Origin of the sequence: Bradyrhizobium vignae (genome assembly GCF_004114425.1) — a bacterium.
Classification (GTDB): domain Bacteria; phylum Pseudomonadota; class Alphaproteobacteria; order Rhizobiales; family Xanthobacteraceae; genus Bradyrhizobium; species Bradyrhizobium vignae.
Genome location: NZ_RDQF01000009.1, coordinates 56107 through 167369 on the forward strand (window position 1 = coordinate 56107; position 111263 = coordinate 167369).

Here is a 111263-nt window from a genome sequence, read left to right on the forward strand (position 1 = left end):
GATCGATCACCATGATTTGCCGCTCCGTCGCCCAGGCCCTGAACCTGATGACGTTGTCTTCCTCGAACATGTCGATCCGGATGGTGTCGCCGGGAAAGGCGGGCGCGACAAATCGCGCTGCCATCGCAGTGATCAGCTCGGGACGTCCCGGCGCGTAGCGCTTTAGGACGGCGCGGCAGGCGAGGCCCAGCGTGTTCAGGCCGTGCGAAATCGGGCGGTCGAGGCCGGCCTCGCGGGCAACTACCGGATCGGCGTGGATCGGCATGTAGTCCCGGCTGACAAGCCGATACAGCAAGGCGGCTTGGTGCGGCGTTCGATAGGTGATGCTGGCGCTGGGTGTTCCTTCGCTACCAATCGGTGCGATTGCGGCGGGCGGCAAACCGTAGTTGCCGCAGCCGCCGTCGCCGCGCAGGAACTCCGTCGCCCGAAGCGTGGCCAGCCGCTCGCCGCTCGTGGCGTCGAACAGCTCGGTATCGAAATAGAGGAGGGCGCCGCGCATCGGCCCTTTGTCTTCGATCGCGCTGACGCGATGCTCGGCGCGGATGGACGCGCTGACCGGAACCGGGTGGTGCAGCGTCAGGCGCTGCTCGCCGTGCAAGGCCTTGGTCCAGGCAATCCCCGTTTCGGGCTCGGCGATCCACAGCGGCGGCCAGCCGAGCGTCACGCTCATGCTGGGCACGGCGCGTTGATCGCGCCCTTCATACACGTAGAGCAATTCGTCCTCGTCGAGCGGATCGTCGCCCATGCCAAGGCCGACTGCGTAAAGGGCGCAATCGCGCCAGTCATAGGATTGGCAGATCGGCGCGAAGCGCCGGGCGACGACATGATCAAGGTCCATATGGGCCTCCAGGTAACGCTCGCGCGCCTCGGATGAGCGACGCAGTGCACGAGATGCCGCAGCGCCACGTCCCGATTTGGATTTGCGGTGAACACTAGTATATGATAAACCAGTGTACTAATCGAGTGTCGAAGTCGAGATCGTCCGGCAGGACGGGGAAACGCTGAAGGCCGGCACGGAGCGCGATTGAAATCCGCTGCGGATGCCGAGCAATGGCAGGAGGGCCCTTTGCGAGGTCAAGCGTGCAGACTGGCGGCGCATCGGACGGCCACGTGCCGTCGCGGCATGCAACCAGGCAGGAGATCGCTGCCATGATCGCGCTGCTGATCGCGAATTCGCTGGCGCTCGCCTCTCTGTTGATCATGCTGTCGAGCGGGCTCGCCTTGATTTACGGCCTGCGTGACGTCATCAATTTCGGCCACGGCGCGATCTATATGCTCGGCGCCTATCTCGGCTACACGATTGCTCTTGTCGGCGGATTCTGGCTGGCGTTGCCGCTCGTTCCGGTCCTGTTGGCGCTGCTCGGAATCGCATTCGAATATCTGGCGCTGCGGCCACTGCAGCGACGCTCACACATCGAAGTGGCGCTGGTCACCTTGGGCCTCGGTATCATTCTCGGCCAGATCATCATCTATTTCTACGGCGGCGAGGCGCGCAGCGTCGATGCTCCGAAAATCCTTTCCGGCTCCGTGACCATCCTGCAACTCTCCTACCCGGTCTATCGCCTCTTCCTGATCGTGATGGGCCTCGGCTCCTGCGCGCTGCTCGCCTTGTGGCTGCGTTGGACGTCGTCGGGACTGTATGTGCGCGCGGTTAGTCAGGATCCGTCGGTCGCGCGCATGATGGGCATCAATGCCGACCGCCTGAGCCTGCTCGTGACGAGTCTCAGCACGGCCTTCGCCGGCATCGCCGGTGTGCTGGCCGGACCCTATTTGTCGGTCGATCCGGGAATGGACGTCGTGATGATCGTGAACTGCCTGATCATCGTCGTGATCGGCGGCACCGGCAGCATCGGCGGCGCAATCATTGCAGCCCTGCTATTCGGCTTCGTTCAGGTCGCGGGATCGGTGTTCCTGCCGAATCTCGCGGTGCTGGTGCCCTACATCCTGTTGATGGTCGTGCTGCTGATCGCGCCGGGTGGGATCGGACGCGGGAGGGTGCTGAGTTGAGCAACGGCACAATGACTGACGACTTCCATGCATCTGCAACGGCGACATTCGGCGGATCGACGTCGCGGCTTTCGCTCGCGATTGTCGTCGGACTGATCGGGCTTGGCGCGGGTGCGGTCGTTCCGACCTGGCTTGCCAGCGATTTCGTGCTTCGGCTCGGCAGCGAAGGCCTCCTGCTGGGCTTGCTCGCGCTCAGCGTCGCCTTCCTGATGAACCAGGCTGGCCTCGTTGCGCTCGGCGTGGCCAGTATCTACGGCGGCGCCGGATATCTGTTTGCGATCGGCATGAGCGACTGGGGACTGACGCCGACAGCCGCGTTGTGCGTCGCGTTCCTAATCCTTCTCGTCTATGCCACTATGCTCGGTGCACTGATCGTCCGGACCAAGCCGCTCGCCTTCATGATGCTGACGCTCGCCGCCGGCGAGATGATCAGTCATGCCGTTCTGCTCGAGGGATTGCGCGACTATACCGGCGGCGCGGACGGACTGGTTGTTCGGACCAACGGAGCCGTTCTCGGCATCGACGCGGCTCGATTTGCCGATCCGGCGCAATTTTGGTCGCTAGCGTGGGGCGTGTCCGTCCTGATCGGACTGGCACTCTGGGCCATCGCACGTTCCCGTCTCGGCGCGGTGCTTCGCGCCATCAGGGAGAACGAGGAGCGCATGCGCTTTTCGGGCTTCAATACCTTCCTGCCCAGGCTGATCGGATATGTGCTCGTCAATATCGTGGCTGCGATCGCCGGCTTCCTACATGTGCTCAATGCCGGTTTCGTATCGCCGGAGAGCCTGGGGCTGTTCGTCAGCACCAATACACTGGTCGCTGCGCTGATCGGTGGCATCTCCGGTTCGCTCGGTCCGATTCTCGGCGGGCTGATCTTCTCCTTTGCGCAGGACGAGTTTGGCGCGCGTGGGCTCACGCAGCTTCTGACCGGCGTTGCGATCGTCGTGTTCATTGTCGTGTTCCCGCGTGGTGTCGTCGGCGGGCTATCGGGCCTGTCGAAGCGGCTCGGCTGGCGGCGGGAGGCATCCTGACATGCTCACGATCGAAAAACTGTCGGTGAGCTATGGCTCGGTGCGGGCGTTGACCGATGTCGATCTCGAGATCCGCGGTGATGGCCTGCTCCACGGCATCATCGGTCCGAATGGCGCAGGCAAGTCCACGCTGCTTGATGCGATCTGCGGCCGACGGCGTCCGACCTCCGGGCGAGTTCGGTATTGCGGCGAGGATATCACGCGGCATTCGGTCAGCTGGCGCCGTCGGCAAGGCATGGCGCGATCGTTCCAGCGCACCAGTATCTTCCAGGATCTGACCGTGCACGAGCAGCTGCAGCTCGTTGCGCAACATCTCGGCGACGGCCGGGTCGGTGACGTCATCGAGGTCATGGATCTCGGCGGCTATCTCGACCAGAAAGCCGGGCGCATCGCCTATGGTGTGCAGCGACGGGTCGACGTCGCGCTGGCGCTGATCGGGCGTCCGCGTCTGCTCTTGATGGACGAGCCGGGCGCCGGTTTGTCGGCCACGGAGACGTTGCGCCTGTTCGAGCATGTGCGCGATCTCGTCCGCGAGCGCAGGATCGCGGCCGTCGTGGTCGAGCATGACGTCGAGGCGGTGTTCGCGTGCTGCGGCATGGTCACCGTGCTCGATCTCGGACGGCATCTTGCGACGGGGACGCCCGAAGCCATCCGTGCCGACCATCGCGTCGTCGCGGCGTATCTGGGGACCGCGGCATGAGCGCGCTGCGGATCCAATCGCTGTTCGCCGGCTATGGCGCCTCGACCGTGCTGCGCGGCATCGATCTGACGGTCGAAGAGGGCGAGTCGGTGGCCTTGGTCGGACGCAATGGCGCCGGCAAGTCGACGCTGCTACTTTCCGTCTTTCGCGAGACGAATATCTTGTCCGGCGAGATCTGGGTTCGCGACCGCCGGATCGATGATCTGCCAGGCTATACGGCTGCCAAGCTCGGGGTAGCCATCGCACCGCAGGGACGGCGCATCCTGCCGAACTTGACCGTCAAGGAAAACCTGCTGCTGGGTCGATCGACCGGCAGGGCAGGGTACTGGACGCTGAAGACCATCTACGGGCTGTTTCCGGTGCTCAAGGAGTGCGCCGACCGGCTGGGCACGATGCTGAGTGGCGGCCAGCAACAGATGCTGGCGATCGGTCGCGCCTTGATGGCCAATCCGAGTCTCATTCTGCTCGATGAGCCTTCGGAAGGTCTTTCGCCTGTTCTGATCGATGGCCTTGTCGACACGCTCAACAAGATCCGCGGCGCCGGCACCGGCGTGCTCGTGGTCGAACAACATCTCAGCCTCGTCAAGCGTGCCACCGATCGGTTCGTCATCCTGGCAAAGGGCGAGGTTGTCGGTTCGGGCGCGATCGGCGCCATCAGCAAGCCGGAGAACCAGGCGCTCATGGCGCTCTAGCGCAACATCAGCATAAACGTAGGAGGGAGGAACATGAAAAAATCATCCATGCGGTTGGCTTTCGGCATGCTGCGCGCGACGACCATCGGCGCAACGATGGGCGTTGCCGTCGCGACCACGGCTTTGGCCGAGGACACGGTAAAGATCGGCGTCCTCCTGATCGATAGCGGACCGCTCGCCGGCCTGAAGGACACTCAGGTCAAGGCCGTCAACCTCGCGATCGAGCAGATCAACGCCGCCGGTGGCGCGGCGGGCAAGAAGCTGGAGGCGACCTTCATTTCCTATCCCGGTACGCCTGATACGGCGGTGGATGGCGCCACCCGCGCCGTCCAGAAGGAGGGGGCAATGTTCATCACCGGTATGGACACGTCCGGTGTCACGCCTGCGCTTCAGGCCAAGCTTCCGGCGCTGAAAGCTCTGATGCTGGAGGTGATGGCCAATGCCGACGGGCTGACCGGGAAGAATTGCTCGCCGAACTACTTTCGGGTCAATGCCAACGATTCCATGATCATGGGGACTTTCAGGGAATTCCTGAAGGATCAGGGCATCAAGAAATGGGACATTATCGCGGTCGACTATGCCGCAGGACGTGACTCCGCGGACAAGTTCAAGGCGCTGGTGACCTCGCAGGGCGGAACGATCGGAAAGACCTTGTTCTCGCCAAACGGGACGCCGGATTTCGGTGCCAAGATCTCGGAATTGGGTGCAGACCCGGCCGACGGCCTGTTCGTGACCATCTTCGGCAGCGACGCGATCAACCTCGCCAAGCAGCAGCAGCAGTTCGGGCTGTTCAAGAAGTACAAGATGGTGCTGGGAAACTCCTTCGTGATCCCGCAAACATTGCCGGCGCAGGGCGAGACCGTGCTCGGCGTCTATCAGAATATCGGATTCGTCGCCGGGTTCCCCGGCGCGCAGGCCGAAGCCTTCGTGAAGGCGTACAAGGAGAAATACAACGGCGAGCTTCCGCCCTACACCAGCGCCGATCAATACGCTGCCATTCAGCTGATTGCCGCCGGGCTTCAGAAAGCGAACTCGACCGACATCAACGCGGTGCGCGCCGCGCTGTCCGGCCTGAAAACCGAAACGGTTCTCGGTGATGTCGAGATACGTGCAGGTGACCATCAGACTGCGCGGCGGATGGCGATCAGCCAGATCGTCATGGGTCCGGAGGGCAAGCCGGTCTACCAGATCAAGAAAATCGAGCCGGGACAGGACATCATCCCGCCCGTCGACCCCGCCTGCAAGATGTGACGCCCTGACGCCGCCGATCTCATGTCGCTCGTGGAGTCGAAACCTATGCCACGAGCGACACCTTGCCAAACTGTGCCCCGGAGGCGAGACGAGTAAGGGCCGCAGGAGCGTCTGTCATCCTGAACGATGAGTCGATCACCGGCCGGACCAGGCCGCGATTGAACACATCGAGCAACTGGCGGAATTCCGCGATGCTGCCGCCGGTCGAGCCATAGATTTCGAGCTGACGGATGAAAACCCGCTGCAGATCGGCCGGCGGGTTCGAACCGGTTGTGGCACCGCAGGTGACGAGCCGGCCGCCCCGCCGCAACGACCGCAGCGATTCCCCCCAGCTCGCTTCGCCGACGCTGTCGATCACCATGTCGACACCGCCGCCGCTCATTTGCTGGATCGCGGGTGAGACCTTGTCGCTCCGATAGTTGACGCCGCCATCCGCTCCCATCGCGACGGCCCTGGCGATCTTCTCGTCGCTCGAGGAGGTGACAAAGACACGAGCGCCGACTAGCTTGGCGAGTTGCAGGCAAGCGACTGCGACGCCGCCACCGATGCCGACAATCATGACGCTTTCGCCGGGTTGCAGCGCGCGCTTGCCGAACAGCATCCGCCAGGCCGTGAGATGGCCGGTCATCAGGGCGCCCGCCGCCACCAGATCAGCATCATCGGGCAGGGGAAAGAAGCAACTGCTGGGCATCGCGACGTAGTCTGCGAAGCCGCCGTTGCGATGCTCGCCCATGATCTTGACGTTCTCGCATAGCGGCTGGTCGCCGGCCAGGCAGTAGCGGCACTTGCCGCAGAACGCCTCGGAGAAGGGCACAGCCTTCATGCCCGGCTTCAAGCCGCTGCCGGGCGCTGCCTCGACGATCTCGCCGGCGGCTTCAACCCCCATCACCTGCGGCAGTGTGTGGGTGATGCCGCCGCCATTGTCGCGCATGTAGAGATCGACACGATTGACCGATGAGGCCGTGACCTTGAGCACGGACTCGCCCGCAGCCGGTGCCGGGTCGGGGAAATCGCGCCAGGTCACGCCATCCGGTCCGCGTCGCTCCAGCACTGCCGCCTTCATGCTCGCTCCCTGTTTTCGGTCGCACCGTTGAAACTAATGCACTAGCACACGGAACTTCGAGCGTACTCACCGCGCGAGATCACGTTTGCCGTCCAATTCAGTGTTGCAGTTCACTTCAGATATAATACACTAGCGAACTAATATGCCGTCAAGTGCATCGATCTATCGTCATGGAGGCAACGTCATGAGCGAGAATCGCTTCGATCCCGTGGCGCATGCGCGCGCGATGCGTGCCAGCGGTTTCTGGATCGACAAGAGTTTTGACGAGTTCCTGCAGCAGGCGATCGCTGCCACGCCCAACAAGCTCGCGTTGATGGCGGACCGCGCCGATCGTGACGCGCCGAAGCGCCTGACCTACGCAGAGCTGGGTGACATGATTTCGCGCGCGGCGGCGGCGCTACGCCGTCTCGGCGTCGCTCCGGGCGATGTCGTGTCGGTCCAGTTGCCGAACTGGTGGGAATTCGCGGTGATTGCGCTGGCGGCGTTCCGGGCTGGCGCGGTTGTCAATCCACTGATGCCGATCTTCCGCGAGCACGAGCTCGGCTACATGCTCGGCTTTGCCGAGACGAAGCTGCTGGTGGTGCCAAAGCTCTTCCGCGGGTTCGATCATGAGGCGATGGCGCTCTCGCTGCAGCCGGGCCTGCCGACGCTTGCACATGTCATCGTCGTCGACGGCGAGGGGCCCAACAGCTTCGAGCAGGCCCTGTTGTCCGGCAGCGAGCGTGTCGGTGCGCCGCCGGTCGGTGAGATCGGCGCGCTGCCCGCAGACCGAATGGCCGTGCTGATGTTTACGTCGGGGACGACCGGCTCGCCGAAGGGCGTTATGCATTGCCTCAACACCCTGATGGGGTGCTGCATCGGACTTGCCAGGCGTTTCGGCCTCGACGCCGGCGATACCATGCTGGTCTGCTCGCCGCTCGGCCACATGACCGGCTTTGCCGCCGGCATGCTGCTCGGCTTGAAGATCGGCGCGACCGTGATCTTCCAGGACATCTGGGAGCCGAAGCGCGGCGTCTCGATCATGTCCAAGGAGGGCATTACCTATTCGGCGGGTGCTGCGACATTCCTGGCCGACATGTGTGAAGCCGTTGCAGCCGGCGCGACGAAGCCGGCTGAGCTGCGCAAGTTCCTCTGCGCGGGCGCGCCGATCCCGCCGGCGCTGATCGATCGCGCCTATCGGGAGCTCGATCTCAAGGTCTGCTCGCTGTGGGGCATGACCGAGTCCCTGGCGAGCACGTTGACCGAGCCGGAGCGGGCGCTGGAAAAATCATCGAAGACCGACGGGCGTCCCGTCGAGGGCGTCGCGGTCAAGGTCTTGCGCATGGACGGCTCGCCGGCCGCGGTCGGGGAGCGGGGCCTGCTCAAGGTCCGCGGCGCGCAGATGTTCCTCGGCTACTACAAGCGGGAGGACATGGAGCCGTTCGACGCCGAGGGCTGGTTCGATACCGGCGACATGGCCTATATGGATGACGAGGGCTACATCCGGATCGACGGCCGCATCAAGGACATCATCATTCGCGGCGGGGAAAACATCCCCGTCTTGGACATCGAAAACCTGATGTTCAAGCTTCCCGCCGTGCTGTCCGTGGCGATCGTTGGCTATCCGGATCCACGGCTCGGAGAGCGGGCTTGCGCTTTCGTCGTGCTGCGCTCCGGCACGACGCTCGATCTGGCCGCCGTGCAGGCTCACATGGCCGAGCACAAGGTCGCCAAGCAGTATTGGCCCGAGCGTCTTGAAATCGTCGCCGACCTGCCAAAGACGCCGGCCGGCAAGGTGCAGAAATATCAGCTCCGCGAAATTGCCAAGGCGTTCGCCGAGCCGCCCCACAAGGCCAGCGCATGACCGCGCGTCTCAAGGATCGGGTCTGCGTCGTCACCGGCGCAGCGCGCGGCATCGGCTTATCAATTGCCGAGCGCTTCGGCCGCGAGGGTGGACGCCTCGCCTGTGTCGATATCAGCGCAAAGCGGCTGGAGCCCGCGGTTGACAGGCTGAAGGACGTGGGGTTCGAGGCCAGGGGATACGAGGTTGATGTCGGCCGTCGCGATGACGTTCACGCGCTGTTCAAGCGCGTCGAACGCGAGTTCGGCGCGCCGGTCGCGGTGCTCGTCAACAATGCCGTGTTCGCGCGCTTCGAGCCGCTGGCAGAGATCGCGGTCGACACGGTGGAGCGGATGTTTGCCGTCGGCGTGCATGGCCTGATCTGGGCGACGCAGGCGGTGGTCCCGCAGATGGAGCGGCGCGGCGGCGGAGCAATCGTGAATCTGAGCTCGGTGTCGGCGTTTCACCCGGCCAAGGATTCCATCGCCTATTCCGCGCTAAAAGCCGGCGTCGTCGGCCTCTCGCGCGCCTCGGCGATCGAGCTCGCCGCGAAGAAGATCCGCGTCAATGTGATCGCGCCGGGCATGATCGGAACGCCGGCCTCGATCGCACAGTTCGACGAGCCAACGATTGCGGCGCGTCAGGCCGAGATGCCCGCCGGGCGCTTCGGCCAGCCCGAGGAGATCGCTTCGCTCGCCGCGTTCCTTGCGAGCGACGATGCCAGCTACGTCCAGGGCGCGGTCATCACCGCCGACGGCGGCTGGACCGTTCCTGCAAAATAGGAGAAGGCGCATGAAGCGGCTCGAAGGCAAGCGCGCGGTCGTCACCGGCGGCGGAAGCGGGATCGGCCGCGCCAGCGCCCTCCGCTTCGCGCGCGAAGGTGCGTCCGTCCTCGTGGTCGGCCGCGCCGGGAATGCCGAAGAGACCGCGTCGGCCATCCGGGCTGAGGGTGGCATCGCATCCGCTATGATCACGGACGCCGCGGTCGAGGAGAATGTGGCCGCGATCGTCTCGCGCTGTGTCTCGGAGTTCGGTGGGCTGGAGATCTTCTTCGCCAATATCGGGGTTACCGGGACCAATACGCCGTTGCTGGAGCAAACGGTGGAGGAATGGTCCGAGGTCTACCGCATCAACACGATTAGCTGCTTCCTCGCCATCAAATACGCCGGACGCCATATGACCGCGCAAGGCTATGGATCGATCATCCTGACCTCGTCCGCGGCCTCGCTACGCGCCAATGCCGGCGCGATTTCCTATAGCGCAAGCAAGGCGGCGGTGAACAATCTGGCGCAGACGGCGGCGAATGCCTTTGCCGGCACCGGCGTGCGCGTCAATGCGGTGCTGCCCGGCCTCGTCGAGACGCAGCTGACCCGCAAAGTGTTCGACGACGCCCGCGCACGAGGCATCGAATCCAAGCTCGGCCACGTCACGCCGCTGAAACGGCCGGGCCGCTCCGAGGAGATCGCGGCCGCCGCGGCGTTCCTGGCCTGTGACGACTCTTCGTATGTGGACGGCCAGTTGCTGTCCGTCGACGGCGGTGTCAGCAGCACCCATCCCTTCGGCCGGATCGCGCTCTAGCAAGGCCGACGGCCCAACAAGAACAGAGACAGGAGAGGCGCCGTGGATTTCGAACTCCCGAAGGAGATCACCGACAAGCTGGCCGAGCTCGACGCGTTCATCGAGGCGGAGATCAAGCCGCTCGAACGGGACAACATCAGGTTCTTCGATCACCGCCGAGAGAACGCGCGGACCGACTGGGACAATGACGGTCGTCCCCGCGATGAATGGCGAGCGCTGATCGGCGAGATGGAGCGACGCGCCGACAAGGCGGGACATCTGCGCTACGGCCTCCCGAAATCATGCGGCGGGCAGGGCGCCTCGAATCTGGCGATCGCCGCGATCCGCGAGCATCTGGCGGCCAAGGGGCTCGGTCTGCACAACGACTTGCAGGACGAGTCGTCAATCGTCGGTAATTTTCCGATCATCCCCGCGCTGGCCGATTATGGGACCGAGGAGCAGAAGACCTATATCGAAGGCATCATCACAGGAAAGAAGCATCTGTCGTTCGGCCTGACCGAGCCCGGGCACGGCAGCGATGCGACATGGCTCGAGACGTCAGGCGTGCGCGACGGAAACCATTGGGTCATCAACGGCCGCAAGCGCTGGAACAGTCAGGTCGCGCGGGCGCATGCCAATCTGGTGTTCGCCCGCACCTCGGGCAAACCGGGCGAGGCCAAGGGCATTACCGCCTTCATCGTGCCGACCAACGCGCCCGGCCATAACGTGCTCTACAATCACTGGACCTTCAACATGCCGAGCGATCATGCAGAGACGGAGCTCGTCAATGTGCGGGTGCCCGACAGCGCGATCCTCCACAGGGAGGGCGAGGGGCTCGTCGTAGCGCAACGGTTTGTGCATGAGAACCGCATTCGCCAGGCCGCGGCCAGCGCCGGCGCGGCGCGCTATTGCATCCAGGAGGCGGTCAAATACGCCAAATCGCGCGTCGCGTTCGGCGAGCCGCTGGCCAAGAAGCAGGCCGTTCAGTTCCCGCTCGTCGAGCTCTGGGCCGAGTACCAGATGCTGCGCAACTTCATCTTCCGCACGGCATGGCAGATGGATCGCCAGAACCCGCTGACGATCAGCGATATGGTCTCGATCTGTAACTTCCGTGCCAACCGGCTGTGCTGCGAGGCGGCGGACCATGCGATGCAGGTGCATGGCGGCATGGGCTATAGCCGCGCCTTGCCGTTCGAGCACATCTACCGCCACCATCGCCGTTACCGCATCACGGAGGGAACGGAGGAGGTGCAGATGCGGCGCGTGGCGCAGTATCTGTTCGGCTTCAGCGGCAAGAGCGCGAGCTGATTGCGATGAGTGGGCAGGCGAGCGACGTGGATTTCGACCTTCGTCAACTCGACGTGTACTTGCGGGATTGGCTCGGCGGCAGCGCCGAAACCTGCGTGACGCGCACCAGCGGCGGCATGTCGAATCCGACTTATTTCGTGACTCGCGGTGACTGGCAGGCCGTGCTGCGCAAGCAGCCAAACAATGTCCTGATGCCGTCGGCGCACGCCATCGATCGCGAATATCGCGTCCTCACGGCCCTGCAGCGGAGCGTCGTCCCGACGCCGCGACCCTTCCGTTATTGCGAGGATCGCGAAGTGCTGGGCACGCCGTTCTATCTGATGGAATGGCTGAAAGGGCGGGTCATTTACGACTACGCACTGCCGGGGCTTGCGAAGGAGGAGCGGGCGGACTGCTATCGTTCGATGGCGGAAACACTGGCTGCGCTGCATCGGCTCGACTATTGCGCCGTTGGGCTCGGTGATTTCGGCAAGCCTGGAAACTATTTCGCCCGCCAGCTCAATCGCTGGTCAAGATTGTGGACCGAGTATCGCCGCGGTGATGACGACAATCCGGCGCTCGATAGGATGGTGCGCTGGCTCTCCGAGCGCGTGCCCGAGAGCGACAGTCTCGCGCTTTGCCATGGTGACTTCCGGATGGCGAATCTGGTGTTCCATCCGACCGAGCCGCGTGTGATCGGGGTGCTCGATTGGGAGCTGTCGACCCTTGGCCACCCGCTCGTCGATCTCGCCTTCAACACCCAGGCCTGGCGCATGGCCCCGGACGAGAACGGTGGCTTGCTCGGCCTGTCGCTGGAAGAGATGGGAATACCGGGCGAGCAAGCCTATCTCGACCGCTACTACGACAGCGCAGCGGCGACAGAGCGCCTGACGGCGTTTCACCAGGTCTTCGCGATGTTCCGCGGCGCGGTCGGCAGCGCCGGCGTCGCGGCGCGGGGCGATCTCGGCAACAACACGCTGCCTGATGCCGCGAACATCGGGCGCCGGCTCGCCCGCGCCTATGCAACGCGGGGAATGGAATTGATCGAGGGCGAACCATGAGCATTTCGGAACGACCGTCGATGAGCGTCGATGAAGTCATCCGCCGGCGCCGCTCGGTGCGCGGCTTCCTCCCCCGCGAGGTGCCGGATCCGATCCTGCGCGAGGTCTTTGCTCTGGCGCAGTGGGCGCCCTCGAACTGCAACGTGCAGCCCTGGGTGCCGCACGTCGTATCGGGTGAAACGCTAACACATGTCCGGGACGCGTTGGTGGCAGCCGGTATGCGCGATGAGCCGATCAAGCCAGACTGGCCGGCCGATGGCAAGTTCAGCGGGGTCTATCGCGAGCGCCAGGTCGGCGCGGCGCAGGCGCTCTATGGTGCGATGGGTGTGGCGCGAAGTGACAGTGTCGGACGCAAGCTGGCCTACATTCGCAACCACGCATTCTTCGACGCTCCTCACGCGGTCTTTATCTTCATGCCGGAACCGTTCGATACGCGTGAGGCTGTTGATCTCGGCATGTACGCGCAGACACTGATGCTCTTGCTCACCGCGCGCGGCATCGCGTCCTGCGCGCAAGGCGCGCTCGGATTGTTCCCGGACATCGTGCGCGCGGAGCTCGGAATCCCCGCCACTCAAAAGCTGCTGTTTGGCATCTCGTTTGGCTATGAGGATAGCGACGTCAAGGCCAATGCTGCGCGCGTCGACCGCGCGCCGATCGACGACGTCGTACGTTTTCACCGCTGACATCCATCAGAGGAGAGGTCGCCTTGACCGGACCGTTGCATGGTTTTCGCATCGTCGAGATGGGCGGGATTGGGCCGGCGCCCTTTGCTGGCGCGTTGCTCGGCGATATGGGAGCGGACGTGTTGCGGATCGATCGCATCCCCCGGCCCGGCGTGGAACCGGATCTGCCGGCGCAGTTCGATTTCTACAACCGCAACAAGCGTTCGGTCGCGCTCGATCTCAAGCAACCGCAAGCAATCGCGACCGTGCTGCAACTCGTGGCGCGGGCCGATGCGATGATCGAGGGCTTTCGACCTTCGGTGATGGAGCGGCTCGGGCTCGGGCCTGATCCATGCCACGCTGTCAATCCACGTCTGGTCTATGCGCGCATGACTGGCTGGGGACAGCAAGGACCGATGTCGCAGGAGGCGGGGCACGACATCAATTATCTCGCATTGACCGGCGCGTTGCATTGCCTCGGCGACACGGACCGCCCACCGCCACCGCCGCTCAATCTCGTGGCCGACCTCGGCGGCGGCGCGCTCTATCTGACCGTCGGTCTGCTTGCGGCAGCCATGGAGGCGAGGCAATCGGGCAAAGGACAGACCATCGATGTGGCGATGATCGACGGCGTGACGCATCTGATGTCGGCGTTTCAGGCGTTTCGGCAGCAGGGCAGCTGGACCGAGCGGCGTGCCGACAACATCGTCGATGGCGGCGCACCCTTCTACGGGAGCTATGCAACCAAGGACGGCAAGTTCATTGCGGTCGGCGCGATCGAACCGCACTTCTACGCCAATCTGTTGGGCGTGATGGAGGTGACGACGGGAGAGCTCCCGGAACAGAATGACCGCGCATCCTGGCCGCAGATGCGCCAGCGCTTCGCCGAGATATTTGCGGGACGAACGCGCGACGAATGGGTCGCCGCCGCGCTGGGGCGCGATGCCTGTCTTGCGCCAGTCTTGACCATTGACGAGGCGCCCGCGCATCCGCAGATGCAGGCCCGGAGTGCCTACGTCATGTTCGATGGGGTGCGACACCCCAGCCCGGCGCCGCGCTTCTCGCGCACGGCTTCTGAGCTTCACACGTCGCCGCCAGCGCCGGGACGTGATACAAGACAAGCGCTTGCAGATTGGGGCGCTTCGCCGGAGCAAATCGCAACGCTGGCGTCCGCCGGCGCCATCGCGAGATGATGCGACTTAGTCCGCTGTCCGTGCGCGAGTCTGATCGGCGCTATTAGAGGGAAATCGACGAGATTCGACGATGGGAGCGGCTGTGCCTGGACGAGGCCTGCGCTGGTTTGTGCTGGAGGCGAGGGCGGCGCTGCTATCGATGGTGCAAAACTAAGGGGGGTAGAGCCGTAGGTCGAATCGTAGCTTTTGGGAGACGCAGGCCAAAAAGGCTAGAGATTGCAGCACGGTTGACATCCCACCCCTTCCGCCGGAGTCTCCTATCGAGAGCCAAGATCTGCAACTCGTCGACAATTCTGGTACTTAGCGAGTATTCTATAGGTACGTTGCAATTTAGGGTACGCGGTCCTCAGCCAACAACTTGAAGGTAGCCCACATCAACCGGTCGCATTCCAGTCCCGCTATGGCAGCGACGGCAGGTGCGGGTCATCGAGCGACCGGACCGGCGCGCTGTTGATCTCTGACGGTATTTGAGCATACGCCCAACTCCAAGGCCGTCACGGCAGTCTTGGCCACGCCGGCAACGCTGATCAGTCGATTGACTCCGATAGGTGGCGAAATTGCCGAGAGCGCGAACGGCTCAAATTTTTCTGTGAATTCAAGACCACAAAATTGCGGCGGGTATACCGTCGGCATTTGTCCGTCAGACTTGAAGAATTGTGCTTGCAAATCAACGCCGATACGCTGTCCCGAATGATAGAGTGGGAATAATTCAGGCCCGTCCGGGACTATCCCGTTCTATCCAATTGCACGAATTAACAGACTGATTTTACGATCGAATTCGTCTGCGGCCTCTGAACTTGCGCTCTCATCCGGCGGTTCGCCGATGTTCACTACGCGGCCCAAGAAGTTGCTCGTGCATACCGCTTGAGCGACTGCCGAGCCTTGCGTCGCTTAGACCATATTTGAACGTGTGGTGGGCCTTATGGACCGCACCGGCTTTCGACGTCATCAAATTTGCTAAGAAGTTCACTTCTCGTTCTCGCTCGCTTCTGCTGCACGCGCGTAGCCCCATGCGACAACATTCATGGTATGACTGCGATATGGTGTACGATCAGTTCGTCGGCCCGTCCCCACGGATTGCAAACGTCGTCGCCTTCAGCTTGGTCATGCCGAACTTGTCGAACAGCTTGTCATAGGTGCCGTCGGCGCGGATCGCCGTCATCGCGTCAGCAACGGCCTGGGCCAGCAGCTTGTCGCGGAAGGCAAACGTAATGTCTGTGCCAGCGATGTCGCGGACCCAGATCTTTGCGATACCCTTCTGCTCGAGCGAGTTGGCGGTCTCGTTGATGTTGAGCGCGGCCTCGAGCTGCCCGGCGCGCAGCGCCGCCGAGGTGGCGGTGACGGTGGTGAAGGTGCGCAGCTCGATCGGCTTGAGGCCCTTGGCCTCCATCGCGGTGTTGAACTCGCGCGCCTTGCGCTCGGTGTAGGTTGCCGATTCTACGCCGACGACGCGGCCGGCGAGGTCCTCGAACTTCTCCAGCTTGAGGCTGGAGGAGGGGTCGGTGTAAATGCTGATCGCCTGCTGCGCGTAAGGCACGAGGTAGAGCATCTTCGAGCGCTCCTCGGTCCAGAACAGGCCGGTGTTGATGGCATCGAACCGGCCCGAGCGCAGCGCCGGGATCATCGGCGGGAAGTCCATGCGCAGGAACACCGGCTCGACGCAGATGCGCTTGGCGATCTCGCGGGCGAGCTCGACATTGAGGCCCTGCAACTCACCCTTGTCGTCGACGAATTGCTGAGGCGGCAGCGTCGGGTTGATCGACATCTGCCATTTCGGCGCCTCGATCAGGCTCGACGCCGGCACCTTCGGCGTGCAGGTCTGGGCACCGGCGGCCTGTGTCAGGCCGACCAGAAGGACGATGGCGGAGAAGGTTTTTGGAAATCGCATCTGAATACTCCGATCAAATCGTGGGTGGCAGAGGAGCCGTTCTCCGGTCCGAAGTCTTCTTCAATGTCTCATCGTGTGGCCGCCGTCGCGTCGGCTTGCCGGGTCAGGATCAGCGAGATGTGGCGGGCCGCGGTCACCACCTCGTCGCGCTGGTTGAGGAGGTCGAGGGTCTCGATGACGATGCCGCGCCCGGGATTCTTGGTCGGGCGTTTCTCGACGAAGCGGAAGCGGACGCGCAAGGAATCGCCGGCGACGATCGGCCCCTTGAATTTCACCTCGTCCCAGCCGAGCGAGGCGACCGAGGTCTCCTCGTATAGCTTCAGCTCCGACTTCAGCCCTTCCATCAGTGACAGGCCGTACAGCCCGTGGCCGATTACCGCGGGAAAGCCGCGGGAGCGCGCATAGGCGCCATCGACATGGAGCGGATGATGGTCGCGCGTGACGTCGGCGAAGGCCGCGATATCGGCTTCCGTCACGGTGTGCGCGGCGGTCTCGAACTCGGCACCGAGCGCGATATCTTCGTAATGGAGATTGATCGAGGCGCTCGTGTCCATGCTGATCCCTCAGGCAACCTTCCGTGGCCGCGCCGGCAGCGCCTTGAAGCTCTGCGCGATTCCCATCGGGCCGGAACGGAAGATTCGCGGGTCCATGTCCTTCAGCTGAGGGCTGATGCGCGGCCTGAAGCCCATGTTCGCGAGGATGTCCTCCTCCAGCCGCACGCCCGGTGCGATCTCCGTCAGCGTCACGTGGCCGTTCTCGAGCTCGAACACGGCGCGCTCGGTGACGTAGCTGACATGCTGGCCACGCTGTGCGGCAAGCGAAGCGCTGAAGCTGATCTGGCCGACTTGTGGGACGAATTTGCGGAAGGCACCGTCGCGCCGGATCGCGAGGCGGCCATTCTCGACACCGATGTCGAACTTGCCGCCGGTCATGGTGCCGCTGAAGATCAGCCGCTTGGCATTCTGGGTGATGTCGATGAAGCCGCCGGAGCCGTCGCGGCGCTCGCCGAAGCGAGTGACGTTGACATTGCCTGTTACGTCCACCTCCGCGAAGGAGAGGAAGGCGCAGGAGAGGCCGCCGCCGTCGTAGAAGTCGAACTGATAGGCCTGGTCGAGGATGACCCGCGGATTGATCGCGGTGCCGAACTCGCGGGCGTGACCTGGCACGCCGCCGACGACGCCGGATTCCACCGTCAGGGTGATCAGGTCGGAGATGCCTTCCTCGGCCGCGACATTCGGGATCATCGCGGAGATGCCGACGCCGAGATTGACGACGTCGCGCGGGCGCAATTCGAAGGCGGCGCGGCGGGCGATCACCCGGCGTTCGGTGAGTGGATCGGGTATGATCATCGCTACCGGCACGCGCGTCTCGCCGCAGCGTGCCGGATCGTAGGCGGTGCCGTAGGTCTGCATCTGCTCGGGTTCGAGCACGACGTGATCGATCAGGAAGCCCGGGATCTTCACCATCTGCGGATGGATCGAGCCGCGCTTCACGATGCGCTTGACCTGGCAGATCACGGTGCCGCCGGCATTGTGCACGGCCTGTGCGATCGAGAGATCCTCGCGCGTCGTGCCCTCGTGCTCCATGCTGATGTAACCATCTTCATCTGCGGAGGTGCCGCGGATGATGGCGACATCGGGCGGGGTTGGGACGCGGTAGAGCAGCCAGGACTGGCCGTGCAGCTCGAGCAGGTCGACCAGCGGCGCGGTGGTGCGCTTGTTCATGCGCCCGCCATCCTGGCGCGGGTCCATATAGGTGTTGAGACCGACATGGGTGAGCACGCCCGGATGTTTCGCGGCCATGGCGCGGCAGAGCTGGCTCATCACGCCTTGCGGGAAATTGTAGGCGTCGATCAGCTCGTCGCGGACGAGGCGCATGAACGGCACCTGGAGGCCGAAGTTGCCGCCGATCACGCGCGCGATCAGGCCTTCATGGGCGAGATGGCAGAGGCCCTTCTCGGTCACGGCGCCGACGCCGGTGATGTTGATCAGCGTCAGATTGTGCGGGCCCTGGCCGCCGAGGAAGCGCTGCTCCAGCGCATCGAGGATGGCTTCGGCTGCGCCCGTGCCGCCATTGCCGCCGACGATCAGCGTATCGGTGTCGCGGATCAGGCCTGCAGCCTCTTTCGCCGTGATGATGCTCAGCATGCCCTCACGCGGCCTCCTTTTCGACCTGGCGGGCGATGATCAGCCGCTGGATCTGGTTGGTGCCCTCGTAGATCTGGGCGAGGCGGACGTCGCGGAAGATCCGCTCGATGCGGTACTCGCGCGAATAGCCGTTGCCGCCGTGGATCTGCAGCGCGTTGGAGACGTGCTTCATCGCCATGTCGGTGGTGAACAGCTTTGCCTGCGCCGCTTCCTTGGCGATCGGCTCGCCGGCATCGTGCAGGCGCGCGGCGTGGTGGATCAGGAGGCGCGCAGCCGCAATGTCCGTCGACATGTCCGCGAGCATGAACTGCACCGCTTGGTAGCCGATGATGGCCTGGCCGAACTGCTTGCGGTCCTTGGCATAGGCGGTGGCGTCCTCGAACGCGGCCTGCGCCATGCCGAGCGCCATCGAGGCCATCATCAGCCGGCTGAAGTTGAAATTGCTCATGGCCATCTTGAAGGCCTGGTTCTCCGGCCCCATCACGCTGTCCGAGGGCAGGCGCACATCGGAGAAGGTGATCTGGCAGTCGTCGAGGCCGTGCATGCCGAGCAGCTCCTCGTTCTTGCCGCGGGCGATGCCGGGCAGGGCGCCGTCGACCAGAAGACACGAGATGGCGCGATGGCCGGCATCTGCGCCGGTGCGCGCGAACACCATGATGCGGTCGGCGACGCCGCCGAGCGTCACCCAGGCCTTTGTGCCGTTGAGCCGCCAGCCATTGCCCTCGCGCGCCGCGCTGGTGCGGATGCCCGCGACATCGGAGCCGTGGTCGGGCTCGGAGACGGCGGTGGCGGGAATGATGTCGCCGCTGAGAATCTTGGGGATCAGCGCCTTGTGCGCGTCGGTGCCGTGATGGTCGAAGAACAGCACGGCCTCGACCGGGATAGCGAAGGCATTGGCGACCGCGCCGGAGCAGCGCGCCAATTCCTCCATCGCAATGCAGGCCGCGACCGCATCGAGCCCGGCGCCGCCGGCGCCTTCGCGCAGGCAGATGCCGAACAGGCCGAGATCGGCCATGCCCTTGTAGAGCGTGCGGTCGAACCGGTCCTCGCGATCGATCGCGGCCGCGCGCGGCAGGATCTCCGCTTCCGCGAAGCGGCGGGCGGTGTCGCGCAGGGCTTTCTGGTCTTGGCTGTAGAAGCGATCCATGGCGTGCTCCCGTCAGTCGCTGGCGAGCTTGGAATCGTGGGAGACCTCGCTGCGGTCGCGGTCGAGGAAATAGACCGCGACATCGTCGCCCGGCACGCCATAGGCACTGCATACGGCGCGGGTCAGCGCGATGGCGGCGGCGCGCCGCTCGGCCTCGCTGCGGCGGAAGGCATGGACCTTGAGCAGGATGCGTTGGCCGGTGGCCTGAGCGCCGAACGTACCGGCGTGGGCGTAGTCATCGGCCGCAATGTTCAGGAAATAGAGCGTGACCGTATCAGCGGTGACGCCGAAGGCCGACATCAGGCCGTCGGTCACGGACCGCGCCAGCGCGGCCTTGCGATCAGACGGGACTTGCGGGCCGAGCACTTCGACATAGGGCATCGATCAGACCTTCGCGGACTTGGCCGCAGATGATTTGGATGAAGACGATTTGGACTTGGCGGATTTCGCGGGGGCCAGGGCGTCGATCCGGCGGCAGGAGTCGCGCTTGATCAGCCGGGCGCCGACGCGATATTCGCGAACGCCGTCATTGCCGTTGCCCTTGGCGTCCATGCGGTGCAGCAGCCGGTCGACGGCGAGATTGGCAAGGTCCCGCGCGCCGTTGTCGACGATGCTGATGGCCGGGCGGTGCCATTCGAACCACGGCATGTCCTCGTAGCAGAGCAGCGAGAGATCGTCGGGAATGGCGATGTTCCGTTCCGCGGTGACGCGCAGCACGCCGAGCGTTGCCTCGTGATTGGCGACGAAGATCGCGCTCGGCGGCCGGGGGAGGTCGAGCAGCTTGCGGGCGCACGTCGCGCCGGTCTCGGGCTCGAAATGGCCGGCATGAATCAAGGTGTCGTCCCTGGCGATGCCGGCCTCGCGCAGCGCGCGGACATAGCCGGACAAGCGTTCGCGGCCGGACGTCGTGTCCTGGCGCCCCACGATCAGCCCGATGCGCTTGTGCCCGAGCTCGATCAAATGGCGCGTGCCCAGATAAGCGCCTTGCGGATCGTCGGCGAGCACGGTCTCGAGATCGGTCGCGTCATCGCGCCGCACCAGGCAGACGATGGGCACGTCTTTCGAGAGTGTCTTGAGCTGCGCGCCGTTCTTTCCCGTGGGCACCACGATCAGCCCGTCGATGCGGTGGTCGACCAGTGTGGCGAGGGTGTCGCTCTCCTGCTGCGGATCGTCGCCGCCGATGCACAGGAGCATTTGATAACCCAGCGCCTTCAGGCGCGCCTGCACCACTTCGGCCATCACCTGGAACGAAGCGTTGGTGAGGTTGTGGACGAGAAGCGCCACGAGCCGCGACTGTCCGGTCTTGAGACCTCGCGCGATAGGGTTCGGTCGATAGCCGAGCTCGCGCGCGATGCGCACCAGGCGCTGCTGCGTACGTTCGCTGGTCAGGCCGGTTCCCGTCAGCGCTCGGGAAACAGTGCTGACTGAAACGCGGGCCGCCTGTGCCACATCTTTGAGCGTGACGCTCATCAAACCTGCCGATAGACTGCAAACGATTGCAGAAACGCTATGAGCTAATTCCACGCTTATCAAGCTCAAAAAATGGATGGTGTTGCCCAATGCAGAGCCATTTATGCAAACGATTGCATAAGTCGTGCGGATATTCCGCAGGCGGCGTCCATCGCCTGATTCCACCCGAGCATCCGACGGTTCCCTGATGAAGACGTTCCGCGGCACCTACACCGTCATGATCACCCCGTTCACGGCTGCGGGCGAGGTCGATGTCGCGGCCTTGCGCGCCTTCGTCGATTGGCAGATCGCGGAAGGTATTCACGGGTTGATCCCGCTCGGCTCGACCGGTGAGTTCCTGTCCATGGACGATGACGAGAAAGCGCTGGTTGCCGAGGTTGTCATTCGCCAGGCCGCAGGCCGCGTCCCCGTGCTGATCGGCACCGGCGCGGAGGACACGCGCGAGGTGGTGCGCCTCAGTCGCCGTGCCGAAAAACTGGGCGCTGACGGTGTGATGATCATCCCGCCGTTCTATTCGGCGCCGACCGACGACGAGCTCGTCCATCACTACAAGACGGTGGCCGACGCGATCGCGCTGCCGATCATGGTCTACAACAATCCGGCGACCGCCAATGTCGATCTCAAGCCGCCGCTGGTGGCGCGCATCGCCGAGATCGACAACTGCCTCTATATCAAGGAGTCGACGCTGGAGGTGACGCGGGTGCGCGACATCATCCGTCTCTGCGGCGACAGGATGACGGTGTTCGGCGGCATCCTCGGCTTTGAATCCTTCGTCGAGGGCGCGCAGGGCTGGGTGGCCGTTGCCTCCAACGTGGTCCCGGCGGAGATGGCCCGCATCTTCAGCCTCGTCGCCGACCACGGCGCGATCAGGGAAGCGCGCGAGCTTTATCTGAAATACCTGCCGGTGATCGAATTCGTCGGCGGCCAGGCCTATGTCGCCGGCACCAAGGCGCTGCTCAGTCATATGGGTTTTGCAGCCGGCCATCCGCGCCCGCCACGCCTGCCGCTGCCGGCTGTGCAGGATGCGGCTGCGCGCGTGCTGGTCAAGACGTTCGATCTCGCCTGGCGCGACGCGCCAATCGCGGCTGCTTGAACTGAGGTGTGAACGGATGAACCTGCTCGACGGCGTCAAGATCCTCAGCTTCAATCACTATCTCGCGGGACCGCTGGCCGCGCAGACGCTCGCCGATCTCGGCGCCGACGTCATCGCGGTCGAGCCGATCGAGGGTGCGTTTCAGCGCAACTGGGCGGTCGCCAATCATTTCGTCGCAGGTGACAGCGTCAATCATCTGGCGACCGGGCGCAACAAGCGCAGCCTCGCGGTCGATCTCAAGCATCCCGACGGCATAGCCGCGGTCAAGAAGCTGGTGGCGACCGCAGACGTGGTGATGGAGAACTTTCGGCCGGGCACGATGGCCAAGCTTGGTCTCGGCTACGACACGCTCAAGGCGATCAACCCCGGCCTGATCTACGCGATCGCAACCGGCTTCGGATCGGAGGGGCCGTACAGGGATCGCCCCGGACAGGATCTTCTGCTCCAGGCGATGTCGGGTCTTGCGATGCGGACGGGGCGGGCGGACGGCGAGCCGACGGCGGTCGGCGCTGTCATCGTCGATCAGCACGCCGCCTCACTCTATGCCATGAGCATCCTCGCGGCGTTGTTTGCAAGAACCAAGACAGGCAAGGGGCAGCTCGTCGAGGTCAACCTCTACCAGGCCGCGCTCGATCTCCAGGTCGAGCCGCTGACCGCATGGCTGAACGGCGCGCCGTCGCCGACGTCGCGCGGTCCGGCCGGCATCGCGGCTTGGTTCAGTCCCGGGCCTTACGGCGTTCACGCCACGGCGGACGGTCATATGGCGATCTCCATGGCAGCGCCCAAGGCGCTGGCGGTCGCGCTCGACAATGAGGAATTGAAGCAGTTCGGGGAGGGTGACAGTTTCTCGAAGCGCGAGGAGATCACGCGGATCGTCGCGGCGCGTCTGAAGCAGAAGTCGACAGCCGATTGGCTGCCCGCGCTGGAATCGGTGCGTGTCTGGCACGCACCGGTGCAGGATTATCGCGACCTCGAATCCGATCCCCAGCTCAAGCACCTCGGCGTGTTCAAGAGCGCCGAGAGCGCAGGCGGCGCGCCGATCCGCATGGTCGCCCATCCCGCGCGCTATGACGGCCGGACGCCGGAGGTGCGGCTTGTGCCGCAGCGATTGGGTGCACAGACGCGCGAGGTGCTCGGCGAGATCGGCTACGGCGCTGCAGAGATCGACGCGATGGTCGCCGGCAAGGCGGTCGGAGTGGCGCGATGATCGATTTTTCGCTCCCTGAGGAGACGCGCCTGCTGGTCGACACCGTCCGCCGATTCGTCGAGACGGAGGTGCAGCCGCTCGAAGACGTCGTCGAGCAAACAGCAAAAGTGCCGGCCGATGCGCTTGCGATCACCAAGGCCAAGGCACAGAAGCTCGGCCTTTACGCCATGAATATGCCGGCAAATGTCGGTGGTGGCGGGCTATCCTGCGTCGAGCATTGCCTGGTCGAGGAAGAATTTGGCAAGACCTCGGATGCGCTGATCCGCCGCGTGTTCGGCCAGGTCTATCCGATGCTGATGGCCTGCAAGGGCGATCAGGTCGAACGCTATTTGCTGCCCACGGTGAAAGGCCACAAGATCTGCGCCATGGCGATCACCGAGCCGGGCGCCGGTTCCGACGCGGCGTCGATCAGCACGACGGCGCATCTTGAGGGTGATCAGTGGGTGCTCAACGGCACCAAGCATTTCATCAGCGACGGCGACATCGCGGACTATGTGATCCTGATGGCGCTGACCGACAGGGAGAAGCGGGCGAGGGGTGGCATCACGCTGTTCCTGGTCGATCGTGGCACGCCCGGCTTCAAGGTCGCGCGCACGCAGCCGATGATGGGCCATCGCGGCTATGGCCATGCCGAGCTGAGTTTTGAGGATTGCCGCATTCCGAAAGCGGCCGTGCTGGGCGAGGTCGGGGGTGGCTTCAAGCTGATCATGCAGAGCGTGCTGCAGATCCGGCTCGCCCATATCGGCGCCCGCGCGGTCGGCATGGCGCAGCGCGCGCTCGAGATGATGCGCAAGCATGCCGGCGAGCGGCGCCAGTTCGGCCAGCTCATCGGCGACTTCCAGATGGTGCAGAAGCTGATCGCCGATTCCGCCACCGAGATCTTCGGCGTGAAGATGATGGTGATGAACGCCGCCTGGGATATCGATCAGGGCAAGGATGCGCGCGATAAGGTTTCGATGATCAAGGTCGCGGCCTCCGAGATGCAGGGCCGGGTGGTCGATCGCGCCATCCAGGTGTTCGGCGGCATGGGGTTCAGCAAGGACCTGCCGCTGGAGCGCATGTACCGCGACGCCCGCGTCACCCGGATCTATGACGGTACCTCCGAAATTCACCGCATGCTAGTCGCGCGCAGCACCATCAAGAACGGCTTGCAGCTCTAGGGAACGTCTCATGTCGCACGCACCTCTCAAGCCCGGCGCCGCCTTTGCCTTCCGCAAGACCATGACGGTGGCCGAGCAGGCGATGTTCACGGGCATCAGCGGCAATCTCGGCGGTCTCTATGTCGACGCCGTGCGCGCCAAAAAGGCGGGCGCCTCCAACATGGTCGCGTTCGAGCTTGCCGTCGGCGGTCTCGCCACCACCTGTCTCAGCCAACTCGGGGGGCCGACGCGGCGGATCGGCAGCATCGTGCTGAATTTTGCGGCGCCCGTGATCGTCGGCGAGTCCGTCGAAGCGCGGGCCGAGATCGTCTCCGTTGAGGGCGACGATGCGACCTGCCGGGTCACCTGCACGCTGTCGCCATCCGGCACGACCGTGGTGGACGGCACCGCGACGCTGGTTCCCTTTGCCAAGGCCTGAGCCATGTACGAACCAAGATCCTTCGACGATCTCAAGGTGAATGACAGGGTCAGCCTGAGCAAGACCATCACCGAAGCCGATGGCGCGCTCTACATCGCCGCGACCGGCGATTTCGGCCCTGTTCATGTCGACGAGGTCTATGCCGGCGCGACGCGCTTTGGCCGCAGGCTGGCGCCGGGGATCATGGTTGCGGGCCTCTGCACCAGCATCCTCACCTCTGAGCTGGTCGGCACCATCGGCATATCGGTGGAGGACCGCTTCTGGTTCACCGGTCCCGTGTTTTACGGCGACACGCTCACCTTCGACGTCTGGATCGCTGAGCAGCACGACGAGACCCGCACCGTCATCTGGGAAGCGAGCGCGCGCAACGAAGGCGGCCTCGAAGTGCTGAAGGCGCGCGCGAGCCTGAAATTTCCGCGGCGTAAACCGTCATGAGCAAGCCGATGAAGAAACCGGATTTGCGCGGCGTCACGGTCGCGACCGTGCTGCCCTTCAGGGACGACAGCTCGATCGACTGGGACGGATACGCCCGCGTGCTGGACTATTGCGCGTGCCCGGATGGAATCGCGGCGGTGTTCGTCAATGGCCACGCCGGCGAGGGTGGGTCGCTCTCGGACGAGGAACGTCAGGCCGTGATCGAGCGGACGCGCCGGCAGATCGGCGGCAAGCCGCTATTGGCCGGCATCATCGCGCATTCCACGGCGGAAGCGATTCATCAGGCGCAGCTCGCGGAAGCTGCCGGCGCCGATTGCGCCGTTCTGTTCCCGCCCGCGCCGCTCGGCGGCGGAGCCTCGGCGACGTCGCGTGCGCCGGTGGCATTCGTGCAGGCGGTGAGCTCCGCCATCGGCATTCCCGTATCCGTCTTCCAGTATCCGCTCGCGTCCGGCTTCGGCTATTCGCCGGAGACGCTGGCGAAGATTGCAGCGATTGACAGCGTCATCGCCATCAAGGAGGGCAGCGATACCATGCTGGCCTATGACGAGAACCGACGGGCGGTGAAGCAGGCTGATCCCTCCGTGGCGATCCTGCCGTCAAATTTCAACTGGTTCCTGCCGCAGCTCGCCGTCGGCGGCGACGGCATTCTGTCCGGTCTCGTCAGCCTTGCGCCGCATCTGTTCGCAGCGCTGTGGCAGGCCGCGCTCGCCGACGACCTCAAGGCGATGCGCGCCGTCAACGAGCGGCTCTATCCGATCGTCCGCGCCATCTACGGGCCTGCGCCGATCATGGACATGCACACGCGCATGAAGGTCGGGCTGAAGGCGCTCGGCCTGATCCGCAACGCCGATCCGCGGCCGCCGCTGCTGCCGGTTCTGCCCGCGTTGTGCGATGCCATCGCAACGACAGTCGGCGCAGCGCGCACGGCCGGCGACATCCGTCTGGCATGAGGAACGAGTAGATGCCGGACGAAGCCTTCATCCATATCGTGCGGGTCGACATCGATCCCGAGCACGAGGCTGCGTTCAACGCCTGGTACGAGCAGACGCATTTTCCTGATCTGCTCGCCTGTCCCGGCTGGCTCTCGGCCAAGCGTTTCATCTCGATCGGCGATGGGCCGAAATACGCCGCGATGTACGAAGTCGCGGGGCGATGGGCATTCGAGACGCCGGAGTTCCTGAAGGTGAAGGGCTTTGGTCCGTTCGAATCCCTGGTGAAGAATTTCATGCGCATCCAGCTCAGGCCGATGTCGGGACCGGCTTGAGCGGATCAAGGACGATGCTGCCTGCCGTGTCGAGAGATCCGGCCGGCCGCATCCAAGAAGCACCGAGGGGGAATCCCGGGCGAGGAATTGCATCGGTCATTGGCGTCTTACTGGAGGTATCCATGGTCTCGACCCTGTTCCGCTTGAGTGCGGCCGCCGCATTCGTTCTCGCGTCCACGGCGGTGCATGCCGCCTGTACGCCCGCAATCACCGATGACAATCTGATTGCGCCCGGCAAATTGCAGCTCTCCATCAACCCGACCAATCCGCCGCAGCAATTCGTCGACAAGGACGGCCAGCTGCAGGGCCTCAACGTCGAGCTCGCCGCCGAGCTCGGCAAGCGGCTGTGCCTTCCGGTCGAACTCGTCCGGATGGATTTTCCGGCCATGATTCCTGCCTTGGGCGCAGCGCGAATTGACGGCGTCAACACCGGCATGTTCTGGACCGAGGAACGCTCGAAGCTGATGTACATGGTGCCGTATGCGATTCAGGCGATCTCGGTCGTGGTGGCCCCCGATAGCGGCACAAGAATTGCTACCGAAAGCGATCTGTTTGGAAAATCATACGCCGTCGAGGTCAGCAGCTACCAGATGAACTGGCTCAAGAAGCTCAGCGAGGCCAGCGTTGCGAACGGCGGAGCCGCCGTCGAAATGCGGACGTTCCCCACCGCGACCAACGTCGTCAGCGCGCTGCTCGCGGGCCAGGTTGACAATGCGCTGCTGGTCGACAGCGTGGCGCGCGATCTGGTCGGCCGTGGCCGCGTGAAGGAAGTCCTGAGCGGGCTCGGCACGGCCAGGACCACGCTTGGTTTCCGCAACAAGACAGTCGCCGATACCGTCGTCAAGGTGCTGAACGCAATGCGCGCCGACGGCTTTTATCAGGCGCTGTTCGACAAGTTCGGCCTGACCGCCATGCCGGCTGATCAGCCGCTCGCGATCGCCGGTCCCGGTCCGGCCTGATACTTACGGAGACGAGTCGATGAGCCATTTCAGTCCGACGGCCGCCGTCAGCTACTTCTTCAACTACTTCCTGATGAAGGGAGTGCTCGTCACCATCGGCTTGACGGTGGCGGCGGTCGTCGGCGGATTGATCCTCGGCATGGGCATCGCGTTGCTGCGCATGTCGTCCAATCCGGTGCTCGCAGGCGCGGCGCGCTTCTACATCTGGTTCTTCCGCGGCACGCCGCTTCTGATCCAGCTCGTGGTGATCTACAGCGGCTTGCCGCAGCTTGGCATCAAGTTCAGTGTGATCACCTGCGCGCTCATCGGCCTGATCCTCAACGAAGCGGCCTATCTCGCCGAGATCGTACGCAGCGGCTTCATGGCGGTGTCGGCGGGGCAGCGCGAAGCCGCCTGGGCGCTCAGCCTGTCGCCCTGGGTCACGTTCCGTCGCGTGACCCTGCCGCAGGCGTTCCGCCTGATGATCCCGCCGCTCGGCAACTCCATCAACTCGCTCTTGAAGGCGACCTCGCTGGCCTCCGTGATCTCGGTCGAGGAGCTGATGCGCCGCAGCGACATGCTGATGCAGGAGCATTTCCAGATCCTCGAGGTCTATGCGGCGGCAACGGCATATTACCTGATCCTCACCTCGGTCTGGGATGCGGTGCAACGCCGGCTGGAAAAGCATTTCGGTCGATCGAGTGCCGCAAAAACCAGGCGGGTCAGAACGAGTGCGCCGGTTGCGCAGGCGAGTGTGGAGGCCCGCGCATGAGCGAGATATCGATGACGACGACGGAAGGTGCAACAGTGGAGCCGCAGCTTCGCGAGGTGCCTGCGGTTCGCATGGAGGCCGTCTACAAGCACTATGGCGATTTCACCGCGCTCGACCAGATCGATCTCAAGGTCGCCAAGGGCGAGAAGATCGTGGTCTGCGGTCCTTCCGGCTCGGGCAAGTCGACGCTCATCCGCTGCATCAACCACATCGAGAAGCACGACGAAGGCCTGATCTACGTCAACGGCGTCGAGCTCGACCATCAGCGCAAGAACATCGATGCGGTGAGGCGCGACACCGGCATGGTGTTCCAGAGCTTCAATCTGTTTCCGCACATGACGGTGCTGGAGAACTGCACCCTTGCGCCGATGACCGCGAACGGCATGAGCGAGGCGGAGGCCAAGGACCTCGCGATGCATTTCCTGACAAAAGTCCGGATTCCCGATCAGGCCGAGAAATTCCCCGGGCAGCTCTCAGGTGGCCAGCAGCAGCGCGTCGCGATCGCGCGGGCGCTGTGCATGCGTCCCAAGATCATGCTGTTCGACGAGCCGACCTCGGCGCTCGACCCCGAGATGGTCAAGGAAGTGCTGGAGACCATGAAGAAGCTCGCGGAAGAGGGCATGACCATGCTGTGCGTGACCCACGAGATGGGCTTTGCCCGCGAGGTCGCTGACCGTATCGTGTTCATGAACGAGGGCAAGGTGGTCGAACAGGCCGCGCCGAAGGAATTCTTCAAGCATCCGAAGTCCGAGCGGGCGCGGACGTTCCTCGACCAGATCATTCACTGATCGGCCAAGATGCGGACATTCAGCGACCGCCTGCGCGGCATTCACGCCGCGACCATCGTGCCGATGACGCCCGATTTCGAGATCGATGAGGCGCAGCTCGCAAACCATCTCGCGTCGGTTTCGTCCACACTCGGCATTAATGGGCTCCTCGTCAACGGCCACGCCGGCGAGAATTTTGTGCTGTCCCTGCCCGAGAAGCGGCGCGTGGTGGAGCTGGCGCGCCAGCACGCGCCGAAGGACTGCCTGATCGTCTCCGGGGTCAATCATGAATCGAGCCTGGAAGCGGCGCGCGAGGCGGCTGCACTGGAACAGGCCGGCGCGGACGGGCTGTTGGTATTTCCGCCCAACAGCTGGGCGCTCGGCCACGCCGATGACTGCGTGATCGAGCATCATCGCCGCATCCGTGATGCGACGACCGCTCCGCTGATGCTCTACGCCGCGCCCGTCGGCGCGGGTGCGATGGCCTACGCGCCGCCGCTGCTTACGCGGCTCGTTGCCGATCCGCGCTTCGTTGCGGTGAAGGAAGGCAGCTGGGAGGTTGCGGCCTACGAACAGAATCTCAGGCTGATCCAGAAACTGCGACAGGACTTCGTCGTGCTCGGCTCCGGCGACGAGCACCTGCTGACCAGCTATCTCGTCGGCTCGGCCGGCAGCCAGGTCAGCCTTGCCTGCGTCGTCCCGGAACTTGTCGTTGGCCTCTGGAATGCGGCGGAGGCCGGCGATTGGGAGCGGGCGCGCGCCGCACATGAGAAGCTCTATCCGCTGGCTGTCGCGATCTATCGGGATGCGCCGGGAGGACGGGCGACCGTGCGGCTCAAGGCCTGCCTGAAGCGGCTCGGCCGTCTGTCGTGCGACGCGGCGCGGCCGCCGCAGCCGGCGGCGACACCGGGCGAGCTAAAGGCGCTCGAGCAGGCACTGCGCGTCGTCGGCGTGCTCTAAGCCGCGAAGAACGGATTCGCCGGCCGTGCAAGACCGAGATGATCGCGCAATGTCGTGCCCTCATAGTCCGCACGGAACAGCCCGCGCTCCTGCAGGATCGGCACGACGAGCTGGACGAAATCCTCGAAGCCTTCGTGGAAATAGGGCGGCATCACGTTGAAGCCGTCGGCGGCATGCTCCTCGAACCAGAGCTGGAGCGTGTCGGCGATGCGCTCGGCCGAGCCGCACAGCACCCAATGCCCGCGGGCGGCGGCGGTGAGATTGTAGAGATCGCGCAGCGTCATGTTCTCGCGGCGCCCTTTGGCGAGCATGACGCTGGCGAAACTGTGATAGCTGTCCGAGGGCGCGATGTCGGGGATCGGCCCGTCGAGATCGTAGGCCGACATGTCCCGGCCGAAGCGGTCAGACAGGATCGCGAGCGCGTTGCTGCCGCTGACAAAGTTCTGGAGCACGTTAAGCTTCTCGAACGCCTCCTTGTCGGTGCGGCCGACCACGGGCATCACGCCCGGCAGCACGGTGACGTCCTCGGCCTTGCGGCCGAACGACGGCAGGCGCGCCTTCAACGAGGTATAGCCGGCCTTGGCCTCGTCAATATCCTGCACCACCGAGAACACGATATCGGCGGTGCGTGCGGCGAGCGCCTGTCCGGCTTCGGAGCCGCCGGCCTGGAGCACGACGGGTTGGCCTTGCGGGCTGCGGCCGATATTGAGCGGGCCCTTTACCTTGAAGAAGGCGCCGTCATGGTCGATCGGGCGCAGCTTTGCCGGATCGATGTAAAGGCCGCTGCCGCGGTCGGCGACGATGGCATCATCCGCCCAGCCATCCCACAGGCCCTTGACCACATCGAGGAATTCGCCCGCCATCTCGTAGCGGCTGGCGTGGTCGGGATGCCTCGTGCCGAAATTCGCCGCCGTTGCCGGATTCGCCGTCGTCACCGCGTTCCACGCAGCTCGGCCATTGGAGATGTGATCGAGCGAAGCGAACACGCGTGCGACCGAGAACGGATCGCTGTAGGTGGTGGAGACGGTCGCGCCAAGGCCGATATGGCTGGTCGAAGTCGAAAGCGCGGCCAGCATCGTCAGGGGTTCCAGCCGCAGCGCGTAGGAGGGATGGGCGGCGGCATCGGCGTAGAGATTGTCGCCCATGAAGATCAGGTCGAACTTGCCGCGCTCGGCGGTGCGGCCGATCTCCTGGATCGCCGCAAAGTCCTGAAAACTGTCGACTGCACCGGGATAGCGCCAACCCGCGACGTGGCTGCCGGTGCCGAGGATGAACAATCCGAGATGCATCTGTCGTTTCATGGCGTCATGTCCAGAACAGGATTTTTCGCTCGAGGAAGCCGATCAGGCCGAAGAAGGCGAGGCTCGCCGCCGAGGCGACGAAGATCGCGGACCAGACCTGGACGAAGTCGATCTGGAGCACGGCCTGGTAGATCACCCAGCCGAGCCCACCATGGGCCCCTAACATCTCGGTGACGATCGCCACGATCACGCTGCGCACGGTGGAAACGCGCATGCCCGCCAGCAGCAGCGGCAGAGCGGTCGGCAGGCGCAATCGCCACAGCACGCTGAGCCGGCTCGCGCCAAAACTCTTCATCAGGTCGACGGCGCGGCGATCGACGCGGTCGAGCCCCGCCAGCATCGACAGCAGGATGGTGAAGCTCACCGCCATCGCCACCATAACGATCTTCGAGCTGACGCCGATGCCGAACCAGAGCAGGATCAACGGCGAATAGCCGACCACGGGCACCGAATTGATGGCGGTCGCGAGCGGCAGGATCGCGCTGCGCAACGCCGGCGCCAGCGCGATGGCGACGGCGAGGCCGATGCCGATCAGGCAGCCGAGGCCGTATCCCGCCAGTGCTTCGAGCAGCGTGTAGCCGGCGGCGTCAATGAGTATCGCGCGCTTGGACCAGAGACCCACCAAGATGTCGCTGACCGCGGGGAGAACATAGGCCGGCAGATGCAGTCCGCGCGCGATGCCTTCCCAGCACGCGATCAGGATGACGGCGCCGAGAATGCCGCGCTGGACGGCGAGCGAAGGGGAGGCGAGCGCGCGGCTCATTGCTCGGCGCTCCAGAACACCAGCCGCCGCTCCACCGCGGCGACCACCGCATAGAAGCCCGTGCCGAGCAGGGCCGCGGCGAGCAGAGCGCCCCAGATCGCGACGACGTTCTCAGTGAACATGGCCTGGAGCAAGAGCACGCCGAGGCCGGTGGTGTCGCCGAACCATTCACCGACGATGGCGCCGACGAGGCTCAATGATGCTGCGAGCCGCAGCGCCACGAAGATCTGCGGCATTGCCGTCGGAAGCTGCAGGCGCAGCAGGAGCTGGCGATTGGAGGCGCCGAAGCTGCGCATGAGCGCGACCTGCTTGGGATCGACCGTATCGAGGCCCAGCAGCGTGTTCACCGTCACCGGAAAGAAGGTCAGATAGAACGCGATGATCGCCTTGGCGAGCAGCGTGTTGCCGAACCACAGCACCACCAGCGCGCCGAAGGCGATGACCGGAATGGTCTGCGACACCACGAAGATCGGAAAGATCATTTCGCGCAGCGCGCGGACGCGGAAGAACACGATGCCCATGAGCACGCCGAAGGCGCCGCCGGACGCAAAGCCAATCAGCGTCTCGGCAAGCGTGCGCAGGAAACCGTCGACATAGGCCCGAGGCGTTGCCGCGATCGCCATCAGGATCGTGCTGAGGCGCGGCAGATAGTAGGGACGGATACCGAACAGCAGCACCGCACCTTCCCAGACTACTGCCGCAATGGCGAGGCCGAGCAGGAGCCGAATCAGCTTGCGCAGCGAATCCGGCATCGTGATCGACCGCGTCGCGGCGGCGGCCTCACCGAGCGATGTCGCGGCAGGGCTGCTCACGGCAGCCGGTCCGCCGCAGGGATGGCCTGGATGAAGCTTGCGTCATAGGCGGCGGCAAGATCCAGCGGCTTGGAGATCACGCCATACTTCAGGAAGAAGTCGTGAGCGGTCTTGACCGCGTCGGCATCGATCCAGAACAGGCCGTTCTTTGCCGCCGCGCCTGACGTCATCAGGCGCTTCACCTCGGTGAGCATGAACTCCTGCTGCGCCCGATCGAGCGTCGGGGCTGCGGCCATCACGGTGTCGACGGCGCCCTTGGGATCGGAGAAGGCGTCCTTCCAGCCCTTCAGCGACGCGCGCAGAAACGCCTTGACCAGTGCCGGCTTCTCCTTGGCGGTCGCTTCGGCCACGATCAGCGTGTCGCGCGGGAAGGTGATGCCGTAATCTTCGGCAACGAACGTCTTCAGACTGTCCTTCGGCATGCGCGACTGGATGGTGTAGAACTCGTTGTAATAGGTCGCCGTGACGACATCGACGCTACCGTCGACGAACGGAGTGACAGAGACCTGCTGCGGCTGGATCTTGAGTTCATCCGGCTTGATGCCTTCCTTGGCCAGCATGCCGTTGAGCACGTGGTTAGCACCGGTGAACCAGGTGGTGACGGTCTTGCCTTTAAAATCCTGGATCGTCTTCACAGGTCCATCTTTGCGGGTGACGAAGATGAAGGGCGTGATCTGGTGCGACACGCCGATGCAGACGATTGGCAGTCCCTTGTCTCGGGCGGCGAACACGCTATCGGTGCCGCCGGACAGGCCGAACGTGTCGGCGCCGGTGGCGACCAGGTTCTCGGTGAGCAGGTTGGGCCCGCCGGGATTGATGGTGAGGTCGATACCCTCGGCCTTGTAGTAGCCCTTGGCGGCGGCGACGTAGAAGCCGGCGAACTGGGCCTGCGGCAGCCATTTCAGGCGCAGGCTCGCCTTCTGCGGCTCGGCTGCCGGCGCAGCCGTGACGAGCGAGCCGGTCGCCAGTGCGATGGCGGAGAGGACGGAGAAGGCGTGGCGTCGGCTCAACATGGTCATACTCCAGGCGGTGAAAATCAATTGCGGTAAGACGGATCGGTGCGATCGAGCTGGCGCATCAAGGCGGGCCATTCGCGTTCGCCGGGGACCAGAATGTCGCCCTGCAATTCCCAGAACTGGCGCGCGGCCTTCTCGCAGACCTCGTGCGGCGGCATCACCAGCGTGGCGCCGGCTGCGGCCGCCGCCTGCATCTGAAGCTGAATCCGCGCGGCGCGCTCGAAATAGTAGAGCAGCATGAAGGCCTCGCCCGGCGTCCGACCGACGGTGAGGATGCCGTGGTTGCGCATCAGCATCACCTTGTGCGGGCCGAGATCGCGCACCAGGCGCGTCTGCTCGTCGAGATCGATAGCGACGCCTTCGTAGTCGTGGAAGGCCTGGCGCTCGTAGAAGCGCATTGCGAACTGGCTGAGCGGCAGCAGGCCCTTCTCCTGCCCGGAGACCGCAACGCTCGCGTCGGAGTGGGTGTGCAGCACGCAGGCCGCGTCGTGGTTCGAGGTGTGGATCGCGGCATGGATGACGAAGGCCGCGACGTTGACCGCATGCGGCGTGTCGTCGAGCTTGTTTCCCTTGGTGTCGATCTTGACGAGGCTCGACGCGGTGATCTCGTCGAACAGCAGCCCGTAGGGGTTGATCAGGAACTGATCCGCGTGGCCGGGCACGCGCATGGAGATGTGATTATAGATCAGGTCGTCCATCCCGAGCTTGGCGACCATGCGATAGCAGGCGGCGAGCTTGACGCGGGCGTCCCACTCGGCCGGATCGATCCCGTGCGCTTCTCTCGCTGACATCGCGTTCACTGCGACTTCTCCTGCGCGATGGAGGACTGGAACGATTTCATGCTTTCCTCCTCGATCGCATCGAGCAGCGTGCGCTTGAGGCGGATGAATTCGGGGGACGTGACGATCTCGGGGCGGCGCGGGCGGGGGAGGTCAACGACCTGTTCGAGCTTCACCGAGCCTGGACGCGCAGTCATCACCAGCACGCGGTCGCCGAGGAAGATCGCCTCGTCGACATCATGGGTGATGAAAAGAATCGTGCGGCGGTATTTCTGCCAGACGTCGAGCAGCCAGCGCTGCATCATCGCGCGCGTCAGCGCATCGAGCGCGCCGAACGGCTCGTCCAGCAGCATCAGGTCGCGCTCGAACAGGAAGGTGCGCATCAGCGCAACGCGCTGGCGCATGCCGCCCGACAATTGATTGGGATATTGCTTCTCGAAGCCGGCGAGGCCGAACTCGGGCAGCATTTTCAGCGCCTTGGCGCGCGCCTGATCGCGCGGCATCCCCTCGACCTCGAGCGCGAGGATGGCGTTGTCCACCACGTTGCGCCAGGGAAACAGCAAATCGCGCTGCGGCATGAAGGAGACGCGGCCGAGCAGGTCGGCGGCATGGCAGCTCTTGGCTTCGAAGCGCAGGATGCCGCCGGCATCCGGCTCTTCCAGGCCTGCGACGATGTTGAAGAGGGTGCTCTTGCCGCAGCCGCTGGGGCCGACGACGGTGACGAACTCGCCGGGGGCGATGTTCGCCTGAAGTCCCGACAGGGCCGCGACGGCACCGAATGTCTTGTTGATCGCGCGAAGTTCAAGCAGCGGCTCAGGCTTGGGCTGAGCCTGCGGGGCTTCGGGGGCCGGGCCGGGATGGGGGAGGCGGGCAGCCTGCACCGGGGTATCCTTGTATAATTGCGGCGATCATTCGCATACGGAAGCAGGACCGCGTCGAAATCTCTTAGCAACTCGTGTGCCAGTGCGATTTTCGCGCAAATCAGGCATAAGACTTGCGAGAACGACGGCCGAATATCTCGGCGGCACCCGCATCTCCGGGAGAAAACCGGTCGTTTCGTGGGGATAGGAGCGTCAATATGTATACGTATATTGGGATTGGAGAAACATGATGGTGGGTATTGGTGCACATGGCGCAGGCAAGCGCGTCAAAAATGGGCATGAAACCCTCACCGCGACCTCCGGCATGACGCTCGCGGAAAGCCTGCGCCAGAGGCTCGAGGGCGCGATCGCAGCCGGCCGTCTGGAGCCGGGTAGCCGGCTCGACGAGCAGGAGATCGCGCAGCGCTTCGGCGTCTCCCGCACGCCGGTGCGGGAGGCGTTCCGCCTGATGGCGGCGAACAATCTGGTCGAGCTGCGCGGCCGGCAGGGGGCGACGGTCCGCAGCATCAAGGCGCAGGCGCTGATAGAGATGTTTCAGGTCATGGCAGAGCTTGAGGGGCTCTGCGCGCGGCTGGCCGCAAGACGCGTCTCCCAGGCCTGGGGTGCCGAAATTGGTGAGATTCACCAGCGACTTGTCGCGACAGGCGAAACCGGCGACATCGACGTGTTCTACGACATCAATCAGGAATTCCACGAAGCGATCTACGAGGCCTCGCGCAACGCCTTCCTCGCCGATCAGACCCGCAAGCTGCGCAATCAGGTCGCCGCCTATCGCCGCCGGGTGACGCGAATGCCGAACCGGATCGCCGATACCGTTCGCGAGCACGAGGCGATCATGCAGGCGATCCTGGCCCACGACCCGGAGCGGGCGCACAGCGCCATGCGGGACCACGTCAACCTGCTCGGCGACAACCTCTTGGACTTCCTCGCCGCCTTCGAATGACCCTTCGGCCTCTTGGTATGCAAATTGCTAGGTCTTGTATATCTAGCCTGCATCCTGGAGACCCGGAGTGGACCTGAAGCTGACGAACAAGACCGCCCTCATCACCGGCGCGTCGAAAGGAATTGGACTGGCGGTGGCCGAGCTCTTCGCCGCCGAGGGGTGTCATCTCCATCTCGCCGCCCGCAACGGCGAAGCCCTGCTTGAGGCCAAGAAGGCGCTCGAAGCCCGCCATGGCGTGAAGATCACGATCTATGCGCTCGACCTGTCGAGCACGTCCGCGATGGAGAAGCTGGCGGCCGAAGTCGGCGACATCGACATCCTCATCAACAATGCCGGCGACATCCCGGCCGGCTCGCTGGAGATCCTCGACGACGCCGCCTGGCGGCGTGGCTTCGATCTCAAGGTGTTCGGCTACATCACGCTGTCGCGCCTTTATTATCCGCGGATGAAGGGCAGGGACGGCGTCATCATCAACATCATCGGCAATTCCGGCGAGAACTGGGATGCGAGCTACATCGCGGGCTCGACCGGCAATGCGGCGCTGATGTCCTTCACCAAGGCGCTCGGCGGGCGCAGCCTCGACCACGGCGTGCGCGTGGTCGCGGTCAATCCGGGTCCGGTTGCGACCGACCGCATGCTCAAGATCATGAAGCGCAAGGCGATCGACATGCTCGGTGACGAAAGCCGCTGGGAGGAGCTGTTCGACAAGTATCCGGGCAAACGCCCGGCGACGTCGGAAGAGGTCGCCGATCTCGTCGCCTTCCTGTCCTCGCCGCGGTCCGGCTACATCACCGGCACCGTGGTGACGATCGACGGCGGCATCGCCGCGCGCGGCTCGGTGATCTGAGGCGTCGATGTCGAAGCCTCAATCCGCGGCGCTGGTCCGCAACCGCTATTTCGACGAGCTCTCGGCGACGCCGGGACTCTATTGGCTCGGCCAGAACACCAACCATATCGAGAGCCACCCCGCCGTGCGCGAGGCCATGCTGCGCTCGATCGAGGCAGGCGAGTTCAATGCCTATGCCCCACCGCTCGGCTTCGAGGCGCTGCGCGAGGCGATCGTCGCGGATCTCGGCACGCCGGGCGCAGAGGCCCTGGTGACCGAGGGCGGCGTCAACGCACTGGCGATGATCTGCCGTGCACGCTGCAAGCCCGGCACCACGCTTGTCACTACCGATCCGACCTGGAAATGGCCGTGCCTGTTCGCGCGCCAGCAGGGCGCCGAGGTGATCGAGATCCCGATCTACGATCCCGCCTGCAACTACCGCCTGACGCCGGCAGCCTTGAGGGCGCATGTCGATGAGCGCACGGCGATCATCTATCTCGTCGATCCCAACAATCCGCTCGGCATCCGCTATACGCGCGAGGAGATCGAGAGCTTTGCCGCGATCGCGCGCGATTGCGGCGCGCTGCTGGTGCACGACTGCACCTATCGCGATTTCGCCGACGGCCACACGCCGGCCCTTCATGTCGCCCCGAAAGGCTCGGTGGTCTCGACCAGCTTCTCGAAATGGCTCGGGCTTGCAGGCCTGCGGATCGGGGCGCTCGTCGCGGCGCCAGACCTGTTCGAGGAGCTGGCGCAGACCTCCACAAGCGTGCTCGGCGCCAGCGTCATCGCGCAGCGCGCGGCGCAGGCGGGGCTGTCGGTGAAGGCCGAATGGATGACGAAGGTCCGCGGCACCGATCGCGCCAACAAGGCGATGATCCAGGAGGCGGCAGCCGCGATCGAGGGCCTGGCGCTGCCGATCATGCCCTCGCACGGCAACTTCCTCGTGCTCGAAACCATCACGGCGGGCATCCGACCCGAAGCGCTGGTCGAATGCTATCGCCGCCAGGGCATCATGATCCGCCAGGGCACCTATCACACCCAGCGTTTTGGCGACCGCTTCGTCAAGATCAGCACCTCCGTGCCGCAAGGCTGGGTCGAAAAGCTGTGCACGCTGCTGCCGGAGATGGTCGCGCAGGCGCGCACGCTCAACGATCTGCCGCCGCAATTCTAGGGACGATGCCGATGACGATGATCACGACGAAGGACGGCGTGAAGCTCCATGTGGAAGAGGCCGGCGAGGGCACGCCGATCCTCTTCATCCACGAATTCGGCGGCAACCACGCAAGCTGGGAGCCGCAGCTGCGCTATTTCAGCCGGCGCCATCGCTGCATCAGCTACGCCGCGCGCGGCTATCCGCCGTCGGACGTGCCTGACAGCGTGGAGGCCTATTCGCAGGCGATCGCCGCTGATGATGCGGTCGCCGTGCTCGACGCGCTCAAGATCGATAGGGCGCATATCGTCGGCCTCTCCATGGGCGGATTCTGTACGGTGCATTTCGGCCTGCGCACGCCGGAGCGCGCTTTGTCGCTCACGGTGGCCGGCGCCGGTTATGGCTGCGAGAAGGAGTTCGAGGAGTATTTTCGCGGCGTCTCGCGCGAAGTCGCCGACAGTTTCGAGAAGCAGGGAGCGAAGGAGTTTTCCAGGATCTATGCGCTCGGTGCGAGCCGGGTGCAGTTCCAGAACAAGGATCCGCGCGGCTGGCAGGAGTTCGCCGATCGGCTCGCCACCCATTCCGACCGCGGCGCCGCCAACACGATGCGTGGCGTCCAGGCGCGGCGGCCGTCATTCTATGACCTCGAAGACGGCCTGAAGAAGATGATGGTGCCGACGCTGGTTATCGTCGGCGATGAGGACGACCATTGTCTGCAGCCCGGCATCTTCCTGAAGAAGACGATTCCCGCCTGCGGTCTCTCGGTCTTTCCCAAGACCGGCCACACGCTCAATCTCGAAGAGCCGGCGGCATTCAACGCACTGCTCGCCGAGTTCATTGCCCAGGTCGAGGCCGGACGCTGGCTGCCGCGCGATCCACGCGCGCTGCCGGGTCAGATCATGCGCACGAAGTAGCCGATGACGGGCAAGCCTCTGATCAACGCCGATCGGCTCTGGACCCGCTTGATGGCGCTCGCCGAGATCGGGGCGACGCCGGCCGGCGGGGTCAACCGTCAGGCGCTGAGCGACGGCGAGATGGCGGCTTGGCGCCGCGTCATCGGCTGGGCGCGCGAAGCGGGCTCGACGCCGTCAACGGATGCTGCGGGAAATCTGTTCCTGACCCTGGCCGGCCGCGATCGCGCCGCACCGCCGCTGCTGCTCGGCAGTCATCTCGATAGCCAGCCGACCGGCGGAAAGTTCGACGGCGCCGCCGGCGTGATGGCGGCATTGGAGGCGGTGGTCTCGCTGGCCGGGCAGGGCGACAAGCCCGCGCGCGATATCGTCGTCGTCGCCTGGATGAACGAGGAAGGCTCGCGCTTCGCGCCGGGCATGATGGGCTCGGAGGCCTTTACCGGTGAGCGCGACATGGACGCGATCCGCGCCGCGCGCGATGCAGACGGCATCAGTGTCGGCGAGGCGCTCGACCGCCTCCACCAGGCTTTTCCCGATATGCCGCGCCGGTCGCTCGGCTTTGCCGCCGGGGCCTATCTCGAATTACACATCGAGCAGGGACCCCTGCTGGAAGCGGCCGGCTGCACCATCGGTGTCGTCACCGGCATCCAGGGCAAGAAGACCTTTCAGGTCGTGCTCGAGGGTGCCGAGGGCCACGCCGGCACGCTGGCGCAGCAGGAGCGGCGCGATGCGCTCGCGGCTTTTGCCCGGATGGCGACCGCGCTGCATTCCGAGATCGGCACCATCGATGCCGACATCAAGTTCACCATCGGCCGGATCGCCGTCGTGCCGAACGCGCCGTCGGTGGTGCCGTCGCGCGTCAGCTTCAGCATCGATCTGCGTCACCCTGACAATGCGGTGCTCGACGCGGCCGGCGCGCGCATCAACACTCTTTGCCGAGAGAAGGCGCCGCCGTGCTCGGTTACCGTGACGCCGCTCGTCGATGCGCCGTCGAACGTCTTCGATCCGCACCTACGTGCGAGCATCGCGAAGGCGGCGCGGGAGCAGGGGCACCCGGCCATGGACATCCTGTCGGCCGCCGGTCACGACGCGCGTCATCTCGCAAAAATCTGTCCGGCCGCGATGATCTTCATCCCGTGCCGCGACGGGGTGAGCCATGTCGAGCACGAATGGGCCGAGCCCGATCATGTCGCCGCCGGCGCCTCCGTGCTAGCGCAGGTGCTGCGCGAACTCGCATATCCGCCCGCGGCGGGCGCGTGAGGATGAAGATGCGGAGCGTGGCCCCTCAGGATTACCGCGACGCGATGGCCTGTCTCGGTGCCGCCGTCAGTATCGTGACGACCGACGGCAGCGCGGGCCGCGCTGGGTTTACCGCATCTGCGATTTGCAGCGTCACGGACGATCCGCCGACGCTACTGGTCTGCATCAACCGAGCGTCTTCCGCCTATGCCAGCGTGACACGCAACAAGGCGGTCTGCGTCAACGTGCTCTCGGCGCGGCACGAGCCCCTGTCTCGCCTGTTCGGCGGCAAGGTGCCGGCCGAGGAGCGGTTCGCCGCGGCCACATGGTCGACGCTCGAGACGGGAGCGCCGCTCCTCGTCGACTGCACTGCTGCGTTCGATTGCCGGATCGCCCACATGGTCAATGTCGGCACGCACGACGTGCTGTTCTGTCGCGTGGTCGCGCTGCAGAGGTCATGCTATACGGATAGTTTGATCTATTTCGGCCGTGCTTACCACGCTGTTGGGACAGGCTCGGGCTGAGATCGGCGAATTGGGTTGATCCCACCCATTCGGTCGCTATGGTCGCGCGGCTCTAGCCTTCGAACATCAGTGGTGCGCCGCAGCCTTCTGTCCGGAAGGACGGCTATTTGACCGAAGAGAATGCCGTCGGGGCCAGAATCTGGCTGACGATGTTGGCGATGATCTGGCCGTCCGCATGGGACTTGTTGCTCGCCTCGTGCCAATCCGGATCGGCCACGAACGCGCCCCATTTCTTTTCGCGTTCGGCGAGCGACTCCCAGGCCAGGAAATAGGTCAGCTCCTGGTTAGATTCGCCGATCATCGTGGTGAAGAACCCGGCCTGCTTGATGCCATGCTTCTCCCAGATCTTCAGCGTGGCAGTCTCGAACCGCTTCAGCAATGCCGGCAGGCGGCCGGGTACGCAGCGATACTGGCGCATTTCGTAGATCATTCTCGTTTCCTCTCTGAATAGTCCTGCGGTTATAACGAGCGGCCATAACCCGTGAATGGCCCATCGTGTTCGGCGAAGATGGCGATCGCGCTGCTCGAGCGCCTCACTCATGATTGCGACACGTGATTCCTCCGTAGCACTTGGTCATTCCCTGGATGTCCAGCCGGCATGCCTGGTCTGGCCCTCGGCCGGCGACCAGTCAGGGGCGAGGCGCCCGTTTCGATAAGCCTCGTCACCTGCGTGCTGCGTGAAGAGGACGGTGAACATCGCAGCAGGGACGGCGAGATGGGTTTCGCGGGCTTCGGTCAGTCTGCGAGCGAACCGCGTGCGCTGATCGACACTGCGTCCTGCCCTGATATCGACCATTGCGAGCGCCACCGTCTCAATCGGCGCGAAGCCTGTGCGATAGAGATTGTCGCACCCGAGCTCTACAAAGCCGATGTTCACTACCCCCGGCGGCGCCAGTAATTCCTCGCAGTAGAGTTTGCCGATGACTTCAGCTGCCTTTCGCTTGGCTGCCGCTGGGTAATGTCCCGGAAGGTTCAGCTGAACATAAGGCATTGGTCCCCCTTGTGATCGCGCAGGTCTAGGCGAGCATGAGATGTGCAAGCTTGCGGGGCAGTCAGCATGGGGTGTGGCCAGTTTGCAGCTGATGGTAATTGCAGTCCACGCTTGTACTGAGGTATTCCGCAGCGAGGGCGCGCTATAGTGTCCGCGGGGCGACCTGCAGGGCACCTCACAGCGATCGTTACCATGCCTGGCATGTTTGCCTGCGCATGAACCTGCTCGGAATAGTGCCCAAGAGCCATGGCGCCACAAAGGAATGCTCGTCTCCACAGCATCTCTAACACGATCTCTCAGAGCTCGTCCCGCGTCAGGAACCATACTGGTCCTTCGAACGAAAGCGTGCCAACGGAAATTCTGCAAAAAAGCTCCAGTCTGTGCGCTGTGCGCACAAGGCGAATGGACCGTGCTCCTACGGCAGCATCGACGAAAGCTCGCCCGCCATCCCCTTCAGCTTGGAGACAAATTCTCCAGCCAGTTTTTCCCTGTTGGCGCGCGCCGAGCTCGTGCTCGCATTGAGCGTCGCGACGACAAGACCGGCTCGATTGAACACCGGAACCGAGACGCTGACCAAACCGTCCTCCAGCTCTTCGTAGTTGATGCAGTAGCCCTTCACCTTGCTCTCGACGATCAGCGAAAGAATCTCGCGCTTGAGCATGACCGTGTGCCGCGTGTGGCGGACGATCCTGGTCCGCGCCAGCAGCCGCTCCACTTCGACGCGTGGCTTGTAGGCGAGCAACACGCGTCCGGATGCGGAGGAGAACGCCGGCAGTCGCATGCCTGTCGTGACGACGTAAGACAGTCGCCGGCCGGGAATGTCGGATCGCGCGACGAATACGACTTCAGCTTCGTCGAGCACGGCGAGTGAGACTGTCTCGCCGATCGAACGGGCGAGCTGGTCTAGAAATGGTTGCAGGGAAGCGCCGAAACCGGCGGACGACAGAAACGAGTAGGCGAGCCGGAGCACGCGCGTTGTCAGCTCGAAGCGACGCTCATGCAGGCGAGCGAAGCCAAGCTCCACCAGCGTAAGGAGGAGGCGACGCGCCACCGCCCGGTCCATCCCGGTACGTTCGGCGACCTGCGCCAGCGTCATGGCCCTGTTCTCGGCGCCGAACGACTGGATGACCGCAAGTCCGCGCGCAAAAGCCGTTACGAAATTCCGGTTCAGTTTCTCCTCCGCAATCGGCCGATAATACCGCGGTTTCGACGATGCCATCGATCAGATCTCCACTACTGTGCGTATAGCGCACACCTTGGCACAAAAACGCACAGTTCGCCCTAGCGTCCAGTCTCGGCCTGCGCACATAGTCCGGATAAGAACACTGGCGTTGAACACGCGAGCGAAGGGAAGGAGCGCCATGACCATCGGCAGTAGCGAGGTGTTGCAAAGGGCCGGCCGGCTTCCGCCGGTCCGCTCGGGCGATCATTTTGATATCGTGGTAGCCGGCGGGGGTGCTTCGGGTCTAATGGCGACGGTGTCTGCCGCCAGGCAGGGGGCACGCGTCCTGGTCGTGGAAACATCCGGCTGCTTCGGTGGCGCCGGCACAACGTCGATGGTGGCGCAGTGGCTCGGCTTCTACAATGGCGAGACATGCGCTGTCGGCGGCCTGCCCATGGAATTCGCCGAGCGGGTGATCGCCCGGGGCGGATCCAACGGCTTTGAAAACTACGTGCTGGCGGAAGCCACCGTGCGTCCCCTTCACCTCAAGCGCCTTCCGTTCAATCCCGAAATCGTAAAGCTCGTCGCCGATGAGCTCGTCCTGGAGAGCGGGGCGTCTGCATTGGTTCATGCCCGGATTTGCGGCGCCTCCCGAGACGACGACCGTGTGACCGGGGTGCAGATCGAAACGTCCGGCGGACGGCTCAACGTGGGGGCGAGCTGCTTTATCGACGCGACCGGGGATGCGGTCGTTGCGCGCCACGCAGGAGCGCCACTGGCGGACGTAGAGGCGGGTCGGCACCGCATGGGAATGAGCCTCGTCTTTCGATTGTCCCACGTCGATGTCGCTCGCTTTCGCGCCCTCTCAAGGCAGGAAAAGCGCGCGATTGCTCTCGAGGGCATGGCCACAGGTGAGCTGTTCTGGGATGTCCTGTCCGTCTCGCCGGTCGGCACGTCTGACGCCATCTGCCTGATGAGCCATCTGGATGGGCTCGATAATCTCGACCCCAACGATCTGACCAGGGCGGAGTTTATCGGACGCTATCAGGTCAGTCGCATCGCCGGCTTCCTCAAGCGGAGAATGCCGGGATTTGCAGCTTGCGAGCTGGCTGGAATTGCAAGCCACGTCGGCGTGCGAGAAAGCGTTCGGCTGGTCGGCGACTACCTGCTTACGGAACAGGATGTGGTCGGTGCCACACCGTTCGAGGATGCGGTAGCGCTGGGCTGCGGTCCCTTGGATGTGCATGAGGAAGATGGCAAGCTCCGGCTCTTCATGCCGGCGCAGCCGTTCGAGATTCCAGCGCGCAGCATGACCTGCATTTCGGTCAGGAATCTCGTCGTCACTGGTCGGGCCATCTCGGCGACCCGCGAGGCGAATGGGGCGATCCGGCACCAGGCCACGGCCATGGCACTGGGCCAGGCCGCCGGCCACCTCGCGGCGCATGCCGGGGCGTACGGCTGGGACGTGCGGGCGTTGCCGCACGGGACTGTTCAGAAGAGTCTGACTGCAGCAGGGGCCCTGCCGTCGCGTGGCAATCTGCCGCCGGCAACTGCCGTTAGCTGAGCGGATGATCGAGACCAATACCATGCGCACAGCGCCCCGCTTGACCAAGCCGGTCGGGGCGGATTTCGACACGATCTACGTGAGTTGCGAAGCGCCTGCAATGGCGGCGATCGACCCGTTCCGGGCGCGTGCACGACAACAACAGGGTTGGCGCTTCCAGGCCATCCCCTCGTCGCACGCCTGCATGGTGACCGCGCCGGAGCTGACCGGCAAGACACTGGAAAGGGCCGTCCCATGAATGTCGTTGCGAACACGCGAGCGCGCGTTGCACAGGATGATGCGACAAGTGCATCTACGGGGGGCGCCAATGCAGGGGTTGGCGCGTCAGCAACGGCTCCGGCCGAGCCGAAAGGTTCGGTTGGTTCTTATCGATGGGTGGTCCTTTCGGTCGTTTTTACCGCTTTCCTGGTGACCTTCCTCGACCGGCTGGCATGGGCGAATGCCAATCTCATGGCCAGCAAATCACTGGACATTCCGGTCGCAACACTTGGCCTGTACGTGACGGCCTTCTACACCGGCTACGTGATCGCGAGCGGCCTTGCAGGCTTCGTAACTGACCGTATCGGATCGCGGCTGATGCTGTTTTTCGCGCTCGCGCCGCTTGCCGCGTGCACGTTTCTGTTCGGGTTGACCAGTTCATTTGCGATGGGGCTCGTACTGCAGGCCCTGATGGGCCTGCTCGCCGGCGCGGACTATGCTGCTTGCGTCAAGGTTGTCGCCGATTGGTTCGGCCGAACCGAGCGCGGCAGGGCGCTTGGTCTGTTTTCGACGGCGCCCTCGATCGGTGTCGCCGCCGCAAACGCGATCTTTCCGATGCTGCTGGGCGTCGTCGGCTGGCGTGCGCTCTATTGGGGCCTCGGTGGCCTCACGGTACTCGTTGCCGTGATCTGCCTGTTCCTCTTGACCGACTTGACGCCGGCGGGGGCCGGCGAACGCAACTCGAAGACGCCCGATCAGGTGACATGGCGCCGCGGATTTGCAGCACTGTGGGCCGACAGGAACCTCGTTCTGATCGCGCTTGCCGGCTTCGGTGCCAATTGGGGTACGTGGGGATTCGCGTTCTGGGCGACCGCGCTGATGATCCGGGGCTATCAGCTCAGTCCAGTGGATGCGGGCGCGATCGCCCTGATCTTTGGTATCGCGGCTGCAGTCTCAAAGCCCCTCTATGGACTGCTCTCGGACATGCTTGGCGGCAAGCGCCGCAATCTTGTCATCTGCGACCTTCTCGCGTTCGCCGCGATGCTGATCGTATTCGGTATGATGCACACGAAAAGCGGATTCCTGATCGCAGCGCCGCTCCTTGGGTTGACTGCCGTGGTCTACAGCCCGCTGCTTGCCGCAATGATCACCGAGAGGGTCGACATGCGGATGACGGCGACCGCGACCGGTATGATCAATGCTCTCTGGCAGCTCGGAAGCGTGATCGTTCCGAGCGTTGTTGGCGTGGTGTTCGCGGCAACCGGCTCGTTTGCGGCGGCCTTTGCTGTCCTCGCGGCAGGACCCCTCATCGGAACCTTGTGCATGCTTGCGGTCCACGAGCGATGATCAGCATGTGTTGACCAGAAGACACGCTGCAAAGGATTCCAAGGCCGGGATCAGACGGGCAGGGCTCCTCCGCGGCGCAATCGATGTTCGACGGATCCGTATCAAGCGGTCATCTTAAGACAACTCAATACGTTGCGCGCCCTCCGGAAAGATCGAAGACGGCGCCAGTCGAGAACGAGCATTCATCGGAGGCGAGCCAGGCGACCAGCGCGGCGACTTCCTTCGGCAGGCCTGCGCGTCCGAGCGGGATCTTTGCCAACACGTTCCGATAGGCTTCCTCCGTCATCTGCTTGACGAGGTCGGTGGCGATCACGGCAGGTGCAATGGCGTTGACGCGAATTTCGGTACCGGCCAGCTCCTTGCCGAGAGATTTCGTTAGCGCGATCACGCCGGCCTTTGCCGCGGAATAGCCGGTCATGCTGGCATTGCCTTCCTTGCCCGCGATCGAGGCCAGGTTGACGATGCGGCCACCGTTTTGCTGTCGCATCGGTGTGATGGCGGCCTTGCAGCAGAGGAAGGTGCTGGTCAGGTTCACGTCAAGAACACGCCGCCAATCGGCAAGGCTGTATTGTTCGATATTGACCGTGGGGCCGGTGATGCCGGCGGCATTGACAAGAACGTCGATGCGGCCGTGTCGCGCAAGGAGGCGCGCCATCGCCTCGTCGACGGCGGTCTCGTCGGTGAGATCGACCCGTTCATCTGCCTCATCCGCGACATCCCAGACGAGCACTTTGGCGCCACCGGCTACAAGCCGTTCGCGAACCGCCCGGCCGATGCCGCCGCAGCCGCCGGAAATGACGGCGATGCGACCTTCAAAATTGAGCCCGGTCATACGCTCGCCGTCCCCCTTGCCGCGTGCGCGACGGTCGTCTCGGCTGCGGCCAGCGCCCGCCGTGCCCATTCCTCCGCTCCGAGCTTCGGAAGCCACTCGTCGTTAGGAATCTCGAGACTGAGCGGAAGATCGTCCGGCAGCGCGCGGACGATCCCGGCGAGATCGATGCCGCCGTCGCCCGGCAGAAGCCGCGCGCAGCGCGCGGTGTGGATCAGCTCGTCATTGCTGGTGGGGATGCCGGCGGGTGCATCGCAGAGCTGGGCGTAGCTCAGCAAGTCGTGCGGCAGGCACGCGATATCGGCGAGAGTGGTCGCGGAGCGCGCGGCGTGCAGCGCGTCGACCAACACGCGGCCGTTGGGCTCATTGGCGTTGGTCACGATCCGCAAAGCCTCCTTGGCGTTCTTCACCGCTGTCCATGGCATGAATTCGAGATCGGCGGTGAGGCCGTAAGGCGCGGCGGCGCGGCAGAAGTTTGCGAACGACTCTGTCAGCCGCGCTTCGTCTGGATCGTCGCCGGCGACCAGAATCGCGCGCGCATTCAGCCGTCCGGCCGTGTCGAGAAAGGACGCGAAGCGCTCCGGCTCGAAATCCACCCCCAGTCGTGCGATCTCGACGTCGAACACTGCAACTCCCGTATCGTCGATGCGCCGGATGGTTTCGCGCAGCATGGCTGCATCGGTGGTGAGCGGTGAGAAGTCGCCGCCCGGCGCCGCAGGCGCGATGCGAACCCCGATCGCCTGGTAGCCGAGCTTGGCGGCGAGGACCAGCGCATCCGGGGGCGCCATTGGCGCCGAAGTGAGGTAAGCGAGTGAATAGATGTGCGGCATGATCGTCGCCTCAGGCCAGCGGAGAGATTACCGTTGGCAGTGCAATGATCGAGCGCATGTCGCCGGTCAGCCAGTCGGGTCCGCCCTTCGGCGGCCAGATGCCATTGGCAACAGACTCGGCGCGCACCGCGGCGCGGGCATCCAGGCTGGCGAACGGCCAGATATGAGTGAAGCGTGGCGGCCCGTCGAGCGCATACATTGCGATCGAGAGCGGCGACAGCTTGCCGCGCTCGGGCATGGCTGCTTCCCATGCCGCGATCGTCGGAGGAACGCCGCCGTGCTTGAGACGATAGGTGCGGATCTCGTAGACGCTGCCGTACTTGCCCGGCGCGAGCGGCGGCAGGAACGGAAACGGCGCATAGGTATCGAAGCTCATCCCGGTGATGGCCTCGCCGGCTCCGAAGGGATTTGTCGTACGCAATGCACGCTCGCGCTCGGCGCGCCACGCCTCGTGATCGCTGAATGAGCGCAGCACCAGGAGCTGGTTGAGCTCGCCGATCTCGCTGGCCCAGCAGCCGAGCAGCGTGCCATTGGCGCCCGATGCGCTGACGTAGTCGCCGATGCCGGCCACGGCCTTGGCCGCGGTGCCGAGTTTCACCGTCAGGGTTGCGATCTCGTAGAGCATGTTCTTCTCCATGCGGTCAGGCCGCGGCCGACCGGTTGTTCGCGAGTGGAATTCCGCCGGCATGGTGCGCGGCGATGTAGCCGAAGGTCATGGCTGGGCCGAGCGTAATGCCGCCCGACGGATACCGCCCGGCCATGATGCTCGCCATGTCGTTGCCGACGGCGTAGAGGCCGTCGATCGGCGTGGCCTGCCCATCGAGCACGCGGGCATATTCGTCGGTGGCGAGGCCTGCGAACGTGCCGAGACTGCCGGCCACGATCTTGACCGCATAGAACGGGCCGGATTCGATGGGCGCGATGCAAGGATTTGGCAGATGCGCCGCATCACCCTGCACGCGATTGTAGGGCGCCTCACCGCGCCCGAAGGCGGGATCTTCACCGCGGGCGGCGAAGCGATTGTAGTACTCGATCGTCGCTACGAGTCCGTCGGCGCAGATGTCGCAGGCCCGCGCGAGCGCTGCGATGGTCGCGCCCCGCTTCAGATAGCCGTTGCGGATCCAGGGCGCGACGGGGAAGGGCGGGGGACGCACGCGGCCAAGACCGTAACGCTTGAGGAACTTTGCGTCGCAGATCGCCCAGGCTTCGGCCGGCGTGCCTTTCGGCGTGGCGGCAAACAGCGCCTTCATTACGTCATGATAGGAATCGGCCTCGTTGGCAAACCGCGTCCCGTCGCTGCGCACCATGATCAGCCCGGGCTTGGCGCGCTCGATCAGATGCGGGAAGTGAGCGAACGAGCCGTCGCGATGCGGTACCAGCGACACGGGCGCCCAGGCCCCTGCATCGGAGAGATCGGTCCGCAGCCGCCCGCCGACGGCCTCGCCGAGGCGGATGCCTTCGCCGGTGTTGCTCGCGGGTGCCGCCGACCAATGCTCGTGGCCGGTCGGGGCATGGGCAAACAGCGCAGCCTTCCGTTGCGTGTCGTGCGGAAAGCCTCCACAGGCGAGCACGACGCCGCGGCGCGCGCGAATCTCGATCGTCGTGCCGTCGCGCCCAGCGCGGGCGCCCACGACGCGAGCCCCCTCCCGCAGCAACGATTGCGCGGGTGTCCCCGGCATGATGCGGACGCCGAGGCTATCGGCGGATTTCAGCAGCCGTGCCACCAGGGCATTGCCGTTGACGAGATGCATGCCGCGACCGAAGCGCAGCAGGTCGAGCATATGCCGCGCAAGCCGGCGGGCGACGTGGAAGAACGAGGTCGGAGACGAGCGGGCGTTGAGGAAGTGCCTGAGATCGGCGCCGGAGGCGATGCCCATTCCAAACGGGGCGACTTCATCCAGAGGCGTCTTGAGATCGCGGATACGAGGGCCGAGCTCGCGGCCGTCGATCGGCGCGGCGCAGACCGAGCGGCCGCCCGTCACCGCACCCGGACTCCTGCCGTGAAAATCCGGAATCTGATTGCCGTCGATGAAGGCCAGATGGGTTTCGCGCCGGAAGAACTCGACCATGCGCGGACCTTGCTCGAGGAACATCTCGACCCGGCTCTCGTCATAGCCGTCCGCGAGTTCGTGCCGCAAATAGAGTCTCGGTTGCTCGGGAGGCTCGACGATGCCGGCGGCTTTCGCCAGCGGATTGCCCGGGATCCACATCCAGCCGCCCGACCAGGCCGTGGTCCCGCCGAGCTGCTCTTCTTTCTCGATCAAAATGACGTCGAGACCGAGCGAGGCGCCGGTGACCGCCGCCGCCAGGCCGCCCGCGCCCGAGCCGATGACGAGCAGATCGCAGTCGAGATTGTGGTCGCCTGTCAAATCAGCCTCCGGATCACGCTGCGCGCCGTGCCTGGGCCGCGCCGACGGCGTGCCGCACTGCGCGGTAGGCGAACGTGATGGCAGGACCGATGGTGATGCCGGGCCCGGGATAGGTGCCGCCCATGATCGAATTGGCCTCATTGCCGCAGGCATAGAGGCCCGCGATCGCAGTGCCGTCGGCGCGCGTGACCTGCGCCCATTCGTTGATGACGAGACCTGTGGCCGCCCCGATGTCGCCGGGATAGAGCCGCACGGCATAGTAGGGCGCAGTCGAGATCGGACCCAGCGTCGGATTGGGCCCGATGGATGCATCGCCATTGACGCGGTGATAGGCCGTGGTGCCGCGGCCGAAGTCGGGATCGACGCCGCTTTCGGCATAGCGGTTCATCGCCGCGATCGTCGTTTCGAGACTGGCCGCCGGCACGCCGATCCTGGCGGCGAGGTCGGCGATACTGGCGCCTTCCATCAGGTAGCCGTCGGCAAGATAAGGCGTGAGGTCGCGCGTGCCCATCCGCACCATGCCGAGACCGTATTTCGAGAGCCCGACCGCGTCGGTGATGATGAAGCAGGGGATGCACGGCACCTGCTTGTTGTGCTCGAACATTGCTCGTCCGAACAGGTGATAGGAGACGGATTCGTTGACGAAGCGTCGTCCCGTCTGATCGACACAGACCGTCCCGGGCTTGCTACGATCCATGACGAAATGCGGGAAGCTCGCCGTGCTGCCGTCAGCGCGCTTGCGGATCGAGACCGGCGCCCAGAAGGCGTTGTCGAGATTGCCCTCGCCAAACCGGGCGCCAAGCCGCAATGCGATGTCCTGCATGGCGCCGGTATGTCCTGGCGCCGAAGGGCTGTACGTTTCGCCCTGGGGCAATAGCTCGGCGCGGCGTCGCGGATGCCGGTTGAATCCGCCGGCCGCGAGCACGACGCCGTTGGTGGCCGCGACGCGGCGGGTCGTTGCACCCGATTTGAGGATCGCGCCGGTGACGGTGCCGTTCTCGCTCACGAGATCCTGGACCTCGGTCCGGATCAGGATCTCGACGCCGCGCGCATTCAGAGACGCCAGGAAACGACCGATCAATGCGTTGCCCATCACCAGGCGCGAGCCGCGCCGGCCCCTGAGCCGATCGCCGGCATAATGTGCGAGGATCTTGATAGCGTGAGCCGCGGAGCGCGCCGATTTCCTGATCGCGAGCAGGTGGCCGATGTCGGTGCGGTCGACCATCATGCCGCCGAAGATCGTGAACTCCGGGATCGGTGGGCGGATCTTGTCGAGGTCGGGTCCGAGGCTGCGGCCGTCGAACGGCACCGGCTCGAGCGCCCGGCCGCGCATGGTGGCGCCCTCGAACTGCTGCTCGTAATCGGGATGGGTGGCGTAGGGGCGGAACTTGACCACGCTGTTGGCTTCGAGCGCCGCAATTGCTTCCGGCGCGCTGTCGAGAAAGGCCTCGCGCATCGACGGGGCGGAATGATTGCCGACGACGCCGTCGAGGAACTTGCGCGCCTTGTCCCGGCTGTCGTCGGGGTTGACGCTCCTGGAATGGTGGGAGTTGGGCACCCACGTGGTTGCCGCCGACAGCGCGCTGGTCCCGCCGACATATTCGGTGCGCTCGACCAGGAGGACCTTGCGCCCTTCGATTGCGGCGAACAGGGCGGCTGCCATCCCGGCGGCACCGGAGCCGATCACGACCAGATCGTAGGGCGCGCCGTCGGAAATCTCGTTGATGTTCCTGAACATGGCGGTTACCTCGAGCTGTCGCTTTGAAGCAGGAAATCGACCATCGAGCTCTGCAGCGCGTTGTACATCTCGCTGCCCGTCGACGTCTTGCAGCCGAGACGGCGCGCTGCTTCAACGAGCGGCGAGATCACAGGGCTCGTGATGACGCAGCCGACGAACGTACGTTCGTTGAGCTTTGACACGTCGAGCGGCAACGGATCGCCGGCCTTCATGCCGAGCGGCGTCGCGTTGGCGACGAGATCGAAACCGGTAGGGTCGGCGGAGCCCGGGCCGATCTCGGCCTTACCCACCGTCTTCAGCTTTCCGATCAGCTGGTCGCGCCGGGCCACATCATTGTCGTGGATGGCGAGGGTGCGTACGCCGGTTTCGACCAGTGCCATGGCGATCGCCGACCCGGCTCCGCCGGCGCCGACCAGCAGGGCGCGCTTGCCGGCCGGATCGTAGCCGCTGGCGCGCACCGCCCCGACGAAACCCAGCCCATCGACATGATCGCCATGCCACCCCCCCTCGCGGCGCCGCCGCATGATGTTGACAGATCCGAGCAGGCGGGCGCGGTCGGTCGCGCTCGAACAGAATTCGTAGCAAGCGAATTTGTGCGGGACCGTGACGATGACGCCGTCGAGGTTGCGGATCTCGGTCGCGGTCGTCAGCAGCGCTTTCAGGTGGTCGTTGTCGATCTGCACCGGCACCAGGATGGCGTCATAGCCGCGGTCGACGAAAGCCTGCGTCACACCGGCAGGCGATTTCACCTGGGCGATGGGATCGCCGACGATGATGTTGAGGCGCGTTGCGCCGGTCAGGTTCAGGCTGATCATTGTTGTTCTCTTCTCGGTTAGGCTGCTCCGCGGGCCTGTGCCGTCTCGGCCTGGACCACGCCGAGCAGGCGCGCCTGCAACTCATGATCCCGCTCCAGGATCTCCGCGTCGCCGGCAAAGGCGATCTGGCCGTTCACCAGCACGTAGGCGCGGTCGACGATCGGCAGCACGGTCTCGGCGTGGTGCTCGACGATGACCATGGCGACCTTGCCGCGCAGCTTGACGAGCGCGTCCATCACTTCCTTGACCACGGCCGGCGCGAGCCCCTCGAATGGCTCGTCGAGCAGGATCAGCTTGCTCGGCACGACGAGGGCGCGCGCGATCGCGACCATCTGCCGTTCGCCGCCCGACAGCATTTCGGCCTTCGCGGACCGGCGCTCCCGCAAGCGCGGGAACAGCTCAAACACCTCCGCAAGCCCGAGGCCGCCCGGCCGTGCGGCAAGCTGCAGATTTTCGGTGACGGTGAGGTTGGGGAACAGCCGGCGTCCCTCGGGGACCAGCGAGATGCCGAGGCGATTGATCTCGTAGGGCTTGAGGCGCGCGAGCGGCGTTCCTTCGAGCGCGATGCTGCCGCCGGAGATGGCGAGCGTACCACTGAGGCTGCGCAGTAGCGTGGTCTTGCCGACGCCGTTGCGGCCGAGCAGGGCGACGGCCTCGCCGGCATGAACGGCGAGATCAACGGCCTCGAGGACAGTGCTGCCGCCGTAGCCTGCCGACACCGCATTTGCCGCGAGCAGCAGCGGGGCCTTGGCGTGGGCCATCCGCTCGATTGCGGGCGGCGGCGACTGGCTGCCATCCCTGGCGGCGCCGAGATAGGCCGCGACCACGTCGGGGTTGGCGGCGACCTCCGCTGGCCTGCCGTCGGCGATCATCCGGCCCTGGTGCAGAACCGAGATGCGGTCGGAGATCGCGAGAACGCGGTCGATGTCGTGCTCGATCAGGAGCACGCCATGCGTTTGCGTAAGCTTCCGGATCAGATCGGCGACGATGACACGATCGGCCTCGGCGAGGCCGGCGAGCGGCTCGTCGAGCAGCAACAGCCTGGATTCGATTGCGAGCGTAATGCCGATCTCCAGCAGCCGTTTCGCCCCGTGCGGAAGGTTGACACAGGGTTCGGCCGCGACATCCGCGAGGCCGACGGCATCGAGGATCGACCAGGTCCTGGCGTTGGTCTCCTCGAGAGCATAGGCATCTCGGAGCAGCCGGCCCGATCCCTTGCGCTGGGCCTGTACGGCAACCCGGACGTTCTCGAACACGGTCAGGTTCTGGAAGATCGACAGGATCTGGAACGAGCGCCCGATCCCGAGTCTTGCGCGAACATGCATCGGCAGGCGGGTGATGTCGCGGCCGTCGAACACGATGCGTCCGCCGCTCGGCTTAAGCGCGCCGGACAGCATGTTGAAGAACGTCGTCTTGCCGGCGCCGTTCGGCCCGATGATGCTGTGGAGCACGCCGCCATGGATCTCGAGGTCGATGCTCTTCGCCGTCACCAGGCTACCGAAGTTCTTGCTCAACCCGATGGTCTGCAGCAGCGGCTTGCCACGGTGGAGCCGGCTGGCGCTGCTCGCGAAGGGCGCAATGACGTCGGGACGCGGCGGAATATCGGCACGCACCAGCGTCCAGCGCTGGCGGCCGAACAGCCTTTGCCAAAGGCCCTGGATTCCTTCCGGCGAGGTCAGCGCGAACAACATCAGGATCGGCGCGAAGATCAGCCACCAGTTTTCGGTGATCGCGGACAGGCGGTCCTCGAGCAGGATGAAGGCGATCGCGCCCCACAGCGGCCCGAGCACGTGATGCACGCCGCCGAGCACGGTCATCAGAAGGGAATCGCCGGCGTGCTGCCAGCTCAGATTGTTGGCATACACGCCTTCGAGCATCAGCGTGAGCAGGCCGCCGCCGAAGCCGACGAAGGTGCCAGTCAGGATCAGGGCGCCATGGCGGAACCGGTGGACGTCATAGCCGAGGCTGCTCGCCCGCTGCTCGTTGTCGCGCAGTGCCTGCAGCACGCGGCCGAACGGCGAGTGCGCGATCCGCCACATCAGCCAGATGCAGAGCACGGTGGCCGCGACCACGAAGACGTGAAACGACCACGGCCCGGCAAAGCTCGTGCGATAGACGCCCTGCAGGCCGTTCTCGCCGCCGGTCACCGCGGTCCATTTGAAGGCGATCTCGAAGGCGATCTGGGAGAAAGCCAGGGTCAGGAGCGAGAAGTACAGTCCCCTGCGGCGCAGGATGATGGCGCCGATCACGAGCGCCAGCAGGGCGGAGAAGGCCGTCGCAAGCAGCAGCGAGACGAGATCGTTGCCGTAACGGCCGAGGATGAAGAAGGCCGCCGCATAGCTCGCGCAACCGAAGAACACCGACGCACCGAACGGGACGAGGCCGGTATAGCCGACGAGAAGGTTCACGCCGGCGCCGTAGAGCGTATAGATCGCGATCTGCGTGATCAGTGAGATCGGCGCGCCGAGCAGGGACCACACGGCCGTCAATGCGGCGAGAACGAGCGCTGTGACGAGCGCCGGATGGCGCAACATGGCGAGATGTCTCACTCGAACCTCTCCCAGCGTTCACCGAACAGCCCGCGCGGGCGGATGAGGAGAATGGCAGCCATCAGGATGTACATGGCCGCGCCCGACCATTCCGGCTGGAACTGGATGGTCATCGCGGTGGTGATGCCGACCAGGAGGCCGGCGACGACAGCGCCGAGAAACGATCCGAGGCCGCCGATGGTGACGATCACGAACGCCGGCATGATCGCGCCGGCGGCCATCGAGGGCGTGATGGTCCACAGCGGAGCGGCGAGCAGTCCGCCGAGGCCGGCGAGCAGGCAGCCGATGCCGAAGACGCCGCTGAAGACGATCGGCAGATTGATGCCGAGCAGGCCCACCATCTCCGGATCGCGCGATCCTGCGCGGATGATCCGGCCGTAGGGCGTGTAGGCGAGGAAGGCCCAGAACGCGACGAGCACCGCCGCGGTCGTGACCAGCACGAACATCCGGTATCTGGTGATCAGGATCGGGCCGTATTCGACGAAGCCGGCCAGGAATTTCGGTGCGGCGAAGGGCACGGGCGCGCCGCCGAAGACCAGCCGCAGCACGGCCTCCGCCAGCAGCGCGAGCGCGAAGGTCAGGATCAGGCCGAGCAGCGGCTCCTTGCCGTAGAGATGCCGGATCAGGGTCATCTCCACGATCACGCCGATGATGCCGGTCAACAGCGGTGCGGCGAGTGCGGCCCACCAGCCGAACTCCCGGCTCAAGGCGTAGGCGAGATACGCGCCGACGGCGAAGAAGGCCCCATGCGCGAAATTGACGATGCCGAGCATCCCGAAAATGATCGAGAGCCCGATCGCGATCAGAACGTAGAGAAAGCCGAGCACCAGGCCATTGACGGCTTGCGAGAGGATCATGTCGAGCATGGCGACATCCGTTTCGGATCGGGCGAGGCGATGGCGCAGGCGCGGGGCCTGCGTCACGGCCTCATTCCAAGGGAAGGAAGGCTCAGAGAGTGTCCATCTTGCAGGCGCTGTCGCCGGCAGAGCCGAAGGCCTTGGCGAGATCCTCCGACGTCTTCGGCAACTCGGCCTTGACGTCGAAATAGTCCCATTTGTCCGTGATCTTGGGATGGATGCCGGCGACCAGCAGCCGGCTCGTCATTTGATGATCGAAATCGCGGTAGCCGATATCCAGGTCGCCGCGGCGATACTTCCAGCCCTCGAGCGCCTGCACGATGGCACCAGGTTCGGTCGATTTCGCCATCTCGATGGAATCTAGAAGGCTCTTCATGCCGAGCCAACCCATCCAGGCCTTGTCAGCCGCCGGCCTGTTGTATTTCTTCTCGTAGGCGGCGGCCATCGCCTTTTCCTCGGGCGAATTGTTCGGATTCTTGTACCACCAGGTGATGGTATAGAGCCCGTCCGCCGCTTCGGGACCGACGCCCCAGAGGTCGGTGTTGCCGACCGAAATCTCGGCAAAGGGAATCTTGCCTTTCATGCCGAGCTCGTTCCACTGCTTGAGGAAGGTGGTGAGATCGCTCGCGGCGATGCCGCCGATCACGACGTCGGGCTTGGCGGCGCGGATCTTCAGGATGAACGAGGAATAGTCCGGCGTGCCGACCGGGACCTCGTCGGCGCCGACCACGGTGCCGCCATTGGCTGTGATGTAGTCGGTGAAGGCGCGCTTGATGTCCTGGCCGAACGCGTAGGATGCCGTCAGCAGGTACCATTTCTTGCCGATCGAGGCGCAGTAGGGCGCGAGGATGCGCGCGTGCACGTCGACGGGAGGCTGAAGGCGGAAGGTGTACTTGTTGCAGGACTTGCCGGTGAGGTCGCCGGTGGCGGCATTGGCCGCGACGTAGGGGATCTTGGCCTTCTTGGCCACCGAGGAGATCGCTAGCGCGAAGGAGGACAGCGCGCCGCCGACCATGCCGACGACCTTCTGCTCGCCGACAAGACGCTCCGCGCTCTGCTGCGCGCCCTGCGGATTGGGCTCGTCCAGCCAGACGATCTCCGCGGGCCGTCCCAGCAGCGTGTTGTTGCGCTGCTCCAGCGCGAGCATGCCGCCCTGGGCGAGATATTCGGCCTGGTCGACGATCGAACCGGTCTTCGCCCAGATCATTCCGATCTTGATCGGCTCGGCCGCGGCCGCATTGCCGATATAGGGCATGCCGAGGCGTGAGGCCGCGAGTGAGGTTGCGCCGAGGAGCAGGCCGCGACGGCCGATGCGCAAGCCCGTCATGGCCGATGTCGTCTTCCGATCCGTCATTTGTTTCCTCCCGTTCCGACATGCGCCGGTCGCTGCCGGCGGGCCGTGCAAGCGGCTCTTGGGCCTGCCGTATCACAACTGGAATCGAATTCCAATATCAAGGATCAAAAACTGGAATCCCATTCCAATTCCTGGCATGGCGTGCTAAGAGCCGCCTCGGAAGCAACGGCAATTCGTGAGGACGCAGATGACAGAGGTCGCGGTGGCGGTGATCGGAGCCGGCGCAATCGGACGGGCCCATTGCGAGACGATCCGCCGTTCGACGAGCTGCCGGCTCGTCGCAATCGCCGAACCCGCTGCCGCGGGAAGGGCTTATGCAGAAGGCCTTGGCGTGCCCTGCTACAGCGATGCGCGCGATCTGTTGGAGGCGGTGAAGCCGCAGGCGGCGATCATCGCCACGCCGAACGCGACCCACCGCGCGTTTGCGATCGCCTGCATCGAGCGCGGCATCGTGGCCCTGGTCGAGAAGCCCGTCGCCAGCACGCTAGCCGACGCGGCGGCGATTGCGGCGGCCTCGGAGCGTGCGGGCGTGCCTGTTCTGGTCGGGCACCACCGGCGCCACAATCCGATCGCACGCCGGGCGCGTGCAATGATTGCCGAGGGCGCGCTCGGCCGCCTGACCAATGCGACGGTGCTGGCAACCTTCTACAAGCCGCCGGATTATTTCGACGTGGTATGGCGTCGCGAGGCGGGGGGCGGCCCGGTGTTGATCAACCTCATTCACGAGATCGACCTGATCCGGCATCTCTGCGGCGAGATCGCCTCCGTGCAAGCCGTCACGTCCAACGCGGTGCGCGGCTTCGAGGTCGAAGACTCCGCGGCGATCCTGCTCCGCCTTGCCGGTGGGGCGCTGGTGACGCTGAGCCTCAGCGATACCGCGGCGAGCCCGTGGAGCTGGGATCTTGCCAGCGGCGAGAGCCCGAATTATCCGCCGCAGCCGGCTATGGTGCAGACGCATTTCCTCTGCGGCACCGATGGCGCGCTGGCGCTGCCGACGCTGGAACATTGGCACTACGCCTCGGCCAAGAGCTGGTTTGCTCCGATCTCGCGCGACGAGATTGGCCTCACGCGCGGCGATCCCTATCTTGCGCAGATCGATCATCTGGCGCGGGTGGTCCGCGCCGAAGAAGCGCCGCTGATCACGGCGCGCGACGGCATGCTGACCTTGCGGGCCACGATGGCGGTTCACAAAGCCGCCGAAACCGGTCAGATAGTGCGACCTGATCAGGAGATGCAATTGTGAATCAGGATGCTGCCTTGATGTTGAAAAACCCGGATCCCGCCGAGGCGCCGAGCGGGCTGTTGGAGCGGACGCTCGGCGTGCTCGAGCTGCTCGCGACCAATGCCCATGGCATGCAGCTGTTCGAGATCGCCGATTCGCTGCACATTCCGCGCAGCGCGACCCATCGCGTGCTGACGAGCCTGATCGAGCATGGTTACGTCAGGCAGGAGCGCGAGCAGGGCGCCTACCAGCTCACCGCCAAGATCGCCTCGCTCGCCTTCACGTTCCTCGCCGGCAGTGGCATCACGGATTTTGCCCAGCCGTTGTTGGACCGCCTCGCACGAGAGAGCGGCGAACTCGTGCGTCTGGCCATGATCGACGGGCGCGAGCTGGTGTGGGTGGCCAAGGCGCAGGGCTCGCCTGCCGGCCTGCGCTACGATCCGGACATGGGGCAGGTGGGGCGGCTGTCCTGCTCGGCGAGCGGTCACGCCTGGCTCTCGTGCCTGCCGGATGAGGAGGCGCGCGCGCTGGTGGAGAAGCAGGGCTACGGGCTGCGCAAGGACTATGGTCCGCGTGCGCCGGAGAGCTGGCCGGCGCTGCTGAAATATCTGCGCCAGACCCGCAAGCGCGGCGTCAGCATCTGCGTGCAGACCTATACGCCTTGGATGAGCGCGACCGCGGCTCCCATCCGTCATCCCAAGACCAGGGAGGTGACGGGCGCCGTGGTGATCGCGGGTCCCCACATCCGCCTGACCGAGGAGCGCATGCTCGAGCTTGCGCCGGCGCTGTTGCAGACGGCGCAGGAGCTGTCGATGGCGACGCTGGCTTCGCCCGGGCTCTATGGCCGCGTCGCGCGGCCGGGCGAGAGCTTCTTCGGTCACGGTTCCTGATCAGCACGGAAGCTCGTCATGAAGATTCTGATCACGGGCGGAGGCGGGTTCATCGGCGCCTGGCTGGCGCGGCGGTTGGTCGCGGAGGGCCATCAGCTTCGCGTCTTCGAGCCGGTCGGGCGTTCGGCGCAGTTCGATCGCATCGTCGGGGTTTCGGCCGCTGCGATGGAGTGGCGCATCGGTGATATCGCGGATGCGCAGGCGGTGCGTGCGGCGGCGGAAGGCTGCGAGGCCATCGTCCATCTCGCCGGCGTGCTGACGCCGGCCTGCAAAGCCGATCCGGTGCGCGGCGCGATGATCAATCTCATCGGCACGTTGAACGTATTCAATGCGGCCCAGGCGTTCGGCATTCGCCGCATCGTTTTCACGAGCAGCGCCGGCGTCTATGGTCCACATGACGGGACGACGCCGCGCCCCATCACCCATTACGGCGCATTCAAGCTCGCCTGTGAGGGCAGCGCGCGGGCCTATTGGGAAGACCACGGCATCGCCAGCATCGGTTTCAGGCCCTACATCGTCTATGGCTTCGGTCGGGAGACCGGGATGACCGCCGGTCCCTCGCTCGCCTGCCGCGCGGCGGCGCGCCGTGAGACCTACGTCATTCCCTATGTGGGGACGGCGGGTCTCGTCCTCGTCGACGATGTGGTGGCGGCCTACGAGGCCGCGCTCCGTCGCGAACCCGACGGTGCGCTCGTCTTCAATCTGCCGGGCGAGGTGGCTTCGAACGACGAGGTCGTTGCGGCCGTGCGCGCCGTTGTGCCCGAGGCCAGGATCGGCATCGACGGACCCGTGCTCCCATTCGCGGAGGACATCGGCGAAGGCGATTTGCGGCGCGTCTTTCCGGATTTGCCGGCGACATCCTTGCGCGACGGCATTCGGCGGACCATCGAGCTTTATCGGACGGCGTCATGACGCTCCCGGTGCTCGGCGCCCACACCTTCGGATTCACCTGGGATTGTATCGCCGAAGAGGCCATCGAAAGGCTCGCGGCCGCCGGCTATCGCGCCATTCAGCTGATGGCCACGCCGCCGCACTTCGATCCCTGGAGGGAGGATGCCGCTCGCACGCGCCGCATTCGCGCTTTGATCGAGCGTCACGGCCTGTCGCTGCTGGCGCTCGATCTCGCCAGCAGCGACATCAATCTCGCGAGCCCGTCGCGTGATGTGGTGGATTTTGCCGTCTCATCATATGCGGCCGCGATCGACCGCGCCGCCGAGCTGGGCGCGCGCTGGATCTGCGTCGGCTCCGGCCGCCGGCATGCGTTGCTTGCCAGGGCCAACGACCGATTGATGCCAAGCTTTCGTGACGCCTTCGCCCGCATTCACGACAAGGCGGAACGCGCCGGCGTGCCGATCATCCTCGAAAATCATCCGCAGGGGCTGCTCGCCAGCGCTGCCGACATCTCGGCGTTCCTCGATGCCGGCGGTTATGCGAGCATGCCGGTGATCTACGATGTCGCCAACGCCTTTGCGATCGGCGAGGATCCGGTCGATGGGCTCGAGGTGCTGTGGCCGCGTCTCGGCATCGTTCATTTGTCCGATGCCCCGAAAGGGCATTGGCGGCATGATCCGCTCGGCTCGGGCGCGATCGATTTCGCGGCCATTGCGGGACTCCTGACGCGGCGGGGCTATGCAGGCCAGATCGTCCTTGAGATCCTGTCGGACCGTCCGCTCCATGATCTCGACGAAGGCGCCGCGGCCCTCAAGCGACATGGATTGGCCTTTTCTCTCGCCGGCTAAAGGCACCATGCCGGCTCAACCGGCGGCGCGCGTCATGTCGGACAACAGCCGGTCGCGGAATCGTCCGGGCGACAGGCCGACATTGCGCGAGAAGAACCGGTTGAAGTAGCCCGGGTCGGCGTAGCCGAGCGCAGCGCCGATCTCGTTCACGCTCATGTCCGAATAGAGCAGGTTGCGCTTGGCCTCGGTGAGTAGCCGGTCATTGATCAGGGCCAGCGACGACTTGCCTGTCGTGAGCCGGCAGCACGCGTTGAGGCGGGCCGTCGTCACGCCGAGCCTGCGCGCATAGAAATCGAGCGATGCATGCTCGCGAAAATGCCGTTCGACGAGCTCGCGAAAGCGGATCACCGTGTCGGCCTCGCGCGCGCTGGAGATCGGGCGAACCCGCTCTTGCTCCTGCAGCCGGCGCACGGCCACGGCGAGCAGCTGCAGATAGGCCTTGATGGCGGTGCGGCGGCCGGGAGCCGACCAGACGAACTCGTGCTCGAGCGAGGCGAACAGGCCGACGAGGTCGACGTCGCGGCCGATCTGTTGCGGAAGGAAGCGCGCCGGCAGGCGAAAGGCGTCGACGAGGTCGGCGTCGCCGTCGAGGGCAGAGCGCAGGAATGGCGGCGCCACGGTGATGACATAGCCGTCGGTGCCGGGCTTGAACCGGATCGCATGGATCGTCAGTGCCGGGATGATGATCAGGGCCGGTGGCGAGACCGCCCAGCTCGTGCCCTCGACCTCGATGGCGCCGCCGCCTTTGCTGATTACCAGGATCTGGTGATGGTCGGGATGGGTATGGGTCCGGATTGTCCAATTGTGACGGCCACTGCGCACGGGGATCGGCTCGATGTGAAGGAACGATGGCTCGACCTCCGATGCTGCTTCTTCATACAAAAAATAGTGCGGGATCATTGCTTCCGTTCCCTCCGGTCGGCCGCGGGCTGCTGCACTGCGCTCATGAAAAGTACAATACAAAAGCGGGTTCGTCCATTGGCGGCGCCGGCGGCCGCGTCTATCCAGGATCGTGCCTCGGCAGAGCTGACAAACAACGCTGCGCGAGGCCAAGGGGAGGACGAGGGAGAAGCGGCAATGTCAGGGCAAGGGCGCGACCTGTCGTGCGACGTGCTGGTCGTTGGCTCCGGCGCCGGCGGAATGTCCACCGCGATCACGGCGCGAAAATGCGGGCTCGACGTGATCATCGTCGAGAAGGATTCTTATTTCGGCGGCACCACGGCCTTCTCCGGCGGCGTGCTCTGGATTCCCGGCAACCGCCATGCCCGCGACGCCGGCGTGAGCGACAGCAGGGAGGCCGCGCGCACCTATCTCAAGAACGAGACCGGCAACCATTTCGACGATGCCGCGATCGACGCCTTTCTCGATGTCGGTCCCCGCATGCTCGACTTCTTCGAGACCGAGACCGAAGCGAAGTTCGTGCTGTCGGCTTATCCCGACTATCACCCCGATCTGGAAGGCGGCGCCAGGCTGGGCCGCTCGGTCACTGCGGCGCCCTACGATGCCCGCGCCCTCGGTGAGGAGATCCGACGGCTGCGGCCGCCGCTCGAGACCATCACCTTCATCGGCATGATGTTCAACTCGTCCAACGATGAGCTGAAGCACTTCTTTCGGGTGACCAGCTCGCTGCCATCGGCGCTGTACGTGACGAGGCGGCTTGCGAGCCACCTCTGGGATCTCGCGCGCTATCGCCGCGGCGTCAAGATCACCAGCGGCAACGCGCTGGCGGCGCGGCTCGCCAGGACGGTCTTCGATCTCGGGATCCCCCTGCTGACGGCGACTCGGGCGCAGCGGCTGATCAGCCGCAACGGCGCGATCGCCGGTGCGGTCGTCAGCGACGCCAGGGGCGCGTACGAAATCACCGCGCGCCACGCCGTGGTTCTCGCCAGCGGCGGATTTCCGCATGACCAAGCGCGGATCGCGCGCGCCTATCCGCACCTCGCCCGCGGCGGCGAGCACCTGTCGCCGACGCCCTCGGCCAACACGGGCGACGGCATCCGCATGGCGGAAGAGGAGGGCGGCAGTTGCGACATCCGCTTTCCGAATGCGGCGGCCTGGATGCCGGTGTCGCGCGTGCCATTAGGCAATCGCACCGGTGTGTTTCCGCATCTGGTGGATCGCTACAAGCCTGGCGTGATCGCCGTCAATCGGCAGGGGCGGCGTTTCACCAACGAGTCTGAATCCTACCACGACGTCGGCGCCGCGATGATCGCCGACGGCGTCGGCGCCAGGGAGACCGCAGCGTGGTTGATCTGCGATCACGCCACCATCCGCAAATACGGCCTCGGCTATGCCAAGCCGGCGCCGGTGCCGGTCGGACCCTTCGTGCGCAACGGCTATCTCAAGCGCGGCGCGACATTGCGGGACCTTGCCGCGGCCGCGGGTCTCGATCCCGAAGGTCTCGAAGCAACTGTGCGCGAGTACAATGCGGGCGCCGTCGACGGGATCGATCGCGCGTTCAAGCGCGGCAGCACGGCGTTCAACCGCTATCTCGGCGATCCCGAGCACAAGCCGAACCCGAACGTCGCCCCTGTCGGAGCCGGACCTTACTACGCGCTGAAGATCATCATGGGCGATCTCGGCACGTTCGACGGCTTGACCACTGACGTGGTCGGCCGCGTGCTGCGCCGGGACGGCTCGGCGATCGCCGGGCTCTATGCGGTTGGCAACGATCGCGCCTCCATCATGGGCGGCAACTATCCCGGCGCCGGCATCACGCTCGGGCCGATCATGACCTTCGGCTACATCACCGGCCGCCATCTCGCCGGTCAGCAGGCCTGATCCAAGCCGTCCGATTGCAACGACAACAGCTCTGCGCAGGCAGGGCAGGTGAGGGAGAAACGACATGAGCATGACACGCCGCAGTTTCGTCGGGGCCGGCCTCGCGACGGCGCTCGCACCGCCCCTCGCCCGGGCGCAATCCGACAACACGATCCGCATCGGCGTGATCACCGACATGTCCGGCATTTATCGCGACGTGTCGGGGCCGACGACGGTTGCCTGCGCGCAGCAGGCGGCGGCCGAATTCATGGCTTCCAATCCCTCGATCAAGGTCGAGATCTTGGTCGCCGACCATCAGAACAAGGCCGACGTCGGTCTTGCGATCATCCGCAAATGGTTCGACCAGGATGGTGTCGACGTGATCGAGAATGTCGGTAATTCGTCGATCGCGCTCGGCGCCAAATATCTGATCGAGGACAAGAACAAGGTCGCCTTGATCACCACCGCAGGCTCGTCGGACCTGACCGGCAAGAGCTGCAGCGCCAACCTCGTGCATTGGTCCTGGGATTCCTGGTGTCTCGCCCATTCGACGGCGACCTCGCTCGTGCGCACCGGCGGCTCGAAATGGTTCTTCCTCACCGCCGATTATGCGTTCGGCCATGCGGCCGAGGCGGATGCGGCGAAGTTCGTCAAGGCGGCCGGCGGCAGCGTGCTCGGCTCGGTACGTTATCCTTTCGGGTCGACCTCGGATTTCTCGTCCTTCCTGCTACAGGCCCAGTCAAGCGGCGCGAATGTGATCGCCTTTGCCAATTCCGGCAACGAGCTGATCAACTGCCTGAAGCAGGCCCAGGAGTTCGGCCTCGACCAGGGCGGTACACGCATGGCGGCGCTGGTCGGCTATGTCACCGATGTCATCGGCATGGGCCTGTCGACGGCCAAGGGCCTGTCGCTCACCGAGACCTTCTACTGGGATCTCAACGAACGAACGCGCGCCTTCATGAACCGCGTGAAACCGCGCCTGGCAGCAAACGTCTATCCCAATATGAGTCAGGCCGGCGACTATGCCTGCGTGCTGCACTACCTCAAGGCGGTGAAGGAGCTCGGCGTCGAGCAGGCCAAGCGCAACGGCCGCGAAGTCGTCGAGCTCATGAAGAAGATGCCGACCGACGATGACTGCTTCGGCCAGGGCATGATCCGCGCCGATGGGCGCAAGATCCATCCGGCCTATCTCTTCGAGGTGAAGAAGCCGGCGGAGAGCACGTCCACCGGCGACGTCTACAAGCTGGTCTCGACGCTGAGCGCGACTGAAGCATTCCGGCCTCTCGAGGAGGGAAGCTGCGCACTCGTGCGCAGCTGAGAGGGGCAACCCGGGAGATCGTGCAATGACCGAGCCTGCCATTGTCGACCTGCGCGTCTACACCATCCGCCTGCGCAAGATGGCGGAGTTCATCGAGGTCTTTGACCGGCTCGCGATGCCGGTCCAGCTCAGATATCTGGGGCGCCCGCTCGGCATGTTCACGAGCGCAGTCGGGCCGCTCAACCAGATCGTCCATCTCTGGGGCTTCCCGGACATGGGCGAGTTCGAGCGCCGGCACGCGTCGCGCGACAAGGATCCGGACTGGCCGGCCTACTTGCAAGCCTCCGAGCATCTCATCGTCGCCCAGGAGAACCGGCTGATCCGCAGGATTGAACTGCCATCCCTGTCTGGTCCGGCCATCTGAGGCGCCGGTCGCCTTCCCAAGGTTCGGAGCACTCTGCATGGTTTGGATCGATCTCTCGACGAAAGTTGCCGTCGTGACGGGCGGCGGTGCTGGCATCGGCCGCGGCATTGCCCTTGGTCTTGCGGCGGTTGACGCGACAGTCGTAGTGCTGGACCGCGACGAGGCTGGTGCGACCGTGGCCGCGGAGATTCGCTCAACTGGCGGCCGCGCCGAGTTCCTCGCCTGTGACGTCACCAGCGATGACAGCGTTGCACGTGCTGCTCGTGACGCAGCCGCGAAAGTCGGCGAGGCCGCGATCCTCGTCAACAATGCCGGCACCATGTTGCCGGGTGGGCTCGAAACCACGAGCATGGCGGACTGGGACCGCATTCTCTCGTTGAACCTGACCGGCTATCTCCGCTGCGCGCGCGCGTTCGGACAGCCGATGCTGGCGCGCGGTGCGGGCGCGATCGTCCATGTGGCGTCGATCTCGGCCTCGCTTCCGCAGAGCTACAGCGGCGCCTACAGCGTGAGCAAGGCCGGCGTGGTCATGCTGTCGCGTCAGCTCGCGGTGGAGTGGGGACCGCGTGGCGTGCGAAGCAACGTTGTCAACCCCGGCATGATCCGCACGACGATGACCGAGGCCATCTATCGGACACAGGGCGTGCATGAGGCGCGGCGCGCGCTCGTGCCGGCGCAGCGGATCGGCCGTCCCGAAGATATCGCCGATGCGGTCGTGTTCCTGGCAAGCGAGCGTGCCAGCTATATCACCGGCGAGGAGATCGTCGTGGACGGCGGTTTCACCCGCACTCTGATGGGTACCATTCCGCGTCCGGGATTCGAGAAGAACTGACCTCGGCGGCCCAATCTAGGATGGGAGCAACCGATGCTGCTGCAGGGAAAAGTGGCCGTCATCACTGGCGCCGGCTCCGGGATTGGAGCCGCCGTCGCGCGGCTGTTTGCGGTCGAAGGGGCGAAGGTCATGGTGGGAGACCTCGCCGAAAGCGGCGCTACGCTTGCGGCCGGGCTTGCCGCTGAGGGCCATGCAGCGGTCTTTCAGTACGTCGACGTTAGCGATGAAGCTTCGGTTGCCGCGCTGATGCAGGCGGCCGTGACGCAGTTCGGCCGGCTCGACATCCTCGTTGCCAATGCCGGCATTCCCGAGCGCAAGTCGCCGATCCACGCGCTTGATCTCGCTGACTGGCGGCGCGTGATCGACGTTGACCTCACCGGCGTGGCGATTTGCAACAAGTTTGCCGCGGCCACCATGCTCGCGATGGGTGGCGGCGCGATCGTCAATATGGCCTCGATCCTGGCCCATGTCGGCCAGGAGAACAGCAACGCCTATTCGGCCGCGAAAGCGGCTGTCGTCAATCTCACGCGCTCGGTTGCGCTGACCTATGCGCGGCAGGGCATCCGGGCCAACTGCGTCTCTCCGGGCTATGTCGATACGCCCCTGCTGGCCAAGCTGCCGGAGGCGACCCGCGAGACGATGCTGGTGCGGCAACCGATCGGTCGGTTGGCCCGGCCGGACGAAATCGCCCAGGTGGTGGCGTTTCTCGCCAGCGACAAGGCCTCGATCGTCACCGGCGCGTGCATCAATGCCGACGGCGGCTACACCGCTATTTAGTCCGCTAGTTTGTGCCAGCTACAGCTCACGCGGTACCTCGGCGGGAATGTGAGATTGGTCGGTACCACGAATTGGGATGCTCGGTCCTTTCAGTGAATTGCCGCCGTCCTGATTGTTGCGCAGGTGCCCAGCGCTTGCGTCGGATGTGCCCCATGCTCGCCCATGCTACCACATCTGCATCGCCTCTTTGGAGCCAGTGTTGATGTCTGTCTCGCCCACCGCCACGCGACCGCACGCCACCGCCCTCGAAACCGACCCCGAAACCCTCGGCTGGATGCGCGGCTTTCCGCCGCCGGCGGACCGCACCATCGCCTTCCAGGACGGCTCGTTCCGCAGCTTCCCCGAGCTGCGCTGGGCCTGGAGCAACATCCGCCAGCTGGTACCGACCGTGAACGTCTGGCGCGGGGCGGGGCCGGCATCGGTGTTGCCGCGCCAGGACCACGACATCGGCGCGGTCGCCTCAATGACGATGGACGGCCGGCCCGTGACCTTCGCAAAAATGCTGGAGGAGACCTACGCCGACGGCATCGCGGTGCTGCATCGGGGCAGGCTGATCTATGAGCGCTACTTCGGCGCGCTGAAGCCGCACAAGCCGCATATCGCTATGTCGGTGACGAAGTCGTTCACCGGCGTGCTGGCGGGCATTCTGGTCACCGAGGGCAAGATCGATCCGCAGGCGCCGGTGACGGACTATGTGCCGGAGCTGAAGGCAAGCGCGTTCGGGGACGCGCGCGTGCACGAGGTCATGGATATGACCACGGGGCTTCTCTACACCGAGGTCTATACCGACAAGAACTCGGATGTGTGGGGGCTGCGGCGCGCCAACGGCATGGCGCCGATTCCGCCTGGCTATGACGGCCCGACCACCATCTTCGACTTCCTGATCGCGCAGAAGAAGCAGGGCGAGCACGGCAAGGCTTTCGCCTACAAGACCGTCAACACCGACGTGCTGGCCTGGATCGTCAGGCGCGCCAGCGGCATGACGCTGTCGGATCTGCTCTCCGAGCGCATCTGGCAGCCGATGGGCGCGGAGGAGGACGCGCATTATCACGTCGACCGCATCGGCACCGAGAGCGGCGGCGGCGGTCTCTCCACCACCTTGCGCGATCTCGCCCGCTTCGGTGAGACCATGCGCAATCACGGCCGCTTCAACGGCCGCCAGGTCGTGCCTTCACAAGTCGTAGAGGACATAGGGCGCGGCGGCGATCCCGAAAAGTTCAAACCGGCCGGCTACACCACGCTGCCGGGCGCCTCCTATCGCAATCAATGGTGGATCACGCACAACGCGAACGGCGCCTACATGGCGCGCGGCGTCCACGGCCAGGGCATCTACATCGATCCCAAGGCCGAGATGGTGATAGCCCGCTACGCCTCGCACCCGATGGCGGGCAATGCCGCCAACGATCCCGTGACGCTGCCGGCGTATATGGCGCTGGCGAAGGCGCTGATGGCGGGCGGGTAGGGGCGCGACACACTCGCTGTCATCGCCCGGCTTGATGTTCAGGAAGTCATTGGGGCCGAGTTCGGTATCACCCAGGCGGCCGTCTCGCAGCACCTCAAGGTGCTGCGCGAGAGCGGCTTTGCGAGCGTTCGGGCGGAGGCGCAAAGGCGGCTCTATTCGGTCGACGTTGCCGGGCTGCGCGCGGTGGATGCATGGATCGGCCAGTTCAGGAATTTCTGGGAGCCGAAGCTGGACGCGCTGGCCACCGAGATCGCACGCGGCAAACGAGAGCGTCGCAATGCGCCGATCAACAAGCGGAGCGGGAAGAGGGCGTGAGCGGGCTCCATCCGGATCTACATGGCTCAAATTGGTGGATGACACTGTCGCCAATCCCCCCTATGCGTTCCGCGACATCTTCTCGAACTTCTTCACCAGCCGTTCCCGCTTCAGCCGCGACAGCCGCTGGATCCAGAACATCCCGTCGAGCTGGTCGATCTCGTGCTGATGGCAGACGGCGCGCAAGCCCTCCGATTCCTCGTTTTGCATATTGCCCTCGACGTCCTGGTAGCTGATCCGCACCCGCGCATGGCGCTGCACCTCGTCGTTGACCCCGGGCATCGAGACGCTGCCCTCGCGATGCATGATCATCTCGGGCGAGGCCCATGTGATCTCCGGATTGACGTAAGTCCGCGCGCCATCCTTGGCCTCGAGCTCCAGCACCACGACGCGCAAGGGCACGCCGATATGCGGCGCGGTAATGCCGATGCCGGGCGGGGCGCGCATGGTCTCGAGCAGGTCGTTCACGAGGTCGCGCAAGGACTCGTCGAACGCGGTGACGGGGCCGCCCGGCAGCGCGAGCCGGCGGTCGGGATAGCGCACGATCGGGCGAATACTCATGCAGGCTCCTACCAGTCACTCACGGATCGTTGAAGCATCCCCCGCACGGCCCTGTGAGCCGCTCTGTTATTCCGGATAAGGCGTGCCGTCCTTGTGCAGGAAGGGAAGCGCGAAGACGATGGCATGCGTTACAGCCTCCTCACCGGCGACACCAGGGACCGCAAGACCGCGATCGAAGCCTTTCAGAACGGCGCGGCGAAGGTGTTCCTGGTCAGCCTCAATCTCACCGCTGCCGTCACCGTGATCGTCTTCGATCCCTGGTGGAATCCCGCGGTCGGGGAACAGGCCATCGATCGTGCCTACCGGAGCGGGCAAGACAAGGCGGTGTTCGTTTACAGACTTGTCGCCGCCGCCACGATCGAGGAGAAGATGAACGATCTCGAGGCCCGAAAGCAGGCCCTGGCTGACAGCCTGTTCGAGGGCGATGGACAGATCGCTTCGGCGCTCACCGAGGACGACGTCAGGGCCTTGTTCGAGGCTTGACCGAGCGCGGCGCTGCGGTGAGCGCGGCCGGGGGATGTTGCCATTATGCCGGTGTTTTGCCCGACAGGTCAAATCGCGCCCTGACATCGCAAATGACCGTCCTCGTAAGTCATTGATCCCGCTGGTGCCCGCTACTGTGCATGGGGTTGTTTTTTCACTTTTTGCTTCAGGTCACAAAAGCGTGCGGCAAAAATGACGTGACCGCTGTCGGCCGGCGCCGTTCCCATTCGTCTTCCATGTGAGACAGACCTGACGGGAGACCGAAATGACCTCTTCCAACTATCGCTGGGTGATCGTCGTCGCTGGCAGCCTGCTTGGCTGCGTCGCGGTCGGCGGCATGTTTTCGCTGCCGGTGTTCCTGCAGCCGATCGCAAAGGACACCGGCTGGTCGGTGACCGGCATCTCCAGCGCGATGACGATCGGCTTTCTGGCAATGGCCTTCACCAGCATGGCCTGGGGCACGGCAACGGACAGGTTTGGGCCGCTGCCGGTGGTGCTGACGGGATCGACCGTGTTGGCGCTCAGCCTGTTCGCGGCGAGCCATGCGACCTCGCTGATCGTGTTCCAGATCGTGTTCGGCCTGCTGGTCGGGGCGGCCTGCGCGGCGATCTTCGCGCCGATGATGGCGACCGTCACGGGCTGGTTCGACACAAATCGCAGCCTCGCCGTGTCGCTGGTCTCGGCCGGCATGGGCATGGCGCCGATGACGATGTCGCCGCTGGCGGCCTGGCTCGTCTCCGGTCACGACTGGCGCACCTCGATGCAGATCGTTGCGCTCGTGGTCGGCGCCATCATGATCCCGGTCTCGCTGCTGGTGCGCCGTCCGCCGGCGCTCGCGCAGGCCGCGGCCACACCGGCGGGCGAGGGTGCCGCGCAAGGCGAGATGTCGATGGGCGAGGCGCTGCGCTCCCCGCAATTCCTCATCTTGCTTGCCACCAACTTCTTCTGCTGCGCGACCCATTCCGGTCCGATCATCCATACCGTCAGCTATGCCGTGAGCTGCGGCATTCCGCTCGTCGCGGCGGTGACGATCTACAGCATCGAGGGGTTCGCCGGCCTCGGCGGGCGCATCGCCTTCGGCCTGATGGGCGACCGCTTCGGCGCCAAGCGCGTGCTGGTCTCCGGCCTCCTGCTGCAGGCGTTCGGCGCGCTCGCCTATGTCTTCGCGCATCAGCTCACGACGTTCTATGCGGTCGGCGCGATCTTCGGCTTCATCTATGCCGGCACCATGCCGCTCTACGCCGTTCTGATCCGCGAGAACTTTCCGCTCAAGATGATGGGCACGGTGATCGGCGGCACCGCGATGGCCGGCAGCCTCGGCATGGCAACCGGCCCGCTCGCCGGCGGCCTGATCTACGACGCCTTCTCCAGCTACGCCTGGCTCTACATCGCCTCCTGGGCAATGGGCTTGGGTGCGTTCCTGATGGCCATGACGTTCCGCCCCTTCGCAAAGCCGCAAGGCGAGATGGCGCCGGCAGCGGCGTGAGCGCCGGATCGAGGCGCGGCCTCAGAGCTGCGTCTCGATCGCCGCCTTGTCGATCACCGACCAGACCTGCCGGATCTTGCGGTTGCGAAATTCGTAGAACACGTTTTCGTGGAAAGACACGCGCTTCCCATTGACCGCAAGGCCGAGGAATATCCCGACTGGTGTGCAATCAAACTTCAACCGGGCAGCGATGCGGGGAGGATCGGAGATCAGCATCTCGATGTGAAATTGCAGATCGGGTATCTCCCGAACATCCCGTTCCAGCATCGCGCGATAGCCCGCAAGCCCAAGCGGCCGCGCGTTGTGGGCGACCTCATCGTGCACGAATTGTCCGAGGGCCGGCCAGTCCCGCCGGTTCAGGCAGGCGATGTAGTCGCGGTAGATGGCGGCAAGATCGTCCCTGGCCATGGCAGGTTCCTTCGGCTCATGCGCGCCGCTGCACGTGATCGATGAGCGCGCGCAGTTTTGGCGCGACGTTGCGGCGGCTCGGATAGTAGAGGTAGAAGCCGGCGAAGAACGGGCAATAGTCTTCCAGGATCGGCACCAGCTCGCCGCGTGCGATCGTGGGCCGGAAGCTTGCCTCCATTCCAAAGGTGATCCCGGCGCCGGCCGCCGCGAGCTTGGCTCACCGCCGACCGGGTCACGCGCGATGAAGACCTATCGCGCCATCGCGCTTCAGCCCGACGCGATCGCGCGAGCCGTGCGCTTTGCCATCGAGCAGCCCGAAGTCCGACGCGGACGAGATGACGATGCCCCGCCGCATCAGAGGCGCTTCTCGAAGAAGAGGTCCGGGTAGGGATCATCGTTGAAGCGCGGGATCTCGCGCCAGCCCGTGCTGCGATAGAGCTGACCGGCTTCGGGCAGCGCGCTGTTGGTGTCGAGCCGCAGCAGCGTGATACCGAGCTCGCGCGCGGTGCTCTCGGCCGCATCCATCAGCCGCCGGCCGAGCCGCAATCCGCGTGCCCCGGGCGCGACCCAGAGTCGCTTGATCTCGGCGTAGCCGTGGTCGGTCCCCTTCAAGCCGACGCAGCCGATCGGCAGCGTGTCCGAGATCGCGACGATGAAGCTACCGCGCGGTCGGCGCATGTCGTTGGCGTCGGGGTCGCGCGACAGCGAGACGTCAAAGCCGTGCTTGAAGCGGCGGCCGAGCTCGGCATAGTACTCGCCGAGACAGTAGCGGGCCTGCTCGCTTCGCGGATCCATCTCATCGAGTGCAACACGCTCGCGCGTCAGCGCAGAGGCGACCAGGTCCATCGCCGCCAGCAGCACCTCGGCTTGCGAATGTTGCGCCAGGATGCCGTCGGCCTGCGCGTTCGACAGCGCCTCGTAGGCCGCGAACTCGCGCCGGCCCGCCCGCGTGAGCTTTGCCATGCGCCGACGCGCATCGTCTTCGCGCGCGGCGGTCTCGATCAGCCCTTCGTCCTCGAGGCTGCGGAGCAGCCGGCTCATCAATCCGGAATCGAGACCGAGATAGTCGCGGATCTCGGCGACGTCGGAGCGCCCGTGGCCGATCGCATTGAGCACGCGCGCCGCGCCGAGCGGCCGGCCGCGCCCGAGGAACGAGGTATCGAGCGCACCGACGGCAGAGGTGACGGCGCGGTTGAAACGGCGGACGCGGGCGACCGGGTCGAGCATGATATCTGACTTTAGTCAGAGATCGTGGACTGTCAATCGCGGACCGAGCCGCGTGCGCGGGCGCGGTCGGCAAATCTGTCGGCAAGGACCGCGCATCGTTGTCGCCATGATGCCCGGCGGCGGACTCGGCTTCCTTCAGGAGGGCGACCAGCGCGGTCATGAACGCGACCGTCTCTTCCGTCGTGATGTGGCGGACAGTCTCGGCCTTCTCGGCGCGGCGGTTGTTCTGCTCGGATGCAGCCATCGCCCCGCTCCTCGTCAGCGTTCGCGGAAAGCACGGGTCAGGTCGTCGCGGAGCGGACCAAACAGATATTCGAACAGCGTGCGCGGCCGCGTCGGCACGATCACGGCGGCGCCGTCTGCCTTGGCGCTGAGTAGCGCAGCCTTCAGCGCCTCCTCGCCGGGTGCGTCGAGATTTGCATTGGGCTCATCCGGCACGAGCAGCGGCGGCCGGCCGAGCAGAGCGCGCGCAAGACCGAGCCGCTGGCGCTGTCCGCCGGAGAGGCCGACGCCGCCGACGCCGAGCCGGGTGTCGTACTGCCGCGGCAGATCGAGCACCATGTCGTGGGTCGGCGCCGAGACCGAAGCATCGATGCCGCCGGTTCCCGCAAGGGCAGCGCGCTTGACTCTGTTGTGCGAGGTATTTGAGACGCTGCCGCGAACACCAATCCATCACCGTCACCCCTCAGGATGACGGAACGTGCTCAGACAACGAATAAAGTGTCCAGTCCACGCTGCATTGTGAGTTGTGCCGGAACGATGGACGGCTACGATGGGCGGCTCCTGGAGCTTGGGATGCGTAACGAGCGGAGACGACATGAGCGGACAGGACCATAAGGTGAAGGGATCGGACCTGTTCGTCGCGGCCCTGGAGAATGAAGGTGTCGATCGCATCTTCGGCATTCCCGGCGAAGAGAATCTCGATCTGGTCGAATCGCTTCGCGCCTCCAAGGTCGAGCTGGTCCTGACCCGCCACGAGCAGGCCGCTGCCTTCATGGCCGCAACCCATGGGCGGCTGACCGGCAAGCCCGGCGTTTGTCTGTCGACGCTCGGCCCCGGTGCCCTCAACCTGTCTACCGGCGCCGCCTATGCGCATCTCGGCGCGATGCCGATGATCCTGATTACCGGTCAGAAGCCGATCATGAGCAGCCGGCAGGCGCGCTTCCAGATCGTGGACGTGGTCGCGACCATGAAGCCGCTGACGAAGCTGTCGCGGCAGATCGTCAGCGCCTCCAGCATTCCAACTGTTGTACGCGATGCGTTCCGCGTGGCGATGGAGGAGCGGCCGGGCCCGGTGCATCTCGAACTGCCCGAGGACATCGCGGGCGACGAAGTGCCTGGTGTCCCCATGATCCCCGTCCATCCGATCGAAATCCCTGTCGCCCATCGCGCCGCGCTCGACCGCGCCGCCGAGATGATCGTGGCCGCGAGGCGCCCGCTGGTGATGATGGGGGCGGCGACCAGCCGGCCGCGGTCGACACATGGCATCGCAAGTTTCGTGCGGCGCACCGGCATTCCGTTCTTCACCACGCAGATGGGCAAGGGGACCGTACCCGGCGGCACCAATCTCTACATGGGCACTGCGGCGCTGTCGGAGCGCGATTACGTTCACGACGCGATCGATGCCGCCGACCTGATCGTCGCCATCGGGCACGATCCGGTCGAGAAGCCCCCCTTCATCATGGGCCCCTCGGGCCCGAAGGTCATTCACGTCAGCTATACCCCGGCGAGCGTCGAGCAGGTCTATTTCCCCGATGCCGAGGTTGTTGGCGACGTCGGTCCCAGCCTGGAGCTGTTGGCGGATCGGCTCGAAGGCAAGCTGCCGCAGGCGGCGGCGCTGCTCCCGCTCCGCGAAGAGATTCTGAACCACATCGCCGATCGTGCCACCGAGGCGCGCTGGCCCCCGACGCCGCAGCGCATCGTGCACGACATCCGCCAGGTGATCCCCGAGAACGGCATCGTCGCGCTCGACAACGGCATGTACAAGATCTGGTTCGCGCGCAACTACCGCACCCGCGTCGCCAATACGCTGCTGCTCGACAATGCGTTGGCGACCATGGGCGCCGGCCTGCCGTCGGCGATGATGGCTGCGATGCTCTATCCCGACCGCCGCGTGCTCGCGGTCGCCGGCGACGGCGGCTTCATGATGAACAGCCAGGAGATGGAGACGGCGGTCCGCCTCAAGCTCAATATGGTCGTGCTGGTGCTGGAGGACAACGCCTACGGCATGATCCGCTGGAAGCAGGCCGTCGATCATTTCGCCGATTACGGCATGACTTTCGGCAATCCCGACTTCGTCCACTATGCAAAGGCTTACGGGGCGCAAGGGCATCGGATCGTGAGCATCGACCGCTTTGGCCCGACTCTGGAGGCTGCCTTCAAGGAGGGCGGCGTGCACCTCGTCTCGATCCCGATCGACTATTCGGAGAACGTGCGGGTGCTGGTCGACGAGCTGCGCGCGCATGAGAAGGCAAAGGCGTGAGAACCACGGTCTCGTGCCCCGGCTCTGCGCAGCAACGTCAAGAGCGTTGCAGCGCGTCCGGGACACGAGAGCAATAACTGCGCTTGTGCCGCGCGTCCCGATCGCCGACACTCTCAATCACTCGACCAACCACAGGACTTTGAAATGACTCGCGTTCGTTGTGTCACCGAGATGGGTATGGGCGTCGATGTCCACGGCAGGGACGCCACCAAGGCGGCGAAGCGGGCGGTGTCGGATGCCATCAGGCATTCGAGTCTCGGTTTCTTCCGGATGATCGGCAAGACCGCGAACGACATGTTCGTCGATGTCACGATCGGAGTGCCCAACCCCGAGGCGGTGGACAAGGAAGCCGTCGCAAAGGAGCTGCCTTACGGCACCGTGACCGTGACGGCGGTCAAGGGCGGGCTGGAGATCCCCTCGGCGACCGAAGTCGCCAACGACCCCATCCTGATCGCAAATGCCGCCGTCATCGTCAGCTTCGACAAGGACTAGGCCGGTGTCCGACAGTGACTTGGCGCTGCTGGATCGCCCGATCTGGAGCGCGCTGACGACGAGCCAGAAGCATCTGGCCGAGGGCGGCCCGCAAGCGCTGCGCTATCCCGTGGACATGACGCCCTTTGCCGACATGGCCGATATGTCCGCTGCAAGCTTTGCGGCGCTCGGCGATCTCATGTCACCTTCGCAGGTCGCGGCGCTGTTCACGCCGGAGCCGGTTGACGTTCCCGCCGGGTTCAAGGTCGTTCTTGCCGACACCGGCGAGCAGATGATCGGCTCGCCCGCCGATAGTCCGCTTCGCGATGCCGAGATCGTCACGCTGGGGGCGGCCGACGTGCCTGCCATGATGCGGCTGATCGAGCTGACCAAGCCCGGTCCATTCGCGCTGCGTACCCATGAGCTCGGCACTTTCCTCGGCATCCGCGCAGGTGGCGAATTGGTCGCGATGACGGGTGAGCGGATGAAGCCGGGGAAATTCGTCGAGATGACGGCCGTCTGCGTGCATCCGGACTATCGCGGGCGCGGCTATGCACAGGCGCTGCTCGCGGCGGTCGCGCGCCGGATCGAAGCGCGCGGCGAAATTCCGTTCCTGCACGTGTTTTCGAGCAACACGTCGGCGATTGCGCTGTACCAGCGGCAGGGAATGAAAATCCGTCGCCGCCTGTACGTCACCGCGCTCATGAAGCTGGGATGAGCTGCGCGGCAGGCTTCATATCGCAGGAAATCTCGTTATATCGATCCCAACCAGAATTGGGGGAAACACATGGACGCCAGGACGACAGATTTTTCCGCCGCACGGACGGCGATGCAGCGCTACGTCGATCAGGAGATCATTCCCGGTGCGTCGTGGGCGGTGCTGCGGGGGCGCGAGGTGGTCGATCAGCAATGCGTCGGCTTTGCCGACCGCGAGGCGAAGACGGCGCTCCGGCCCGACCATATCTTCCGCGCGTTTTCCAATACGAAGATCTTCGTCACCTGCGCGATCATGCTGCTGACCGAGGAAGGTCGCATCGGGCTCGATGATCCGGTCGAAAAGTTCCTGCCGCAGTTCGGCAACCGCAAGGTCTTGAAGCAGGGCGCGACAAGCCTTGCCGACGTCGAGCCGGCGAGGGGGCTGATCACGATCCGCCAGCTTCTGACCCACACATCGGGCCTCAGCTACGGCATCTTCGATCCCGGCACGGTGCTGTTCAAAGGCTACAACGAGGCGCGTGTGCTCAATCCGCTGACGCCGCTCTCCGACATGATCGACAGGCTTGCCGACCTGCCGCTGTCCTATCATCCGGGCGACGGCTGGGAATATTCGGTGGCGACCGACGTGCTGGGCCGCATCGTGGAGGTCGTCTCGGGCAAGTCGCTCGATGGCTTCCTCAAGGCGCGCATCTTCGATCCGCTCGGAATGACCGACACCGGCTTCTACGTCCCCGAGGCGCAGCAGGGCAGGCTGGTTGCGCTCTACAACGGCGTCGACGTGCTCGATCCCATGAAGCCCGGCCTCACCCGCGCCGACCATCTGCCATATCCGCAGGCGTATCGGCAGCCGTTCCCGCGGCTCTCGGGCGGCGGCGGTCTGGTTTCGACCCTGCCGGACATGCTTGCGCTCGTGCGCGCTCTACTGCCCGGGCCGGATGCTCTGCTGAAGCCGGAGACGCTGCGGCAGATGATGACGAACCAGCTCCCCGCAGGCCAGACCATCCGCTTCGCCAATCTCGGGCCGATTCCCGGCAAGGGTTTTGGTCTCGGTGGCGCCGTGACCTTCGCGCCGACGCCGTTCGATCCGCCGAACTCCACCGGCGAATTCCAGTGGGGCGGGCTTGCCGGCACCCATTGGTGGATTTGTCCTGAGGCCAATACCGCGGGCGTGTTGATGGCCCAGCGTTACATGGGCTTCTGGAATCCGTTCTTCTTCGAGTTCAAGCGCCTGGCCTACCAGGCCGTTGGAGGCTGATCTCAAAAAAAATTGCACGCGCCCGCGAATCCTTTTCGGCCAGCGCGCCCTCTTGATGCTCGAGGCATTCGGCCTCGGCTCATCTCGGAGGATGCGATGGCATTTTACAGGAAGAACATCGGCGGCCTGCACCAGGCGGTGCGGATCGCGCTGGGCGTGGCAATGGCGGGCAGCATAGAGGACGCAGGCGAGAGGCTTGCCTTCCGTCTGCAATTCGCGTCAGTCTTTCCACCGATCGAACTCGCCTTCGCCGGCCTCGGCGACGGCGAACGGCCGCAGCGAGTGCAGCACCCGCACGGTGCCGGCGTGTGAGAATTGCAAGTGACGGACGCATGACGTGCCAAACTATCTCGGCCTCGATGGATTTCGGTTCGGCTGGGTCGCTGCCTGGATCGACGACCGCGGCGATCACGGCTTCGACTATTCGCCGGGCTTGATGCGCCTGCTCGCGATCCCGCACGCACGTGCGATGATCGACATGCCGATCGGATTGAACCCGAACGGCTATCGCGCTTGCGATCTGCGGGGGCGCGAATTGGTCGGCCCTGCCGTGTTTCTCGGTGCGCGCCGAGACCTTTGGACGTTCCCGGACATGGCTGCCGCCAATCGCCATTACTGGGAGCACGAAGGCAAGGGCAGGGGCATATCTGCGCAGCTCTGGAACATCAGGGACAAGATGAGAGAGCTCGACGAGGCCATGACGCCGACGCGGCAGGCGATGATCGGCGAGGCCCATCCCGAATTGATCTTCTGGAATCTCGCAGGGCGTGGCCGTCTCGCAAGGAAGACGTCGGCGCACGGTCTCGAACAGCGGACCGCGCTCTTGGCGCAGCGCGGTTTCACGCGCCTGCCGAAATGGCTGACGCCACGCCACGGCACCGGCATCGGCCGCGACGATCTCGTCGACGCCTGTGCCTGCGCGGTCGCGGCGCGTGACAGCACGGAGCGCGTCGGCGGCGAGGAGATCGATCCTCGCGGCTTGCGGATGGAGATCAACTACTGAAACCGATCAGCCATTCCGATCGCCTTGGAGATGTCAGTGACTATTGCGACCCGGAGTCGAGGAGCCGCCTTCGTCGTCCAATCTTGTCGCCCTCGCTTCGTACTCGTCTGCCATCGCTAGCAACCGTTGTGCAGCTTCGCCATGATCGAGCTCGTTCGCGACGCGGCGACAGCGTTCAGCATGATCGAGCAGGGCGCGCTTCTCGATGTTCATGCAGCGACAACGCTCAAAGGGATCATTCGTCCCTGCACGGGTCGTCGGAACAGCGCGATGGCTTCGCGCAGAATTCGGGAAAAAACAGCAATATTTCCATGCCGCCTCGGAACGTGGCGCTTGCGCCGACGTTTACGCCTAAGACTGCTGAGGAACAGAATTTGATGTACGACGTGTGCCAATTGGCGACCGCGATGCTCGCGATCGCCTTCACGGGCCTCCTGTTGACCACGGGTCAACGGTTCATCGCGTATCGACTGCAGCATGAGGCAATGATCCCGATCGCGGCGATGGCGACGCTGCCGCGATGAGTGCGGGTTCGCAGGGATAAATCGTGACTTGCGCCGGACGGCGTCCTGCCTAGATTGTGCACGCTCAGTCATGCACCAAAGGTCCCGATGCCCGATCTGTCCGCCTTTCCCATCACCAGGCGTTGGCCGGCGAAACATCCCGAACTGCTTCAGCTCTATTCCTTGCCGACGCCGAACGGCGTCAAGGTCTCCATCATGCTGGAGGAGATCGGGCTTCCTTACGAAGTTCACCTCGTCGATTTCGGCAAGGACGATCAGAAGACGGCCGAATTCCTCTCGCTCAATCCGAACGGCAAGATCCCGGCGATCCTCGATCCCAGCGGCCCCGGCGGCAGGCCTCTGCCGCTGTTCGAGTCCGGGGCGATCCTGCAATATCTCGCGGAGAAAACCGGCAAGCTGCTGCCGCAGGATGCCGCGCGCCGCTACCAGGCCATCCAGTGGCTGCACTTCCAGATGGGCGGCATCGGACCGATGTTCGGCCAGGTCGGCTTCTTCCACAAATTCGCCGGCAAGGAGTTTGAGGACAAGCGGCCCCGCGACCGCTACGTGGACGAATCCAAGCGCCTGCTCGGAGTGATGGAGGCGCATCTGTCCGGCCGGCAATGGTTCATGGATGACGACTACACCATCGCCGACATCTCCATGCTCGGCTGGGTGCGCAATCTCATCGGCTTCTATGGCGCCGGCGAGCTCGTGGAGTTCGGTCAGTTCAAGGCCGTCGGCAGCTGGCTCGAACGCGGGCTCGCGCGTCCTCCGGTGCAACGCGGGCTGAACATTCCGAAGCGACCGTAAGTTCAGCTCAGCGCCTTGTGGGTCATATAGAGCGCCATCAGCGAGACGAAGGCGATCATGGCCCGGCGCAGCGCTGATTTGCTGACGCCATTGGCCATGCGTGCGCCGAGATCGATCCCGATCCAGAGGCCGGCAAGTATGCCGGTGACGGCCGGCCAGCCGACCATGAGCCCCTTGCTCCAGTAGATCCAGGCCGCTGGAACGTTGGTGGGGATGATCGAGAAGACGAGGCTGACGAGCTGCGCCTGGTGCTGTGGGACGCGAAGACCCGCAGCAAGGCCCACAGTGATCGCGAGGCCGACGCCGATGCCCATGAAGCCCGAGGAAAATCCGGCAAGCAGGCCGATGAGGAGCAGGGGCAGCCAGGGCAATTCGGCTGAAGCGCTTGCCTCGGTGGCGTCGTCCTTGCCGTCACGGCGCAGAGCCAGCATTGCGATCAGCGCGGCGAGATAGACCACGTAGGTCCATTGCAAGACCGAATCGGAGGCAGCCGCCGCGGCATAGCCACCGCCCGCGCCACCGACGAGAAATCCGATTCCGATCCAGACGATCCATTGCAGCGGGCTGCGGTTGCCGCTCTGCCAATAGCGGCGTGCGCCGGCGAGACCGGTCGGAGGGATCTGCGTGATCAGCGACGTGCCCTGGGCGACGTGCTGCTCGGCACCGAGGAACAGCACGGAGAAGATCACGAGGCCGCCGCCCGGGCTCGTGCCCGTAAAGCTTGACGCCAGTCCTGCAACCAGACCGACACCGACGCCGGCGAGGAGTTCATGAAGCCAGGACATCGTTCATGTCCTGGTTCGTCGCTTGACGTCCGGCTTCGGCATGCGCAAGCCGTCGATCACGCTGTCGACGGCCGCCATGCAGGCGTCGACGTCGAGGTCCTCGCCCCAGCACTGTTGCAGCACAAAGCCTTGAAAAGTCGCGATCAGCACGCGCGCGATCGCCTCGGCGCGGAGCTCGCGCTTGATGAGCCCGTCATGCTGGCCGCGCTCCACCAGCGCCGCGATCAGCGCGCGCGGCATGTCGATGCCTTCGACGACGCTGCTGCGGATGCGGCGGTTGCGCAGCGCTTCGGCCCAGCCATGGATGCCGACACGGCGGCGGGCTTCGCCGCCGGGATCGGTGAGCCATTGCGCGTAGACGCGGACCAGCGCGTGCAGCCCTTCGATTGGATCACCGGATCCTTGCGCCACCGAGTTGAGCACGGCCTCACGGCGATGCCGGTCGTCCGCGAGCGCTTCGATCAGGTCGTCCTTGCTCTGGAAGTACAGATAGACCGCGCCGTGGCTCAAGCCCGACCGCTTGACGATATCGGCCATGCCGGTCTGGTGAAAACCGTTCTCGGCAAAGCAGGCGAGGGCCGCTTCGAGGATCTGCTGCCGCCGGCCTTCGCGCTTCTTGTCGCTGATCTTTGGCATCAGCCCGGTCCATAAATAACTGACGGATCGATCGTTTTGGGGAGTTGGTCGAGGATGCACCAATTCCGGCGCGATAAAATAAAAAAACGATCGATCAGTCATTTTGTGAAGATGACTGTGGCAAGTCAAGACCTGCCGGCGCCGATCGGGAGACAAGCCGGTGAAGTGGCTGGCGCGCCCCTGCCGGAGGCGGCGGGGCGGCTCTTGGTTCGTGTGCCCGCTAGAACAGCCGTCCGCCGTTCGGCACAGGCTTGCTCGGCTGCACCAGCACGACCTTGCCGTTCGCATCGGGGAAGCCGAGCGTCAGCACCTCGGAGACCACTGGGCCGATCTGGCGAGGCGGGAAATTGACGACGGCCGCGACCTGTTGCCCCACGAGGGTATCGAGTGGGTGGTTTTCAGTGATCTGTGCCGAACTCTTGCGCACGCCGACGGCGGGACCGAAATCGATCCACAGCCGCCAGGCCGGCTTGCGTGCCTCCGGAAACGGCTTGGCGTCGACGATGGTTCCGACACGGACATCGACGGCGAGGAAGCTGTCGAAGTCGATGGTCGGTGAGGCGGCAGCTGCGGGATCGTGGGTGACGTGCATGGAATGTCCGTTCGGAGAGTTGGCGGCGTCCGCAATATTGTCGCGCGAGCCGGAGTTTCGTACAACGCCAAGAGTGTCACGATACGCCATGCGCGAGGAGCGTCTTGCCCAACATCATCTACGGCATCAAGAACTGCGACACCATGAAGAAGGCCCGCGCCTGGCTCGATGCGCATGGCGTGCCTTACGACTTTCACGACTACAAGGCCGCAGGTGTCGAGAAGGACAAGCTCAAGCAGTGGAGCGACAAGGTCGGCTGGGACGCGCTACTCAATCGCGCCGGGACGACCTTCAAGAAGCTCCCCGATTCCGACAAGGAAAGCCTCACCGAGAAGAAGGCGTTGGCATTGATGCTGGCGCAACCATCGATGATCAAGCGGCCCGTGCTGGAAATCGGCAGCAAGCTGCTGGTCGGCTTCAAGCCGGATATCTATACCAAGGAGGTCGGTGGCAAAGCGCGCTGACTGCTGAAGCATGATCGGGCGGTTCTCCTGAAAGATCATGCGTAAGCAACAATCTGAAGCGCGACGATGATTCCAAATCTCATCGCGCTTTAGTTCAGCTCGATGATCCCGGTGGCGATGCCGGAGCCCGGCTGGTCGGCGAACTCGACCGTCTCGGCGGGCGCAATGCGGCCGGGGGCGCGATGAAACAGCTCGCGATCGATTACCGCGCGCATCTTTGGACGCGGCAGCGCGTCGTTTCCGCGCATCAGATTCTTGATCTCGAAGCCGCCGTCCTCGCAGAACGTCTTGACCGAGGCGATGACGTGACAGACCTTGCCGTCAGTCTGGAAGGGCAGCAGCAGCCGTTCATAGGCGACGATGCGTCCGTAGACGTCCTCGACGTCGGCCACGCTGTAGACGGGCAACCCGCGCGCCACGCATTCGTGATAGATCGGTATCACGAATGGCGCGAGCCGCGGTCCGACATAGTCATCGAGCGGAACGCCCTTGCCGGTATGTCCATAGGCGCGCGAGATGCGCGTGCCTTCGCTCTGGATGATGAGGCGCGGCGTCGGCGTCGAAAATTCCACCGTATAGTAGATGAGATCCCACAGTTCCTCCTCAAGTCGCACCGGCTGATACTCCCAGATCGCCGGCGCGATCTGCCGGCGCGCGTAAAGTCGCAGCCACGTGTTCAGGAGATCGCGTTGCCGGATCGACTTGACGACGGAGGGAGGGGCGCTTGCAAAATCCAAAGCAATATTCTCCGCACGTGAAGACCCGCACATGATCCCGCTTGCGGGAAAATTTTCTATGAAGGCTGGCGCGGGAGACGAAAGACCGTTAACGACGGCTTGATGGCCGGCGCCTTGCGAACCGGGACGCCGGGCAGGCACGACATCAAAACGTCTCCGACTAAGGGAGCATTTGTATCCCAGCCGGAGGCTTGATCTGCTCAGCTTTCCGCCTTGCCTAACCCCCGTCACCTCCGGCATATTCCGCGCCCGGAGGCGGCGTCCCGGGCGGGCTCCAAGGCCTCCGGACAGCCGAAGTAACAAGGACAGCCACGCGTCTAGCGCGGGCAGGGGGAAATCTGTTTGGCCAATGAGTTCATTCTCGAAACGGAAGGCTTGACCAAGGAGTTCGCGGGCTTCTTCGCCGTCCGCGACGTTGCGCTCAAGGTTCGCCGTGGGAGCATTCACGCATTGATCGGCCCGAACGGGGCCGGCAAGACGACCTGCTTCAATCTATTGACCAAGTTCCTCAAACCGTCTGCCGGAAAGATCCTGTACAAGGGGCAGGACATCACGGCGATGGCACCGGCCGATGTGGCGCGCATGGGTCTTGTGCGTTCGTTCCAGATTTCGGCGGTGTTTCCGCATCTCACCGCGCTGGAAAACGTCCGTGTCGCGCTTCAGCGCCAGCACGGCTCTTCGTTCGACTTCTGGCGCTCGAAGTCCGTGCTCAACCGCTTCAACGATCGCGCGCGCGAGCTGTTGAACGATGTCGGCCTCAGTGAGTTTGCCAATACGCCTGCGGTCGAGATGCCCTACGGGCGCAAGCGTGCACTCGAGATCGCAACCACGCTTGCGCTCGACCCTGAGATGATGCTGCTGGACGAGCCGATGGCCGGCATGGGTCACGAGGACATCGACAAGATCGCGGCGCTGATCAAGCGCATCTCCGCGAAATATACCATCCTGATGGTCGAGCATAATTTGAGCGTCGTCGCCAACCTCTCCGACATCATCACCGTGCTGACGCGCGGGCAGGTGCTCGCGCAGGGCCACTACTCCGAGCTCACCAAGGACGAGCGCGTCAAGGAAGCCTATCTGGGAGCCGGTCATGCCTGACACTGCAATCGCCGAGGCTCCGGCCAGGGCTGCGACCGGCGGCAACATCCTTCAAGTCCGCAATCTCGAATCCTGGTACGGCGAGTCCCACATCCTGCACGGGATCAACTTCGACGTGAACGCGGGCGAGGTCGTCACCCTGCTCGGGCGCAACGGCGCCGGCAAGACCACCACGCTGAAGTCGATCATGGGCATCATCGGCAAGCGCTCGGGCTCGGTGAAGTTCAACGACGAGGAGATCATCCGTGCGACCTCCGACAAGATCGCGCGCATGGGCATCGCGTTCTGCCCGGAAGAGCGGGGTATATTCTCCAGCCTCGACGTGCGGGAGAATCTGATGCTGCCGCCGGTCGTCCGCGCAGGCGGACTGCCGCTCGACCAGATCTTCGACCTGTTTCCGAACCTCAAGGAGCGGCTGTCCAGCCAGGGCACCAAGCTGTCGGGCGGAGAGCAGCAGATGCTCGCGATCGCGCGCATCCTGCGCACCGGCGCGAGTTTCCTGATGCTGGACGAGCCGACAGAGGGCCTTGCGCCCGTCATCATCCAGCAGATCGGCCACACCATTGCGCGGCTCAAGAAGGAGGGCTTCACCATTCTGCTGGTCGAGCAGAATTTCCGCTTCGCATCCACCGTTGCCGACCGCTACTACGTGGTCGAGCACGGCAAGATCATTGACGGATTTTCCAACGCGGAGCTTGCCACCAACATGGACAAGCTCCACACCTATTTGGGTGTCTAGTGCATGATCAGGACCCTGAGGGCCGCGCTATCACAAATGGTGCGGTTTCCGACAAGATCATGCTCAAACTGAAGAACTGCCAACGAGAAAATTCAAAAAGGAAAGTTGCATGAACACCAGGTCGATTGCGTCATTGCTGCTGACCACCGCGCTCACCTTCGCCGCTGCAGGCGTCGCGTCCGCGCAGGACAAGACCGTGAAGATCGGCGCGCTGTCCGATCAGTCCGGCCTCTATGCCGATCTCGGCGGCCCCGGCTCGACGCTCGCCGCGCAAATGGCCGTTGAGGATTCCGGCCTGGCCGCGAAGGGCTGGAAGATCGACATCATCTCGGGCGATCACCAGAACAAGCCCGATATCGGCACCGCGATCGCGCGGCAGTGGTTCGACGTCGACAAGGTCGACATCATCGTCGACGTGCCGAACTCGGGCGTCGCGCTCGCCGTCAACAACGTCATCAAGGAAAAGAACGGCGTCTACATCAACTCCGGCGCGGCGACATCGGACCTCACCAACGCGCAGTGCTCGCCCAACACCGTGCACTGGACTTACGACACCTACATGCTGGCCCACACCACCGGCCAAGCCCTGGTCAAGGCCGGCGGCGACACCTGGTTCTTCCTGACCGCGGACTACGCCTTCGGTGCCGCGCTCGAGCGCGACACCAGCGCGGTCGTCACCGCCAACGGCGGCAAGGTGGTGGGCGGCGTCAAGCATCCGCTGAACACGCCGGATTTCTCCTCCTTCCTGCTCCAGGCGCAGGCGTCCAAGGCCAAGATCATCGGTCTTGCCAATGCCGGCGGCGACACCACCAACACCATCAAGCAGGCGGCCGAGTTCGGCATCGGCAAAGGCGGCCAGAAGCTCGCGGCGCTGCTGCTCTTCCTCACCGACGTCAAGGCGATCGGGCTGGAGACGGCGCAGGGCCTCAACTTCACCGAGACCTTCTACTGGGACATGAACGACCAGACCCGCGCGTTCTCGAAGCGTTTCGCCGCGAAGATGAAGAACAATGCGCCGCCGACCATGGTGCAGGCGGGCGTCTATGCCGGCGTGCGTCACTACCTCAAGGCTCTCGAAGCACTCGGCGGCAATCCGCATGACGGCGTCAAGATCGTCGAGAAGATGAAATCGATGCCGACCGAGGACGATCTGTTCGGCAAGGGCGAGATCCAGCCCAACGGCCGCACCATCCACAGCGCCTATCTGTTCGAGGTGAAGAAGCCCTCCGAGTCCAAGGGACCGTGGGACTTCTACAAGCTGGTCGGCACGGTGCCGGGCGACCAGGCTTTCACCCCGCTGTCCGAGAGCAAGTGCGCGCTGCTCAAGAAGTAAGATAACGGCCCGCAGGCCATCGAGCCTGCGGGCGACTTTCACGGGAACGCCGAAGGGACCGGGTGCGGGATCGATGCAGGCTCTTTACGCTCAGCTACTGGTGGGACTGATCAACGGCTCGTTCTACGCGCTGCTCAGTCTCGGGCTTGCCGTGATCTTCGGCATGCTCAACATCATCAATTTCGCCCATGGCGCGCTCTACATGATGGGCGCCTTCGTGGCGTATTTCCTGCTGAACCTCGGCGGCATCAACTACTGGTGGGCGCTGCTGCTGGCGCCGATCATCGTCGGCATCTTCGGCATGATCCTGGAACGGACCATGCTGCAATGGCTGACCGGGCTCGACCATCTCTACGGCCTGCTGCTGACCTTCGGCATCGCGCTGATCGTGCAGGGCGTGTTCCAGAACTACTTCGGCTCCTCGGGCCTGCCTTACGCCATTCCGGACCAGCTCAAGGGCGGCATGAATCTCGGCTTCATGTTCTTGCCCGTCTACCGCGGCTGGGTCGTCGTGTTTTCGCTGGTGGTGTGTCTTGCCACCTGGTTCCTGATCGAGAAGACGCAGCTCGGCGCCTACTTGCGCGCCGCCACCGAAAACCCCACGCTGGTCCGCGCCTTCGGCATCAACGTGCCGCGCATGATCACGCTGACCTATGGTCTCGGCGTCGGCCTCGCCGCGCTCGCAGGCGTGCTCTCGGCGCCAATCAACCAGGTGCGGCCGCTGATGGGCGCCGACCTCATCATCGTCGTGTTCGCGGTGGTGGTGATCGGCGGCATGGGTTCGATCATGGGCTCCATCATCACCGGCTTCGCGCTCGGCGTGATCGAGGGTCTGACCAAGTATTTCTACCCCGAGGCCTCCAATACCGTCGTGTTCGTACTGATGGTGCTGGTGCTCCTGGTGAAGCCAACGGGATTGACGGGAAGAGCGGCCTGATATGACAACCCTGACGGACGATACGCTGCCTGCAAGCCCGCGTGCGATGCGCGACGAGATGATTGTGTTCGTGGTGATGGCGCTGCTCTTGGCGTCTGTCCCGTTCACGGGAGTCTATCCGTTCTTCGTGATGCAGGCGCTGTGCTTTGCGCTGCTCGCCTGCGCCTTCAACCTCTTGGTCGGCTATGGCGGCCTGTTGTCGTTCGGCCATGCAATGTTCTTGGGGACGGCCGGCTATTGCAGCGCGCACGCGCTCAAAGTGTGGGGACTGCCGCCGGAGCTCGGCATTCTCGTCGGCGTCGCCGCGGCGTTCGGCCTGTCGGTCATCACCGGTTACATCTCGATCCGGCGCCAGGGCATTTATTTCTCGATGATCACGCTGGCGCTGTCGCAGCTGCTGTACTTCATCTACCTCCAGGCACCGTTCACCCATGGTGAGGACGGCATTCAGGGCATTCCGCAGGGGCACATGTTCGGCGTGCTCGATCTCTCGAATGCGACGGTGCTGTACTATGTCGTGCTGGCCGGCTTCCTCGCTGGCTTCCTGTTGATCTTCCGCATCATCAACTCGCCGTTCGGCGAAGTCCTGAAGTCGATCCGCGAGAACGAGCAGCGGGCGATTTCGCTCGGCTATCGCACCGACCAGTACAAGTTCCTGGCCTTCATCCTCTCAGGGACTCTGGCCGGCTTTGCCGGATCGCTGAAGGTGTTCGTGGCGCAAAATGCCTCGCTCACCGACGTGCATTGGTCGATGTCGGGCGAAGTCGTGCTGATGACGCTGGTGGGCGGTCTCGGTACCATTTTCGGCCCCGTGGTCGGCGCCTTCGTGATCATCGCCATGCAGCAGTATCTGGCGGGCTTCGGCCAGTGGGTCACGGTGATCCAGGGCGCGATCTTCGTGATCTGCGTGCTCACCTTCCGCCGCGGCGTCATCGGCGAAATCGCGCATTACTTCCGAAGATCGCTCTAAGCAACTGATTTTAAATAGATTTACTGACCGCTTGAAAGCGGTGGATGATCCGGCTCCGCGGGCGTGAGATGACACGCGCGCGGATCGAAAATGGTCTATGACAGTTTCGTGACGGCCCCTTCGGGCCTGGCCATTTCCAACCGGTAGCCTGTCCCCATGATGCGATGGTTTCGTGCGTTCCTGCCCAAGGAAGAACGGTTCTTCGACCTGTTCGACCGGCATGCCCAGACGGTGATCCAAGGGGCGATCGCGCTACAGGGCATGCTCAATGGCGGCGAGGAGACGCCGGTCTATTGCCAGCGCGTCAATCAGTTCGAGAACGACGCGGACAACATCACCCGTGAGGTGCTGACGGCGGTGCGCCGCACCTTCATCACCCCGTTCGACCGCGGCGACATCAAGAACCTGATCACGTCGATGGACGATGCCATCGATCAGATGCAGCAGACGGCCAAGGCCGTGATGCTGTTCGAGGTTCGCGCCTTCGAGCCGCCCATGCGCGAGATCGGCGGGCTCCTGATCGAATGCGCCAATCTGGTCGGGCGTGCGCTGCCGCTGATGCAGTCGATCGGCCCGAACGTCGCCATGCTGACCGCCATCACCGAAGAGCTCGGCAAGCTGGAGGGCCGGGTCGACGATCTTCACGACATCGGCCTGAAGGAGCTGTTCCTCAAGCACCGCGAGGGGAATGCGATGGACTTCATCGTTGGCGTCGAGATCTACGACCACCTGGAGAAGGTGGCCGATCGCTTCGACGACGTCGCGAACGAGATCAACAGCATCGTCATCGAGCAAGTGTAGGCGGGGCTGCCGTGGATGCTGCGTTGGGTGTTCCCGTCCTGGTCGGACTGATCGCCGTCGCGCTGCTGTTCGACTTCCTGAACGGCCTGCACGACGCCGCCAATTCGATCGCGACCATCGTCTCGACCCGCGTGCTGCGGCCGCAATTCGCGGTATTCTGGGCCGCTTTCTTCAATTTCGTCGCCTTCATGGTGTTCGGCCTGCACGTCGCCCAGACCATCGGCACGGGCATCATCGATCCCTCGATCGTCGATGCCCAGGTGATCTTCGCGGCGCTCGTCGGCGCCATCGTCTGGAACCTCGTGACCTGGGCGCTCGGCATTCCTTCTTCATCCTCGCACGCGCTGATCGGAGGCCTCGTCGGCGGCGGCATGGCCAAGGCGGGGATTTCGGCCGCGGTGTGGAGCGGGCTGTCCAAGACGGTGCTGGCGATCGTACTGTCGCCGCTGGTCGGCTTTCTGCTCGCGATGATGCTGGTCGCGATCGTGTCCTGGGCCTCGGTGCGTTCGACGCCGTTCGCGGTCGATCGCGCGTTCCGCATCCTGCAATTCGCCTCCGCCTCGCTCTATTCGCTCGGCCATGGCGGCAACGACGCGCAGAAGACCATGGGCATCATCGCGGTGCTGCTCTATTCGCAAGGCCATCTCGGCAGCGAGTTCTCGGTGCCGTTCTGGGTCGTGCTGTCCTGCCAGGCGGCGATGGCGCTGGGCACGCTGATGGGTGGCTGGCGCATCGTCCGCACGATGGGCCTGCGCATCACGAAATTGACGCCGATGCAGGGCTTTTGCGCCGAGACGGGGGGTGCCGCGACCCTGTTCATGGCGACCTATCTCGGGGTTCCCGTCTCGACCACCCACACCATCACCGGCGCCATCGTCGGCGTCGGCGCGGCCCGCCGCGTCTCGGCAGTGCGCTGGAACGTCGCCAGCTCGATCGTCTATGCCTGGGTGATCACGATCCCGGCCTCGGCCATCGTCGCCGCGCTGACCTGGTGGGTGGTTCAGATCTTCGTCAGGTAACGAGCTTCAGCCCGGCAATCCCGGCGACGATCAGGGAGATGCTGGCAAGACGGAAGGCCGTTGCCGGCTCGCCGAACAGGACGATGCCGAGCGTCGCAGTGCCGACCGCGCCGATGCCGGTCCAGACCGCATAGGCGGTTCCGACGGGAAGTGATTTGAGCGCAAGCCCGAGCAGGATGACGCTGCCGGCCATGGCCGCCAGCGTGATGACGGACGGAACGAGCCTGGTGAAGCCCTCGGTGTATTTCAAGCCGATCGCCCAGGTGATCTCGAGAAGACCGGCGACAAACAGGATGCTCCAGGCCACGACGACCCTCCATTTCAGCAGGGTCGTCCCCGCGGCTGACGTGCTGATGGATAGGGAGGCCGTCCTCCCCAAGACTGATATCCAAGCGCCGATATGGGGCTGGCCGAAGGCCTGTGCAATCACCAAATGAGGCTTGATCAGGCCCGTTTTCCCTGCCACACGCTCCCGCCATGTCCGACATCGCCACAACCACAGCCGAATCGCCGGCCCGTTCCCCGCTTGCCGCTGAAGTGGCGCGGCGGCGGACCTTCGCGATCATCTCCCACCCCGACGCCGGCAAGACCACGCTGACCGAAAAGCTGCTGCTGTTCGGCGGCGCCATCAACCTCGCCGGCCAGGTCAAGGCCAAGGGCGAGCGGCGCAATACGCGCTCGGACTGGATGAAGATCGAGCGCGAACGCGGCATCTCGGTCGTCACTTCGGTGATGACCTTCGAGTTCGAAGGTCTCGTGTTCAACCTCCTGGACACGCCGGGCCACGAGGACTTTTCGGAAGACACTTATCGCACGCTCACGGCGGTCGATTCCGCGGTGATGGTGATCGACGCCGCCAAGGGCATCGAGGCGCGCACCCGAAAACTGTTCGAGGTGTGCCGCCTGCGCGATATCCCGATCATCACCTTCATCAACAAGATGGACCGCGAGAGCCGGGATGTGTTCGAGCTGCTCGACGAGATCGAGAAGACGCTGGCGCTCGACACCACGCCGATGACCTGGCCGGTCGGGCGCGGCCGGGATTTCCTCGGCACCTATGACGTCGTCAATGGCGGCGTGCGCCTGCTCGACGGCGGCGGCGCCAAGACCGGCGCGGCGCTTGAGATCGAGATCGAAGAGCTCGCCAAGCTCAACGCCAATCTGGACGTCACTGCCGTGAAGGACGAGCTCGAGCTCGTCACCGCAGCGTCAAAGCCGTTCGAGCTCGAGGCGTTTCGCGAGGGCCATCTGACGCCGGTCTATTTTGGCAGCGCGCTGCGCAATTTCGGCGTCGGCGATCTCCTGGAAGGCCTCGGCAAGTTCGCGCCCGAGCCGCGCGCGCAGGACAGCGACCAGCGCAAGGTCGAGGCGACCGATCCCCGCATGAGCGCGTTCGTGTTCAAGATCCAGGCCAACATGGATCCGAACCACCGCGACCGCATCGCTTTCGCGCGGCTCTGCTCCGGCAAGCTCAGTCGCGGCATGAAGGCCAAGCTGGTGCGCACCGGCAAGAGCATGCCGCTGTCGAGCCCGCAATTCTTCTTCGCGCAGGATCGCTCGGTGGCGGACGAAGCCTTCGCCGGCGACGTCGTCGGCATTCCCAACCACGGCACGCTGCGCATCGGCGACACGCTGACGGAAGGCGAGGATTTCAACTTCGTGGGCGTGCCGAGCTTTGCGCCGGAAATCGTCCGCCGCGTCCGTCTGACCGACGCGATGAAGGCGAAGAAGCTGAAGGAAGCGCTTCAGCAGATGTCGGAAGAGGGCGTGGTGCAGGTGTTCCGTCCGCGCGACGGCGCGCCGGCGCTGGTCGGCGTGGTCGGCGCGCTCCAGCTCGACGTGCTCAAGGCGCGGCTCGAGGCGGAATATTCGCTCCCGGTGGAGTTCGAGGTCAGCGAGTTCCAGCTGGCGCGCTGGGTCTCCTCCGAGGACCGCAAGAAGCTCGACAGCTTCATCGCCGCCAACACCTCCAGCATCGCGGACGATGTGGATGGCGATCCCGTGTATCTCGCCAGGAACGAGTTCTACCTCGGCTACACCAGGGAGCGCGCCGAGGGCATCGAGTTCACCAACGTCAAGGACGTCAAGAAGAAGGGGTAGGGTGCGTTCCCTCCTGGGGCAGCTGCACCCACAGCTGTCATGCGCCGGCTTGACCGGCGCATCCAGTACGCCGCAGCCTCTCGATTCAATTACAAGCGCCTCGGAGTAGGGGTCGCCGGTCAAGCCCGGCGACGACAGTTGCCCTGAACGCGAGCACTTGAATTGCGATAGGCTTGACCTTGTTGGAGGCAGCGCCACGTTCCATTTGTATCACGTTGTGAGCTCATTCCATGTGGCGCGTCATCCTTGTTGCTCTCCTGCCGGCGACGACGCTCGCCGCCGACGCGCGGCCCCGGCAGATCAATCCGATCCCGTTCTCGCACGAGCCGTGTAGCGTGCTCGACGGCCGGCCCTGCACGCCATCTTATTGCAGCCCGCTCGAGCCCGGCCCCTGTATTCCCGAGATGGACTATCCTTACGGCCAGAACCTCCAGCTCACGATCGAAAGCGTGCCGTCCGATGCCGACCGCGCCAAATACCGGAAGCCGGATCACGATCTCGACACGATCGGCGATCTCTTTGCCGAGCTGCGCAGCTGCTGGTCGCCGCCATCGAATAATGCCCGCGCGGGCATGCAGATGTCGGTGCGGTTCAGCCTCAACCGATCGGGTGGCCTGATCGGCCCACCGCGCATGACATTTGCGACCGCGGGCGTTCCCGTAGACACCCGCACGACCTATCTCAACGCGATCAATTCATCGCTGAAGGCTTGCTTGCCGCTGAAGTTGACCGCCGGCTTTGCCGGCGCGCTGGCCGGCCGACCCATCGCGATCCGTTATGTCGATAATCGGCACCCAAACTGACCCGCTGTCGGGTTTAGCCCAGCGGCAAGGCCACCGTGAGAGGTCTTGTCAGTTCAGCAGATTCCATTTGTGAAGTTTGAGTGCGATGGTGGCTTCGAGGTCTTCGATCCTGTCGAATTCCTCATAGGTGACCCCGTTGAGATCCGATGGCAGTTTCAACGGTTTCTTCAGCAGGATAGCGACTCGGTCGAACGCTCGGAATTTGGCGAATAGCAACCCCATCTCGAAGATGACGTTCTCACGTGCCCGTGCAGCACATTGGTCGTTGGATTTTGCCAGGCGTCCCTCGTCGTCGGGCGTGGCAAGGATGAAGCCTGCTTTGCAAGTTCGGATGAGGTCTTCCAAGGCTGCCAAGATCGTCGTTGCGTTCTTGTCTTCCCGCGCCAGCACCTTGGGAGTGACCTTCCTGTCCCGAAGGATGTCCTCGAGCGCCTTCCGGCTGACGTTGTCTCGGCCATGCACGATGAAGACGTTCCGATCGATCTGGAGTTCGGGGTGAGGTGTATGAAGGGCGAGTGCCAAGATGTCAGTATAGGCCTCTAGTACGCGTTTATCCTCGGCAGAAAATGTCTTCGCCGGATCGTTGTTATGGAAGCAGGCGACGCCAAATGGTCTTTGACCTTGTCCCAATTTGATTGGAAAGCAAACCATGTTCTGGATTGGGCTTTCGCCGTAGAACTCACCTCCTTCGGCCCGTGAAAACGTGGTCGGCATACCCGTTCTAAAGCATACTCCAGCAGTTGTACCGTAGTAGCCCAACGCGGACGGAAAGCTGGCACGTTCTTGCGGATCCAATAGGCGATCGCGAAAGAGAAAATCGCCTTCGTTGAATAGCACAAGCCGCTTTGTCCTTTGATGGTTGATCAGCACCGATCCGGCATCGGCTGCCGGGCTGATCGCAATCGCCGTTTGCAGGAATTCTACAATGATTGCTTCCTGCGAACGGCCGTGGGAAGCACGAAGGAAATCCAATATTCTGACGTCAAAACTGATTTTGTCGGCCATAATCAACGGTCCGGTCGTTATGCAATGCCCGGATCATATTCCGCCGGATGTCTAATTCAACAAGAAGTTGTTTTTGGGAGTTTGGGCCCGTAGCCTTGACCTATCAACGCCAGACCGCCCCGGGGGCCGTGAGCCGATGGATGCCAGGATCAGCTATTTTCTATTTCTGCTCACACTCCATTCCTCGCTGCTGATCACCAGCACGATCGCGGGCTCAAAGCTGTTCGCCCTGCCTTTCGGCCTGGACGCCAGCGCGACCGTGTTCAGCTATCTCTTGACATTCATCATTCTCGACACGATCGCGGAATTGTTCGGCAGGGAGTATTCCAGGCGGGTGATCAATCTCGGCCTGGTCAGCATGGCCTTGTCCGCCGCCTATTTCGAGTTTGCCGCCTATCTCCCGGCGGCTTCGGGCTGGCACCACCAGCAGGATTTCGAAACGGTCGTCAGCTCCTCGGTTCGAATCTGGATCGGAGGCTGGATCGCCTACATGGTCAGTCAACACTTCGACCTGTCGTTCTTCCTCCTGCTGCGCAAGACGGCGTTCGGCAGGAGGTCCGTGGTGCTGTCGGCCTGGCTTAGCCTGATGTTGGCTCAGCTGCTGGACACCGTCATATTCGTGTCGATCGCGTTCTACGGTACCGGCGTCGTCATGCCGACGATCGTTGGCCAGTACATGATCAAGCTGCTCTTCTCCACGGTTGCCGCGCCTCTGGTGAAGTTGAGCATCGCGATGGGACGAGACTGGATCGAAGCCCGAAGCGGAAAGCTGGTTGAGAAGGACTGACGCATTGCGCTTCGCTGGGTGAAGATGATACCTGATGGAGCACGGGTCTTACGCAAGGGGATGTCGTGGGTCTGCTGGTCATGGTCCTGGGGCTGGTGCTGTTCTTCGCGGCCCATATTTTCACGACGAAACGCGAGGCGCGCGCGCAGGCGATCGCGAAGCTGGGCGAGGGGACCTACAAGATCCTCTATTCGCTGGTCTCGCTGGCGGGCCTCGCTTTGATCATTTGGGGCTTTGCCCACTACCGCAGCTCCGGCTGGATCGACGTCTGGTATCCGCCGAAGGCGATGAAGCACGTCACGCTCGCGCTGATGCTGCCCGCCGTCATCCTGGTGGTGGCGTCATATTTGCGCGGCCGTATTTATGCGACGCTGAAGCATCCGATGTTGGCCGGCATCAAGTTGTGGGCGGCGGCGCATCTGCTCGCCAACGGTGATCTCGGCTCGATCATCCTGTTCGGCTCGTTCCTCGCCTGGGCGGTGTATGACCGCATTACGCTCAAGCATCGCACCGACGCCGGCGGCCCGCCGATCCCGGTGGGCGGCGTCACCAACGATCTGATCGCTGTCGGGGTCGGGGTCGTTGCTTATCTGGCGCTGGCCTTTGCGTTCCATCCCGTCGTGATCGGTGTTCCCGTCGTGGGCGTGTAGCGCATGATCCGTTAGCGCAAAGTGTGGAGCGGTTTTCCGACGAGATCATGCGCCAAAGGTGAAGACAGCCGGTCAGCGCAAGACAGCTCCGCCTGCGCATGGGCGGAAGCTGACGAAGCAACAAGGTCAGGGCATTCCGATGGACTGGTCGCAATCTCAGATTCCGCCGATGCGGTTCGAGGCGCGCTTTGGCGACCGGGTGGTGCCGGCGTTCTGCGACCGGCCGGCGAGTCTCTGGGCGATGATCGCCAATGCCCGCGCCCGCAATCCCGACGGTGAAGCGCTGATCGCAGGCAATATCCGCCTGAGCTGGCAGCAGGCCGTGGAGCAGGCCGCACGGATCGCAGCTGGATTTCGCAAGCTCGGATTGCAGCGCGGCGACCGCGTCGCCATCCTGCTCGGCAACCGCATCGAATTTCCGCTGCTGCTGTTTGCCGCCGCGCATGAAGGGCTGGTCACCGTGCTGCTCAGCACGCGCCAGCAGAAGCCGGAAATCGCTTATGTGCTGACCGATTGCGGCGCAAAGATCCTGATCCACGAAGCCGCCCTCGCCGAGCGGCTGCCCGATGCGCCGGATTTGCCCGATCTGATCCACCGTATTGCTATCGAGGATGATCCGGCTCTGTCGCGGTTCGCAGTGCTCGCCGACAACTCGCCGGCGCCTGCGCCGGTCGAGGTAGGGGAGGAGGACACCGCGATGATCCTCTACACCTCGGGGACGACGGGCAAGCCGAAGGGCGCGATGCTGGCCCATTGCAACATCGTGCACTCCTCGATGGTGTTCGAGTCCTGTCTGCAGTTGGCGGAAACCGATCGCTCGATCGCGGCGGTGCCGCTCGGCCATGTCACCGGGGTCGTCGCCAACATCACGACCATGGTCCGCTGCGGCGGCGCGCTGATCATCATGCCGGAGTTTAGGGCGGCCGACTATCTCAAGCTCGCCGCGCGCGAGCGCGTCACCTACACCGTGATGGTGCCGGCGATGTACAATCTCTGCCTGCTCCAGCCCGAATTCGACAGCTACGATCTGTCGAGCTGGCGCATCGGCGGCTTTGGCGGCGCGCCGATGCCGGTCGCGACCATCGAGAAGCTGAAGGCGAAGATTCCCGGACTGAAGCTGATGAACTGCTACGGCGCGACCGAGACGACGTCGCCCTCGACCATCATGCCGGGCGAGCTGACGAAGACCCACATCGACAGCGTCGGCCTGCCGTGCCCCGGCGCGCGCATCGTCGCGATGGGGGCGGACGGGCGCGAGCTGCCGCGCGGCGAAATCGGCGAGCTCTGGATCCATGGCGCCTCAGTGATCAAGGGGTACTGGAAGAATCCGAAAGCCACGGCCGAAAGCTTCACGGGCGGCTTCTGGCACTCGGGCGATCTCGGCTCGGTGGATGCGGACGGATTTATCCGCGTGTTCGACCGGCAGAAGGACATGATCAATCGCGGCGGCCTGAAGATCTATTCGGCCGAGGTCGAATCCGTGCTGGCCGGCCATCCCGCCGTGGTCGAGAGCGCGATCATCGCCAAGGCCTGCCCGGTGCTGGGTGAGCGCGTCCACGCCGTGGTGGTGACGCGCGCACCCGTTGCCGACGCCGACTTGCGCGCCTGGTGCGCCGAGCGGCTGTCCGACTACAAGGTGCCCGAAACCATGGCGATCACATCAGAGCCGCTGCCACGCAATGCCAATGGCAAGGTGCTGAAGCGGCAGCTGCGGGAACTGCTCGGCAGCTGAGCCGGGCCGGCGGTTCTCCCGGGGCCTTCCCGGGTGGTTAACGCCTTGATCGGGCTCGCTTTGCCTTGCCACCGCCATATCGTTAGGGTACCTCGCCGCCTCGTGGGGACGGGATTTCTGACGCGAACGCTTCCGCGCGCGTACCCGGACGGGCATGGGATTGGCATAAGTGTCTGAATTATTTGACGAAGTCGACGAGGAAGTACGTCGCGAACAGCTCAAGAAGCTGTGGGACAAGTATTCGATCTACTTCATCGCCCTGATGGTGCTGGTCGTGGCCGCCGTCGGCGGCTGGCGCGCCTACCAGTATTTCGAGGCCAAGAAGGCGGCCGAGGCCGGTGCCGCCTTCGAGAAGGCGGTCGAGCTGTCCGAGCAGGCCAAGCACGAGGACGCCGAGAAGGCCTTCACCGAGCTCGCCGCCAAGGCTCCGTCCGGCTATCGCACCCTGGCGCGGCTGCGTGCTGCGGCCGAGGCCGCGAGCCGCGATCCCAAGGCCGCCGCGAAGATGTATGACGACATTGCCGCCGATCGCAGCGTTGGTGGCGAGTGGCAGGATCTGGCGAAGATCCGGGCCGCCGGCCTGCTGCTCGACAGCGCCGGCTACGCCGACATGCAGCAGCGGCTGGAAGCCTCCGCCGCGCCCAAGTCGACCTTCCGCCACAGCGCTCGCGAGATGCTGGCGCTGTCGGCCTGGCGCAACAACGACATGACCGCAGCCCGCAAATGGCTCGACGCGATTGAAGGCGACGGCGAAACGCCGCCCGGCCTGCGCTCGCGCGCCGAGGCGCTCCAGGCCCTGTTGCCGCCCGTTGCCAAGAGCTGACGACGGTCCTCTGACGCAAGACGAGACACAAGATGCGCCGCACGCCACGCTTGATCGCAGCCGCCATCCTGATCGCCTTCACGGGCGTCCTGGGCGGCTGCTCGAGCTTCGATCCAAGCGATATGCTCGACTTCCTCGACACCAAGAAGAAGCTGCCGGGCGAGCGCAAGCCGGTCTTTCCGGAAGGCGTGCCGGGCCTCGAACAGGGTGTCCCGAAGGAGATGTACAAGGGCGCGCAGCAGCAACAGGACGCGAATGCGCCGGCCGTCGCGGCCTTGCCTGCGGAGCCGCCGCCCGAGCCGGCCAAGCCGGCAAAGGGGAGCAAGGCGAAGCGCACCAAGCAGCCCGCCGCCGCGGCAGCAGCACCGGCTGAGGCGCCTGCCGGCGAGGTCGACGGCGAGGCTCAGCCGGAGGCCGCACCAGCTACGGCCGCTCCGCCGCCCAAGCACAAGATCGTCCGCAAGCGCACCACCGCGCCGGCGCCGGATCAGCCCGCCCAGCAGGCGCAACCGGCCCAGACCACCCAGCAGCAATCGCAGAGCGCTTTCCCGGCGCCGCTGCCGAGCGGCAGCTTCTCGCGCTGATATCCCTCATTGCATTGACAGGCGCAGCCCCGGCAGCGCACGAATGACCGATGTCCTTCACGATCGCCATCATCGGCCGGCCCAATGTCGGCAAATCGACGCTGTTCAACCGCCTGGTTGGACAGAAGCTCGCGCTCGTCGATGACCTGCCGGGTGTCACCCGCGACCGCCGCGAAGGCGAGGCCAGGCTCGGCGACCTCCAGTTCACCATCATCGATACCGCCGGCCTCGACGAGGGCGCCAGGGGCTCGCTGACTGCGCGCATGCAGGAGCAGACCGAGACCGCGATCGCGCAAGCCGACGCGCTGTTCTTCGTCATCGACGCCCGCATCGGTCTCACGCCCACCGATCGCGCCTTCGCCGATTTCGCCCGCAAGGCCAACAAGCCGGTGCTGCTCATCGCCAACAAGAGCGAGGGCAAGCATGGCGATGCCGGTGCGATGGAAGCGTTCGCCCTCGGCCTCGGCGATCCCATCCAGATCTCGGCCGAGCATGGCGAGGGCATGGGCGAGCTCTATGACGCGCTCAGCAAGCTGATGCCGGAGCCCGCCGAGAACGACGAGGCCGAGGACGACGAACCGCTCTCCGAGGAGGAGGCGGCGACCCGCCCGATCCGTGTCGCCATCGTCGGCCGGCCCAATGCCGGCAAGTCGACGCTGATCAATCACCTGCTCGGCGAGGAGCGCCTGCTGACCAGCCCCGAGGCCGGCACCACGCGCGATTCCATCGCGGTGGAGATCAACTGGAAGGGCCGCGATTTCCGCGTGTTCGATACCGCCGGCCTGCGTCGGCGCTCGCGGATCGAGGAGAAGCTGGAAAAGCTCTCCGTCGCCGATGCGCTGCGCGCGGTGCGCTTTGCCGAAGTCGTCGTGCTGATGATGGATTCGCAGAACCGCTTCGAGGAGCAGGATCTGCGCATCGCCGATCTGATCGAGCGCGAGGGAAGGGCGGTCGTGCTCGCGGTCAACAAATGGGATCTGATGGAGACCAAGGGCGGCGGCGCCATCTCTGGCCTGCGCCGCGATGCCGACCATTGGCTGCCGCAGCTCAAGGGCGTGCCGATCGTCGCCGTCTCGGGCCTGATGGGTGAGGGCATCGACCGCCTGATGCAGGCGATCCAGGACGCCTACGCGGTCTGGAACAGGCGCGTGCCGACCTCGGCGCTCAATCGCTGGTTCGAGCAGGCCATCCAGGCCAATCCGCCGCCGGCGGTGTCCGGCCGCAGGCTGAAGCTGAACTATATCACGCAGAACAAGGCGCGCCCGCCGAGCTTCGTGCTGTTCTGCTCGCGCGCGGACGCGGTGCCGCAATCCTACTTGCGCTACCTCACCAACTCCATGCGCGAGACCTTCGATCTGCCGGGCACGCCCGTGCGCATCACCTTGCGCGAGAAGGCCAATCCCTTCGCGCACAAGCGCAAGCGGCCGTCGTGAGCGAACAGGCGGCGAGGCGATAGGCCTGAAACATCGATGCCCGGGCCTTTGCCGCGCCGAAGCGGTTTCGGCCGCGCAGGCGGGACAAGCCCGGGCATGACGGAATGCCCGACCGCTACGGGGTCACTTCTTCACCAGCGGGCAGTCGCTGTCCTTGAGCGGCCTGGCGGCATCTTCCGCCGGGATGTTGGCAACCAGCTTGTAATAGTCCCACGGTCCCTTCGACTCCTCCGGCTTCTTCACCTCGAACAGATAGGCCGGGATGATGCGGCGGCCGTCCTCGCGGAGCGGGCCCTTGCCGAACAGCGGATCGTCAGTCGGGATTTCCTTCATTTTGGCGACGACTTTGGCGCCGTCATGCGGATTGCCGCCGAGCGCTTCGAGCGCCTTGAGGTAATGGATCACGCCGGCATAGTTGCCGGCCTGGGTCATCGACGGCATCGCGTGGTTGCTCACCTTCTCCTGGAAGCGCTTGGACCAGGCACGGGTGCCATCGTTGAGATCCCAGTAGAAGGACTCCGTGAAGGTCAGGCCGTGCGCGGTCTTGAGGCCGAGCGAGTGAACGTCGTTGATGAAGAGCAGCAGCGCCGCGAGCTTCTGGCCGCCTTCGACGATGCCGAACTCGGCCGCCTGCTTGATCGAATTGGTGGTGTCGCCGCCGGCATTGGCAAGCCCGACGATCTTCGCCTTGGAGTTCTGCGCCTGGAGCAGGAAGGACGAGAAGTCCGAGGTGTTGAGCGGGTGCTTGACGCCACCCAGCACCTTGCCGCCGTTTGCGGTGACAACGGCACTCGTGTCGCGCTCGAGCGCGGCGCCGAAGGCGTAGTCGGCGGTCAGGAAGAACCAGGTGTCACCGCCGGCTTTCGTCAGCGCCTTGCCGGTGCCGTTAGCCAGCATGTAGGTGTCATAGGTGTAGGAGATGGTGTTGGCGTTGCAGGCCTTGCCGGTGAGGTCGGCGGTGGCGCCGCCATTGTTGAGCAGGACCACGTTCTTTTCCTTGGCGACATTGCTGACCGCCAGCGCCACGCCGGAGTTCGGCGTGTCGGTGATCATGTCGACCTTCTGGGTGTCGATCCACTGCCGCGCAATGTTGACGCCGACATCAGGCTTGTTCTGGTGGTCGCCGCTGAGGACCTCGATTTTCCAGCCTTTGGCCAGCAGGCCCGAATCCTCGACCGCCATCTTGACCGCCGCCACGGAGCCGGGACCGCCGATATCGGCGTAGAGGCTGGACATGTCGTTGAGCACGCCGATCGTGACGGTCTTGTCCTGAGCGTAGGCGGATGATGCAAAACCGAAAGCGGCGCAAGCCAGAAGGGCCGCGGAGCGGCGCGCGAACGTCGTCATGAAAGGTCTCCTCCATTGTCAAATATTCGGACGGCTCTCTTGCGGAGCCTTATTCCTGCTGTTGGCTCTACCGTGTCCGACGGCTGGCGGCAATGCGCCTAAAGCCGGATGACGCTGCGTCGCAGCGTGATCCGTCGGTTAACTTTTGGGCAAAATGCGTTGAGACGCTATTTGAGCGCGTCCGATGTCAGCTTGAATTTCTGGATGCGTTTTCCGGTATCGACCTCGGCGGTATCGTCGTCACCCGCGATGGTTCGACAAACCGCTCGCCTTCATGCTGGCGACTGAAAGCTCATCAAGGTGCGGGTCTTGTAATCGTAGAACTTGCCGGTCTCGGTCCAGTCGGGCGCGCACAGCGGGACGATGAATTCGGCAACCTGCTCGGGTGTGTCGAGCGTCGCAGGATCCTCGCCCGGCATGAACGTGGCGCGCATGCGGGTGCGGATCGGTCCCGGATTGAACAAATTGACGCGCAGTGGCGTGTTCGCGGTCTCCTGCGCCCAGGCGCGCGCCAGCGTTTCCAGCGCGGCCTTGGAGGCGGCGTAGGGACTGACATAGGCGGTCGCCTTGTTGGCGGCGCCGGAGGTGATGAACACTGCGCGGCCGGCGTCGGACTGCTTCAGCAGCGGCTCCATGCAGCGGATCAGCTGGAAGTTCGCGGAAACGTTGACTGCCATCACGTCGTTGAAGGCCTTCAGCTCGATGTGGCCGATCGGTGAAGAGGGCCCGAGCACGCCGGCATTGCCGACGAGGATGTCGAGCTTGCCGTAGCGCTCGTGCAGGCCGGCGCCGAGACGCGCGATGCCGTCGAAATCGGTGAGGTTGAGCGGCACCAGGGTGGCGCTGCCGCCGTCCTTGCGGATCTCGTCGTCGAGTTCTTCCAGCCCTCCTTGCGTGCGTGCGACAGCGACGATGTGCGCACCGGCTTTGGCAAGCGCGCGTGCCGTGGCGAAACCGATACCGCGCGAGGCGCCGGTGACGAGAGCGATGCGGTTGGCGAGGGGCTTTGTCATGTCGGGGTTTTACAGGCGTGGACGGCCGGGACAAGCCCCCACCACACCGTCATTCCGGGCGTGCGGAGCGCGGACCCGGAATCTCGAGGTTCTCAGGTGCGGAAGCGCGCACCATAGTTCGGTCCTTACGGACGCCCCGGGATGACCGCTGCGCCTTCAGCTCGCTTCCGCCAGCAGGGACAATTGCCGCGGCTGCGGCTCGGTCTGGGTCTGGTCGGTGAGGTGGGTCGGATAGGCCCCGGTGAAGCAGTGGTCCGAGAATTTCGGATTGGCGGGGTCGCGGCCGGGCTCGCCCATGGCGCGGTACATGCCGTCGATCGACAGGAAGGCGAGCGAGTCGGCGCCGATGATCTCGCGCATCTCCTCCAGCGAGTGTGTTGCGGCCAGGAGGCCGCCGCGGTCGGGCAGGTCGATGCCGTAATAATCCGGATAGAGGATCGGCGGCGAAGCGAGACGGAAATGCACTTCCTTGGCGCCGGCATCGCGCATCATGCGCACGATCTTCTTCGAGGTGGTGCCGCGCACCAGCGAGTCGTCGATCAGGATGATGCGCTTGCCTTCGATCGCGGCGCGGTTGGCCGAATGCTTCATGCGCACGCCGGATTCGCGGATCGCCTGCGTCGGCTGGATGAAGGTGCGGCCGACATAATGGTTGCGGATGATGCCGAGCTCGAACGGCACGCCGGAATGTTGGCTGTAGCCGACTGCGGCCGGCACGCCGGAATCCGGTACCGGCACCACGACGTCGATCGGCACGTGACTCTCGCGCGCGAGCTGCGCGCCGAAGGCCTTGCGCACCTCGTAGACCGAGCGGCCGTGAACGATGGAATCCGGGCGGGCGAAATAGATGTATTCGAAGATGCAGGGGCGCGGCGCCATCGGCGGGAACGGCTTGTGGATGTCCTGGCCGTTCTCGTCGAAGACGATGACCTCGCCCGGCTCGATGTCGCGCACGAAGCGCGCGCCGATGATGTCGAGGGCGCAGGTCTCCGAGGTCAGGATCGGGCAGCCGTCGAGCTCGCCGAGCACGAGCGGGCGGATGCCGCGCGGATCGCGCGCGCCGACCAGCTTCTTGTTGGTCAGCGAGACCAGCGCATAGGCGCCCTCGATCTCGCGCAGCGCGTCGATATAGCGCTCGATGAAACGGGCGCGCTTGGAGCGCGCGACCAGGTGCAGGATCACCTCGGTGTCGGTGGTCGACTGCATCATCGCGCCGTGCTTCACGAGCTCGCGGCGCAGCGTCAGGCCGTTGGTGAGATTGCCGTTGTGGGCCACTGCAAGGCCGCCGGCATTGAGCTCGGCGAATAGCGGCTGCACGTTGCGCAGGATGGTGGCGCCGGTGGTGGAATAGCGGACATGGCCGACCGCCACACTGCCGGGCAGGCGGTCGATCACCTCGCGGCGGGAGAAGGTGTCGCCGACGAGGCCGAGGCGGCGTTCCGAGTGAAAGCGGCTGCCGTCGTAGGAGACGATGCCGGCGGCCTCTTGGCCGCGGTGCTGGAGGGCGTGAAGGCCGAGCGCGGTGATCGCGGCCGCATCAGGGTGACCGTAGATGCCGAAGACGCCGCATTCCTCGCGCAACGTATCGCCTTCCAGATCGTCCTGAAGTTCCAGCGCCGCCGGACCCGGACCGGCGCTCGGATCGAGATCAAGTTGGGCGTCCTGGTCAGGGTGTCGCATCTCGTCCGCGCCTCTCTTTAGGGCTCTATCAACGCGCCGCAGGTTTCTCGATCAGCTTTTTCATGCCGTCACGAGCAGATTTGCTGTATCCGTCGCCACTGCCCGAAGGCTGCTGCTCGGATTCAGCTTGATCATCATCTGGTTTGTTTTTCTTGAATCTCTTCAAGATGGTGTTCTCGGGATCGTCAGGCAAGAGGGCCATCAGCCAATCCCCGGTTCCCTGGAGCACCACGCGCGACTTGGCCCCCGTGACCCAGTCCGGACGCTGCTTGTCCGGCACCAGCCAGGTGAAGAACAGGAAGGCGACCACGACGATCAAAAGGCCGCGAGCCAGGCCAAACAGGAAGCCCAGGGTGCGGTCCAGCGCGCCGATGCGCGAATCCAGGATCATGTCGGAGATCCGGACCGTGATCACGGAGACCACGATCAGGGTGCCGACGAATACGCCCGCAACGACGACCACGCTCGCGACTGTGTCGTTGTTGAAATAGCTCTTGGCGGTCGGCAGCAGCTTCGAGAAGGAATAGAGCGTCACGATCGCAGCCGCACCCCAGGCTGCGATCGACAGGATTTCGCGCATGAAGCCGCGGACCATGGCGAGCAGGCCCGAAATCAGCATCACACCGAGCAGGATCAGGTCGAGGAGTGTTACTGGCATCGGCTGGTCTGGTCCGCTCGTACTTCAAAGATGCTCTAGCCGAATCGGTGTTTGGCCGTTGCCCTAAAAGAAGGGCAGACGGCGTTCCCGGCAAGGCCGCAACCACGCAATCCCATGCTGCTTTTGTGACGGCTGTATAGCGGTGGGGACCTGCGACGTCACCTCCAGCTAACCCTGTTCACGGCGGAATCTTGCCGGTGTGGCATTTTTCTCGGCTGGCGGGTTCGATTCGCCCCGGCGGGAGCCGCGGGCGGCGATCTCGGCCACCAACGTCGTCAGGCTGTTCACCGCGTTGAGCGACAATCCGGCATCGCCGCCGGGCTCGCCGCGGGCCGATTCGGGCAGCACGGCGCGCTGAAAGCCCAGTTTCGCCGCTTCCTTCAGCCGGGCCGGGGTCTGCGCCACCGGGCGCACCACGCCGGACAGCGAGATCTCGCCGAAATAGACCGCATCGGTCGGTAACTGCGCATTAACCAGGGACGACACCAGCGCCGCGGCAGCGGCGAGATCAGCCGCGGGCTCCTGGATGCGCAGGCCGCCCGCGACGTTCAGATAGACGTCGTGGCCGGACAGCTTGACCCCGCAATGGGCCTCCAGCACGGCCAGCACCATCGAGAGTCGGCTCGGGTCCCAGCCGACCACGGCCCGGCGCGGAGTGCCGAGCGAGGTCGGGGCCACCAGCGCCTGCAATTCGACCAGAACGGGCCTCGTGCCTTCGATGCCCGCAAAGACTGCGGTGCCGGGCGTGCCGAGATCGCGCTCGGACAGGAACAATTCGGAGGGGTTGGTGACCTCGCGCAGGCCGAGGCCCGTCATCTCGAACACACCGATCTCGTCGGTCGGCCCGAAGCGATTCTTCACGGCGCGCAGGATGCGGAATTGCTGCGAGCCTTCGCCTTCGAACGACATCACCGCGTCGACCATGTGCTCGACCACCCGGGGCCCTGCGATCTGGCCGTCCTTGGTGACGTGGCCGACCAGGATGATGGCCGCTCCCGTCTTCTTGGCGAAGCGGATCAGCGCCTGGGCCGAAGCGCGCACCTGCGTCACCGTGCCGGGCGCGGACTCCACGGTGTCGGTCCACATGGTCTGGATCGAGTCGATCACGATCAGCCGGGGCACCGCGCCCTCCGACAGCGTCGAGACGATGTCCTCCACGGACGTTTCGGCCGCGAGCTGTACCGGCGCGTCCGACAGGCCGAGCCGCTCGGCGCGCAGCCGCACCTGGGCGACCGCCTCTTCGCCGGAGATGTAGACGACGCGATGGCCGGCGCGCGCCAGCAGGCTGGTCGCCTGCGTCAGCAGCGTCGACTTGCCGATACCGGGATCGCCCCCGACCAGCAGCACCGAGCCGCGGACAAAGCCGCCGCCGGTGACGCGGTCGAGCTCGGTCATCCCCGAGGACAGGCGCGGCGCATCCGGGCTTTTTCCGGCGAGACTCTCCAGCGCAAACGTCCGCCCCTTGCGCTTGGAGCGGATCGACACCGGCACGTTGCCGCCGGTGTCTTCTTCCGCGAGCGTATTCCACTCGCCGCAGGACTCGCATTTGCCCTGCCAGCGGTTATAGGCCGCGCCGCAGTTCTGGCAGACGAAGGAAAGGGTGGATTTGGCCATGAGGATAGCGAGTCGCGGGTTTCAGATTGCTGATAGCACGGAAATAGCGCCCTGATCGCCGGCGCTTCCATGATCTCGATTCGGCACGGTGGATATACCTTTCGTTAGCTCTGCGCTGCGGTGCCCGCTTGGATTTTGCCAAATGTTAGCGGACGCAGGTCCAATCTCGGAACCATTGGGGGGCGGCGAAGAGAAATGACGAGATTCTTGCGAATATTGCTCGCTGCGGGCATGGCCTGCGGCGTTTTCGCGTCCGCCGGCCGTAGCCTTGCCAAGCCCCTCGACATCGTCTTCGTCAACCCCGGCAAGACCGGCGAGGTCTTCTGGGACATGGTCGCGCAGAGCATGCAGGCTGCCGGCCGCAAGCTCGACGCGCATGTCGAGGTGCTGACCAGCGAGCGGAATTACCGCACCATGCAGGAGCTCGGCTTTAGCGTGGTGGCGCGTCCCGACAAGCCCGATTTCCTCATCCTGTCGAACGAGGAGTCCGCCGCCGTCCCGATCCTGGAGGCGGCCGAGGCTGCGGGCGTCAAGACGCTGCTGCTCTCGAACACGCTGATCGGCCAGGATGCGGCGCGTCTTGGACCGCCACGTCAGAAGCTCAAGACCTGGCTCGGCGACATCACCACCGATCTTCAAACCGCGGGCGCCCGGATGGCCAATGCGCTGATCGGCGTGGCGCGTGCCGAGAAATGGCAGAGCCCCGACGGCAAGATCCACATCCTCGGCATCGGCGGCGACGAGATCACACCCGCCTCGATCGCCCGTAACGCCGGTCTCAAGCTCGCTGTGGATGCCGCGCCAGACGTCGTGGTGGACCGACTTCTGTTCGCCAACTGGACGGAGTCGGAGGCCGAGCGGGTCACAGCCAACTACCTGGGCTGGGCTTCTCGCAAGGAGATCCGGCCTGCCGGCATCTGGGCCGGAAACGATCCGATGGCACTCGGCGCGCTGCACGCGGTGATCGCTGCCGGCCTCGTGCCCGGTCGGAACATCCAGGTGGTGGGTCTCAACTGGTCCGAGGACGCGCTGCGCGAGATCAAGGCGGGTCGTCTGCTCCTGACCGACGGCGGGCATTTCCTGCTCGGCGGCTGGTCGATTGTTCTCCTGCGCGACTATGCCGACGGTTGCGATTTCGCAGCCGTTTCCCCCCGCGTCGAGGTCAAGACGTCGGCGATCACGCGCGACAATCTCGCTTCGATCGGCGACCTCATCAGGATGCGTGCGTTCGACCGGATCGACTTTACGCGGTTCCGGGCGAAGGCCGGCCGCTGCGGCCAATACGACTTCTCTCTCGATGCGCTCATCTCGTCGCTGCCGCTTGCAGAAGGCGTCGCGGACTGATGCGCAAGGACGAGGCGATGATCGATCCGGACTGCAACCAGGAGGGAGCGCCACCGCGCTTGCGCTCGGTCGTCCACGCGATGATCTGGGCCACGGTGCCCGTTCTGCTGCTGGTGCAACTGCTCGCCTCCGCCGGCGTCGAAGCATCGAGCTTCTGGTCGCAGGTCAGGCAGCTCGACGCCCGCATGGTCCGCGTCGCCGAGAGCCGGGCCGAGCTGATCGCCGAGCCGCTCTGGAAGATGCGCTACGACCAGGTCACGGGCGTGCTCAACGAGATCATGCACGACGAGACCATCGCGGCGGCGGCGGTCTATGACGACACCGGCGCCGCGATCGCCCGCGTGGTCGCGCGCCCCGAAGGCCAGTCGGTCGCGGAGGTCTCGCGCCCCATCCACTACAGCAACGGCAACATGGCCGTTCAGGCCGGCCGCATCGCCATCGCCTATTCCCGTACGACGCTGTATGCGGATGCGGGCAGCCGCCTGGTGCTGCTGCTGGTCGTCGGCCTGCTCGCGACGTTTGCGACGCTGATCGCCATGCGGATATCAGCCAACATCTTCATCGGCAGGCCGCTCGCGGCCATGATGTGGGCGATCCAGCGCAGCAAGCAGGACGGCCGCGCCTATCCGGCCGACGTCACATCCTCGAACGAATTCGGTCAACTCGCGCGCGCCTTCAACGCCATGCAGCACACGACGTCAGGCGCGCTGGACCGGCTCGGGCACATGGCCACGCACGATCCGCTCACCGGGCTGCCGAACCGGCGCGCCCTGACCGAGCGCCTTGCCGTGGCAAGCGGGGACGGAGGCTCGCCGGGTACGCTGGTCGCGTTCTGCTTCATCGATCTCGACGACTTCAAGGGCATCAACGACACCTTCGGTCACGAGGCCGGCGACGCGTTCCTGGTTCAGATTTCGCAGCGTCTTCGTGGCGCGGTCGAAGCGGAGGACTGGGTTGCCCGGCTCGGCGGCGACGAGTTCGTCGTCATTCGTCCCGAGGTGAGCAACGAGCAGGCCGCGCACGCATTCGCACAGCAGGTGCTCGATGCCATTTCCGAACCGATCCGGCTTCACGACAAGCAGGTGGTGCCGCGCGCCAGCATCGGTCTTGCCGTGCGCCACGCCGACGATCCGGAGCTGTCGCATCTGCCGACGCTCGCCGACATCGCGCTCTATCATGCCAAGAGCAAGGCGCCCGGCACGGTCGCCGTGCTGGACGAAGCGCTCCAGCGCGACTATCGCCGCCGCCGGGATATCGAGCTTGCCATTCCCACCGGTTTCGCCGAAGGGCAGTTCGAGGTCTGGTACCAGAGCCAGGTCGATCTCGAAAGCCACGAGGTCGTCGGTCTGGAAGCGCTGATCCGCTGGCGCCATCCTGAACATGGCTTGATCGGTCCCGGCGAATTCTTGCCGCTGATCGAGCGCAGCGGCAACAATGCGCGGCTGACCCGCTACGTGCTGACCGATGCCTGCCGGGCGTTGCAACGATTGGCAGCCGCCGGCAGGCCGCAGATCCGGATCGCGATCAATCTGCCGCCGTCCGAGCTTGCCGACCATTCGCTCGCCGCCGAGCTGCGCGCGACCTGCGCGCGCTTCGGTGTCGCGGCATCGCTGCTCGAGCTCGAGATCACCGAGGGATCGCTGATCAACAACATCGCCAGCGCCTCCGAGACGCTGCATCGCCTGCGGCGCTTGGGCGCCACGATCGCACTCGACGATTTCGGCACCGGGTACTCTTCGCTCGCGCATCTCAGGCGCTTCCCGCTCGACAAGGTCAAGATCGACAAGGCGTTCATCCGGGAGATTCCGGACAGCGCGGAAGACAAGGCCATCGTCGGCGTCATTGCATCGCTCGCCGGCACGCTGGGGCTGACCCTGGTCGCAGAAGGCATCGAGCGGGCCGATCAGGCCGAGGCCATGCGTGAGATGGGCGTGGGGCTCGGGCAGGGATTCCTCTATCAGCGGCCGCAGCCGCTCGAGGCCGTGCTGCACTGGCTCGACGGGCAGCCGGCGGCGGCGAGCCGCGTCATCACCGAGAGCCCATCGATCACCCCGGAATTCGCTGCCTGAGCCGCCGCCGTGTCACGGCTGAGCTGCGTTCCAAAGCATCGAGAGCCCGGCCGCGATCATGATCGCGTCCATCACGAGGCGGAACACGTCCGGCTTCAGATGCAGCACGAAACGTTTTGCGATGAAAGCGCCTGACATCAGTGAGGAGCCCGCGATCAGGCCCTTGATGAAGACGTCGCCCGTCAGCGCGCCGAAACGCTCGAAGGTCACTGATTTCGCGAAATAGAGGCCGAGCGAGGAGGCCGCCTCGGTGGCAAGGAAAGCGCCCTTGGACAGGCCATAGAACAGGAACAGCGGCACGCTGAGCGGGCCGGTCGAGACCACGATGCCGGTGAGATAGCCGATCACCGCGCCGCCGATCGCGAGATGCCAGAGATTGGCCTTCAGGTCATGCCGTGCCAGCCAGTGCCGCACCGGCACCATCGCGATCAGGAAGCTGCCGATGGCGAGATCGACCGCATGCGAGGGCAGCGCCAGCAACGTCCGCGCACCGAGTGCAGCCGCCGGAATGCCCGTCACCGAATAGGCCGTGCAGGCCCGCCAATCGACCTCGCGCCACCACGCCAAAATCCGGGAAAAATTCGCCATCACCGAAGCCACGGCCATGATCGGCACGGCCTCCTTCGGCCCATAGGCATGAACCAGCACCGGCATCAGCATGATCGACGAGCCGGTGCCGACG

Annotated in this window: 114 protein-coding genes and 3 pseudogenes (2 of these 117 only partly in view); 71 read left to right on the forward strand and 46 right to left on the reverse strand. The window is 64.7% G+C overall.

What is annotated here, in order from left to right; genetic code table 11:
• On the reverse strand, window positions 1-838 hold the 5' portion of the coding sequence (locus EAV90_RS10230; protein WP_129143295.1) for a MaoC/PaaZ C-terminal domain-containing protein. It extends 29 nt beyond the left edge of the window; 838 of the gene's 867 nt are visible here — the first part of the coding sequence; the start codon lies at window positions 836-838; its stop codon lies beyond the left edge, outside the window.
• 311 nt (window positions 839-1149) lie between these two features.
• On the opposite strand from EAV90_RS10230, the gene EAV90_RS10235 reads away from it, so the two are divergent.
• From EAV90_RS10235 to EAV90_RS10255, 5 genes are read left to right on the forward strand one after another with little or no spacing between them, the layout of a single operon-like run.
• Window positions 1150-2007 carry a branched-chain amino acid ABC transporter permease gene (locus tag EAV90_RS10235; RefSeq protein ID WP_208738481.1) on the forward strand — a complete coding sequence of 286 codons (858 nt, stop codon included), beginning with the start codon at window positions 1150-1152 and terminating at the stop codon, window positions 2005-2007.
• Window positions 2004-3038, forward strand: coding sequence for a branched-chain amino acid ABC transporter permease (locus EAV90_RS10240; protein ID WP_129143297.1), 1035 nt, complete (start codon window positions 2004-2006; stop codon window positions 3036-3038). Before EAV90_RS10235 ends, EAV90_RS10240 begins: the two co-directional genes overlap by 4 nt.
• A 1-nt stretch (window position 3039) precedes the next feature.
• Window positions 3040-3738, forward strand: coding sequence for an ABC transporter ATP-binding protein (locus tag EAV90_RS10245; RefSeq protein WP_129143298.1), 699 nt, complete (start codon window positions 3040-3042; stop codon window positions 3736-3738).
• A complete protein-coding gene (locus tag EAV90_RS10250) occupies window positions 3735-4430 on the forward strand; it encodes an ABC transporter ATP-binding protein (RefSeq protein ID WP_129143299.1) in 696 nt (231 codons plus the stop codon). Before EAV90_RS10245 ends, EAV90_RS10250 begins: the two co-directional genes overlap by 4 nt.
• A 33-nt stretch (window positions 4431-4463) precedes the next feature.
• Entirely contained in the window at window positions 4464-5681 is a 1218-nt protein-coding gene (locus EAV90_RS10255; protein WP_129143300.1) for an ABC transporter substrate-binding protein, read from the forward strand.
• A gap of 43 nt (window positions 5682-5724) precedes the next feature.
• Here the strand turns inward: EAV90_RS10255 and EAV90_RS10260 are convergent, their stop codons facing one another.
• Window positions 5725-6744 (reverse strand): zinc-binding dehydrogenase, encoded by a 1020-nt coding sequence (locus EAV90_RS10260; protein ID WP_129143301.1) that lies wholly within the window; start codon window positions 6742-6744, stop codon window positions 5725-5727.
• 184 nt (window positions 6745-6928) lie between these two features.
• On the opposite strand from EAV90_RS10260, the gene EAV90_RS10265 reads away from it, so the two are divergent.
• Genes EAV90_RS10265 through EAV90_RS10295 form a run of 7 tightly spaced genes read left to right on the forward strand, consistent with a single transcriptional unit; the run spans window position 6929 to window position 14323 of the window.
• The gene (locus tag EAV90_RS10265) at window positions 6929-8587 is read left to right on the forward strand and encodes an AMP-binding protein (protein WP_129143302.1); all 1659 of its coding nucleotides are present in this window, start codon (window positions 6929-6931) and stop codon (window positions 8585-8587) included.
• A complete protein-coding gene (locus EAV90_RS10270; protein ID WP_129143303.1) occupies window positions 8584-9345 on the forward strand; it encodes an SDR family NAD(P)-dependent oxidoreductase in 762 nt (253 codons plus the stop codon). The genes EAV90_RS10265 and EAV90_RS10270 overlap by 4 nt, the downstream gene beginning before the upstream one ends.
• A 10-nt stretch (window positions 9346-9355) precedes the next feature.
• Window positions 9356-10141: an SDR family NAD(P)-dependent oxidoreductase gene (locus EAV90_RS10275; RefSeq protein WP_129143304.1), complete on the forward strand. Its 786-nt coding sequence runs from the start codon at window positions 9356-9358 to the stop codon at window positions 10139-10141.
• A 42-nt stretch (window positions 10142-10183) separates the two neighbouring features.
• Window positions 10184-11428 (forward strand): acyl-CoA dehydrogenase family protein, encoded by a 1245-nt coding sequence (locus EAV90_RS10280; protein ID WP_129143305.1) that lies wholly within the window; start codon window positions 10184-10186, stop codon window positions 11426-11428.
• A gap of 26 nt (window positions 11429-11454) precedes the next feature.
• Window positions 11455-12468: a phosphotransferase family protein gene (locus EAV90_RS10285; RefSeq protein WP_208738482.1), complete on the forward strand. Its 1014-nt coding sequence runs from the start codon at window positions 11455-11457 to the stop codon at window positions 12466-12468.
• Between the two features lie 20 nt (window positions 12469-12488).
• The gene (locus EAV90_RS10290) at window positions 12489-13151 is read left to right on the forward strand and encodes a nitroreductase (protein ID WP_208738483.1); all 663 of its coding nucleotides are present in this window, start codon (window positions 12489-12491) and stop codon (window positions 13149-13151) included.
• Window positions 13152-13174: 23 nt separating this feature from the next.
• The gene (locus EAV90_RS10295; protein ID WP_129143308.1) at window positions 13175-14323 is read left to right on the forward strand and encodes a CaiB/BaiF CoA transferase family protein; all 1149 of its coding nucleotides are present in this window, start codon (window positions 13175-13177) and stop codon (window positions 14321-14323) included.
• 1051 nt (window positions 14324-15374) lie between these two features.
• Here the strand turns inward: EAV90_RS10295 and EAV90_RS10300 are convergent.
• The 6 genes from EAV90_RS10300 to EAV90_RS10325 all read right to left on the reverse strand — a co-directional run bounded on the left by EAV90_RS10300 (window position 15375) and on the right by EAV90_RS10325 (window position 20975).
• Window positions 15375-16211 (reverse strand): ABC transporter substrate-binding protein, encoded by an 837-nt coding sequence (locus EAV90_RS10300; protein WP_122403689.1) that lies wholly within the window; start codon window positions 16209-16211, stop codon window positions 15375-15377.
• Between the two features lie 68 nt (window positions 16212-16279).
• Window positions 16280-16765 (reverse strand): MaoC family dehydratase, encoded by a 486-nt coding sequence (locus EAV90_RS10305; protein WP_122403688.1) that lies wholly within the window; start codon window positions 16763-16765, stop codon window positions 16280-16282.
• Between the two features lie 9 nt (window positions 16766-16774).
• Entirely contained in the window at window positions 16775-18358 is a 1584-nt protein-coding gene (locus tag EAV90_RS10310) for an acyl CoA:acetate/3-ketoacid CoA transferase (RefSeq protein WP_129143309.1), read from the reverse strand.
• Window positions 18359-18362: 4 nt separating this feature from the next.
• On the reverse strand, window positions 18363-19505 hold the full coding sequence (locus tag EAV90_RS10315; RefSeq protein WP_122403686.1) for an acyl-CoA dehydrogenase family protein: 1143 nt from the start codon (window positions 19503-19505) through the stop codon (window positions 18363-18365).
• 12 nt (window positions 19506-19517) lie between these two features.
• Window positions 19518-19886, reverse strand: coding sequence for a tautomerase family protein (locus EAV90_RS10320; RefSeq protein ID WP_122403685.1), 369 nt, complete (start codon window positions 19884-19886; stop codon window positions 19518-19520).
• 3 nt (window positions 19887-19889) lie between these two features.
• The gene (locus EAV90_RS10325) at window positions 19890-20975 is read right to left on the reverse strand and encodes a LacI family DNA-binding transcriptional regulator (RefSeq protein ID WP_129143310.1); all 1086 of its coding nucleotides are present in this window, start codon (window positions 20973-20975) and stop codon (window positions 19890-19892) included.
• 184 nt (window positions 20976-21159) lie between these two features.
• On the opposite strand from EAV90_RS10325, the gene dapA reads away from it, so the two are divergent.
• From dapA to EAV90_RS10380, 11 genes are all read left to right on the forward strand, one after another.
• Window positions 21160-22068: a 4-hydroxy-tetrahydrodipicolinate synthase gene (gene dapA, locus EAV90_RS10330; RefSeq protein WP_164936866.1), complete on the forward strand. Its 909-nt coding sequence runs from the start codon at window positions 21160-21162 to the stop codon at window positions 22066-22068.
• Between the two features lie 16 nt (window positions 22069-22084).
• Window positions 22085-23275, forward strand: a complete 1191-nt coding sequence (locus EAV90_RS10335; RefSeq protein WP_129143312.1) for a CaiB/BaiF CoA transferase family protein — start codon at window positions 22085-22087, stop codon at window positions 23273-23275.
• Window positions 23272-24435, forward strand: coding sequence for an acyl-CoA dehydrogenase family protein (locus EAV90_RS10340; RefSeq protein ID WP_129143313.1), 1164 nt, complete (start codon window positions 23272-23274; stop codon window positions 24433-24435). The genes EAV90_RS10335 and EAV90_RS10340 overlap by 4 nt, the downstream gene beginning before the upstream one ends.
• A gap of 10 nt (window positions 24436-24445) precedes the next feature.
• Window positions 24446-24853 (forward strand): MaoC/PaaZ C-terminal domain-containing protein, encoded by a 408-nt coding sequence (locus tag EAV90_RS10345; RefSeq protein ID WP_122403680.1) that lies wholly within the window; start codon window positions 24446-24448, stop codon window positions 24851-24853.
• A gap of 3 nt (window positions 24854-24856) precedes the next feature.
• Complete coding sequence (locus EAV90_RS10350) at window positions 24857-25288, forward strand: MaoC family dehydratase (protein ID WP_129143314.1); 432 nt, start codon at window positions 24857-24859, stop codon at window positions 25286-25288.
• 8 nt (window positions 25289-25296) lie between these two features.
• On the forward strand, window positions 25297-26238 hold the full coding sequence (locus EAV90_RS10355; protein ID WP_244607670.1) for a dihydrodipicolinate synthase family protein: 942 nt from the start codon (window positions 25297-25299) through the stop codon (window positions 26236-26238).
• 11 nt (window positions 26239-26249) lie between these two features.
• Window positions 26250-26552, forward strand: a complete 303-nt coding sequence (locus EAV90_RS10360) for a DUF4286 family protein (protein WP_122403677.1) — start codon at window positions 26250-26252, stop codon at window positions 26550-26552.
• Between the two features lie 122 nt (window positions 26553-26674).
• Complete coding sequence (locus EAV90_RS10365) at window positions 26675-27511, forward strand: ABC transporter substrate-binding protein (protein WP_129143315.1); 837 nt, start codon at window positions 26675-26677, stop codon at window positions 27509-27511.
• Between the two features lie 19 nt (window positions 27512-27530).
• Window positions 27531-28262 carry an amino acid ABC transporter permease gene (locus EAV90_RS10370; RefSeq protein ID WP_122403675.1) on the forward strand — a complete coding sequence of 244 codons (732 nt, stop codon included), beginning with the start codon at window positions 27531-27533 and terminating at the stop codon, window positions 28260-28262.
• Window positions 28259-29050, forward strand: coding sequence for an amino acid ABC transporter ATP-binding protein (locus EAV90_RS10375; RefSeq protein ID WP_122403674.1), 792 nt, complete (start codon window positions 28259-28261; stop codon window positions 29048-29050). Before EAV90_RS10370 ends, EAV90_RS10375 begins: the two co-directional genes overlap by 4 nt.
• Before the next feature lie 9 nt (window positions 29051-29059).
• A complete protein-coding gene (locus tag EAV90_RS10380; RefSeq protein ID WP_129143316.1) occupies window positions 29060-29989 on the forward strand; it encodes a dihydrodipicolinate synthase family protein in 930 nt (309 codons plus the stop codon).
• Here EAV90_RS10380 and EAV90_RS10385 read toward each other — a convergent pair.
• The 6 genes from EAV90_RS10385 to EAV90_RS10410 are packed head-to-tail and all read right to left on the reverse strand — an operon-like array spanning window position 29986 to window position 35541.
• Window positions 29986-31290: an LLM class flavin-dependent oxidoreductase gene (locus tag EAV90_RS10385; protein ID WP_129143317.1), complete on the reverse strand. Its 1305-nt coding sequence runs from the start codon at window positions 31288-31290 to the stop codon at window positions 29986-29988. The two genes, EAV90_RS10380 and EAV90_RS10385, sit on opposite strands and share 4 nt — an antisense overlap.
• Window positions 31291-31294: 4 nt before the next feature.
• Complete coding sequence (locus EAV90_RS10390; protein WP_129143318.1) at window positions 31295-32053, reverse strand: ABC transporter permease; 759 nt, start codon at window positions 32051-32053, stop codon at window positions 31295-31297.
• A complete protein-coding gene (locus EAV90_RS10395) occupies window positions 32050-32865 on the reverse strand; it encodes an ABC transporter permease (protein WP_122403670.1) in 816 nt (271 codons plus the stop codon). Before EAV90_RS10395 ends, EAV90_RS10390 begins: the two co-directional genes overlap by 4 nt.
• Window positions 32862-33878: an ABC transporter substrate-binding protein gene (locus tag EAV90_RS10400; RefSeq protein ID WP_129143319.1), complete on the reverse strand. Its 1017-nt coding sequence runs from the start codon at window positions 33876-33878 to the stop codon at window positions 32862-32864. The genes EAV90_RS10395 and EAV90_RS10400 overlap by 4 nt, the downstream gene beginning before the upstream one ends.
• A gap of 23 nt (window positions 33879-33901) precedes the next feature.
• Complete coding sequence (locus EAV90_RS10405; protein WP_129143320.1) at window positions 33902-34681, reverse strand: class II aldolase/adducin family protein; 780 nt, start codon at window positions 34679-34681, stop codon at window positions 33902-33904.
• Window positions 34678-35541, reverse strand: a complete 864-nt coding sequence (locus tag EAV90_RS10410) for an ABC transporter ATP-binding protein (RefSeq protein WP_122403668.1) — start codon at window positions 35539-35541, stop codon at window positions 34678-34680. Before EAV90_RS10410 ends, EAV90_RS10405 begins: the two co-directional genes overlap by 4 nt.
• A 304-nt stretch (window positions 35542-35845) precedes the next feature.
• Between EAV90_RS10410 and EAV90_RS10415 the strand changes: the two genes are divergently transcribed.
• From EAV90_RS10415 to EAV90_RS10440, 6 genes are all read left to right on the forward strand, one after another.
• On the forward strand, window positions 35846-36484 hold the full coding sequence (locus tag EAV90_RS10415) for a GntR family transcriptional regulator (protein ID WP_162500314.1): 639 nt from the start codon (window positions 35846-35848) through the stop codon (window positions 36482-36484).
• Window positions 36485-36551: 67 nt separating this feature from the next.
• On the forward strand, window positions 36552-37331 hold the full coding sequence (locus EAV90_RS10420; RefSeq protein ID WP_122403667.1) for an SDR family oxidoreductase: 780 nt from the start codon (window positions 36552-36554) through the stop codon (window positions 37329-37331).
• Window positions 37332-37338: 7 nt separating this feature from the next.
• Complete coding sequence (locus EAV90_RS10425) at window positions 37339-38484, forward strand: pyridoxal phosphate-dependent aminotransferase (protein ID WP_122403666.1); 1146 nt, start codon at window positions 37339-37341, stop codon at window positions 38482-38484.
• A gap of 11 nt (window positions 38485-38495) precedes the next feature.
• The gene (locus tag EAV90_RS10430; RefSeq protein ID WP_162500313.1) at window positions 38496-39377 is read left to right on the forward strand and encodes an alpha/beta fold hydrolase; all 882 of its coding nucleotides are present in this window, start codon (window positions 38496-38498) and stop codon (window positions 39375-39377) included.
• A 3-nt stretch (window positions 39378-39380) separates the two neighbouring features.
• On the forward strand, window positions 39381-40634 hold the full coding sequence (locus EAV90_RS10435) for a Zn-dependent hydrolase (protein ID WP_129143321.1): 1254 nt from the start codon (window positions 39381-39383) through the stop codon (window positions 40632-40634).
• Window positions 40635-40642: 8 nt separating this feature from the next.
• The gene (locus tag EAV90_RS10440) at window positions 40643-41137 is read left to right on the forward strand and encodes a flavin reductase (RefSeq protein ID WP_164936859.1); all 495 of its coding nucleotides are present in this window, start codon (window positions 40643-40645) and stop codon (window positions 41135-41137) included.
• Between the two features lie 103 nt (window positions 41138-41240).
• Here the strand turns inward: EAV90_RS10440 and EAV90_RS10445 are convergent, their stop codons facing one another.
• From EAV90_RS10445 to EAV90_RS10455, 3 genes are all read right to left on the reverse strand, one after another.
• The gene (locus tag EAV90_RS10445; protein WP_122403663.1) at window positions 41241-41567 is read right to left on the reverse strand and encodes an NIPSNAP family protein; all 327 of its coding nucleotides are present in this window, start codon (window positions 41565-41567) and stop codon (window positions 41241-41243) included.
• Between the two features lie 144 nt (window positions 41568-41711).
• Window positions 41712-42128 carry a tautomerase family protein gene (locus EAV90_RS10450; protein ID WP_129143323.1) on the reverse strand — a complete coding sequence of 139 codons (417 nt, stop codon included), beginning with the start codon at window positions 42126-42128 and terminating at the stop codon, window positions 41712-41714.
• Between the two features lie 415 nt (window positions 42129-42543).
• On the reverse strand, window positions 42544-43347 hold the full coding sequence (locus EAV90_RS10455; RefSeq protein ID WP_129143324.1) for an IclR family transcriptional regulator domain-containing protein: 804 nt from the start codon (window positions 43345-43347) through the stop codon (window positions 42544-42546).
• 142 nt (window positions 43348-43489) lie between these two features.
• Here EAV90_RS10455 and EAV90_RS10460 point away from each other — a divergent pair, with 142 nt between their 5' ends.
• The 3 genes from EAV90_RS10460 to EAV90_RS10470 are packed head-to-tail and all read left to right on the forward strand — an operon-like array spanning window position 43490 to window position 46399.
• The gene (locus EAV90_RS10460; RefSeq protein ID WP_129143325.1) at window positions 43490-44854 is read left to right on the forward strand and encodes an FAD-dependent oxidoreductase; all 1365 of its coding nucleotides are present in this window, start codon (window positions 43490-43492) and stop codon (window positions 44852-44854) included.
• 4 nt (window positions 44855-44858) lie between these two features.
• Complete coding sequence (locus EAV90_RS10465; RefSeq protein WP_129143326.1) at window positions 44859-45092, forward strand: hypothetical protein; 234 nt, start codon at window positions 44859-44861, stop codon at window positions 45090-45092.
• Window positions 45089-46399, forward strand: coding sequence for an MFS transporter (locus EAV90_RS10470; RefSeq protein WP_129143327.1), 1311 nt, complete (start codon window positions 45089-45091; stop codon window positions 46397-46399). The genes EAV90_RS10465 and EAV90_RS10470 overlap by 4 nt, the downstream gene beginning before the upstream one ends.
• A gap of 124 nt (window positions 46400-46523) precedes the next feature.
• On the opposite strand, the gene EAV90_RS10475 is transcribed toward EAV90_RS10470, so the two are convergent.
• From EAV90_RS10475 to EAV90_RS10515, 9 genes are read right to left on the reverse strand one after another with little or no spacing between them, the layout of a single operon-like run.
• Window positions 46524-47231, reverse strand: a complete 708-nt coding sequence (locus EAV90_RS10475; protein ID WP_129143328.1) for an SDR family oxidoreductase — start codon at window positions 47229-47231, stop codon at window positions 46524-46526.
• Window positions 47228-48058 carry a sugar phosphate isomerase/epimerase family protein gene (locus EAV90_RS10480; protein ID WP_129143329.1) on the reverse strand — a complete coding sequence of 277 codons (831 nt, stop codon included), beginning with the start codon at window positions 48056-48058 and terminating at the stop codon, window positions 47228-47230. Before EAV90_RS10480 ends, EAV90_RS10475 begins: the two co-directional genes overlap by 4 nt.
• 10 nt (window positions 48059-48068) lie before the next feature.
• Entirely contained in the window at window positions 48069-48683 is a 615-nt protein-coding gene (locus EAV90_RS10485) for an NIPSNAP family protein (RefSeq protein ID WP_129143330.1), read from the reverse strand.
• A gap of 16 nt (window positions 48684-48699) precedes the next feature.
• Entirely contained in the window at window positions 48700-50427 is a 1728-nt protein-coding gene (locus tag EAV90_RS10490) for an FAD-dependent oxidoreductase (protein WP_129143331.1), read from the reverse strand.
• A gap of 13 nt (window positions 50428-50440) precedes the next feature.
• A complete protein-coding gene (locus EAV90_RS10495) occupies window positions 50441-52165 on the reverse strand; it encodes an FAD-dependent oxidoreductase (RefSeq protein WP_129143332.1) in 1725 nt (574 codons plus the stop codon).
• Window positions 52166-52170: 5 nt separating this feature from the next.
• Window positions 52171-52980 (reverse strand): shikimate dehydrogenase family protein, encoded by an 810-nt coding sequence (locus tag EAV90_RS10500; RefSeq protein WP_129143333.1) that lies wholly within the window; start codon window positions 52978-52980, stop codon window positions 52171-52173.
• 17 nt (window positions 52981-52997) lie between these two features.
• Entirely contained in the window at window positions 52998-55529 is a 2532-nt protein-coding gene (locus EAV90_RS10505) for a branched-chain amino acid ABC transporter ATP-binding protein/permease (RefSeq protein ID WP_245509490.1), read from the reverse strand.
• Window positions 55526-56452: a branched-chain amino acid ABC transporter permease gene (locus EAV90_RS10510; RefSeq protein WP_244607667.1), complete on the reverse strand. Its 927-nt coding sequence runs from the start codon at window positions 56450-56452 to the stop codon at window positions 55526-55528. Before EAV90_RS10510 ends, EAV90_RS10505 begins: the two co-directional genes overlap by 4 nt.
• Before the next feature lie 25 nt (window positions 56453-56477).
• Window positions 56478-57740, reverse strand: coding sequence for an ABC transporter substrate-binding protein (locus tag EAV90_RS10515; protein ID WP_129143334.1), 1263 nt, complete (start codon window positions 57738-57740; stop codon window positions 56478-56480).
• Window positions 57741-57927: 187 nt separating this feature from the next.
• On the opposite strand from EAV90_RS10515, the gene EAV90_RS10520 reads away from it, so the two are divergent.
• The 4 genes from EAV90_RS10520 to EAV90_RS10535 are packed head-to-tail and all read left to right on the forward strand — an operon-like array spanning window position 57928 to window position 61591.
• Window positions 57928-58983, forward strand: a complete 1056-nt coding sequence (locus EAV90_RS10520) for a Gfo/Idh/MocA family protein (RefSeq protein WP_162500312.1) — start codon at window positions 57928-57930, stop codon at window positions 58981-58983.
• Between the two features lie 17 nt (window positions 58984-59000).
• Window positions 59001-59852, forward strand: a complete 852-nt coding sequence (locus EAV90_RS10525) for an IclR family transcriptional regulator (RefSeq protein WP_162500311.1) — start codon at window positions 59001-59003, stop codon at window positions 59850-59852.
• Window positions 59853-59870: 18 nt separating this feature from the next.
• The gene (locus EAV90_RS10530) at window positions 59871-60764 is read left to right on the forward strand and encodes an NAD-dependent epimerase/dehydratase family protein (RefSeq protein WP_129143335.1); all 894 of its coding nucleotides are present in this window, start codon (window positions 59871-59873) and stop codon (window positions 60762-60764) included.
• Entirely contained in the window at window positions 60761-61591 is an 831-nt protein-coding gene (locus EAV90_RS10535) for a sugar phosphate isomerase/epimerase family protein (RefSeq protein WP_129143336.1), read from the forward strand. Before EAV90_RS10530 ends, EAV90_RS10535 begins: the two co-directional genes overlap by 4 nt.
• Before the next feature lie 15 nt (window positions 61592-61606).
• On the opposite strand, the gene EAV90_RS10540 is transcribed toward EAV90_RS10535, so the two are convergent.
• On the reverse strand, window positions 61607-62491 hold the full coding sequence (locus EAV90_RS10540) for a helix-turn-helix domain-containing protein (RefSeq protein ID WP_122403648.1): 885 nt from the start codon (window positions 62489-62491) through the stop codon (window positions 61607-61609).
• Window positions 62492-62668: 177 nt separating this feature from the next.
• On the opposite strand from EAV90_RS10540, the gene EAV90_RS10545 reads away from it, so the two are divergent.
• The 7 genes and pseudogenes from EAV90_RS10545 to EAV90_RS10575 form a co-directional block, all read left to right on the forward strand.
• On the forward strand, window positions 62669-64372 hold the full coding sequence (locus EAV90_RS10545; RefSeq protein WP_129143337.1) for an FAD-dependent oxidoreductase: 1704 nt from the start codon (window positions 62669-62671) through the stop codon (window positions 64370-64372).
• 64 nt (window positions 64373-64436) lie between these two features.
• A complete protein-coding gene (locus EAV90_RS10550; protein WP_129143338.1) occupies window positions 64437-65669 on the forward strand; it encodes an ABC transporter substrate-binding protein in 1233 nt (410 codons plus the stop codon).
• A 25-nt stretch (window positions 65670-65694) separates the two neighbouring features.
• Complete coding sequence (locus tag EAV90_RS10555) at window positions 65695-66033, forward strand: NIPSNAP family protein (protein WP_129143339.1); 339 nt, start codon at window positions 65695-65697, stop codon at window positions 66031-66033.
• A gap of 37 nt (window positions 66034-66070) precedes the next feature.
• The gene (locus EAV90_RS10560) at window positions 66071-66865 is read left to right on the forward strand and encodes an SDR family NAD(P)-dependent oxidoreductase (protein ID WP_129143340.1); all 795 of its coding nucleotides are present in this window, start codon (window positions 66071-66073) and stop codon (window positions 66863-66865) included.
• A 33-nt stretch (window positions 66866-66898) separates the two neighbouring features.
• Window positions 66899-67642: a cis-4-hydroxycyclohexanecarboxylate dehydrogenase gene (chcB2, locus tag EAV90_RS10565; protein ID WP_129143341.1), complete on the forward strand. Its 744-nt coding sequence runs from the start codon at window positions 66899-66901 to the stop codon at window positions 67640-67642.
• Between the two features lie 202 nt (window positions 67643-67844).
• Window positions 67845-69104 carry a serine hydrolase domain-containing protein gene (locus EAV90_RS10570; RefSeq protein WP_129143342.1) on the forward strand — a complete coding sequence of 420 codons (1260 nt, stop codon included), beginning with the start codon at window positions 67845-67847 and terminating at the stop codon, window positions 69102-69104.
• A gap of 33 nt (window positions 69105-69137) precedes the next feature.
• Window positions 69138-69419 (forward strand): annotated as a pseudogene (locus EAV90_RS10575) (ArsR/SmtB family transcription factor); the annotation flags it as partial.
• Window positions 69420-69479: 60 nt separating this feature from the next.
• Here the strand turns inward: EAV90_RS10575 and EAV90_RS10580 are convergent.
• Window positions 69480-69980 carry a peptide deformylase gene (locus EAV90_RS10580; RefSeq protein WP_129143343.1) on the reverse strand — a complete coding sequence of 167 codons (501 nt, stop codon included), beginning with the start codon at window positions 69978-69980 and terminating at the stop codon, window positions 69480-69482.
• A 111-nt stretch (window positions 69981-70091) separates the two neighbouring features.
• On the opposite strand from EAV90_RS10580, the pseudogene EAV90_RS10585 reads away from it, so the two are divergent.
• Both EAV90_RS10585 and EAV90_RS10590 read left to right on the forward strand, forming a co-directional pair.
• A pseudogene (locus tag EAV90_RS10585) lies at window positions 70092-70463 on the forward strand (helicase-related protein); the annotation flags it as partial.
• Between the two features lie 265 nt (window positions 70464-70728).
• A complete protein-coding gene (locus EAV90_RS10590) occupies window positions 70729-71949 on the forward strand; it encodes an MFS transporter (RefSeq protein WP_129143345.1) in 1221 nt (406 codons plus the stop codon).
• A gap of 21 nt (window positions 71950-71970) precedes the next feature.
• Here EAV90_RS10590 and EAV90_RS10595 read toward each other — a convergent pair whose 3' ends face one another.
• The 5 genes and pseudogenes from EAV90_RS10595 to EAV90_RS41205 form a co-directional block, all read right to left on the reverse strand.
• Window positions 71971-72357: an ester cyclase gene (locus tag EAV90_RS10595; protein WP_129143346.1), complete on the reverse strand. Its 387-nt coding sequence runs from the start codon at window positions 72355-72357 to the stop codon at window positions 71971-71973.
• 16 nt (window positions 72358-72373) lie between these two features.
• Window positions 72374-72571 (reverse strand): annotated as a pseudogene (locus EAV90_RS10600) (LysR substrate-binding domain-containing protein); the annotation flags it as partial.
• Window positions 72572-72589: 18 nt separating this feature from the next.
• The gene (locus tag EAV90_RS41200; protein WP_283810456.1) at window positions 72590-72712 is read right to left on the reverse strand and encodes a hypothetical protein; all 123 of its coding nucleotides are present in this window, start codon (window positions 72710-72712) and stop codon (window positions 72590-72592) included.
• Window positions 72712-73584 (reverse strand): helix-turn-helix domain-containing GNAT family N-acetyltransferase, encoded by an 873-nt coding sequence (locus tag EAV90_RS10610; protein WP_129143347.1) that lies wholly within the window; start codon window positions 73582-73584, stop codon window positions 72712-72714. Before EAV90_RS10610 ends, EAV90_RS41200 begins: the two co-directional genes overlap by 1 nt.
• A 258-nt stretch (window positions 73585-73842) precedes the next feature.
• Window positions 73843-74145: an ATP-binding cassette domain-containing protein gene (locus tag EAV90_RS41205; protein ID WP_129143348.1), complete on the reverse strand. Its 303-nt coding sequence runs from the start codon at window positions 74143-74145 to the stop codon at window positions 73843-73845.
• Between the two features lie 256 nt (window positions 74146-74401).
• On the opposite strand from EAV90_RS41205, the gene EAV90_RS10620 reads away from it, so the two are divergent.
• The 6 genes from EAV90_RS10620 to EAV90_RS10645 all read left to right on the forward strand — a co-directional run bounded on the left by EAV90_RS10620 (window position 74402) and on the right by EAV90_RS10645 (window position 79512).
• Window positions 74402-76066 (forward strand): acetolactate synthase large subunit, encoded by a 1665-nt coding sequence (locus tag EAV90_RS10620; RefSeq protein WP_129143349.1) that lies wholly within the window; start codon window positions 74402-74404, stop codon window positions 76064-76066.
• 144 nt (window positions 76067-76210) lie between these two features.
• Entirely contained in the window at window positions 76211-76558 is a 348-nt protein-coding gene (locus tag EAV90_RS10625; protein WP_018646107.1) for a Lin0512 family protein, read from the forward strand.
• A gap of 4 nt (window positions 76559-76562) precedes the next feature.
• On the forward strand, window positions 76563-77255 hold the full coding sequence (locus EAV90_RS10630; protein ID WP_164936861.1) for a GNAT family N-acetyltransferase: 693 nt from the start codon (window positions 76563-76565) through the stop codon (window positions 77253-77255).
• Between the two features lie 69 nt (window positions 77256-77324).
• Window positions 77325-78509, forward strand: coding sequence for a serine hydrolase domain-containing protein (locus EAV90_RS10635; protein WP_129143351.1), 1185 nt, complete (start codon window positions 77325-77327; stop codon window positions 78507-78509).
• A 96-nt stretch (window positions 78510-78605) separates the two neighbouring features.
• Entirely contained in the window at window positions 78606-78821 is a 216-nt protein-coding gene (locus tag EAV90_RS40450) for a hypothetical protein (RefSeq protein ID WP_245162828.1), read from the forward strand.
• Between the two features lie 25 nt (window positions 78822-78846).
• Window positions 78847-79512, forward strand: coding sequence for a DUF429 domain-containing protein (locus EAV90_RS10645; protein ID WP_129143352.1), 666 nt, complete (start codon window positions 78847-78849; stop codon window positions 79510-79512).
• Window positions 79513-79545: 33 nt separating this feature from the next.
• Here EAV90_RS10645 and EAV90_RS10650 read toward each other — a convergent pair whose 3' ends face one another.
• The gene (locus tag EAV90_RS10650) at window positions 79546-79725 is read right to left on the reverse strand and encodes a hypothetical protein (protein ID WP_129143353.1); all 180 of its coding nucleotides are present in this window, start codon (window positions 79723-79725) and stop codon (window positions 79546-79548) included.
• Window positions 79726-79889: 164 nt separating this feature from the next.
• Here EAV90_RS10650 and EAV90_RS39370 point away from each other — a divergent pair, with 164 nt between their 5' ends.
• Both EAV90_RS39370 and EAV90_RS10655 read left to right on the forward strand, forming a co-directional pair.
• Window positions 79890-80036 carry a hypothetical protein gene (locus EAV90_RS39370; protein WP_164936862.1) on the forward strand — a complete coding sequence of 49 codons (147 nt, stop codon included), beginning with the start codon at window positions 79890-79892 and terminating at the stop codon, window positions 80034-80036.
• A gap of 87 nt (window positions 80037-80123) precedes the next feature.
• A complete protein-coding gene (locus EAV90_RS10655) occupies window positions 80124-80828 on the forward strand; it encodes a glutathione S-transferase family protein (RefSeq protein ID WP_129143354.1) in 705 nt (234 codons plus the stop codon).
• Window positions 80829-80830: 2 nt separating this feature from the next.
• Here EAV90_RS10655 and EAV90_RS10660 read toward each other — a convergent pair whose 3' ends face one another.
• The 3 genes from EAV90_RS10660 to EAV90_RS10670 all read right to left on the reverse strand — a co-directional run bounded on the left by EAV90_RS10660 (window position 80831) and on the right by EAV90_RS10670 (window position 82841).
• Window positions 80831-81613, reverse strand: coding sequence for a sulfite exporter TauE/SafE family protein (locus EAV90_RS10660; protein WP_129143355.1), 783 nt, complete (start codon window positions 81611-81613; stop codon window positions 80831-80833).
• A 3-nt stretch (window positions 81614-81616) separates the two neighbouring features.
• Window positions 81617-82249 (reverse strand): TetR/AcrR family transcriptional regulator, encoded by a 633-nt coding sequence (locus EAV90_RS10665; protein WP_129143356.1) that lies wholly within the window; start codon window positions 82247-82249, stop codon window positions 81617-81619.
• A 220-nt stretch (window positions 82250-82469) separates the two neighbouring features.
• Complete coding sequence (locus EAV90_RS10670) at window positions 82470-82841, reverse strand: tRNA-binding protein (protein WP_129143357.1); 372 nt, start codon at window positions 82839-82841, stop codon at window positions 82470-82472.
• A 104-nt stretch (window positions 82842-82945) separates the two neighbouring features.
• Between EAV90_RS10670 and EAV90_RS10675 the strand changes: the two genes are divergently transcribed.
• Window positions 82946-83305 carry an ArsC family reductase gene (locus EAV90_RS10675; RefSeq protein WP_129143358.1) on the forward strand — a complete coding sequence of 120 codons (360 nt, stop codon included), beginning with the start codon at window positions 82946-82948 and terminating at the stop codon, window positions 83303-83305.
• A gap of 89 nt (window positions 83306-83394) precedes the next feature.
• On the opposite strand, the gene EAV90_RS10680 is transcribed toward EAV90_RS10675, so the two are convergent.
• Window positions 83395-84075, reverse strand: coding sequence for a hypothetical protein (locus EAV90_RS10680; protein WP_129143359.1), 681 nt, complete (start codon window positions 84073-84075; stop codon window positions 83395-83397).
• Between the two features lie 309 nt (window positions 84076-84384).
• Between EAV90_RS10680 and EAV90_RS10685 the strand changes: the two genes are divergently transcribed.
• From EAV90_RS10685 to EAV90_RS10715, 7 genes are all read left to right on the forward strand, one after another.
• Complete coding sequence (locus EAV90_RS10685) at window positions 84385-85140, forward strand: ABC transporter ATP-binding protein (protein ID WP_122403625.1); 756 nt, start codon at window positions 84385-84387, stop codon at window positions 85138-85140.
• On the forward strand, window positions 85133-85879 hold the full coding sequence (locus EAV90_RS10690; RefSeq protein ID WP_122403624.1) for an ABC transporter ATP-binding protein: 747 nt from the start codon (window positions 85133-85135) through the stop codon (window positions 85877-85879). Before EAV90_RS10685 ends, EAV90_RS10690 begins: the two co-directional genes overlap by 8 nt.
• 109 nt (window positions 85880-85988) lie before the next feature.
• A complete protein-coding gene (locus tag EAV90_RS10695) occupies window positions 85989-87212 on the forward strand; it encodes an ABC transporter substrate-binding protein (RefSeq protein WP_122403623.1) in 1224 nt (407 codons plus the stop codon).
• Window positions 87213-87285: 73 nt separating this feature from the next.
• Window positions 87286-88149, forward strand: a complete 864-nt coding sequence (locus tag EAV90_RS10700; protein ID WP_028178028.1) for a branched-chain amino acid ABC transporter permease — start codon at window positions 87286-87288, stop codon at window positions 88147-88149.
• 1 nt (window position 88150) lies between these two features.
• Window positions 88151-89119, forward strand: coding sequence for a branched-chain amino acid ABC transporter permease (locus EAV90_RS10705; protein WP_122403622.1), 969 nt, complete (start codon window positions 88151-88153; stop codon window positions 89117-89119).
• A 156-nt stretch (window positions 89120-89275) separates the two neighbouring features.
• Window positions 89276-89920, forward strand: a complete 645-nt coding sequence (locus tag EAV90_RS10710) for a DUF47 domain-containing protein (protein WP_122403621.1) — start codon at window positions 89276-89278, stop codon at window positions 89918-89920.
• An 11-nt stretch (window positions 89921-89931) separates the two neighbouring features.
• Complete coding sequence (locus EAV90_RS10715) at window positions 89932-90939, forward strand: inorganic phosphate transporter (protein WP_129143360.1); 1008 nt, start codon at window positions 89932-89934, stop codon at window positions 90937-90939.
• On the opposite strand, the gene sugE is transcribed toward EAV90_RS10715, so the two are convergent.
• Window positions 90932-91246, reverse strand: a complete 315-nt coding sequence (gene sugE, locus EAV90_RS10720) for a quaternary ammonium compound efflux SMR transporter SugE (protein WP_122403619.1) — start codon at window positions 91244-91246, stop codon at window positions 90932-90934. The two genes, EAV90_RS10715 and sugE, sit on opposite strands and share 8 nt — an antisense overlap.
• Window positions 91247-91416: 170 nt before the next feature.
• Here sugE and EAV90_RS10725 point away from each other — a divergent pair, with 170 nt between their 5' ends.
• The gene (locus EAV90_RS10725) at window positions 91417-93039 is read left to right on the forward strand and encodes a peptide chain release factor 3 (protein ID WP_129143361.1); all 1623 of its coding nucleotides are present in this window, start codon (window positions 91417-91419) and stop codon (window positions 93037-93039) included.
• A 230-nt stretch (window positions 93040-93269) separates the two neighbouring features.
• On the forward strand, window positions 93270-93842 hold the full coding sequence (locus EAV90_RS10730) for a hypothetical protein (protein WP_129143362.1): 573 nt from the start codon (window positions 93270-93272) through the stop codon (window positions 93840-93842).
• 48 nt (window positions 93843-93890) lie between these two features.
• On the opposite strand, the gene EAV90_RS10735 is transcribed toward EAV90_RS10730, so the two are convergent.
• Window positions 93891-94847, reverse strand: coding sequence for a TIR domain-containing protein (locus EAV90_RS10735; protein ID WP_129143363.1), 957 nt, complete (start codon window positions 94845-94847; stop codon window positions 93891-93893).
• A gap of 136 nt (window positions 94848-94983) precedes the next feature.
• Here EAV90_RS10735 and EAV90_RS10740 point away from each other — a divergent pair, with 136 nt between their 5' ends.
• From EAV90_RS10740 to der, 6 genes are all read left to right on the forward strand, one after another.
• Entirely contained in the window at window positions 94984-95634 is a 651-nt protein-coding gene (locus EAV90_RS10740; RefSeq protein WP_129143364.1) for a queuosine precursor transporter, read from the forward strand.
• A gap of 65 nt (window positions 95635-95699) precedes the next feature.
• Complete coding sequence (locus tag EAV90_RS10745) at window positions 95700-96284, forward strand: NnrU family protein (protein WP_122403614.1); 585 nt, start codon at window positions 95700-95702, stop codon at window positions 96282-96284.
• A gap of 139 nt (window positions 96285-96423) precedes the next feature.
• Complete coding sequence (locus tag EAV90_RS10750; RefSeq protein WP_129143386.1) at window positions 96424-98016, forward strand: class I adenylate-forming enzyme family protein; 1593 nt, start codon at window positions 96424-96426, stop codon at window positions 98014-98016.
• 169 nt (window positions 98017-98185) lie between these two features.
• Window positions 98186-98839: a tetratricopeptide repeat protein gene (locus tag EAV90_RS10755; RefSeq protein ID WP_129143365.1), complete on the forward strand. Its 654-nt coding sequence runs from the start codon at window positions 98186-98188 to the stop codon at window positions 98837-98839.
• A 32-nt stretch (window positions 98840-98871) separates the two neighbouring features.
• Window positions 98872-99423, forward strand: a complete 552-nt coding sequence (locus EAV90_RS10760) for a hypothetical protein (protein WP_129143366.1) — start codon at window positions 98872-98874, stop codon at window positions 99421-99423.
• A gap of 50 nt (window positions 99424-99473) precedes the next feature.
• Window positions 99474-100856, forward strand: coding sequence for a ribosome biogenesis GTPase Der (der, locus tag EAV90_RS10765; RefSeq protein ID WP_129143367.1), 1383 nt, complete (start codon window positions 99474-99476; stop codon window positions 100854-100856).
• Between the two features lie 123 nt (window positions 100857-100979).
• Here der and EAV90_RS10770 read toward each other — a convergent pair whose 3' ends face one another.
• From EAV90_RS10770 to radA, 5 genes are all read right to left on the reverse strand, one after another.
• Window positions 100980-102203 carry an ABC transporter substrate-binding protein gene (locus tag EAV90_RS10770; RefSeq protein ID WP_129143368.1) on the reverse strand — a complete coding sequence of 408 codons (1224 nt, stop codon included), beginning with the start codon at window positions 102201-102203 and terminating at the stop codon, window positions 100980-100982.
• A 272-nt stretch (window positions 102204-102475) separates the two neighbouring features.
• A complete protein-coding gene (locus tag EAV90_RS10775) occupies window positions 102476-103216 on the reverse strand; it encodes an SDR family NAD(P)-dependent oxidoreductase (protein WP_122403609.1) in 741 nt (246 codons plus the stop codon).
• 156 nt (window positions 103217-103372) lie between these two features.
• Window positions 103373-104896: an amidophosphoribosyltransferase gene (gene purF, locus EAV90_RS10780; protein ID WP_129143369.1), complete on the reverse strand. Its 1524-nt coding sequence runs from the start codon at window positions 104894-104896 to the stop codon at window positions 103373-103375.
• 28 nt (window positions 104897-104924) lie between these two features.
• Entirely contained in the window at window positions 104925-105554 is a 630-nt protein-coding gene (locus EAV90_RS10785) for a CvpA family protein (protein WP_122403607.1), read from the reverse strand.
• Between the two features lie 168 nt (window positions 105555-105722).
• Window positions 105723-107168, reverse strand: a complete 1446-nt coding sequence (radA, locus tag EAV90_RS10790; protein WP_129143370.1) for a DNA repair protein RadA — start codon at window positions 107166-107168, stop codon at window positions 105723-105725.
• Between the two features lie 195 nt (window positions 107169-107363).
• On the opposite strand from radA, the gene EAV90_RS10795 reads away from it, so the two are divergent.
• Both EAV90_RS10795 and EAV90_RS10800 read left to right on the forward strand, forming a co-directional pair.
• Window positions 107364-108512, forward strand: coding sequence for an ABC transporter substrate-binding protein (locus EAV90_RS10795; RefSeq protein ID WP_129143371.1), 1149 nt, complete (start codon window positions 107364-107366; stop codon window positions 108510-108512).
• A complete protein-coding gene (locus EAV90_RS10800; protein ID WP_129143372.1) occupies window positions 108512-110581 on the forward strand; it encodes a putative bifunctional diguanylate cyclase/phosphodiesterase in 2070 nt (689 codons plus the stop codon). The genes EAV90_RS10795 and EAV90_RS10800 overlap by 1 nt, the downstream gene beginning before the upstream one ends.
• A gap of 12 nt (window positions 110582-110593) precedes the next feature.
• On the opposite strand, the gene EAV90_RS10805 is transcribed toward EAV90_RS10800, so the two are convergent.
• Window positions 110594-111263, reverse strand: the 3' portion of a protein-coding gene (locus tag EAV90_RS10805; RefSeq protein ID WP_129143373.1) for a sulfite exporter TauE/SafE family protein. It continues 56 nt past the right edge of the window; the window shows 670 of its 726 coding nt (coding positions 57-726); the start codon falls outside the window, past its right edge; its stop codon occupies window positions 110594-110596.

Bases quoted from the DNA above. Each gene is read 5' to 3' on its own strand.
- EAV90_RS10425 (WP_122403666.1), top strand. From the start codon at position 37,339: ATGTCGAAGCCTCAATCCGCGGCGCTGGTCCGCAACCGCTATTTCGAC.
- EAV90_RS10705 (WP_122403622.1), top strand. From the start codon at position 88,151: ATGACAACCCTGACGGACGATACGCTGCCTGCAAGCCCGCGTGCGATG.
- EAV90_RS10450 (WP_129143323.1), bottom strand. From the start codon at position 42,128: ATGCCTTATGTTCAGCTGAACCTTCCGGGACATTACCCAGCGGCAGCC.
- EAV90_RS10655 (WP_129143354.1), top strand. From the start codon at position 80,124: ATGCCCGATCTGTCCGCCTTTCCCATCACCAGGCGTTGGCCGGCGAAA.
- EAV90_RS10390 (WP_129143318.1), bottom strand. From the start codon at position 32,053: ATGAGCCGCGCGCTCGCCTCCCCTTCGCTCGCCGTCCAGCGCGGCATT.
- EAV90_RS10470 (WP_129143327.1), top strand. From the start codon at position 45,089: ATGAATGTCGTTGCGAACACGCGAGCGCGCGTTGCACAGGATGATGCG.
- EAV90_RS10730 (WP_129143362.1), top strand. From the start codon at position 93,270: ATGTGGCGCGTCATCCTTGTTGCTCTCCTGCCGGCGACGACGCTCGCC.
- EAV90_RS10360 (WP_122403677.1), top strand. From the start codon at position 26,250: ATGCCGGACGAAGCCTTCATCCATATCGTGCGGGTCGACATCGATCCC.
- EAV90_RS10650 (WP_129143353.1), bottom strand. From the start codon at position 79,725: ATGAACATCGAGAAGCGCGCCCTGCTCGATCATGCTGAACGCTGTCGC.
- EAV90_RS10785 (WP_122403607.1), bottom strand. From the start codon at position 105,554: ATGCCAGTAACACTCCTCGACCTGATCCTGCTCGGTGTGATGCTGATT.
- EAV90_RS10415 (WP_162500314.1), top strand. From the start codon at position 35,846: ATGACGCTCGCGGAAAGCCTGCGCCAGAGGCTCGAGGGCGCGATCGCA.
- EAV90_RS10555 (WP_129143339.1), top strand. From the start codon at position 65,695: ATGACCGAGCCTGCCATTGTCGACCTGCGCGTCTACACCATCCGCCTG.
- EAV90_RS10535 (WP_129143336.1), top strand. From the start codon at position 60,761: ATGACGCTCCCGGTGCTCGGCGCCCACACCTTCGGATTCACCTGGGAT.
- EAV90_RS10455 (WP_129143324.1), bottom strand. From the start codon at position 43,347: ATGGCATCGTCGAAACCGCGGTATTATCGGCCGATTGCGGAGGAGAAA.
- EAV90_RS39370 (WP_164936862.1), top strand. From the start codon at position 79,890: ATGTACGACGTGTGCCAATTGGCGACCGCGATGCTCGCGATCGCCTTC.
- EAV90_RS10440 (WP_164936859.1), top strand. From the start codon at position 40,643: ATGCGGAGCGTGGCCCCTCAGGATTACCGCGACGCGATGGCCTGTCTC.
- der (WP_129143367.1), top strand. From the start codon at position 99,474: ATGTCCTTCACGATCGCCATCATCGGCCGGCCCAATGTCGGCAAATCG.
- EAV90_RS10570 (WP_129143342.1), top strand. From the start codon at position 67,845: ATGTCTGTCTCGCCCACCGCCACGCGACCGCACGCCACCGCCCTCGAA.
- EAV90_RS10485 (WP_129143330.1), bottom strand. From the start codon at position 48,683: ATGCTCTACGAGATCGCAACCCTGACGGTGAAACTCGGCACCGCGGCC.
- EAV90_RS10680 (WP_129143359.1), bottom strand. From the start codon at position 84,075: ATGTGCGGGTCTTCACGTGCGGAGAATATTGCTTTGGATTTTGCAAGC.
- EAV90_RS10520 (WP_162500312.1), top strand. From the start codon at position 57,928: ATGACAGAGGTCGCGGTGGCGGTGATCGGAGCCGGCGCAATCGGACGG.
- EAV90_RS10550 (WP_129143338.1), top strand. From the start codon at position 64,437: ATGAGCATGACACGCCGCAGTTTCGTCGGGGCCGGCCTCGCGACGGCG.
- EAV90_RS10665 (WP_129143356.1), bottom strand. From the start codon at position 82,249: ATGCCAAAGATCAGCGACAAGAAGCGCGAAGGCCGGCGGCAGCAGATC.
- EAV90_RS10380 (WP_129143316.1), top strand. From the start codon at position 29,060: ATGCGGACATTCAGCGACCGCCTGCGCGGCATTCACGCCGCGACCATC.
- EAV90_RS10750 (WP_129143386.1), top strand. From the start codon at position 96,424: ATGGACTGGTCGCAATCTCAGATTCCGCCGATGCGGTTCGAGGCGCGC.
- EAV90_RS10580 (WP_129143343.1), bottom strand. From the start codon at position 69,980: ATGAGTATTCGCCCGATCGTGCGCTATCCCGACCGCCGGCTCGCGCTG.
- EAV90_RS10250 (WP_129143299.1), top strand. From the start codon at position 3,735: ATGAGCGCGCTGCGGATCCAATCGCTGTTCGCCGGCTATGGCGCCTCG.
- EAV90_RS10515 (WP_129143334.1), bottom strand. From the start codon at position 57,740: ATGACGGATCGGAAGACGACATCGGCCATGACGGGCTTGCGCATCGGC.
- EAV90_RS10370 (WP_122403675.1), top strand. From the start codon at position 27,531: ATGAGCCATTTCAGTCCGACGGCCGCCGTCAGCTACTTCTTCAACTAC.
- EAV90_RS10670 (WP_129143357.1), bottom strand. From the start codon at position 82,841: ATGCACGTCACCCACGATCCCGCAGCTGCCGCCTCACCGACCATCGAC.
- EAV90_RS10620 (WP_129143349.1), top strand. From the start codon at position 74,402: ATGAGCGGACAGGACCATAAGGTGAAGGGATCGGACCTGTTCGTCGCG.
- EAV90_RS10345 (WP_122403680.1), top strand. From the start codon at position 24,446: ATGTCGCACGCACCTCTCAAGCCCGGCGCCGCCTTTGCCTTCCGCAAG.
- EAV90_RS10260 (WP_129143301.1), bottom strand. From the start codon at position 6,744: ATGAAGGCGGCAGTGCTGGAGCGACGCGGACCGGATGGCGTGACCTGG.
- EAV90_RS10540 (WP_122403648.1), bottom strand. From the start codon at position 62,491: ATGATCCCGCACTATTTTTTGTATGAAGAAGCAGCATCGGAGGTCGAG.
- EAV90_RS10310 (WP_129143309.1), bottom strand. From the start codon at position 18,358: ATGCTGAGCATCATCACGGCGAAAGAGGCTGCAGGCCTGATCCGCGAC.
- EAV90_RS10365 (WP_129143315.1), top strand. From the start codon at position 26,675: ATGGTCTCGACCCTGTTCCGCTTGAGTGCGGCCGCCGCATTCGTTCTC.
- EAV90_RS10465 (WP_129143326.1), top strand. From the start codon at position 44,859: ATGATCGAGACCAATACCATGCGCACAGCGCCCCGCTTGACCAAGCCG.
- EAV90_RS10480 (WP_129143329.1), bottom strand. From the start codon at position 48,058: ATGCCGCACATCTATTCACTCGCTTACCTCACTTCGGCGCCAATGGCG.
- EAV90_RS10265 (WP_129143302.1), top strand. From the start codon at position 6,929: ATGAGCGAGAATCGCTTCGATCCCGTGGCGCATGCGCGCGCGATGCGT.
- chcB2 (WP_129143341.1), top strand. From the start codon at position 66,899: ATGCTGCTGCAGGGAAAAGTGGCCGTCATCACTGGCGCCGGCTCCGGG.
- EAV90_RS10305 (WP_122403688.1), bottom strand. From the start codon at position 16,765: ATGGACACGAGCGCCTCGATCAATCTCCATTACGAAGATATCGCGCTC.
- EAV90_RS41200 (WP_283810456.1), bottom strand. From the start codon at position 72,712: ATGCGGCGGGGCATCGTCATCTCGTCCGCGTCGGACTTCGGGCTGCTC.
- EAV90_RS10595 (WP_129143346.1), bottom strand. From the start codon at position 72,357: ATGGCCAGGGACGATCTTGCCGCCATCTACCGCGACTACATCGCCTGC.
- EAV90_RS10300 (WP_122403689.1), bottom strand. From the start codon at position 16,211: ATGCGATTTCCAAAAACCTTCTCCGCCATCGTCCTTCTGGTCGGCCTG.
- EAV90_RS10760 (WP_129143366.1), top strand. From the start codon at position 98,872: ATGCGCCGCACGCCACGCTTGATCGCAGCCGCCATCCTGATCGCCTTC.
- EAV90_RS10430 (WP_162500313.1), top strand. From the start codon at position 38,496: ATGACGATGATCACGACGAAGGACGGCGTGAAGCTCCATGTGGAAGAG.
- EAV90_RS40450 (WP_245162828.1), top strand. From the start codon at position 78,606: ATGGCATTTTACAGGAAGAACATCGGCGGCCTGCACCAGGCGGTGCGG.
- EAV90_RS10335 (WP_129143312.1), top strand. From the start codon at position 22,085: ATGAACCTGCTCGACGGCGTCAAGATCCTCAGCTTCAATCACTATCTC.
- EAV90_RS10610 (WP_129143347.1), bottom strand. From the start codon at position 73,584: ATGCTCGACCCGGTCGCCCGCGTCCGCCGTTTCAACCGCGCCGTCACC.
- EAV90_RS10735 (WP_129143363.1), bottom strand. From the start codon at position 94,847: ATGGCCGACAAAATCAGTTTTGACGTCAGAATATTGGATTTCCTTCGT.
- EAV90_RS10625 (WP_018646107.1), top strand. From the start codon at position 76,211: ATGACTCGCGTTCGTTGTGTCACCGAGATGGGTATGGGCGTCGATGTC.
- EAV90_RS10325 (WP_129143310.1), bottom strand. From the start codon at position 20,975: ATGAGCGTCACGCTCAAAGATGTGGCACAGGCGGCCCGCGTTTCAGTC.
- EAV90_RS10695 (WP_122403623.1), top strand. From the start codon at position 85,989: ATGAACACCAGGTCGATTGCGTCATTGCTGCTGACCACCGCGCTCACC.
- EAV90_RS10235 (WP_208738481.1), top strand. From the start codon at position 1,150: ATGATCGCGCTGCTGATCGCGAATTCGCTGGCGCTCGCCTCTCTGTTG.
- EAV90_RS10725 (WP_129143361.1), top strand. From the start codon at position 91,417: ATGTCCGACATCGCCACAACCACAGCCGAATCGCCGGCCCGTTCCCCG.
- EAV90_RS10435 (WP_129143321.1), top strand. From the start codon at position 39,381: ATGACGGGCAAGCCTCTGATCAACGCCGATCGGCTCTGGACCCGCTTG.
- EAV90_RS10635 (WP_129143351.1), top strand. From the start codon at position 77,325: ATGGACGCCAGGACGACAGATTTTTCCGCCGCACGGACGGCGATGCAG.
- EAV90_RS10800 (WP_129143372.1), top strand. From the start codon at position 108,512: ATGCGCAAGGACGAGGCGATGATCGATCCGGACTGCAACCAGGAGGGA.
- EAV90_RS10315 (WP_122403686.1), bottom strand. From the start codon at position 19,505: ATGGATCGCTTCTACAGCCAAGACCAGAAAGCCCTGCGCGACACCGCC.
- EAV90_RS10710 (WP_122403621.1), top strand. From the start codon at position 89,276: ATGATGCGATGGTTTCGTGCGTTCCTGCCCAAGGAAGAACGGTTCTTC.
- EAV90_RS10400 (WP_129143319.1), bottom strand. From the start codon at position 33,878: ATGTTGAGCCGACGCCACGCCTTCTCCGTCCTCTCCGCCATCGCACTG.
- EAV90_RS10355 (WP_244607670.1), top strand. From the start codon at position 25,297: ATGAAGAAACCGGATTTGCGCGGCGTCACGGTCGCGACCGTGCTGCCC.
- EAV90_RS10545 (WP_129143337.1), top strand. From the start codon at position 62,669: ATGTCAGGGCAAGGGCGCGACCTGTCGTGCGACGTGCTGGTCGTTGGC.
- EAV90_RS10500 (WP_129143333.1), bottom strand. From the start codon at position 52,980: ATGATCAGCCTGAACCTGACCGGCGCAACGCGCCTCAACATCATCGTC.
- EAV90_RS10340 (WP_129143313.1), top strand. From the start codon at position 23,272: ATGATCGATTTTTCGCTCCCTGAGGAGACGCGCCTGCTGGTCGACACC.
- EAV90_RS10700 (WP_028178028.1), top strand. From the start codon at position 87,286: ATGCAGGCTCTTTACGCTCAGCTACTGGTGGGACTGATCAACGGCTCG.
- EAV90_RS10255 (WP_129143300.1), top strand. From the start codon at position 4,464: ATGAAAAAATCATCCATGCGGTTGGCTTTCGGCATGCTGCGCGCGACG.
- EAV90_RS10530 (WP_129143335.1), top strand. From the start codon at position 59,871: ATGAAGATTCTGATCACGGGCGGAGGCGGGTTCATCGGCGCCTGGCTG.
- EAV90_RS10740 (WP_129143364.1), top strand. From the start codon at position 94,984: ATGGATGCCAGGATCAGCTATTTTCTATTTCTGCTCACACTCCATTCC.
- EAV90_RS10770 (WP_129143368.1), bottom strand. From the start codon at position 102,203: ATGACGACGTTCGCGCGCCGCTCCGCGGCCCTTCTGGCTTGCGCCGCT.
- radA (WP_129143370.1), bottom strand. From the start codon at position 107,168: ATGGCCAAATCCACCCTTTCCTTCGTCTGCCAGAACTGCGGCGCGGCC.
- EAV90_RS10445 (WP_122403663.1), bottom strand. From the start codon at position 41,567: ATGATCTACGAAATGCGCCAGTATCGCTGCGTACCCGGCCGCCTGCCG.
- EAV90_RS10375 (WP_122403674.1), top strand. From the start codon at position 28,259: ATGAGCGAGATATCGATGACGACGACGGAAGGTGCAACAGTGGAGCCG.
- EAV90_RS10660 (WP_129143355.1), bottom strand. From the start codon at position 81,613: ATGTCCTGGCTTCATGAACTCCTCGCCGGCGTCGGTGTCGGTCTGGTT.
- EAV90_RS10350 (WP_129143314.1), top strand. From the start codon at position 24,857: ATGTACGAACCAAGATCCTTCGACGATCTCAAGGTGAATGACAGGGTC.
- EAV90_RS10795 (WP_129143371.1), top strand. From the start codon at position 107,364: ATGACGAGATTCTTGCGAATATTGCTCGCTGCGGGCATGGCCTGCGGC.
- EAV90_RS10275 (WP_129143304.1), top strand. From the start codon at position 9,356: ATGAAGCGGCTCGAAGGCAAGCGCGCGGTCGTCACCGGCGGCGGAAGC.
- EAV90_RS10690 (WP_122403624.1), top strand. From the start codon at position 85,133: ATGCCTGACACTGCAATCGCCGAGGCTCCGGCCAGGGCTGCGACCGGC.
- EAV90_RS10495 (WP_129143332.1), bottom strand. From the start codon at position 52,165: ATGTTCAGGAACATCAACGAGATTTCCGACGGCGCGCCCTACGATCTG.
- EAV90_RS10290 (WP_208738483.1), top strand. From the start codon at position 12,489: ATGAGCGTCGATGAAGTCATCCGCCGGCGCCGCTCGGTGCGCGGCTTC.
- EAV90_RS10460 (WP_129143325.1), top strand. From the start codon at position 43,490: ATGACCATCGGCAGTAGCGAGGTGTTGCAAAGGGCCGGCCGGCTTCCG.
- purF (WP_129143369.1), bottom strand. From the start codon at position 104,896: ATGCGACACCCTGACCAGGACGCCCAACTTGATCTCGATCCGAGCGCC.
- EAV90_RS10320 (WP_122403685.1), bottom strand. From the start codon at position 19,886: ATGCCCTATGTCGAAGTGCTCGGCCCGCAAGTCCCGTCTGATCGCAAG.
- EAV90_RS10245 (WP_129143298.1), top strand. From the start codon at position 3,040: ATGCTCACGATCGAAAAACTGTCGGTGAGCTATGGCTCGGTGCGGGCG.
- EAV90_RS41205 (WP_129143348.1), bottom strand. From the start codon at position 74,145: ATGGTGCTCGATCTGCCGCGGCAGTACGACACCCGGCTCGGCGTCGGC.
- EAV90_RS10775 (WP_122403609.1), bottom strand. From the start codon at position 103,216: ATGACAAAGCCCCTCGCCAACCGCATCGCTCTCGTCACCGGCGCCTCG.
- EAV90_RS10475 (WP_129143328.1), bottom strand. From the start codon at position 47,231: ATGACCGGGCTCAATTTTGAAGGTCGCATCGCCGTCATTTCCGGCGGC.
- EAV90_RS10560 (WP_129143340.1), top strand. From the start codon at position 66,071: ATGGTTTGGATCGATCTCTCGACGAAAGTTGCCGTCGTGACGGGCGGC.
- EAV90_RS10385 (WP_129143317.1), bottom strand. From the start codon at position 31,290: ATGAAACGACAGATGCATCTCGGATTGTTCATCCTCGGCACCGGCAGC.
- EAV90_RS10525 (WP_162500311.1), top strand. From the start codon at position 59,001: ATGTTGAAAAACCCGGATCCCGCCGAGGCGCCGAGCGGGCTGTTGGAG.
- EAV90_RS10590 (WP_129143345.1), top strand. From the start codon at position 70,729: ATGACCTCTTCCAACTATCGCTGGGTGATCGTCGTCGCTGGCAGCCTG.
- EAV90_RS10270 (WP_129143303.1), top strand. From the start codon at position 8,584: ATGACCGCGCGTCTCAAGGATCGGGTCTGCGTCGTCACCGGCGCAGCG.